Source organism: Acinetobacter zhairuonensis (assembly GCF_022601715.1).
Taxonomy (GTDB): domain Bacteria; phylum Pseudomonadota; class Gammaproteobacteria; order Pseudomonadales; family Moraxellaceae; genus Acinetobacter.
This window is the reverse complement of record NZ_JAKVIM010000004.1, coordinates 1-115,343: the sequence shown is the minus strand read 5'-3', so window position 1 is coordinate 115,343 and position 115,343 is coordinate 1. Positions and strand designations below refer to the sequence as shown.

Genomic DNA, 115,343 nt, shown 5'->3' with positions numbered 1-115,343 from the left:
GTTGAATCTGTTTCTACACAAGAAGTGCAGTTACATTGGAATATTCCTGAACATTATTATCTGTATCAGCACAAGTTTGAGGTACGACAAGGGCAGCATGTACTGCCCTTAACATTGCCAAAGGCACAAGCACTCTATGATGATAACTATGGTCAAACTCAGGTCTATTATCAGCAAGTGCAATTTAAGGTGCCAGCGCAAGCTTCACAAACTTATCAAGTGACTTGGCAAGGCTGTGCCAAAGACCGTATTTGTTATCCTCCTCAAAGTATTGAATTCAAGACGGATGCTGATGGTTTAGTCGCTTTGCAAAATCAATCTACGGCACTGAAGCGACTGTTAGATTTAAACTCAAATCAAAACAATGCTGCCGTAGAAAATGCGGATGCTGTAGATCAAAACAATGCAGCACCTGCATCACAAACGGCACAGGATCAACGCTGGTCTGCACAATTGGCGCAGCGCTCGCCGATTTACGGCTTATTACTGTTTTTAGGCTTGGGCATTTTGTTGGCGTTTACACCGTGCTCGCTACCGATGATCCCGATTCTCAGCTCCCTGATTGTACGTGATCGCCGCGGGGTCAAAGCATGGATGATTGCCTTGGTGTTCGTGTGTAGTATGGCCATGGTCTATGCCGTGTTGGGCTTGGTGGCGTCCTCTGCGGGATTGAATTTTCAGCGCTGGTTACAGCAGCCTTCGACCCTGATTGCTTTTAGTTTGTTGTTTGTGGTGTTTGCTTTCAATTTATTTGGACTGTTTGAACTCCGTTTACCACATGCCGTCGTGCATCGTTTAGACCATTGGCAGTCCATGCAAAAAGGCGGCAGTCTGATCGGGGCAGCGGTCATGGGCATGATTTCAGCCTTGTTGGTTGGTCCATGTATGACTGCACCGCTGGCGGGGGCATTGCTCTTTATTTCTCAAACTCAGAATCAGTGGCAAGGGGCTTTGTTGTTGTTTACTCTTGGTTTTGGGATGGGGTTGCCGCTGTTATTGGCGAGTATTTTAGGTGCCAAAGCTTTGCCAAAAGCAGGCTTATGGATGAACCAGATTAAAGTCCTGTTCGCCTTTTTAATGCTGGCATTGGCATTGTATTTTATCCGTCCATTGTTGTCTGAAGGCTGGATGCAAGGCTCAAGTTTGCTCTTGGGGCTGAGCTTTATCTGCTACGTATTGTATCGTGCGCTGTGGCAAAAATCGCCGTTACGTCCATTGTATCTGGTCATTTTAATAGTGGCTGTACCGTATGTAATTTACAGTCAATATCAGCAAAGTCAGCATTTCTTTGTGGAGCAAAGCTCACAACAGGCACAGTGGCAGGTGGCTCAAACTGCGGCAGAGTTCCAGCAAATTTTGGCACAAGCACCGAAAGATCGTGGCATTGTGATTGATGTCTATGCAGACTGGTGTGTGGCATGCCAACCGATTGAGCATCGGGTTTTAAAATCGGCACAGGTTCAGCAAGCCCTGAGTCCTTATACACTCATCAAACTAGATTTAAGTCATTATGATGCCAGTCATCAGCAATTGTTAAAACAGTGGGATATTTTAGGACCACCGACCTATTTATTTTTAACCCCTGTGCAGCAGGAGGTCCGAGGGCTGCGTTTAACGGGTGCCTTTAGCGAAGCTGAGTTATTAGAGCAACTACAACAATTCCAACAAAATTTAGGACATTAATGATGCTCACACTTTATATTGCCAATAAAAACTACTCCAGCTGGTCAATGCGTCCTTGGTTGGTGTTAAAAGCTTTTGAAATCCCCTTTCAGGAGCATGTGATTTATTTTGATCGAGAACGCTCGATCGGTTTGTTTCAGCAAAAGCTTACGGCAATTTCTAACAATGCCAAAGTGCCGATTTTGTGTGATCAAGGATTAAAAATTTGGGATTCTCTAGCAATTTGTGAATATTTGGCAGAACAGTATCCTGAGCAGGCACTTTGGCCGAAAGACAAGACACAACGTGCCCGAGCCAGAAGTATTAGCGCAGAAATGCACAGTGGTTTTGCTTCGTTAAGAACCCTGTGTGGTATGAATATTCGTGCACAACTGGCAGATGTGGGGCAGCGTCTTTGGGCAGAACATGCAGCGTTAAGACAGGATGTTGCGCGTATTGAGCAAATTTGGGCAGAACGCCCAGATCCAGCAGGTTTTCTGTGTGGCGCGTTCAGTATTGCAGATGCCTTTTATGCACCAGTGGTGATGCGTTTTCAAAGCTACGCTTTACCGCTCAGTGAATCCAGTCAGCGTTATATGCAAAGCATGTTGCAACATCCTGCTGTACAAGCATGGATTGAAGCTGCGATGCTTGAAGGGCATTGGGTGAACTATTTAGAAGCCTATCAAGTCGAAAAAGTATAAATATATGGCATGGTTGGATAAGTTCAGCTTTTTCAGATTTGAATGCAATTTCAAAAACTTGATCCATTCGTATTGAGTCACTTTACCATTTTGTTCTAAATATGGAACATAGTGTATTAACTTAGATAATTATTCTATTTTTATGGATGACCTAAACTGAGCCTATTCCAAGAGATCAAATATTCGAGTTACGTCATGAAAGTTTTACATATCGATTCAAGCATTTTAGGTACAACATCGGTTTCACGTCAGTTGAGTCAGGCGATTGTTGAACAATTGCAAGCCAAAAATGCTGATGTCCAAGTACAGTATTTAGATTTGGCAGCTCAGCCTATTCCCCATTTAACAGCAGAAATTTTAATGGGACAAAATGCGGAACAAACTGCATTAGGTGAACAGATCATTCAGCAATATTTAGATGCTGATGTGGTTGTGGTCGGTGCTGCCATGTATAACTTCGGTTTAGCTTCAACCTTAAAAGCATGGATTGACCGTATTAGCGTGGCAGGTAAAACTTTTAAATACACTGAAAATGGTCCTGTTGGTTTAGCAGGGGATAAACAGGTGTATATCGCCAGCAGCCGTGGCGGTGTATATGGTGACAATAGCCCAGCAGATTTCCAAGAAGGCTTCTTGAAAACAGTCTTTAACTTTACGGGTGTCAACCAAGTTGAAGTGGTACGTGCGGAAGGCGTCAACATGGGCGAAGAGATGAAAACTAAAGCCATTGAAGCAGCTTTGGCTCAGGTGAAACTCATCTAAATTATCTTTAGATAGAAAAAAGGTCAGCGCAAGCTGACCTTTTTTTATGGTTATTAATCGTGGTCTAAGCGGTGAGCAAAGGTCGCTAAATCGGCTAGGGCTTGTTGGGCTTCTTCAAACCAAGCACTGAACATTTGGAAGTTGTGCCACATGCCTGTATAAATTTTAAATTCAACGTCTACTCCCGCAGCTTGAGCTTGTTGCTGAAAGCGTTTGCCATCATCCATTAAAATTTCTTTAGAGCCGACCTGGATGAGGGTGGGAGGTAAGCCAGTTAAATCCTCAAATACAGGGGAAACACGCGGATCACCCCGATCAATCTCTTTGGGGAGGTAGTAAGCAATCCCTGTTTCAAGGGCTTCTATGGACAAGAGCGCATCATGTTTTTGATTGAAGCGTAGCGATTCGCTGGTCAGGGTCAAATCTAAAAACGGAGACAGTAAAATCAAACCGCTGACCTGTTCCCGTTGTGCCTGACGGATTTTGATCGCCAGTGCGACCGCGAGGTTTGCCCCACAGGAGTCACCCGACAGGATGATATCTTTGGCTTGGATGCCCTGATTCAGTAAATTCAAATACACTTCAAATAAGGCATCTACTGCCTCTGGAAATGGGTGTTCAGGTGAAAGCGGATAATCTACATGTAACACCTGCATTTGCGTGCGTGCGGCAATCTGGCTTAAAAATGCCCGATGTGTTTTCAGTGAGCCAAGAAAGAACACACCGCCATGGATATGAAAAATCAGTTGAGTCGATTGCTGCTGCGGCTTCAGTTCTTCGGCATTCAGTTGCCCCAAGCGTAAGCTACGTACTTGTACATCGGGTTGCATGGGAAAGACACGACAAAGCTGTTCTAAGCCGAGTCTTAAAGTTTTGGGAGGGAGGCTATATTGACTTGGCGTGCGGACGGCAGTTTTTAAAAGGCTTTCTGTAATGAATTGTTTCCACGGCGCTGAAATATTCATGGTTCTTCCATTTTGTTATAAATTATGCTGAATAGCGGTGTATTTACCCACAATAATTACAAGGGTACACTAAACAGTCACACTCAAGAATTGCAAAATTGTTGTGGCTTAACAATACTTAAAGGCGTCTACAAACAGACTAGGGAAATCAAGAAAAATGAAAAAAATTGCGCTTGCATTAGGATTGCTTGGCTTCACCGTATTGGCAAATGCGGCTGATCCATTGAATGGTACAGTGTGGAAAACAATTGATGATAAAACCAAACAACCGCGTGCGGTTGTGAAATTTACTGAGCAAAAAAATGGTGTTTTAACTGCAACCATTCAAAATGTTTTAACGCCAGGCGAAGAAAATGCCTGTAGTAAATGTGAAGGTCCTTATCAGAACAAATCGTTGAAAGGTCTCACTATTGTACGTGGTTTAAAAAATGTTGGTGGTACCAAATATGATGATGGTACGATTTTAGATCCGAAAAATGGCAAAACTTATAGCTTAAAAGGTGAGTTGACTTCAGGCGGTAAGAAACTTGAGCTTCGTGGTTATTTGGGTGTCGCAGCTTTAGGACGTAACCAGACTTGGGTGCGTGTAAACTAAGACAGAATCAAGAATAAAAAAGCCTGCATTGAGTCAGGCTTTTTTATTTTTTCTATTTTAGCTTTTAGCCTGCAAGGGCACGGTAAGCGGCTTCATCAAAACCAATAATATAGCCAGATGCCGTGTTTAAAACAGGGCGTTTGATCAGGCTTGGCTGTGCCATCAGGGTTTCAATCAGTTGTGTTTGTGAAGCTAGGGCATGCTGTTGTTCTGCTTCAGTGAGTTTGCGCCAAGTGGTGCCTTTTTTATTTAAAATTAGCTCTTGTCCGACTTGGTCTAACCAGATTTTTAAGGTGTCGGCATCAATACTTTGCTTTTTATAATCATGAAATTCATAGGCCAAGCCAAGTTCAGTCAGCAAATCGAATGCTTTTTTCATGGAGCTACAGTTTTTAATGCCATAAATTTTTAGCACGTTGAATACTTCTCTAAAATGATCTTTGGCTATAGGGTAAACAAAAAAACAAGCTTTCTCTAGCGCTAGGCGTTAAAGGAATAAAATATCAACAGTTATTCTGAGCTTGTCATCGAACTGCAATCAAAGCTTGGCATGCTATACGCATAAACAAAAACAATCTTAAAACAATGAAAACATCAGCGCTTAAATAAGAAATAAAAAAGAGAAAACCCGCATTTAATCATCCTGATTATGCGGGTCTCATTACAACGTCCATTGTCACATCCTTGAAAGCAAACTCTAAACAAAGTGTGCTTTAATCATCCTACGGCTTCCTATCCCTTTGCTGTCATCCTGACATGTCCCTGTGCCGTGCCGCTATAATGCCGTTTCTCACTAAGGATAAATAGACAGAAAATACGTCATCTGTTGTGAGTAAAAAGAGATTATTGAGTGAACGATTGTTCACTCAATCAGGCGTATTGTTTAGATTTGATAATCAATAATTACGGGAGCATGGTCACTAAACCATTCCTCTTTATAGACCCAAGCATTGACGGTGCGGGCTTTCCAGTCAGGTGAGCAGGCTTGGTAATCAATCCGCCAACCGACGTTCTTGGCACGGGCTTGTCCACGATTTGACCACCAAGAATAAAGTTCCGCTTCTTTGCGAACTTCACGGAAGGTATCCACATAACCGAGTTCATCATAAATATGATCCAGCCAAGCACGTTCATGTGGTAAGCAGCCTGAAGATTTTTGATTGCCCGACCAGTTTTTAATATCAATGCGCTTATGCACAATATTGTAGTCACCACAGACAATGATGGATTTATTTTCAGCGCGCCATTGTTTCAAAATCTGCTGATAATTTTCCAAAAAATGGTCTTTACGCGCTTGTGCTTCATCGCCTGAAGAGCCAGAAGGTAAATATAAAGAACAAATATGCACAGGTTGATCAAGACCTAAATCAAATTCAGCACTGATAAAGCGTCCTTGAGAATCTGCCAGTTCAAAACCGAGTCCATCTGTTACCGAAACAAACGGCAAACGACTGTAAATGGCAGTGCCAGCATAGCCTGCACGTTCTGCTGGGAACAGATGGGTATACCAGCCTTCGGGTTTAAATTTATCAGTCCATTGTGCATGGGTAATGCGGCTTTCTTGCATGCAGACTACATCCGCATCTGACTTTTCTAACCATTCAAGTAAGCCTTTGGTTACGGATGAACGTAAGCCATTTACGTTAATTGAAACCACTCGTAAAATTTTTTGATCACTTGGGTAGCTACTCTTTGGTATCATGCGCAGTCATAACCTCAATGTATGAATTTCGGAGCACCTCATGTCAACGCCAGCTCAATTTAACCCACAAGCATTTATCGAACTCGCTTTATCACGTGGTGTGCTTAAATTTGGTGAGTTTACTTTAAAATCAGGTCGTGTGAGTCCTTATTTTTTTAATGCAGGTTTATTGAATGATGGTGAAGCCTTGTCTTTATTGGCTTCTGGCTATGCAGATAAATTGACTCAGTGCGACAATGTCGAAGTGGTGTTTGGTCCTGCGTATAAAGGTATTCCATTCGTTGCAGCAACGGCTGTGGCATTATCACAAAATCATGGTGTAAGTGTGCCTTGGGGCTTTAACCGTAAAGAAGCCAAAGATCATGGTGAAGGCGGTGTATTAGTCGGTGCATCAGTTGCAGGTAAAAAAGTCTGGATTATTGATGACGTAATTACTGCGGGCACTGCAATTCGTGAAGTGGTAACCATTTTGAAAAATGCAGGGGCAACCATTGCAGGCGTTTTGGTGGCATTAGACCGTCAGGAAAAAGGTCAAGGTGAGTTATCAGCCATTCAGGAAGTACAAAAAGAGTTGGAAATTCCTGTACATGCCTTAATTACCATGAAAGATTTAATGAACTTTTTAGATGCCAAAGGTGAAAGCGAAGCCTTGGCAAAAATGGAAGCTTACCGTGTGAAATATGGTATCTAATGCCTATTGAGTGAAGAAAAAGGAGGCTAAGGCTTCCTTTTTTTATTGATAAGCTCAGTAAAAAAAGTGTGGCAAATTGTATTGAGGCTTTTATTTAGTGCAAGAGCTTGATAATAGCAGAAGAATGATGATCCCGGATTTGTAATGGGTATCGAGAACAGGATAGGCATAGAAAAATCGAGGGCTCTTATATACAGGCTAAGAAGAAATAATATTGGTTTAGACGTGTAGGGCATCCCAAAGACGGCTTTTAGGGGCTTGAAGTTTAAGGACTTCAATAATAACAAGATGAAAATAGACTTTATTTAAAACAATATATTTTTATATAATATATAATTAAATATATTAAATTGATTCGAGATTCACATGAGTTATCAAGCTATCACGCAAACAATTGCTAAAAATTTAAAAACTTTGCAGCAAGATACGCCTAAATTGATGCAAGGTTTTGGGCAGTTAAGTCAAGCGGCTTTAGAAAATGCAATCTTAGATACAAAAACCAAAGAGTTTATTGCCTTGGCCATCGCGGTTGAAAAACGCTGTGATGCGTGTATTGCTTTTCATACCAAGGCTTTAGTTAAACTCGGGGCGAGTCTAAAGGAAGTCGAAGAAGTATTAGGCGTTGCTGTTATGATGGGCGGAGGACCATCCTTGATGTACTCTTCCCATGTCTTGGATGCTTTTCATGAATTTAGTAATGAATCCGCTTAATCCAGCTGGATGTATTATCTAATTTGCAACCCGTTGCATGAGTTAATCATTTCGAAAATTCACCAAATACAGTTGATCCGAAAGGCCCGATGCATGGGCCTTTCGACATAGGGCTGAGCCTAAAATGATCTATTGACAACTCTCTATATCACACTGCTTACACTCCAGCATCACCCCCAACTTGTCCTTACGCCCTTGCTCAGTCATCACCCAAGGTCGATTTTGCCAAGGTGGCGTATGACGTACATGTTGCGTATGTCCACAAGCCAAATCTGCCACCCAATGCTGTTCTTCATCCTGATGAAAACCAATAATTGCTTGCTGCATATTAGAATTCTCCACACCTTAATACAAAATTATCCATAAGCGAAAACCGAAATTCAGAAATAGAAACCCATAATCTCCGTTATACTCCTTGAAGATTATACTTTTTAAAAAAGAGCTTTGATTATGCGCGTACTTGTTGTGATGGACCCTATCGAAAGTGTCAATTTGAAAAAAGACTCCACTATGGCGATGTTGTGGGCAGCAACACGACGTGGGCACGAACTTGGTTATGCACTACAACAAGATTTATATATCGAGCAGGGTAAGGCTTTTGGTCTGATTGCACCCTTACAGGTGTTTGAAGATTACGACCATTATTATGAATTGGGTGAAAAGAAGAAAGAATCCATCGCAGCGTATGACGTGGTGTTGATGCGTAAAGACCCGCCATTTGACATGAACTTTGTCTATACCACCTACATTTTAGAGCAGGCAGAACGCGAAGGGGCGTGGATTATTAACAAGCCCCAAAGCCTGCGTGATTGTAATGAAAAATTGTTTGCAACACAGTTCCCTGAGTTACAAGTCCCGACTTTGGTAACTTCACAACAAAGTCTTATTCGTGAATTTATTCAAGAACAGGGCGATGTAATTGTAAAGCCTCTTGATGGTATGGGTGGCATGGGTATTTTCCGTCTTTATCAAGATGGCGTGAACATTGGCTCAACCATCGAACTTTTAACCAATCACGGTACTGTGCCAATTATGGCGCAGCGTTATATTCCTGAAATTGTGGAAGGGGATAAGCGTATTCTGATGGTGAATGGTGAACCTGTTCCGTATTGCTTGGCGCGAATTCCACAAAATGGTGAAGTCCGCGGTAATTTGGCAGCAGGTGGTCTGGGTGAAGCTCGTCCACTGACAGAAAATGACCGTGCAATTGCGAAAAAAGTTGGTCCATATTTGCGTGAAAAAGGGCTGATTTTTGTTGGTCTAGATGTGATTGGTAATTATGTGACCGAAATTAATGTCACCAGTCCAACCTGTATTCGTGAAATCGACAACAAGTTTGGTACTCAAATTGCGGATGATTTATTTACGGTATTGGAAGCAGGTCGTCCAGTAGCCTAATCAAGATTTAGAATGTTCTGCGCACCTCAATCATGATGTTGTGATTGAGGTTGCTTGGGCTTATTTTGGGGGGAAATAAACTGCTCAAGATCAGTGTGAAAATGTACACGATTTGCTGTTTTTAACAAAGATAGAGGTTTTTTGTACTAGATTAATAATAAAACTTGTTTAAACTTACAAAACTGAAGAAAAAAACAATGAAACGCTGGGTGAAACAAAGTAAATAATCTTTCGCGCCCCCTCGTTTGTGATTACAATTGTTAACTTAAAATGAAATTTTTGCTTATTTTTTTGAATTGAAGAATTAGACCGTGACTGATGCTCAGCAAATAAAGCCCAAACGCGTGATGATGATGGCCGCAGGTACCGGTGGACACGTTTTTCCAGCACTTGCCGTTGCGAAAGAATTGCAACAACAAGGGGCACACGTGTCTTGGTTGGCAACACCAACAGGCATGGAAAACAGACTTTTAAAAAATCAAAATATTCCAATTTACCAAATTGATATTCAAGGCGTGCGTGGCAATGGTGTGGTGCGCAAATTATTGGCGCCTTTTAAAATTTTAAAAGCCACACTCAGCGCAATGCGCTATATGAAACAGTTAAATATCGATGCAGTTGCTGGTTTCGGTGGCTATGTGGCTGGACCAGGTGGTCTGGCAGCACGTGTACTGGGGATTCCTGTACTGATTCATGAGCAAAATGCAATTGCTGGCTTTACCAATACCCAATTGTCGCGTGTGGCGACAACGGTGTGTCAGGCATTTCCGCAGACTTTTGTCGAGCAAGCCAAAATTGTGACTACAGGCAATCCTGTACGCAAAGAAATTACCGAAATTTTAAATCCGTCTTGGCGTTATCAAGAGCGTGAAAAGGTCAATCAACCGCTCCGAATTTTAATCGTCGGCGGTTCTTTGGGGGCGAAAGCACTGAATGAATGTGTGCCCGAAGCATTAAAGTTATTGAATGTACCGATTCGCGTGTATCACCAATGCGGTCAAAACCATGTTGAGGCGACACAAGCACAATATGCGAATGCCCCTACGAATTTAGACGTAGAAGTGCATCCATTTATTGAGGATATGGCGCAAGCTTATTCAAATGCAGATTTAATTATTTGCCGTGCGGGTGCGTTAACCGTGACTGAAATTGCAACAGCAGGTGTGGCGGCAATTTTTGTACCACTGCCAAGTGCAGTGGATGATCACCAGACTGCCAATGCCAAGTTTTTAGCGAAGATTGGTGCTGCGAAAATTTGTCCGCAAGCCCAGATGACGCCTGAAAGTTTAAAAGAATTGTTAGTGCCGTTAATGAATCGTCAATTGTTGTCTGAAATGGCAGTGAAAGCGCGTCAACAGGCTCAACCCGATGCAACCCAACATGTCGTTGAGTTAATTCAAGACTTGTAATTAGAGAAAGTTATGTCTCCATCTACACCTGCTGATCAAGCAAAAAAGTTAATTAAAATCCCAGAAATGCGTCGTATTAAGCACATCCATTTCGTGGGAATTGGTGGTGCTGGGATGTGCGGCATCGCTGAAGTGTTGAAAAACCAAGGCTACAAGGTTTCGGGTTCAGATATTAAAGCCTCTAAAACTACGGCTCAGCTCGAAGAAAATGGGATCAAGGTTTATATCGGGCATGCCGAAGAAAATATAAAAGGTGCCAATGTTCTGGTTGTTTCGACAGCGATTGATCCAGAAAACCCTGAAATTAAATCTGCGATTGAACACCGCATTCCAGTGGTGCGTCGTGCAGAAATGTTGGGTGAGTTGATGCGTTACCGTCATGGTATTGCCGTTGCTGGAACACATGGTAAAACCACAACCACCAGTCTTGTAACTTGTATGTTGGCAGAAGAAAACCTAGACCCAACTTATGTGATTGGTGGTTTGCTAAATCGTACGGGTGTGAATGCTGCGCTTGGTGCAAGTCGTTTTATTGTGGCGGAAGCAGATGAGTCGGATGCATCCTTCCTGCATTTACAGCCAATGGCCACCATTGTGACCAATATTGATGCCGATCACATGGATACCTATGGCGGCAGCTTTGATGTGCTGAAAGACACTTTTGTGCAATTCCTACAAAAGATGCCATTCTACGGTTTAGCGGTGGTGTGCGGGGATGATGCCAATATCCGCGAAATCATGCCACGTATTGGTCGTCCATTGGTGACTTACGGCTTCAATGAAGACAATGACATTCGTGCTGTCGATATTGAACAAGTCGGCATGCAGTCGCACTTTACTGTATTGCGTAAAGATCGTGAGCCATTACGTCTCACCATTAACTTGCCTGGTCTGCATAACATTCTCAATGCGCTTGCCGCGATTGGGATTGCGACCGATGAAGGCGTATCGGATGCCGCGATTGCGCGTGCACTGGAAAGTTTCAGTGGTGTCGGTCGTCGTTTCCAAGTTCAGGGTGAGTTCGACTTGGGCGAAGGTAATGTGAAATTGGTGGATGACTATGGTCATCATCCGAAAGAAGTGGAAGCCACCATTAAAGCTGCGCGTGCTAGCCATCCCGACCGTCGTCTGGTGATGTTATTCCAGCCACACCGTTTTAGCCGTACCCGCGATTGTTTTGATGACTTTGTCGATGTGTTGTCGCAAGTGGACCAATTGCTGTTGCTAGAAGTCTATCCTGCTGGCGAAAAGCCAATTGTCGGTGCTGACAGTCGTGCTTTGGCACGCAGTATTCGCCTGCGTGGTGAAGTCGAGCCGATTTTGATTGATCCTGTTGATGGCAACCTATCAAATGTAATGCGCAAAGTGTTACAAGCGAATGACTTGTTATTAACACAAGGCGCGGGTAATGTGGGAGCTATCTCAGTTGAGCTGGCGCAGCATCAATTATACCTAGACTAATTGTGGTCTCTGGTTTCAATTAAAAGTTATAACAGTTTAAGGATAAAAACGTGTCAAATGCTTCAAAGTTCGGCAAAGTTGCCGTGTTGCTTGGTGGTAAATCAGCTGAGCGTGAGGTTTCTCTCGATAGTGGTCAGGCGGTACTTGAAGCATTGATTCGTTCTGGGGTAAATGCCGAGGCATTTGATCCTCAAAACCGTAGTGTTACTGAATTGGTCAATTATGATCGTGCTTTTATTGTGTTGCATGGTCGTGGCGGGGAAGATGGTCAGATCCAAGGCGTATTGGAATGGTTAAACATTCCATATACAGGGACTGGCGTGCAAGGTTCTGCGATTGGTATGGACAAAGTCAAAACTAAGCAAATCTGGCAAGGTTCAGACTTACCAACAGCACCGTATCGCATTGTAGACAAAGACACGGACTTGGCTGCTGTGGTTGAAAGCTTAGGCTTGCCGTTGATTATCAAACCGGTACATGAAGGTTCGAGCGTCGGCATGAGTAAAGTAGAAAAAGCCGAAGATTTATCAGCAGCAATTGCCAAAGCGACGCAACATGATGCAGTCGTGATGGCTGAAAAATGGATTACTGGACGTGAATTCACCATTTCATTCCTGAACGGTCAACCTTTGCCTGTGATTCGTTTACAACCGCCTGCGGATGTTGCTTTCTATGACTATGAAGCGAAATATCAGCGTAATGATGTGCAATACGGTATTCCTTGTGGCTTAACCGAAGCTGATGAGCAACGTTTACAAGCGTTATGTTTACGCGCATTCCAAGCCGTAGGTGCAAGTGGTTGGGGTCGTATTGATGCCATGCAAGATGAGCAAGGCAATTTCTGGTTACTTGAAGTGAATACAGTACCGGGGATGACCAGCCACTCTTTAGTCCCTAAAGCAGCCAATGCGGTGGGTTATAGCTTTGATGCATTATGTGTCGCTATTTTAGAACAAACACTTACAGGTGCAGCACACTAAGTTATGGCTCAACTTCCAGCATCGATGCGACGCAAACGCGCTGCAATTACTTCGATACATGACAAACCACCCACGCGTCAGGAGCAATTGACTAACGCGGGCGGCTGGTTGCTTTTAGTCATTGCCTTTGTGGTGCTGGCTGCTGGAGTTTTTGGCCTATATAAAGTAATGACGGATGCCCGTGTGGCAGATCTGGACGTGGTGGGAACCCGTTCCGATACTGAACATCGACAAGTGATGCTGCATGTGGCACCAAGCGTACAGAATAATTATTTTACCTCTGATTTAGAGCAAATTCGGGATCGCGCATTAGAGTTATCGTGGGTAGATCGTGTGGTGGTGTCTCGCGCATGGCCAAATGCCATTCGTGTTCGAGTGATGCCACGCCATGCGATCGCACGTTGGGGAACAGGACGTCTACTCAGTGACAGCGGTGATGTTTTTGCTGAAGTGACCCCGCGAAATTATCAACAATTGCCATTGCTTCATGGGCCGATGAGCCAATCTAAAACCATGATGCGTCGCTATAATGAAATTAATCAGTTATTCCTGCCAGTCAACCTCCGGCTAAAAGAATTATATTTAACGGAGCGTATGACTTGGTTTATGCAGTTTGATTCTGGATTACGTGTTATTGTTGATCAAGATCAGACCATGAGTAAGCTACAACGCTTGAGTCATCTTGCGCAAAGTGATTTGAAACCCGTGTGGTCACAAATTTCGGCAATCGATTTACGGTATAGGAACGGGTTAGCCATCCAATGGAAAAGTTCAGCCCCACCGAAAATTGTAAATGGTCACTTTGTTGTAACGATTAATGACACAAGCATTGCGGATGGGATAAATGCAAAGCCATAATGACTGGCTTTATAAATAGAGGCGTAAAGCCATAAATTAAACAAACATGTAATGGTAGTAAATAATGAGTGAAGCTGTTCCCTCAGTTGTTGCGATTGACATTGGGACACATAAAGTTTCAGTTTTGATTGGTAAGGTGCACGCCCCAGACAAGATTCAGGTCATTGGGATGGCGACTGCACGTAACCGCGGTATGAACAAAGGCAAAATCGTGAGCTTGGATAAAGTCATCACAGCGATAAAAAATGCCGTTCAGGAAGCGGAAGATATGGCTGAGTGTCGTGTGCATTCAGCGTGGGTTTCTATTCCAAGTGCAGAATTAAAAAGTTTTTATGCTTCGGGTCGTACCCCAATTGAAAATGCCGAACATAGTATTACCACCAATGAAGTGGTTAGAGCATTAGAGTTGGCAAAAGCCAGTCATATTACTTCAGACCATTATTTAGTGAGCGCTGTGCCTTTAGGCTTTGAGCTTGATGATTCTCCAGAATGGGTACAAAACCCGATACGGATGTCTGCACATAGTATGAAAGGGCATTATCAGTTAATGATGTTGCCGATTAGCACCATGCAGAATCTGGATCGTGCCATGAAAGGGGCAAACATCACGGTTGAAAAAATGGTGGTGTCTTGCTTGGCGACGGCTGAAGCCAGTTTGCTCAAAGATGAAAAAGAATATGGAGTCTGCCTGCTCGATATGGGCGCTGGCACCACCAATCTTGCGGTCTATTTAGACGGTCGTCTTGCCATGGCTGAAACTTTGCAGCGTGGCGGTGAACATGTAACGCGTGATATTGCTGCGGTTTTACAGACCACCACAGACGAAGCTGAAAGAATTAAGCTACTTTATGGCTGTGTCGACTTAAAAGTGGTAAAACCAGATCATATGATTCAAATTCAAGGCATTGACGGTCCGCAAACCATCAGTCGCATTGAGTTGTCTGAAATTATGATTGCCCGTTATGAAGAAATTTTGACGCAGGTTCGAGAAGTCTTGGAACGCAGTGGTGCCATTCATGGTTTATACCATGGGGTGGTATTGACGGGTGATGCATGCCAAATTGAAGGTATGGTCAGTTTAGTACGCCGGATGTTGGGTATTTCTGCACATTTAGGAAATCCACCCGTGCAGGTCTATGCGGATGAACCTTATTTGGCTTCGTTGCGTCGTTCTCAATATGCGACTGCGGCAGGGCTATTAATGTTTAGTCAGGGCGATCCACAAGAAACGTTGGTTGAAACCGTTGATCCTGAAACGCTGTCGTTCTGGAAACGTGCAGGACGTGCATGGTCAGGGTTAAATGATAAGTTAAAGTCTATTTTTTAGTTGTATTTTTTGGGAATATTGTTTGGAAGTTGTACGTTGAGCAGTCGAGACTTGACAAGCTAGACATTGAACAGCATCCTAAAACCAATTTTTATTTATGCAGATCAAGGCAGTATACGGGCTTAAGTGACTGCCAATTACGAATTAGGAAATTTAAAGGTCATGGCCTCATTTGAATTTTTAGAAGATGATCAAAACGATAGCAACGGTCAAGCCCGTTTCACTGTATTTGGTGTAGGTGGTGCAGGCGGTAATGCTGTTCAACACATGTTGGAATCAGACATTCAAGGCGTAAAATTTGTTTGTGCCAATACGGACAAACAAGCATTAGACCGTATGAATGCACAATTCAAAATCCAGTTGGGTGAGCAAAGCACGCGTGGTTTAGGTGCAGGCGCAAATCCGCAAGTGGGGCAAACTGCTGCTGAAGAAAGTCGCGAGTTAATCCGCCAGCATCTTGAAGGCACCGATATGGTGTTCGTGACTGCGGGTATGGGCGGCGGTACAGGTACGGGTGCTGCACCAGTGGTTGCTGAAATTGCCAAAGAAATGGGCATTTTGACCGTGGGTGTGGTTACCACGCCATTCAACTTTGAAGGTAAGCGCCGTCAACAGTCTGCTGAAAAAGGCATTGAAGCTTTAGAGGCACATGTTGACTCTTTGATTATTATTCCAAACCAACGCCTATTAAAAGTATTCCGTGACATCTCAATGAAAGATGCCTATAAAAAAGCGGATGATGTATTGTTGAATGCCGTACGTAGTATCTTTGATTTAGTGGTGCGTCCTGGTCATATCAACCTTGACTTTGCTGACTTAAAAACTGCAATGAGTACCCGTGGTTATGCCATGATGGGTGCAGGTTCGGGTCGTGGTGAGAATCGTGCGCGCCAAGCAGCTGAACAGGCGATTCGTAGTCCATTATTAGATAACGTCACCATTATGAATGCCAAAGGCATTTTAATTAATGTAACGGGTGGTGACGATGTGACTTTTGGTGAGATTGAAGAAATCACCGATGTTGTGAACCAAATCGTTGACTTGGATGAAGGTCAGGTCTTCTACGGCACTGTATTTGATCCAGATGCACGTGATGAAATTAGTGTAACTGTGATTGCAACAGGTTTAACTCGTAATTCAGCGGATGCAATAGAACCAACCAAGCGCTCAACAACAGCACATGTGTCACGCTCTGCATCGACGGCACAAGCTGCGGTTGAAGAAGATGATGTTCCTGCGATTCAACGTCAGCAATCTGATTCTCCAGCAATTAATGCCGCTTCATCGGCAGGTGCTTCTCGTCCAACGCCAATGAGTATTCAAGATTATTTGAAGAATCAGCAGCGTAAATAATTATTTAATAACATCTTTTTATCAGGATGTGACAAAAAGGTAGCGTATTCGCTACCTTTTTGTTTTTTATCAATGGCTAAATATGCTAACGTATAGCGGTTTTATGGGCAGATGATAGAAAAAGCATGTTGAAACAGCGTACCCTGCAACGTGTCGTGAAAGCGAGCGGCATTGGTCTTCATAGTGGGCAAAAAGTATTAATGAACTTTGTGCCGCACCATGTGGATGGGGGCATTGTGTTTCGTCGTATTGATCTAAATCCACCTGTCGACATACTAGCCGATGCCATGCTGATTCAAGAAGCATTTATGTGCTCTAATTTGGTTCAAGAGAATGCCAAAGTTGGCACCATTGAGCACGTGATGAGTGCAATAGCAGGTCTGGGGATTGATAATTTAATTATTGAAGTCTCTGCTTCTGAAGTCCCAATTATGGATGGCAGTGCAGGTCCGTTTATTTATCTGTTAATGCAAGGCGGTTTGGTCGAGCAAAATGCACCAAAAAAATTCATTAGAATTTTAAAACCAGTTGAAGCACTCATTGATGATAAGCGTGCAATCTTTACTCCGCATTCAGGCTTTCAGCTCAACTTTACCATTGATTTTGACCATCCTGCATTCAAAAAAGAATACCAGTCAGCCACCATTGATTTTTCTACCGAAACTTTCGTGTACGAAGTGAGTGAAGCCCGTACTTTTGGCTTTATGAAGGATCTCGATTATTTAAAAGCCAATAACTTAGCATTGGGTGCAAGTTTAGATAATGCGATTGGTGTGGATGATACAGGTGTAGTCAATGAAGAAGGGCTACGCTTTTCAGACGAATTTGTTCGTCACAAAATATTAGATGCCGTAGGCGATTTATACCTATTGGGTCATCAAATTATCGCGAAATTTGATGGATATAAGTCAGGGCATGCTTTAAACAACCAATTGTTACGCAATGTCAAAAGTGATCCAAGCAGCTACGAAATTGTAACATTTGATGACATAGATCAATGTCCAATCCCTTATGTAAGTGTGACATAAGTCATTGTCTTGTATGGGTTACATTATAATGTAACAAATTAAAGTGTGACGTCCGCCACATTTATGTGCTGAATCATTTTCTGAAAGCAGATCTGAGTTACTTTTTATTGCTTGCCAAACGTCGCATGGCTTGGCTAAGCTTAGGGTCGCTCACAAAGTCAGCAGCCCCAGTTAATAAGTCTTGGGTTTCTGCACTTAAAGACCGTGAAGGTGGTTCAGTGGTCGGGTGTGTCGTTTTGGGAGAAGCTCTCAAACGCACCTGAAGCTTTTGTAAATCTTTAAGTTCTTCGAGTCGAGCTAATTCAACAATATAGTGCTTTTGTAAGTAACCGAGTTGACTCACCATCGCTTGATTTTCACCTGTTACGGTCAAAACACCATGTTGATAACAAGCAACTTGCCATTGCTCTGGTTGAGGCAATAACGGTTGAATAAGTTTGCTAAGTTTCTGCCATGCAGCAACTTGGGTTGAGAGAAACGATAAGTTTCCTGTTTTTATGCGTTTTCTTGTTTGTTGAAAGAGATTCTCTGGTTCGGACATACATATTACCTTCATATTTGTGTCTTAATCTTATGCGTTCCTTTCAGTAGATATCAAGGAAGAGATCACGCAAGGAACATTTTGTAAGAACAGTTTAAAGAGGTTTTTATGCACACGAGACGTATTTTATTGGCGTTTTCTTTAGCAGCTTCGGCCGCATCGGTCGCTTTCGCTGATTTAGTTCAATTGAACTCAAATACTACTGCTTCACCAGATCGTATTGAACAGCTCACTCAGACGCTTGCACAAGGTTCTTATGCTGAACCTGAAGATATTGATATTCCTGCAAGTACACAAGTGTCAGTCAAGCTACGTGAAAAAACAGTTGAACTTAACAACGAGTCGATTGCTAAGAAATATGGCACTAAAGCTACGTATTCAGCATCTTCAAATAATCCTTATTCGTGGTTAGTGACTCATCCATTACCCGACATGAAACGTATCAGCTCAAACTTTGGTGGTCGTACCATGGGCGGGCGAGCTGAACATCATTCTGGTTTAGATTTGTCTGCGCCAAGTGGTACACCTATCTATGCGACAGGTCCTGGTGTTGTGACCAAGTCGGGTTGGGGTTCAGGCTATGGTCAGTACGTCGAGATTAATCACGGCAATGGTTACATCACGCGTTATGCACATGCTTCGCGTCTAGTTGCGCGTGTCGGTGATCGCGTAGACGCGGGTGAACACATTGCTAATGTTGGGTGTACAGGTCGTTGTACCGGTCCACATTTACATTATGAAGTTGTGAAAGATGGTCAGCGTAAAAATCCATCTACCTACTTAGCGATGTTGCCATAATCGTACCTCGAATTTATTTCTTAAATTCTTTCAAAGGCAGTGCATTGGGTCTAACCTCTTTCCAATGTGCTGCCTTTTTGTTTTTGTAAGATTTGCACCAAAACAGGGATGCTTCCTGTATCTTTTTTAATACTATCAGGCAAAAGAATTTTGTTTGTATAAATAATCTGCATTATTGGCGATTTTTTGTTAATTTGAGTGTTAAATCGTCATCAATTATTTATTTTATAAATAGTGGTGCATGTCCGTATTCAGCTGTAACGATAACTTCTAATACCAAAGTATGGTACATATATAAAATAGATTAAGCTCAAGGAATAGGTGAATTATGGCGTTTTATGGCGATACAGATGCGCAAGAAACCCAAGAATGGCAAGAAGCTTTTGATTCGGTTCTAAAACACATGGGAACAGAACGCGCTGCATTTTTATTAGAAAAATTATATCAACGTGCAATTGCGAAACATGTTCCTATTCAGCGCTTAAATACTCCTTATTTAAATACGGTTTCAGTTGACGAAACGCCTGCAATGCCAGGCGATCAGGATATGGAGCGTCGTATTCGCGCGCTGATCCGTTGGAACGCTTTGGCGATGGTTTTACGTGCCAACAAAACGGGTGATGACTTAGGTGGTCACTTGGCAAGTTTTGCATCTTCAGCAACTTTATACGACGTTGGTTTTAACCACTTCTTCCGTGCAAACAGCAATAACTTTGGCGGAGATATGATTTATTACCAAGGACACTGTGCTCCTGGTATTTATGCACGTTCATTCCTTGAAGGGCGTTTGACGGAGGAACAGTTAAGTAACTTCCGCCGTGAAGTGGGCGGTAACGGTTTACCAAGCTATCCACATCCATACTTAATGCCGGACTATTGGCAATTCCCAACGGTATCGATGGGTCTTGGTCCAATCATGTCGATTTATCAAGCACATATTCAAAAATATTTGATGAACCGTGGCTTGATCAAAGAAGAAGATCGTAAAGTCTGGGCTTATCTTGGCGATGGTGAGATGGATGAGCCAGAAAGTACGGGTGCAATTTCACTTGCTGGTCGTGAGAAATTAGACAACCTGATCTGGGTGGTGAACTGTAACTTACAGCGTCTAGATGGTCCTGTACGTGGTAACGGTAAAATCATTCAAGAATTAGAATCGCTATTCCGTGGTGCGGGCTGGCGTGTCATTAAAGTCGTGTGGGGCCGTCATTGGGATCCACTACTTGCAAAAGACAGCACAGGCGCTTTAAAAGCGGTCATGGAAGAAACAGTTGATGGTGAATACCAACGCTATCAAGTGAAAGGTGGTGCATACACGCGTGAAAAATTCTTTGGCAAGTACCCAGAAGCTGCGGAACTTGTAAAAGATTTAAGCGATGAAGACATCGACAATCTTAACCGTGGTGGTCATGACCCGTACAAAGTGTTTGCAGCCTATGCAGAAGCAATGAAAGCCAAAGGTCAACCAACCGTTATTCTTGCAAAAACGGTTAAAGGTTATGGTTTGTCTGAAGAAATTGAAGCGGTGAACAAAACTCACCAAATCAAGAAAATGCAGATCGACTCTTTGAAATATGTACGTGACCGTTTCAATCTGCCATTTACAGATGATAAGTTAGAAGAGCTCCCATTCTACCGCCCAAGTGAAAACTCTCCAGAAATGAAGTATATGAAGGCGCGTCGTGAAGCTTTAGGTGGCTATTTACCTGCACGTCGTAAAGAGAGTGAGCAATTAGCCATTCCTGAATTGTCAGTATTTGATGCAGTATTAAAAGGTTCGGCAGGCAAAGAACAATCGACGACTATGGTGATGGTTCGTTTAATTGCTTCTTTACTTAAAGAAAAAGCAATTAAAGACCGTGTAGTACCAATCGTTCCAGATGAAGCACGTACTTTTGGTCTAGAAGGCATGTTCCGTCAGCTCGGTATTTATGCTGCACATGGTCAGAAATATACCCCTGAAGACCAAGAACAATTGATGCATTACCGTGAAGCCAAAGACGGTCACATGCTACAAGAAGGGATTAACGAAGCCGGTGCGATGAGCGCATGGGCAGCGTTGGCAACCAGTTATTCAACCAATAACTTGCCAATGATTCCAATGTACATGTACTACTCAATGTTTGGTTTCCAGCGTATCGGTGATATTGCATGGGCTGCTGGTGATGCTCAAGCGCAGGGCTTCTTGTTAGGTGCAACTGCAGGTCGTACTACACTGAACGGTGAAGGCTTACAGCACCAAGATGGTCACTCACACATCCTTGCGAACACCATTCCAAACTGTGTGTCATATGACCCATGTTTCGGTTATGAATTGGCGGTGATCGTGCATGATGGTTTACAACGTATGTATGTAAACCAAGAGCGTATTTTCTATTACTTAACTGTAATGAATGAAAACTACGAGCATCCTGAAATGCCGGCTGGCGCTGAGGAAGGCATTAAACGTGGTATGTACTTGTTCCAACAAGATGACAAAGCAACTGTTCAATTGTTAGGTTCGGGTGTGATTCTGCGTGAAGTGATCAAAGCTGCGAAAATTCTCCGTGATGAATACCAAATCCATTCGAATGTATGGAGTGTGACTAGCTTTAACGAGTTGGCGCGTGATGGTATGGCATGTGAAGAATACAACCGTTTACATCCTTTAGCTGAACAAACGAAAGAAGCGTGGGTATCTGAGTTGCTTCGCCCTACCGATGGTATTGTGGTTTCTGCAACGGATCATATGCGTGCTTATAGCGAACAAATCCGTGCTTACCTTCCAGACAACCGTCCATTCGTGGCTTTAGGTACAGATGGTTACGGTCGTTCAGATACACGTGCCAACCTACGTAGCTACTTCGGTGTAGATGCAGCGCATATTGTGGTTGCGACCTTGAAAAAGTTAGCGGACGAAGGTGAAGTGGATGCACGTTTAGTGAAAGATGCGATTTCTTCATTTGAACTCGATACTGACCGTCCAGTGGCATGGGCTCCTCAGGCACACCCTGAAGTTCAAGCAGTTGCGGACTACAAAGAACAATCAGGTGAGGAGAACTAAGCATGCAAATCAAAACACCTGATATTGGCGTAGATAAAGCCACGGTTGCAGAAATTTTAGTGCAAGTAGGCGACCAAATTGCGGTTGATGAAAGTCTAGTTTTACTTGAGTCAGATAAAGCCTCTGTTGAAGTGCCAAGCACTTCAGCAGGTGTGGTGAAAAGCATCAGCGTAACAGTGGGCGATGAGGTTTCAGAAGGCGCTGTCCTGATTGAGCTTGAATCAAATGCTGCTGCGACTTCTATCGATGCGGTAAAAGTTGAAGAAAAAGTAGCAGAACCAGCTCCAGCAGTGGTTGCGACTCCAGAAGTTGCTGCCCCTGTTGCAGCGAGCCAAGCTGCTACAACGGCTGTTGTTGATGTTCAAGTGCCAGACATTGGTGTTGAAAAAGCAGTCGTAGGTGAAATCCTTGTTCAAGCGGGCGATACGATTGAAGTTGATCAAAGTATCGTGGTGGTTGAATCGGACAAAGCGACTGTTGAAGTGCCGAGCACAGTTGCGGGTACGGTTGAAAGCATTGAAATTCAAGCTGGCGACACTGTGAAAGAAGGCGTTGTGTTGTTAAAAGTAAAAGTTGCAGGTGCTGCAGCTCCAGTAGCGACAACACCAGCAGCTGTAAGCACGCCTACACCAGCTGAGCCTGTACAGGCAGCAGTTGCTCCTGCCGCACCAGTGGCAGCAGGGCCAGTTGAAATTACTGTACCTGACTTGGGTGTCGACAAAGCTGCAGTTGCTGAAATTTTGGTGAGTGTGGGTGATCGTGTTGAGAACGATCAAAGCATTATTGTGGTTGAATCGGATAAAGCGACCGTTGAAGTGCCAAGCACGACTACAGGCGTGATTAAAGCCATCCACGTAAGCACTGGTCAGAGCGTTGCACAAGGCATGCCATTGGTCACGATTGAAAGTGAAACCACAGCAGCAGCTCCTGCGGCACAAGTGGCTGCAGCTCCAGCCAAAGCGCAAACTCAAGTCGCTGCTGCTCCAGCAGCACAAGCAGCGAAAGTTGAATCTGCACCTGTAGCGACAACAGGGGCTGACAAGCTGACCAAAGAACAAAGTGCTGAAAATGCCAAAGTCTATGCAGGTCCTGCAGTGCGTAAATTGGCACGTGAATTGGGTGTGAGCCTTGCACAAGTGCAAAGCTCAGGTCCGCATGGTCGCTTGATGAAAGACGACGTGTTTGCTTATGTGAAAGCGCGTTTAACTGCTCCACAAGCAGCACCAGTAGCTGCGGCAGCACCAGCAGTTTCAGGTTTGCCGAAATTACCTGACTTCACTGCCTTTGGTGGTGTGGAAGAAAAAATGCTGACGCGTTTGCAGCAAGTTTCGATTCCGCAATTGTCATTGAATAACTTCATTCCGCAAGTGACACAGTTCGATTCGGCTGACATTACTGAGCTTGAAGCATGGCGTAATGACCTGAAAGGTAACTTTAAGAAAGAAGGCATCAGTCTGACGATTATGGCGTTCATCATCAAAGCGGTTGCGCATTTGTTGAAAGAAGAGCGTGAGTTTGCAGGTCACCTGTCGGACGATGGTAAGTCAGTACTGTTACGTAATGAAATCCATATGGGCATTGCTGTGGCAACCCCTGATGGCTTGACGGTTCCAGTGTTACGTAACCCAGATCAAAAAACCATTAAGCAAATTGCAGTGGAATTGGGTGTGTTGGGTCAAAAAGCCCGTGATAAGAAACTTTCACCGAAGGACTTGCAAGGTGCGAATTTCACGATTACGAGCTTAGGCAGTATTGGTGGAACAGCATTCACACCATTAGTAAACTGGCCTCAAGTGGCTATTTTAGGTATTTCACCAGCAACCATGCAGCCAGTATGGAGTGGTCAAGGCTTTGATCCGCGTCTGATGTTACCGCTGTCTTTGTCTTATGATCACCGAGTGATTAATGGGGCTGATGCAGCACGCTTCACCAATAAGCTCACCAAGCTGTTGGCTGATATTCGTAGCTTACTGCTCTAATTTAAAATTTAAATCAGCGCTTAAAACCTCGCCTCGGCGGGGTTTTTTATTTTGAAGAAATTGGATAAATCGTAAAAATCTGTTGTGAAGTCTCGTGAAATTGAATGATTTGGTTAAAATGCATATAGATGTCAAAGTAAAATAGAATGCAGGGAGTTGCATGCAGATGTTTGCATTTTTTAAATTTATGCTTCCAATCTTATTGCTAGTTTTGGTGTTGATGGGGCTTTGGTTGAGTGTGTTGCATTTCCCTTGGAACTGGGTCACTTATTTGGTGATGGGACTAGAAATACTCACTGCGACCATCGTTTTTTCCATGGAGTTTCAAGCACAGCAGATTGGTGGAACTAGTGGTTGGGGTAGCTTTGGTTGGCTCGGCTTTAATGTGGGCTTAGCCATGCTGTTAGGGCTATGCCGTGGAGCGATCTGGCTATATCAACGTTTCGGATTTTCTGTTTAATCGCATAGACAATATTTTCGGGAAGACGAAAAACCACAATGAAAGATTTGAAAAATTGGTGAAATTTTATATAATGCTCAGGATTCATTGGGGAGTAGCCGCTTTTTACGCTCTGTAAAAAGGTGATGATCAACATAATTGTTCCACAGAACATGGTCATCATAGCAAAGAACCAAATAAGCTCATTAAACAGCTTTTTTTGTTGGCAAGACCTTTGATTTACCACTCTGCATCAATCTATTTGATTTTGGCTAGCAGGAGAGGTAAGTCATAGGCAAATTTTGCTAGCCAGAGAAAAATGTTATGCATGAGTTCCTAATTTCGACAGCAATTGTCGCTCTCGCCGAAATGGGTGATAAAACCCAACTTCTTGCCTTATTACTGGCTGCACGCTTTCGTAAACCTGTACCTATTCTAATTGCCATTTTAGCTGCAACCCTGATTAACCATGGTTTGTCTGCAGTATTGGGTCAATGGATTACCACGGTATTGAGTCCTGATGTGTTGATCTGGGTGTTGTCACTCGGCTTTATTGGTATGGCGGGTTGGATGTTAATTCCAGATGAGTTGGACGATGAAACCGATAGCATTAATAAATGGCAGAAATTTGGGGTGTTCGGTGCCACCTTCGTATTATTCTTTTTGGCAGAAATCGGGGACAAAACCCAAATCGCAACCGTTGCTTTAGCAGCACGTTATGACAGTATTTTCTGGGTGATGGCTGGAACGACTGTAGGGATGATGTTGGCGAATGCACCTGCAGTGTTTGTGGGCAATAAAATGGCAGACAAGTTGCCAATTGCGTTAATCCATAAAATTGGGGCAGCCATCTTCTTAATTATCGGGGTTTCAACGCTAGTACAGCATTACTTCTTCTAAACACTAATTTTTTAGAAAACCCAGCGAAACAGTTGGGTTTTTTATTATGTAAATCAGATAAATAACTGTATAAAACTGCAAACTTGCTCTGTATATTTATTGTAAGTTGAGCTATTTCCCTTTATGTTATAGGGGATTAAAAATTGAACTTATAGAATATAAATATTGGGGTTTTGCTATGGCTTTTGATCGCACCACATCACAAGTGTTATTTGATAATGGCACACACAAGTGCATCAGTTTCACCAGTCTGGTTAAAGGCGAGGGCGTGCAGGCAAACCAGTTTCTAATTTTAGATCATGAGCGTGCAGCAGTATTAGACCCAGGTGGGGACTTGACGTATGTTCCGTTAACCATGGAACTGAATAAATATACACGTTTAACCAACCTCGACTATGTGATGGCATCTCATCAAGACCCAGACATTATTACCTCTATGCCACGCTGGTTGGTCTATACCGATGCCAAAGTGGTCGCTTCAAAGCTATGGGCTCGCTTTTTACCGCATTTAAACTCAGCGTTTATGAGTGACCGTATGAAAGGCAATTGGTTGGATCGTTTGGTCGAACTGCCGGACCATGGTCAGGTGATTACATTAGGTCAATCTTCGATTGTGGCAATTCCAGCGCACTTTCTGCATTCGGTGGGTAACTTTCAGTTTTATGATCCGATTGCGAAAATTCTATTTTCAGGAGATATGGGTGCTTCGATGGTCGACGATGCATCGAAACCTCTAGAAAATTTCGCTGCACATATTCCGAAGATGAAAGGTTTCCATCAACGCTATATGTGCTCCAATAAAGTGATTCGCCTTTGGGTCAACATGGTACGCAGCATGGATGTCGAGATGATTGTGCCCCAACACGGTACGCCATTTATTGGTAAAGACATGATTAACCAATTCCTCGACTGGATTGAAACGCTGGAATGTGGTGTTGATTTGATGGATGAAAGCGTTTTCACCTGTCCAACTTAAATCTAAATCAAGTATAAAAGGAAATTAGTGGATAAATTGAAGCTAATTTCCTGCATCGAAACTGGGTCTGAAAAATGATTTCCAGCGTACTTGTATTTTTAAGTGATATTTTTTTAATAAAAAATGAAATTTAAAGCTAAATTTGTTTATAATAGCGCACGGAAATTACCAGTGAGACTGTTATGTTGACCATCGTTCAAGAAGCGTTAACCTTCGATGATGTCTTATTACTCCCTGCCTATTCTACTGTCCTCCCAAAAGATGTCTCTCTAAAGACACGCCTGACTCGCGGCATTAACTTAAATATCCCTCTCGTTTCAGCAGCAATGGATACCGTGACTGAATCACGTATGGCAATTGCGATGTCACAAAACGGTGGTATTGGTATTTTGCACAAGAACATGGATATTGCTGCACAAGCTGCTGAAGTACGCCGTGTGAAAAAATTTGAAGCAGGCATGGTCAAAGACCCAATTACAGTAACACCTGAAACCACAGTGCGTGAGTTGATTGCGATTACGCAAGCCAACAACATCAGTGGTGTTCCTGTAGTTAAAGATGGGAAAGTAGTGGGTATTGTGACAGGACGTGATACACGTTTTGAAACCAACCTAGAGCAGCCTGTAAGCAGTATTATGACGGGTCAAGACCGTTTAGTGACTGTACGTGAAGGTGAATCTAAAGAACAGATTCAGGCATTATTGCAGAAGCACCGTATTGAAAAAGTATTGGTGGTTGGCGAAAACAACGAGCTGAAAGGCTTAATTACGGTGACTGACTTCCGTAAAGCTGAACTTTACCCAAACAGCTGTAAAGATGACTTAGGTCGTTTACGCGTGGGTGCTGCAGTCGGTACAGGTGTTGAAACACCGAGCCGTGTAGAAGCTTTAGTGGATGCAGGTGTTGATGTAATTGTGGTTGATACTGCACATGGTCATTCTGCAGGCGTGATTGAGCGTGTACGTTGGGTAAAACAGAACTACCCTCAAGTTCAAGTGATCGGTGGAAACATTGCAACAGGTGATGCTGCATTAGCTCTTCTTGATGCGGGTGCCGACGCTGTGAAAGTGGGTATCGGTCCTGGTTCGATCTGTACCACACGTATTGTGGCGGGTATTGGTATGCCACAAATCTCTGCGATTGACAGCGTTGCCAATGCATTAAAAGATCAAATTCCTTTAATTGCAGATGGCGGTATTCGTTTCTCTGGTGATATGGCGAAAGCGATTGGTGCCGGTGCAAGCACGATTATGGTGGGTTCACTCCTCGCTGGTACTGAAGAAGCACCAGGTGAAGTTGAATTCTTCCAAGGTCGTTACTACAAAGCTTATCGTGGCATGGGTTCATTGGGTGCAATGGCGGGTGCGACAGGTTCTGCTGACCGTTACTTCCAAGACTCGAAAGCGGGTGCTGAGAAGTTAGTACCAGAAGGGATTGAAGGTCGTGTACCGTATAAAGGACCAATGGGCAACATCGTACATCAAATGATGGGTGGCTTACGTTCTTCTATGGGTTATACGGGTTCTTCAACCATTGAAGATCTACGTCAAAATGCAAAATTTGTGAAGATTACCTCAGCAGGTATGTCTGAATCTCACGTGCATGATGTGACCATTACTAAAGAAGCACCAAACTACCGCGTTGGTTGATTTTTAGTAAATTAGACCCAAAGAGACCGTCAACACTATGACGGTCTTTTTTGTTTTGGTGTAAAGTATTTCACTATGACAAAAGGTGGATAACAACACCTAGATATAAGAAGTGAGTAAAACATGAGTTATTTTGGCACAGATGGTATTCGAGGAAAATTTGGAGAATTACCAATTACGCCTGAATTTGCACTAAAGTTAGGATTTGCTGCAGGTAAAGTGCTTAAAAAAAATACGCAAAAAAATAAACCGATTGTGGTACTGGGTAAAGATACTCGTTTATCAGGTTATATTTTGGAAGCAGCGTTACAAGCTGGGTTGAATGCGGCTGGGGTGTATGTGCATTTATTGGGGCCATTACCGACGCCTGCGATTGCTCACTTAACGCGTGCCTTACATGCCAGCTTAGGGATTGTGATTTCCGCTTCGCATAATCCGTATTTTGATAACGGCATTAAATTCTTTTCCAGTGAAGGTAAAAAGTTACCTGATGAATTACAAGAAGCGATTAATCAAGAACTAGAAAATGAGTTGTTGATTGAAGACACGGCTAACTTGGGTAAAAGTGTGCGTGTCAAAGACGCCAATGGTCGTTATATCGAATTCTGTAAATCGACTTTCCCATACCATTATGATTTGTCAGATTTAAAAATTGTGGTGGACTGTGCCAATGGTGCTGCCTATAACGTGGGGCCTGCTGTTTTTCAAGAACTCGGGGCAAAAGTTATAGCGTTGTTTAACAAACCCAATGGCTTAAATATTAATCAGGACTGTGGTTCAACCCATCCTGAAAGTTTACAAAAAGCAGTGCTTGAACATGCTGCGGATGTGGGGATTGCCTTTGATGGTGATGCAGACCGCGTGATTATGGTCGATCGCAACGGTGAACAAATCACAGGTGATCATATTCTGTATATTTTGGCGACACAAGCCAGCAAAAAAACAGCTGGAATTGTGGGTACCGTCATGAGCAATATGGCGTTGGAGCTGGCACTTAAACAGGCAGACGTGCCATTTGTGCGTGCCAAAGTGGGTGACCGTTATGTATTGCAAGCCCTTGAAGAAAACCAGTGGGTGACTGGTGGTGAGCCGTCAGGTCATATTTTAACGCTGGATAAGAGCACGACAGGTGATGCGATTATTGCAGCATTACAGGTGCTTACGGTGATGGTCGAGCAGAAAAAGGCGCTGCATGAATTGGTTGCCGATTTTAAACTGTTCCCGCAAGTGCTGGTGAATGTGCGTTTAGAGCAAATGATCGACCCGTATTCCAACCCAGCAATGGTGGCTGAATTTGAAAAAGCTGAAGCCCAACTGGCAGGACGTGGACGACTGTTGATTCGTAAGTCAGGCACTGAGCCTGTGATTCGGGTCATGGTAGAAGGTGATCAACTCGAAGAAGTGACTACATTGGCGAATCATCTCGCGGATGTGGTTCGTACCCAAGCTGCTTAAGGAATGATGCAATGAGCGATTTAATTAAAGATTTAAGTGAATTGCGTTTGAGTTACCAAAAAGGCGAATTGCTGGAATCAGAAGTGGAGCAGCATCCCCATGAGCAATTCCTGAATTGGTTCAATATGGCTTTAGAGGCGCGCTTGCACGAACCTTATGCCATGTATTTGGCGACTGCCAACAGCCAAGGACGTCCACATGTGCGTACCGTGCTGTTACGTGGCGCAACCGAAGCAGGCTATGACTTCTACACCAATTATGACAGTCAAAAAGGCTTAGATCTGGTAGAGAACCCTTATGCTGAGTTGTTGTTTTACTGGCCTGAACTCGAACGTCAAGTGCGTGTTAGTGGTCGAGTCGAAAAAATTTCGGAAGATGAGGCAACAGCATATTACTTGAAGCGTCCACGTGACAGTCAAATTGCCGCGCATATTAGTACGCCACAAAGTGGTGTGATTGCCAGTCGTGATGAACTACAGCAACGCTTCCAGCGTTTGCAAGATCAGGTTGCTGAGCAAGCAGAACTGGAAAAACCAGCGTTCTGGGGCGGTTATCGTTTGCAGCCAGATTATTATGAATTTTGGCAAGGGCGTCCAAATCGTTTACATGACCGTCTCAGTTATGAAAGAATCGAAGGCATATGGAAATTACAACGACTCATGCCGTAAATGACGCAAATACAAATTAAGCAACGACCTTATCTAACACGCCCTGAAAATTTTCAGGGCGTGCCAATTTTTATTGCACAAATTTTGGCGCGCCGAGGTGTGGAATCGGAACAAGAACTCGAATTAAAACTCAAGCATTTATTACCGCCAAATTTAAAAGGGCTTGCGCAGGCAGTTGAATTACTGGATCAAGCGATTGATCAGCATAAAAAAATCGTGATCGTGGGGGATTATGATGCCGATGGTGCCACCAGTACCGCTTTAATGATTTTGGTATTGCGTGAGATGGGGGCTCAGGTGGACTATCTTGTGCCAGACCGTTTTAAATATGGTTATGGTCTAACCCCTGCAATTGCAGATTTGGCTTCTTCCAAGTTTCAACCTGAAGTTCTGGTGACTGTTGATAATGGCATTTCCAGCCATGCTGGTGTGGCTCAAGCACAAGCCTTGGGGATGCAAGTGGTGATTACCGACCATCATTTGACGACTAAAGAGACGCCTGCTGCCGAAGCAGTGGTGAATCCCAATCAAATAGGCTGTGAATTTCCAAGTAAAGCTTTGGCAGGAGTGGGGGTTGCATTTTATTTGCTGGCAAATTTGTGTAGTCGTCGAGCCCAGCAAGGTAAATCCAGTGCCAAGATGGCGCAATATCTGGATTTGGTGGCTTTGGGTACTTATGCCGATGTCGCAGCACTGGACTATAACAACCGTATATTGGTGGATGCAGGCGTTAAACGCATTCAGCAACAGCAATGCCGTGTCGGCATCTCGGCTTTATTGGACATTGCGGGACGTGATGCAGCACAACTCAAGGCTCAGGATTTAGGTTTTGTGTTAGGTCCACGGATTAATGCCGCTGGACGCATGGAAACCATGGACATTGGCATTGAATGCTTATTGGCAAAGGATTACAGCAGCGCCTATGCTTTGGCACAGCAGCTGAATCAGCTCAATGTAGAACGTCGTCAAGTCGAAACGCAAATGAAGCAGGATGCCCTAACTGCTTTGGCAGAGTTCAAGCTAGAAGCGACAGAAACACCAGCTGCCTTAATTCTATTTGAGCCACATTGGCATCAAGGGGTGATTGGTATTGTGGCGGGACGTTTAAAAGAACAGTTCCATCGACCTGCGATTGTGTTTGCTGCTGCTGAAGATGGTGAACACATTAAGGGCTCTGCACGATCGATTGAAGGCATTCATATTCGAGATGCGATTGAAACAGTGGCGGAGCAATTTCCACACTTGGTCAGTCATTTTGGGGGACATGCCGCTGCGGCAGGCTTGACCATCAAGAAACAGCATTTTGATGAATTTAAACAGCAATTTGTTCAGCTGATTCAAACTATGGATGAAGCTTTGTTTCAAGCGACTTTATGGACGGATGGTGTTTTACCAAGCGAAGCGTTGAATTTAGATACCGTTCATCTGTTGCAGCATTTGACCCCTTGGGGGCAAAAATTTCCAGCCCCAATTTTTGAAGGGCAATTTCAAGTGCTGGATTATCGCTGGTTAAAGGATTTACATTTGAAATTAAGATTGGCGTTAGATAATGGTCAAGTGGTGGATGCAATTGCCTTTAATGCAGCAGATAAATTTCAATTTGATCCGATGCAATCCTCTATTCATTTGGTATATGAATTAGAGCAGAACAGTTTTAATGGTCAGGTCAGTCTACAGTTGAGAATTTTGCATTTGCAATAATAAAAAAACCGCTGAATTCAGCGGTTTTTTGTAGTTAAAGCTTGGGCAAATTAGAAGCGGTATTTCGCAGCTACACCAAATTTGTTGTAGTCATTGTTACCGACTTCACCAAAACCAACACGACCTTCAAGGCTGACTTGCGGGGTAAAGAATTTACGTGCATTCACGCCAAATTCGTTTACATCGCTGAGGTCGTTGCTGTAATAGTCTGCACCGACACTGAAGCTTTTATCAATGAAGTAGTCCGCAGCAAGATTGTACTCATCTAGGTCACCAAAAGAAGCACCAGCTTCAAGGTTGATGTCTTTACCATTGCTAAGTTGAGTCACATATTTTGCACGGACTGTTGGGTCTACGCCATCATTGTCGTCATTGTCATAGCCCTTAAGACCAGCAGCTACCAAGAAACCTGGTGCAGGTAAGTAACCGACTTCAGCACTGTAAAGTGTCGTGTCAAAATCTGGACCATAACGATGTTCTACATCTTGACGACCAATGTTACCACTCAAGTAGAAATCTGAGTTCGGTACGAAGAATTCAACACCAGCACCGTAGTTATTGACTTCGTCATCACCGACTTCGTTATAGGCATAGTGTGCATTGACATTGCTGGCACGGTCTAAGAATGCCGCTTCTGCTAAAGGTGCGTTACGCGTTTGCACAGGATTGAAGTAATAAGTACCATCTACACCAAAAGAGCCGCTTGAGCTGCCGTTATCCGGATCGATTAGTCCAGCAGAGCCACCGATTTCTGCTTGGTATGCGTGTGCTGTTCCAGTCATTGCAACGACAGAGAATAGCGCTGAAGCAATTGCTAATTTTTTCATGGAAATGACCCCTCTGAAATTTGGCTTAAATAAATTAATTTTTTGTTACACTTTTAGTCTAGGGCAAAACAAAAAAGCGTCAACAGCTTGAAGGTTACGGATTTGTGTCGAGCGTAATATTGTGTAATGAATGTATTTTAAATATTTGATATATATAAAATATAATAATTGTAGTGATTTATTAAAATTGTGGATTTTCTATGAATAGCATAGTTTTTTGTGGATAAAACGACGAAATTGTAAGCAGAAAATATATAGCAGCATATCTAAGAGTATCTTTGTTGTCGCAAAGATTAAGGATGAAAAACTTAGAAGCGTCATGTGGTATTCATGCTGAAAGCTTACGGATCATCCTTAAGATTAACCCTGCCAGCAACAGCAAAGTTCGGATTGAAGAAAGAGTTAGAGCATGCAGAGCAGATGTCGAGATCTTCGTCCCTACCATCCTTATGTGATATGCCGACCCTAAGAGAGATACAGGATCAAAATCACCATTGGCGATGAAAAGGAGATGATCAACATCAGCTCAAGCAGTATTGTCTTCTAGATTTAGGAATTGCCCTTGAACAACGGAGGAGACAGCTGGGTTGTGAATACTCAACAGTGATCCTCAAGCTCAGCTTTTTTTGACCGCAATTGATAAGAGTCGCAAGGAGAAAGCGAGAACTTTAGACAGTGTGGTTATGCTGAGCTGAGCATATACAGCTTGATTCAGCAATGAATTTTTGCCATGACAAGGCTAAAGTAGAAAGTGCTTTTTAGAACAAACTGTTCCACCGTATCAGTCATATCATCGTCACGGTCAAAATAGCCAAATGCTGTATCAGTGGTTGTAAAATCTAGCCGTGCCTTCAATTCCGAATTACCTGCGGTGGCTAAAAATCTATAAATGCTCTGTGCTATAATTGAGGGCTATTTAAGCTAATTATTGATTTGAGAGTCGCTCCCGTGGAAATTAATCCTTATTTAAACCAATTAAAAGATTTAAACGACCGTGGTCAAACACTACGGGGGTATCTTTGACTACGATCTGAAAAAAGAACGCCTAGAAGAAGTTCTGCGTGAATTAGAAGATCCTGCGATTTGGAATGACCAGAGCCGCGCACAGGCAATGGCGAAAGAAAAAGGCGAACTCGAAAACGTTTTAAACGTGTTGGATGGTTTGGCTACCCAACTTGAAGATGCACAGGCGATGTTGGATTTGGCAGTTGAAGCCGATGATGAAAGCTTGTTGGAAGATGTGCAATCTGAATTAAGTTCTGCCGAAGAAGAACTGGCAAAACTTGAATTCCGCCGCATGTTCAGTAACCCAATGGATCCGAATCCATGTTATGTGGAAATTCAGGCAGGTTCAGGGGGTACAGAAGCACAAGATTGGGCATCAATGTTGTTGCGTATGTATATGCGTTGGATTGAGCGTCACGGCTTTAAAGCTGAGTTGATGGAAGAATCGGACGGTGATGTTGCTGGGATTAAGTCGGCAACCATTCGCGTGGAAGGTGAATATGCCTATGGTTGGTTACGTACCGAGTCGGGTGTACACCGTTTAGTGCGTAAGTCGCCATTTGACTCGGGTAACCGCCGTCATACTTCATTCTCTGCGGTATTTGTATCGCCAGAAGTCGATGACAACATTGAGATTGATATCAATCCAGCGGATGTCCGTACCGATACTTACCGAGCTTCGGGTGCGGGTGGTCAGCACATTAACAAAACCGACTCTGCGGTCCGTTTAACGCATGCGCCTACAGGGATTGTAGTGGCGTGCCAGAACCAGCGTTCACAACATGCCAACCGTGACCATGCATGGAAGCAGTTGCGTGCGAAGTTGTATGAGCTGGAAATGAGCAAACGTAACGAAGCTGCGCAAGCGCTTGAAGATTCAAAGTCTGATATTGGTTGGGGCAGCCAGATTCGTTCATACGTTTTGGATGACTCACGCATTAAAGACTTACGTACTGGCGTTGAAAACTCGAATACGGGTGCAGTCTTAGATGGTGACCTTGATAAATTTATTGAGGCGAGCTTAAAGCAAGGCTTATAAGTTAAGCATCATCAGTAACTTAGCCAAGTTTGATGCAGTTTTTTACAATATATCTAAAATATTCGATATTAAAATCGATAAAATGCGATATATTAAAGAAAAGCTGAATCAAGCTTGTGCCTGATTGAACGTGTCTGGACTATGGATATTGATTTAATTTTTAAAGCATTGGCGAATCCAACGCGTCGACAAATACTAGAATGGCTGAAACAGCCAGAACAGTTTTTATCGGCTGAAGAATGCGGTGGCTTTAAGCGCGGCGTATGTGCAGGACACATAGAGCGTTTGGGTAAAGTGTCGCAATCGACCATGTCGAATCACCTCTCCGTACTCCAGCAAGCCGGTTTAATTCAAGTGGAAAAATACGGACAGTGGTCTTATTTTTCTCGCAACGAAGCCTTGATTCAGCAATATATCGATCATTTAAAACATTCACTCTAAGTCTATTGTGAATATTGAGGCGACTATGGCTGAGTTAAGCACCCCTTTACGTTTGGGCGATTTAGAATTAAAAAACCGTGTCATCATGGCACCTTTAACCCGCAGCCGTGCGACCGTTGACCGTGTACCAACGGCAATGATGGCGGAATATTACGCACAGCGTGCCAGCAGTGGTTTAATTATTTCTGAAGCGACGGTGATTTCAGAAGAAGCCAATGGTTATCTGAATACCCCTGGGTTATTTAATGAGGCTCAGGTTGAAGGCTGGAAGCAGGTGACTCAGGCGGTTCATGAAAAAGACGGTTTAATTGTGGCGCAATTATGGCATGTGGGTCGTGTCTCGCATCCTGATTTGCTCAAGGGTGAAACCCCTGTTTCAGCCAGTAATGTACAGCAAAAAGGCTATGTCAGTTTATTGCGTCCAAAACGTGAATATGTAGCTCCACGTCCCTTAGCAATTGCTGAAATTCAAGAGGTGATTGAGCAGTTCAAGCAAGCGGCAATTCGTGCCAAAGCAGCAGGTTTTGATGGTGTTGAATTACATGCAGCCAATGGTTACTTGATTGACCAGTTCCTGCAAAGTTCTACCAACTTACGTGATGACCAGTATGGTGGCAGTGTAGAGAATCGTGCACGTTTGTTGTTAGAAGTGGTCGATGCGCTGATTGAAGTGTGGGGTGCAGGTCGTGTGGGTGTGCATTTGGCACCACGTGGTGATGAGCATGACATGGGCGATGCGAATCCACGTGAAACCTTCGGTTATGTACTAGAAGAATTGGGTAAACGTCATATTGCCTTCTTCTTTACCCGTGAATATCTGGCAGATGACAGTATCAGCGCCTATATGAAACAGCGTTCAGGTGGTGTGCCTTATATTGCCAATATGCGTTTAAGCCGTGAAGATGCGATTGATTTATTGGCAACCGGTCAGGCAGATGGCGTATCTTTTGGTAAAGCCTATATTGCCAATCCAGACTTATATGAACGTTTATTACAAGATGCTCCGTTAAATGAGCTGAAGTTGGAAACCATGATTGGCACGGATGTCGCTGAAGGCTATATTGATTACCCAACTTTAACTGAAATGGAAACAGCAACGGTTTAAATTGCTTTTCCACAAAATTCACGACAAGATAACAGCGCAATTTATCCAATGTGGTAAATTGCGCTGTTTTATTGTAGATCATTCTTTGGAGCACGTATTTGGCTACTCCTTTTTGGTATAACGCAGCACTTGCAATCATTAAACCGCTGTATCAATGGCGAATTAAAAAACGTGCGCATGATATCGAAGCTTACCAACAAGAATGTCTAGAGCGTTTTGGTCCATTTCAAAATCCTAAAAATTTAAACACCATTTGGTTTCATACAGTTTCAGTCGGTGAGACCAATGCAGCACAACCCTTAATCGAGCATTATTTAAAACAAGGTCATTCAGTTTTGGTGACCAATACCACCAAGACAGGACAGGCACGTGCCAAGTCCTTATTTGATAAAGCGCCGTATCAAGCCTTGTTTCAAGCGGTGTATTTACCTGCGGATCAAAAGCATTTGATGCAGGCGTTTTTTCAGAAATATCAGCCTAAGATTTTGATTTTAGTTGAAACAGAATTATGGCCCAACCTGATTGATCAGGCGCAGGCATTTCAGGTTTCCACAATTTTAGTCAATGCACGCCTTTCGGAAAAATCGGCACAGGGCTATGCCAAAGTGTCAGGTTTAACCCAAGCCATGCTGAAGGGGCTGAATCAGTTATTGGCTCAGGATGAGGCAACGGCACAGCGCTTTATCCAACTCGGTGCGGCCCAGTCGGTGACGCAGGTGATCGGTAGTATCAAGTTTGATATTCATGCTCCAGAGCAATTTGTACAACAGGCAGTACAGCTCAAACAAGATTGGCAATTGGCTGGTCGAAAGATGATTACCATTGCCAGTACACATGCGCCTGAAGAACAAAAATTACTCAGTGCGTTACAGCCTTACTTACAGCAACATCCTGAGCTACTATGTATTGTGGTACCACGTCATCCAGAGCGTTTTGATGAAGTGTATCAGATCGCACAAAGTCTGAATTTAAAGACCAGCAGACGAAGTCAGCATCAACCTGTACAGGCAGACACTCAAGTCTTTCTGGCGGACAGTATGGGTGAACTGTGGTTATGGTATGCCTTAAGTCAGGTGTGTTTTGTCGGTGGTTCACTGAATGAGCCAGGTGGTGGACACAATATTCTTGAGCCGATTGCTCTAAATGTTCCGACCGTCTTGGGGAAAAACTATTTTAATTTCCAAACCATTGTGGATGAATTTGTCCAAGCCGATGCGGTCAAAGTTGTTGACAGTGCAGAACAGGCAGCAGTGGTGCTGATGCAGTTGCTGGAAAATATTGCACAAGCGCAACAGTTGAATCAAGCGGCACAGCAGATTATGCAGCTGAATAAAGGCTCTTTGGATAAGCATATTCAGGTGATTGATGGCTATTTATAAAACTTGAATAAATGAGTTGGTCACAACCGCAAATACTGTGGATTCAGTTGATGCCTTTGTGTAGGAGATTCCGACTTTTCAGAGATGAAAAGTAGCAAAAATCTTTTACGGTGCTGAGGTACGTCCTGTACCTCAGCACCGCGGGCGACATCCCAGTCGCCCATCATGTCTGCCTCTATCGGCTGAGCCTTCGTTTTGGAAATTTTCTGTATTTACTATGAATATCGTTCTCTTAGACCCACGCCAAACTGAATCCGAAGTGTGGTCCATTACTTCCAGTCGCCAGCTCGAACATTTGCAAACTCATGTCAATGTACAGGTTGGAGATCGTTTAAAAGTCGGGATCAGGGCTGGAAAACGTTATTTAACGGAAGTCTTGGCAGTGAGTGAACGTGTTATCCAGCTGCGTCCGATTCAGGAAGAAGCTGTCCCTGCTAAATTGCCTGTGACTTTAATTGTGGCGATGCCACGCCCCAAAGTATTGCGCCGTTTAATCATGGATAGCGTGACCATGGGCGTGGAAAAAATCGTGTTGCTGCATAGTTATCGGGTCGATAAAAGCTATTGGCAAACGCCTTTTTTACAGCAAATTGATCAATATGTGACTTTGGGGCTAGAGCAGGCAGGCGATACTATTGCACCAAACATTGAAATCTATAAACGTTTTAAACCTTTTGTCGAAGATGTGCTACCGATGTGGATTAGTCCTGAAAAGCCTGCTTATGTAGCCCATCCTTATGCCGACATGAACATGCCGCATGCAATAGAGCATGCCTGTACTTTGCTGATTGGTCCTGAAGGCGGTTTTATTCCCTATGAGATTGATCTGCTCGAAAAAAACGGCTGCCAAGCAGTCAGCTTAGGCAACCGAATTTTAAGAACGGAAACCGCAATTTCCTATGTCTTAGGGCGTCTGTTTGCTTGAGTCTTCAGGCATTAGATAAGGCAAGTTTTGATCACGATGCACTTTTACTTCCTGCACAGGGTAAGGAATGTTGATGTCGTGCGCATTAAAAGCCTGTTTCACTTCGGCCTGAATTTCACTGACCGATGCCGCAATATTGGTTTCTGTGGTATCAATCCACCAACGTACGGTGAGATTCACGGAGAAGTCGGCTAAAGCGCTGACATTTACGGAAAATCCAGGTTGGCTGAGTACATTGCGATTTTTATCTAAAATCGCGTTAATAATGCTTTTGGCTTTCTGCTCATCGTCATCATAGCCAATACCGACCATAAACTCACAACGACGACGTTGATAAGCGGTATTCACCGTAACTGGGCTGGTATATACCGTTGCATTTGGAATCACGATGCGACGACCATCATAAGAGCGTAAAAAGGTCGCACGAATCTGGATATCTTCCACCGTACCTTCCATATTGTTCACCACAATATCATCGCCAATACGGAACGGTTCACCCAGTAAAATCAGGATCCCTGACAACATATTTTGAAAAATATCTTTGAAGGCAAAACCAATCGCGACCGAACCAATCCCTAAGGCACTCATCAGCTGTCCAGGGGTAAAGCCAGGAATGGCAATCACCATGGCAATCAGGAAACCAAAGAAAATAATGACACTGGTGCCGACTCGATTCAGTACCAAGACCAAATTTTGACGGGTATAAGAACGATTTTCCAAAGTTTTACCAATGAAAAACTTAAAAACTTTAGAAAGTAACCAGAAAATAACCAGAACAATCAGGGCGATGCAGAAATAGGGCACGCGCTCCCAAAAACTGTCCATGATTTTATCAATGGTGGTATAGGCATCATTATACTTTGAGGTATGTGCAATTACAGTTGCACCTGCATCATGAATCATTTGCGAGGTACCCTGAGCGACTTCACTCAGGTTATTTGTTTGTTCTGCCACAGGAGATCCGAAACGATTTAAATTTGCCGCTATTTTGCCTGAAAAGCGGCAGAAAGATAACTCAATGCAACCGAAGTTATACAGCTAAACATTGAGGATCAGGAGGGTTAAAAATATTCAGTGCCTTTTTGAATCACTTCCTGTGGCGTTTCTAGCTCACCTGTACCCATCATATAAGAAATGAGACTGCCAGAAGCCATAAAACTCAGCACAAATAAAATAATCATCAGCCATGCCAGAATTTTTTCCCACACTGGGGTCGCACGTGGACCACCATATTGATTCAAGCCGGCAGTCCCTGAAGCCAATAAAATATAGATGGCCATCAAGAAATTGATGAGGGGTATAAACAGTAACAGCAGTAACCAACCTGATTTGTTCAGATCATGCAGGCGGCGGATCACAATCACGAAACTGAAATAAAAATACAGCAGAAAAATTACCCAGAAACCCAGTCCAGCCACGCTTAAAAAAGTTTGTAGGATATTGTTTTCAAGTGAATAGGTGCTGAAATTAAAAATCCCTAAAAATAGACTTAAAGCCAGTGTGGAAAAAAAAGTGATCAGATTGAGAAAACCGCTCCATGCAATCAGGCTTAGCCGTCCGAAACGTCCTTGTGCAGACAAGGGATTATCATTTTGAGGTGCCGCATTGCGAGAGAAAAATGGAGAGGTTTGCGAAGTGCTCATACGCTATTCCAGTGTGGATTCGGTAATGAAATGTTGCATTTTGCAAAAGTATGCATGCGGCATTTCAGGAAAATTATAAGATGATTTCAAACATACAGACACTGATTCATCGAAAGTTTTTTTAGAAGTCGGATTTCATCTTGTGGATTTAATCTGTATAAATAATATACGACCAAAGCATAATTGTAGTGTCTAAAACATAGCCGTAATACTGCTTCAATGCAGCAATAAAAAATCAATAACGTGGCATGGCATCTCGAGATGAGATGAATAAGATCAAGGAAGTATGAATATGAAAGAAGTCTATCCTGTTCCAGAAGAATTTAAAAAAACTGCACGTACCAAGGAAGCAGAATATTTTGAACGTTATCAGCAATCGATTGAACATCCTGAGGATTACTGGGCTGAACAGGCGCATAAACTGGAGTGGATCACACCCTTTACCCAAGTCAAAAATACCAGTTTTGATAAAGAAAATTTTAAAATTGAATGGTTTGCCGATGGTGAATTAAATGTCTGTGCCAACTGTCTGGATCGTCATTTAAAAGAGCATCCGTATAAACCTGCGATTATTTGGGAGGGGGATCATCCTTCACGGCACAAAATTATTTCCTATGTAGAATTACACGATGAAGTTTGTCGCTTTGCCAATGTGCTGAAAAAAAATGGCGTCAAAAAAGGCGATCGTGTGGTGCTGTATATGCCAATGGTCTCTGAAGCGGCCATTTCGATGCTGGCTTGTGCGCGGATAGGTGCTGTGCATTGTGTAGTGTTTGGAGGCTTCTCACCCGATTCTTTGGCGAGTCGTATCGAAGACAGTCAGGCAAAAGTGGTGATTACGGCTGACTCGGGTATGCGCGGTGGCAAACCGATTTTGCTCAAGGCAAATGTCGATGCGGCTTTAACTCTGCCGGGCACGGACTCTGTACAAAATGTGATTGTGGTGCATCGCACAGGCAATCCGATTGAAATGAAACCACAGCGTGATTTGTGGTATCACATGGAAATTATGTCGGTGAATGACATTTGCCCGCCAGAACTGATGAAGGCCGAAGATCCGCTCTTTATTTTGTATACCTCGGGTTCCACCGGTAAGCCTAAAGGGGTGTTACATACCACAGGGGGCTATTTAACCTATGTGAATAGTACTTTTCGTGAAGTTTTTGATTTAAAACAAGATGATATTTTCTGGTGCACCGCAGATGTGGGCTGGATTACCGGACATTCCTATGTAATTTATGGACCACTTTCCAATGGCGCCACCACAGTGATGTTCGAGGGTGTGCCGCAATACCCAAGTTGGGCACGGACGGGACATATAGTCGACAAGCACAATGTCACCATTTTATATACTGCACCAACCGCCATTCGTTCCATGATGCGTGAGGGCGATGCCTTTGTGCGAGAGAGTGATCGCAGTAGTTTGCGCTTATTGGGCTCAGTCGGTGAGCCAATTAATCCTGAGGCATGGAACTGGTATTACACCGTGGTCGGAGAAAGTCGCTGTCCAATTGTGGATACTTGGTGGCAGACCGAAACAGGTGGGATTCTGATTTCACCTTTACCAGGTGCAACCGATTTAAAACCTGGTTCCGCGACGCGTCCTTTATTCGGCATTCAACCGGCATTGGTCGATGCAGAAGGTAAAGAGCTAGAAGGTGAAGCTGAAGGTAATCTGATTATTAAAGATTCTTGGCCAGGGCAAATGCGAACCATTTGGGGGGACCCTGCACGCTTTATCGAAGCCTATTTCTCGACTTATCCGGGCAGTTATTTTACAGGGGATGGTGCTCGACGAGACAAAGATGGCTATTACTGGATTACTGGGCGTGTGGATGATGTACTGAATGTCGCAGGGCACCGTTTGGGTACGGCTGAGATTGAAAGTGCTTTGGTGGCACATGAGTCCGTTGCCGAAGCCGCTGTGGTCGGAATGCCGCATGGCATTAAAGGACAGGGGATTTGTACTTTTGTGACCTTACAAGCGGATGTCGCTGAATCTGAAGAACTTAGAGCAGAACTAGTGGAATGGGTACGAAAAGTCTTGGGACCTGTTGCCACTCCTGATGCCTTGCATTGGGCACCTGCCTTGCCGAAAACCCGTTCGGGTAAAATTATGCGCCGTATTTTAAGAAAAATTGCCGCCAATGAACTAGATAGTTTGGGCGATACCTCAACCTTGGCTGACCCGCAGGTGGTGGAAGTGCTGATTGCTAATGTTTATCCTAAAACATAAGCTCTGGTGTAGTGATATAGGATTGATATTGAATCATGTGAATTGAGTGAGAAGCAGTAGGTTAGGCTGCTTCTCATTGATTTTGTGATTAGATAATTAATTTAACAATCGGTTAAATTTACATATTTATAAGATATTGAAGAGACTGTATAAATTTTAATTTTTAAAGTTGACGTCTTAAATTGAATTCTGTAGATCCTCTTTTTGAGAGGATCTTTTCAAATGATTTTTCAATCGATTTTGACGCAATTCTAAACTCCCTTTTCAGGCACAGATGCCTTCAAACAACTCAAACTTTTTTGTCAGTAAAATATTCCACCTGCGACAGACTCATCAGAACAAGCAGCATTATTTTTAATTTACGGTTTCGTCAAAAAATTACGTTTTACTCTACGAAGATCAAGCGGTCACGCCTGAATTTTCCCAGACGGCCAAACAACAGTTGCTGGCTTATATCTCGCAGCTCAATGAAGCTATTCATGCAAGCGATAAGGGTAATATTTTAGATGCGCTGTATCAGGTAACTTCGGGCTATATGCAAAGATGAGAGTATTTTAGGAAGTCTGGATAATAATACTTTGCACATCTAACAAGGTATTATTTACACGTTCTACTGGGTAAAAAAAAGCCCCTAAGCCGAGCCTTAGGGGAAATTTGGAGTTGCCATTTTATTGTTGTTATCGGTTTGTGTGCGGGTCTAGCAGAGTAATTCTTCAAATATTTAATTAGACCTTGCAGACAATGTTTGCTGGGTTTCAAGTTCACACACCAAGGGCAACGCCTTTGTGCCAAAATATTCAACTTCTTCAATAAAACGTAAGCAGCCTGTCAAAATTAAATCTACTCAGGCTGTGTAAATTCAATGACACTTTGCTTAACGTTACTGACGACCAAGCCACCGCTGACCTTAGGTATCCAATAGGCAAATAAAATATCATTTGCTTGTGTCATGCCGAGATCCTCAGAAAGAATTCAAGATTTAAGCCACATGGCTTTGTGGGGTTTTCTTGGCATGTAAGCGAGATTCTGCTGCATTCAGACTTGGAACAGCTGCTGAAGGCAGAACGTCATCTTGTTCAATTTGCTTGTTAATCCCAAGTGTTTGATTGGCGTGTTGAGATTTTTCTTTCACGACATCTGCACGTTGACCTTTGGCTGGTGCCCATTCCAAAATTGGTAGGGCACGGGCAACGGCTAAGGTAATGCGGTCAAGCAGCAACTCACTTTGAATGGTGTATTCAGGGGTGAAATCACGGTCTGTGGCATATACGCCAATCGGTAAGGTTTGTGCTTGGAAGAAACTGAACAAGGGACGCAATTGGTGTTCAAGTACGAGAGCATGACGGTCACTACCACCCGATGCCGCCAGTAACACAGGTACATCCACCAAAGCCGTTTGTTCGACAAAGTCAAAGAAATGTTTAAACAGACCCGTAAAGGAAGCACGATACACAGGGGTTCCGACAATCAGGGCATCAGCAGCTTCAACCGCAGCCAAATCATCCTGAATACGTTGTGGCAACTGATGACGATAGATTGCGCCACCCAATAAATGCCCAATTTCGCTGAATTTAATAAAATGTACGTTAATCGGGGTCGCATCACCCAATTCATGCAGAATTTCTTGTACTAAAGCTTCGGTTTTAGAGGGTGTATTTAACCCGCCAGATACCGCGACAATATTCAGTGGTTTTTGTTGATGAGAAAATGACATAGCAATGGACCTAAAAGAAGTCTTGGAATGTTTGCTATTTATCATCAACTGCAACGGAGCTGTAAAATAAGGAAAAGCAGATTGATTAGCTGATTTTTAGATATGCCTGAAATTTTCGAGGAAAATAAGATAAATGATATTTAATTTATTGAATTATCGACTTATATTATTTTTGCATAAGTTTTAGAAGTGCTTGAATGAGGTTTATAGAGATTTAAGATTTGTTTTTCATCTTTTTGAAAAAATAGGCACTTATGATTTCCCTATTTTTTGTAGTTATTTTAAAAATAGTTAATATTTGCATATCCTTAATGGCACATGTATGGTTAGAATAAGAATTACTGTGCACTAGATCTCTTACGCTGCTTATGAATATTTTAATCGTTGATGATCATCCGTTGTTTCGTCATGCTTTGATTCAGGCCGTTCGCTATAGCTTACCGCAAGCTCAAATCCATGAGACCGCCGCAGTAAATGAATTTTATGAACGTTTGGAAAAAGGTCCTGAACCTGATTTGGTGTTGCTGGACTTAAATTTACCTGGTGCTTCAGGTTTTTCCGCCTTGGTTCATGTCCGTGCACAATATCCGTCCCTTCCGATCATTGTGGTTTCCGCGCATGAGGAAACTTCAATTATTCAGCGTGCAATTGCACATGGGGCAATGGGCTATATTCCAAAGTCAGCGCATCCGAGCCATATTGGTGAAGCCATTCGCCAAGTCTTAGAAGGTGAAATCTGGTTGCCACCGAATTTACCGACCAATGTTGGTTTTGACCCACGTGCATCAGATGAAACTGAATTGGCAGAGCGTATTCAATCCTTAACGCCACAGCAGTTCCGTGTGTTAATGATGGTGGCAGAAGGTTTGCTGAATAAACAAATTGCCTATGAATTAGATGTTTCAGAAGCGACCATTAAAGCGCATGTCACGGCAATTTTCCGTAAATTGGGCGTACAAAACCGTACTCAAGCGGTACTGGCAATTAATGCTTTGAATATTGATGAAAAGAAAATGTAATTGCATCTTCTGATAAAAATAAAGACCTATAAGAGGTCTTTATTTTTGTCTATTGAAAAGGAAATTTAAGCCAAACAGTCCTGTTTGTACATGGTGTTGTCACAATAAAGTGGGTTTAAGGCACATTCGAGCTCATCAATTTGTTCTTGAGTAATCAAGCCTTTAGATTTTAAGTATTCCGCAACTTGGTCATCTCGTAAACTTAAGAAAGCGGCGTCATAAACACCCAAATCGACAAAGAGTGCGGCTGTTTCTAAACTGTTAAAGCGATCCAGATAAATTTGATTGTCATACATCAGGAAAATGTGATCATAAGGATCATTCACATCGACCATCAGCCAATTTGCCAATTCTACAGGGGGCGTTTTAATAAAGAGAAGCTCAGATAGTTCATCAAATTGAGTGGTGTCCAATTGATCGGCATTGGTTTTGACTTTACCTAGCCATGCTTTGAATACCAAGACTGCACCGCCACGTAGCAGCATGCTCCAAATTTGGTGACGGACAGCAGGACTTAAACTACGCGTTTCAGCCTGTAATACTTGCAGCAATTTTTCTTCTTGCTGCGTCAATTTTTCAAATAGCCCAAGTCCTTGCGGTTTATATTCTGCAGGGGTAAAAACATCAAAATTAAGTTCATCAAAAACTTGCAGTGCCAGTGGTACAGCACTTTGATACAGAGTGTTGAGGGCTTCAACATGGGTCGGGCTAATTTTACTTTGTTCGAAAAGATGGTTCCAATCAATATCGGGCAATAAAGCATTTACACCGTACAGGCGATGAAACTGTTGTGCTTGATGTAAATCATGTGGAACCAGTTCAGAAATATTCATTGAGGTCTCCTAAAGCTTGTGCAATGTGGGCGAGCATTGACAATAGAGCATTGGTCTTTTGAATGTTATTTGCTCGGGGATAGTCCCATTTATGGAAGCTCTGTACTGGAAAATGTATACGACTAAAGTTGTAGATGGTGTTGAATTCGTTATAAACATTAATGAAATGATTGACTTGAGATTTTGTAACTAAGTGTACAACTGTACATTAATGTAACCTGAACGAATCTGCCATAGCCAAAAATCTAAATTGAGCGAATGGCTCCCTATTTTTTTATAATCTGATATTTTTCATGATTTTAATTTTAGAGCGTTTTTTGAAGATGGTTGTGGTGCCAAGCTTTTTGCTGTTACAAGCTGTCTTATTCGACACTTTTCAGCCAAACTGTGTACCCATAAGCTCGGGCACACAGCTGGATCAGGCTGAACATCGAATTAGTCGGTTGAAATTTTCAGACCCGATAACCACGATCTTAGAGAGGCTGGTTTCAATGGTTTTCTTAACAAGACAATATTCAGTTCCTTGAGCGTCTGCGGCAATTCAGGATCAGAATCTGCGGTGATGAGTGCTACAGGCACTTTGTCCTGACGGTTTTGCAGAATAAAGTCTAAGCCCATTTTATTATTATTCAAATGTTGATCCACCAACCAGACCTGAATGTTTTCCTGTTGAATCAATGCTAAAGCTTGTTCAGGTTCCGTTGCCTTAAACACCTGATAGCCCCATTTGGTCAGCAGGGTACTCATGCCTTCCAAAATGGTTTCGTCATTGTCCAAACATAAAATCTTGTAGGCTTTGGTTTTCAGTGGCACGGCTTGCACAGGTGATACAATCACTTTCGGGGCTGCGACCACAGGCACTTCAATCATGAAGCAGGAACCTTTCCCCAGTTCTGAATAAACATGTACAGGATAATCCAGCAGCCCTGTCATGCGTTGCACAATCGCCAGCCCCAGCCCCAAACCTTGTTCGCCCCAAGGTGAAGTATGTCCGCAACGCTCGAACTCTTGGAACAGTTTAATCCGTTGTTCTTCGGCAATGCCTGGACCTGTATCCCAAACGCCAATGCGAATATGCTGTGGTCGCTCCGAAGCACGTAATACACCAACAATGACGCGTCCTTTGGCGGTATAACGCAGCGCATTACTGACAAAGTTTTGAATGATGCGGCGAATCCATTGCGGATCGGTATCAATCCAGAATTGTGCATCATGCACATGCAGTTGAATGCCGCGTTGTGCCGCGATTGATTTGAACTGCAATTCCAAGTCACTGAGCAAGTCATGCAGCGGATAGGCTTGGCGTTTCGGTTGAATGGTGCCGCCTTCTAGACGGGCAATATCCAGCAGGGCAGAGAGCATACTTTCTGCCCCATGCAAGGCGCGGTCTAATTGCTGTAAGGTTTTACGGTCTTCATCGGATTGAACACTTTGCTCCAAGGCGGTACTGAACAAACGTGCCGCATGCATCGGTTGTAATAAGTCATGACTGGCTGCCGCAATAAAGCGGCTTTTCGACATATTGGCTTTATCGGCCTGTTCACGTGCCAACTGTTGTTCGGTCAGTGCATCAGCAAGTTGCTGAGTACGATCTTGTACTCGTGCTTCCAACACAGCTTCATTTTCACGGAAAGCGGTAATGTCGGCAAAGGTGGTGACGAAACCACCGCCTTCAATCGGATTGCCCCGCATTTGAATGACGCGACCATCTTTACGAATGCGCTCAAACTCATGTGCACTGCCAACTTTCATCCAGTGAATCCGTTTACGCACATGTTCTTCAATTGAACCTGGACCACATTCGCCACGCTCTGCGTTATATCGAATTAAATCGGCAATCGGGCAGCCGACATAGACTAAATCTTTTGGATAATCGAACAGAACAAGATATTGATTATTCCACGCCACCAAACACATATTTTCATCGACCACACTCACGCCTTGGGTCATGTGGTCAATCATGGTCATAATCAGGTTCTGATTAAAACGTTGCCATTGCGAGGCCTGGTCCAGAATATTGGCGACCTGTCCAAGTGCCAAACCATTGTTGACCATGGCAGTGGTTAATAAGGTTCGTGCAGAAGCTGCACCAATGGTGCCTGCTAAATATTGTTCGGTAAAACGCCACCACATGCCATTGGCACTGCTGTTGGCATTCAGCACCACGTTGTTTTGCTGACAGAATTGATCAAAGGCTCGTGTGGTCGGACCTTCTCCTGTAATACGTTTGGCAAGGGTAATCAGATCGGCAACTTTTAAACGTGCCATATCATGGTGTAAATAGCTAATTTCAGATGAACTGCTTTGCGCAGGCAGTGGTTTGGTTTCGTAATAGAAAAAGCTTTCTGCCTGAATTTGTTCCGCAATGCTTGGTCGGAAAATATGAGAAATCCAGATATACAGCAGGGTGTTCAAGCCAAGCGCCCAAATTACACCATGGGTTAAGGGGGCAAAAGATTCAAAGCCGAGCAAGGCTTCTGGACGTAGCCAATTCATGCCTAATGGACCATGCAACAAGAATTGCATGGTCATCGTGGTGTAGTCGTCAGGCAAGCTACGCAGGATGGTTGGCAGCAGAAGGGTATAAGCCCACATGATAAAACCGACAATTAGCCCCGCATAAACCCCTTGTTTACTACCACCACGCCAGTACAAACCACCAATCAGGGCAGGGGCAAATTGTGCTACAGCACTAAAAGCCAATAAGCCAAATACCGAGAGTTGGTCAATGTCATTAAAGAAGTGGAAGAATAAAAAGCCCAACAGCATGACGGCTAAAATACAAACCCGACGGGTAAATTTCAACATCAACGGCATGCGTTTATCATGTCTTGAGAGTAAATTGAAACGCCATAGGGCAGGCATAATCAGGTCATTACTCAACATAATTGATAAAGCGACTGAGGAGACCAATAGCATGCCTGTCGAGGCAGAGAACCCCCCCAAGAACGCTAAAATGGTCAGCCAGTCTTGCTCATAACTGATGGGTAATGAGAGTACAGCAACATCGGGAATGGCCAAATACTCAGGTGCGGCATGCAATGCCCAGCTGGCAATCGGGATAATGGCTAAGGTGGTTAGAATTAAATAAATGGCAAACCAGCGACGCGCGCCACGAATATGTTTTTCATCACGGAGTTCGACCACGGCAACGTGAAATTGTCGCGGCAGGCAGATAATGGCTAAGGCTGCTAACAGCGTTTGCACCCAGAAGGTTTCAGGTACGCCAAAAAGCTGTACATCTTTAAAGGTCTTGGCAACATCGTTTGAAATTTGCCCCAAATTCGTGGGTTCGGCAAACATAAAGAAAATGGCGACGCAGAGTAAAGCAAATAGTTTGACGAAGGATTCAAATGCTACCGCCAGCATTAAGCCACCGTGTTGTTCGGTATTGGCGATTTGGCGCGTACCAAAAATCATGGCAAGAATGGCTAAAATGCCCGTCAGGAACAGTACACTATTGGTGGTGCTTTCCAGTCCTGTATTTTGTTGCAATATGACCGTGGCACTGAGGGCAATCGCGCGCAGTTGTAATGCCAAATAAGGAATAATCGCAATCACTGCCAGAATGGTGACCAGAGATGCCAAAGGACCACTTTTACCATAGCGTGCAGCCATAAAGTCTGCGATGGAGGAAATGGCATGGTGCTGGCGGACCCGACCCAATCTGCGCCAAATGTCATAACCCACGGCAACAAAGAGCAGCGGACCTAAATAAATCGGGAGAAAAATAATGCCTTCGCGTACCGCAGCACCCGTGGCACCATAAAAAGTCCATGAAGAACAGTAGACACCTAAAGTTAAACTAAACAGCAGCATCCGTCCGCGAGTGCTCAGCCGGCTAGCGTGCTTCTCCCCATAGAAGGCGCAAATAAAAAGTATTACGATGTAAAGGGCGAGAACGCCAATAATAAGCCAACTGTTCATAATGCCGAATGGTCCCGAGTTACGGGCTTATCATAGCCTATTCAGGTTGGTGTCAGTCTGATTTGATTAAAATTTAACGACCAAAGTCTAAATTACAAGAACCCTACAACATTGTTAAGTTTGTATACGAAATAATTCCAATTAAAAAATGCGTCTATGGCTGGGCGCTTCACAGGAGCAAGATTATGGATGAGGTTCAGGTAAACCAAATTCTAGAAAATCCCAAATTTAAGGAAATGGTCAGTAGAAAAAGTTCATTGAGCTGGTCGCTGACCGCAGTGATGTTATTTGTTTATGTAGGCTTCATGCTTTTAGTCGGCTACAACAAAGAGTTTTTATTAAGTTCATTTGGCGGTGGCGTGACCACAATTGGTATTCCATTGGGTCTCGGCATTATCGTCTTATCATTCGTACTTTGTGGTGTGTATTCCTACATCGCCAACAACAAATTAGATGGTTTGACTGAAGAAGCTTTGCGGGAAGTAGAAGCAATCGCTCATGAAAAAGGACAACACTAAGATGAAATGGAATTCAATGAAGGCGAAAGCAGTTGCTGCATCGTCGCTCATGCTGTCAAGCATGGCGTTTGCGGGTCCAGATTTAGGTGAAGCGCAACAACAAGCGACCAACTGGCACGCCATTATCATGTTCGTGATTTTTGTGGGCTTTACCCTATTCATTACTAAATGGGCAGCGAAGCAAACTACCAGCGCACAAGATTTCTATACAGCGGGTGGCGGTATTTCAGGTTTCCAAAATGGTTTGGCGATTGCGGGTGACTATATGTCAGCAGCATCGTTCCTGGGTATTTCCGCATTGGTGTTCAGCTCAGGTTTTGACGGCTTACTTTACTCGCTTGGTTTCATGGTGGGCTGGCCAATCGTATTGTTCTTAATTGCAGAACGTTTACGTAACTTGGGTAAATACAACTTGTCTGACGTGGTTTCATTCCGTTTGGACGAGAAACCAGTACGTACCTTGGCGGCATTCAGTTCATTGGTTGTGGTGGCGTTCTACCTGATTGCTCAAATGGTGGGTGCGGGTCAGTTAATCAAACTCCTGTTCGGTTTGAACTATAACATTGCGGTGGTTGTGGTTGGTCTCTTGATGATGGCTTACGTAATCTTCGGTGGGATGTTGGCAACGACTTGGGTACAGATTATTAAAGCTGTGTTATTGCTTAGCGGTGCAACTTTCATGGCCTTCATGGTAATGAAAAATGTGGGCTTCAGCTTTGCGAACATGTTTGAACAATCAATTGCTGTATTCAGTAAAGTACATGACATGAGCCTTGAAGATGCTGCTCACATTATGGGACCAGGTAAACTTGCTGCGAACCCGATTGATGCCGTATCTCTTGGTTTGGGTTTAATGTTTGGTACAGCAGGTCTTCCTCACATCTTAATGCGTTTCTTCACAGTTAAAGATGCGAAAGAAGCACGTAAATCAGTTGTTGTAGCAACAGGTTTCATTGGTTATTTCTACTTATTAACTTTCATCATTGGTTTCGGTGCGATCTTGTTTGTTTCAAACAACCCACAGTTCATTGATGTTGCAAAAATGGCAGTGACTGGCAAGCTTGAGCTTGTTGGCGGTAACAACATGGCAGCGGTTCACTTGTCTGATGCATTGGGCGGTGACTTGTTCATGGGCTTCATTTCAGCAGTCGCATTCGCAACAATTCTTGCGGTTGTAGCTGGTTTGACATTGTCTGGCGCTTCAGCAATTTCACATGACTTGTATGCAAACGTATTCAAGAAAGGTCAAACAACGCCTGAATCTGAACTTCGTATGTCTAAAATCGCAACTTTAGTATTGGCGATTTTCGCAATGATCCTCGGTATTTTGTTCGAGAAACAAAACGTCGCGTTCATGGTGGGCTTGGCATTCGCAGTTGCGTGCTGTGCAAACTTCCCAATCCTTGTATTGTCAATGTTCTGGAAAGGTTTAACGACTCGCGGTGCAGTGATTGGTGGTTTGGCTGGTTTGATCAGTGCGGTGACGTTAATCGTACTATCTAAAGCAGTATGGGTAGATACATTACATATCTCTGATACACCAGTGTTTGGTTTCAACAGCCCAACATTGTTCTCTATGCCACTTGCATTCTTCTGCTGCTGGTTCTTCTCTGTGACAGATAACTCTGCGCGTGCGAAAGCAGAACGCAAAGCATTCGATGCACAGTATGTACGCTCTATGACTGGTGTTGGTATTTCAGGCGCATCTGATCACTAATTCTAGTTCATGACAATAAAAAAGCCCCAAGTGGGGCTTTTTTATTGTCTGCTTTTAAGCAACACCGAGGCTTAAGGAAGTAATTATGGGCTAGACCAATAGTCACAAATACGCTACAACAGAAGCAGAATAAAAATGAAGCATCGGTATTTGGATAGTACTGAAACAAAAAAACTGTGTCATACCGTGCTATCAATCAATGGGAGAGAAGCCTATGCAAGTGCTCATCGACTTCTGGAAAGGATTTCGCTTATTGCCTTCTGCATGGTTGCTCTTGGTTCAATTCTGTATGTTATGGCTGTCCATGATTGGTCATCACAGTTTGTCTTATCGGGCATTTATGTGGTGTCTGGGAGTACTGGCTTTATTAATTATTGCCAAACAGTTTTCAAAGTCCCACCACAGGTTTACAGTCATGGCAGAATTTATTGTTTCTGAGTTTTAGTTTGCAGTCTGCGACAGGTCTGTCTGACATTATGCCAACCAGTCCAGCAGCACGTATTTTAGCCATGTTACAAATGTTTTGTGGGGTGATGTATTTGGCGTTAATCGTTTCTCGACTGATTGCCCTTCAGTACATTCGGCATGCGCCAAGACAGCAAGAAAAATAGTTACAGGAATTGCACTGCCTTGTTTTGCGGCATAAATTATCATGATCAAGAATTGTTAAATTTTAAACATTCATCTTTTACTCTTTATAAGACTCGCGAATAAACCTGATTGGTTTCATCTTTACATTATTAAAAATCTTCTGGGGGAAATCATGCCTTCCACAAAGACGTCTCCGTTTGCCAATGTCAAACGGAATGTATTTTTAAGTACAGTCATCATCATTGCACTGTTTTTGGCTTTAATTCTGTTCGATCCAAGCGGATTTGAAGCGTTAACCAAACATTTGAATCAATGGATTATTGATTCATTTAGCTGGTTCTATGTCTTAGCCGTTGCCTTTTTTTTGATTCTGCTGATTTTCATTGCCATGTCGGGTATGGGAAAAATCAAACTGGGTCCCGATCATAGTACGCCTGAATACAGTAAAAGTTCGTGGTTTGCGATGCTGTTCACTGCAGGGATGGGTATTGGCTTGATGTTCTTCGGGGTTGCCGAGCCTGTCATGCATTATGTCAGTCCACCGACTGGGGAAGGAGAGACTTTAGCTTCGGCACAGCAAGCCATGCGGATTACCTTCTTCCATTGGGGGCTGCATGCATGGGCCATTTATGCCTTGGTGGGGCTATCTTTGGCGTATTTTTCTTTTCGGCATAATCTACCGCTCAAAGTCCGTTCTGCTTTATATCCGCTGGTCGGTAAAAAAATCTATGGTCCTGTTGGAGATGCCGTCGATACCTTTGCGACCATAGGCACTATTTTCGGGGTGGCAACAACGCTTGGTTTTGGGGTGACCCAAATCAATTCAGGATTGAATTATCTCTTTGGGATTCAGCAGAGCATTGGTATTCAGGTTGGACTAATTGTCTTTGTGACTTTTTTAGCCTCTTTGTCCGTGGGTTTTGGTCTGGATAAAGGCATTAAGCGCTTGTCGGAACTAAATCTGATTCTGGTCTTGCTGCTGTTATTGTTTGTCTTTTTCTGTAGCTCAACCATCTATATTTTACAGACCACCATTCAAAATGCAGGGCAATACGTTTCTAACTTATTTACCATGACCTTTAATTTATATGCCTATCAACCGAATGGTTGGATTGGCGGCTGGACCATTATGTATTGGGCATGGTGGATTTCATGGTCACCTTTTGTCGGCATGTTCATTGCGCGTGTGTCACGCGGACGCACCATTCGGGAATTTATTGTCGGAGTACTCTTTATTCCGACAGGATTTACCTTAATCTGGATGGGCTTTATGGGCAATGCGGCCTTGTTCAGCATTATTCAGGACGGGCAAAGTTCATTGATTACTGCAGTACAGCAAGACTCTTCGGTTGCCCTGTTTGAATTTTTAACGCATCTGCCTTTTGCGCAAGTATCGAGTCTAATTGCGACAGTCTTGGTGGTACTTTTCTTCGTGACCTCTGCCGATTCGGGTTCTCTGGTGATTGATTATCTGACCGCAGAAAGTGAAAACTCACCGTTATGGCAGCGTTTGTTCTGGACTGTGCTGATTGCATTGCTTTCCATTATCTTATTGATCGCAGGCGGTTTGGCTGCATTACAGTCCGCCACCATTATGAGTGCTTTGCCCTTTACTTTAATTATGCTATTGGTGTGCTGGGGGTTGGTCAAAGCCTTAAGGCTAGATTTGACCAAAATGAATGCTTTGCAGGATGCTCGAATTACACCGCGTGCAATCCAAAACCCGCGCAGTTGGCAACAGCGTTTGGGACTCATCATGCATTATCCGCATACCCAGCAAGAGATTGAGCAGTTTATTCAACAAACTGTGCAGCAAGCATTTTCTCAAGTACAAAAGGAATTTGAGCGCCGTGATTTAGAAGTCAGTATTCAGCCGATTGAGGATGGTTTACGCTTACGTGTTGATCATCACAATGAGATTAACTTCATTTATCAAGTGGTTTCACGTGAAACTCAACCGCCCAGTTTTATGGCAGATACGTTGGCACAAGATCAGCCGTTCTATCAGGCAGAAGTTTGTTTGCGAGAGGGTGGGCAGAATTATGATGTGATGGACTGGACCATTGAAGACTTATTACAGGATATTATTGATCAATATGAGCGACATCTTTACTTCTTAAATTTGGTGCGTAGCCCAAGCTAACAGCAACAATAAAAAAAGGACGCCAACAGCGTCCTTTTTTGAATTCAGATTCTAATTAATTAGAAACGGAATTTAGCATTTAAGCCAACAGTTTGCGTATCAAGTGCAACTTCTTCAGCATTCGCATTGACATAGCTCGCGCCTACAGCAACGGCAGGAGTGATGAAGTAGTTTACGTTCGCGCCCCAAGCTGAGTCAGGAGTTCCTGCGAAGCTTGATTTTGCAAAAGAAGCACCAACGCTTAGTTTTGGTGTTACATATAAGTCAGTTTTCAATTGGTAAGCGGTGTCGTCACCATAAACAAGACCAGACTCAAAGCCTACAGCCATGTTGGTACCGTCAATGTTACCTACATATTTAGTACGTGCAGTGATTGCATCTTGGTCGTCACCAATTGTTGCAGTTTCACCAACTGCTTTCACTACGCCATTGTTCATGACATTGAATGCATCTAAAGCAAATTGGTCAGCAACGCTGGTATAACCTAGCGCAACCAAGAAGTTCGGCGCAGCTAAAGCACCAAGTTCAAGTGCATAACGGTCGCCTTGGTCATCATTTGCAGCATTGTTTTTGCTATCTAAAATGGTGTGGCTGTAAGAAGCGCTTGCGTATACAGGTACATATTTAGTTGGTACGTAAGCTTCAGCTTTTGCACCATAGTTATGTGCTGTGAAATCAACGCCATTAGAACCTAGTTCAGCATAGTTATATGCCAAAGATACGTTTGAAGCTTGGTTTAAGAAAGCTGCTTCAGCTAAAGGACCTTTAGAAGTATCTACATCTTTTAAGTAGTAAGTACCTTGCACACCGCCAGTAAAATCTTTGTCGTTTGCTGCAGATGCATCGATGTATTCAGATTGACCTTGTACTTCGAATTGGTATGCTTGAGCACCGGTCATGGCTAATAATAAAGCAGTGGCTAAACCGAGTTTTTTCATAAGTATTACCAGTTTGTTAAAATGGATTAAGCAAGTGGCATTGTATTGTAACAATTTATTTAGTCAATCGAGGTCATGTTACAGTTCGTAGTGAGCATTTGCTCCAATAAAAAATTGGTTGTAAATTAAACAAATAGAAAAATCTGTGTCAACCCATGAAAAAGGCAGGGATTACAATTGAATAAGTCGGATATAACAGAAAAAAAGCACAATTTTGGTGCGTGATATTAAGCTTTTATTATTGTAAAAAAAGATTAATTTTATTTTTATTATTGTCATAAACAATGGTAAATTTCATCTAATTGTTATAATTTCTTGTGTCATAACGCAAAGATTTGCTCAAAATTTAATTAAAACTTGCAAAAAATGTAACAATTGTATTTTAAATAAACTATTTTTAAGCGAGAGTGAGAACTAGTTGGCTTAAACAGGGTTTTGTGTGTTTTTCTATAAAACAAAGTGATTCAATCGACTTTACTTCTGATAAAAAGCGGAACATAATAAAGCTGTAATCAGATCATGTTTCATTCAAATAGTGTGATAGCTGACTGATTCTCCACAAAAGGTTTTTAGTTTATCGCCCAGCTTTCCCCAAGGTTGGGCTTTTTTTTGTCTGTTCTCGCTAAGATTAAAATTTCAATCACAGAACGTCTAAATTGGTGCAACTTTTTGATATTACCCGCTTCAGTCCAAGCTGTTTTAAAGAAAAATGGCGTATGTGATTTGCTTGAGAGGGGCGAGGCATAGTCATTTTTGTTGAATTTAATGCACCAATATGGTGCTTTTTATCTTGATTATAATGAAGTAATATATTGAGATTGATTCGTATAAGCGAAAAAAATCCCAATTTAAATAAATAAACTGGGATCTTTTCGCCAAAAAACAGGGAAATTTAAAAATATCTGCTGAGGATGAAATTAAAAACGCCCTAATTACGTGCATTATGCACCATAATAGAACATAAGTAAACTCATTCGATAATAATTATTCCATCTGGTCAAAATCTGGCTATTATGAACCTTAAAATTTGGGAGTAAAAAGATGATGTTGCACCTTCGAGCGATGAGTTGTGCTGTTCTTGGTTGGGTCGTACTGAGTGGGTGTAGTCCGCAGCCCGTAGCCCATTCCACGACACAGTCATCGATGATGCAACATACGCGCCAAGATGAATTAAATCGACTGTTTCAGGCTGTAGATACAGCAACGGTATTGGTGACTTTTGATGGTCAACGGCTACAACGCTTTGGTAATGATTTGACTCGTGCCGAGACCGCTTATATTCCTGCATCAACCTTTAAAATGCTGAATGCCCTGATAGGTCTGCAGCATCATAAAGCGACCGCTACAGAAGTTTTTACTTGGGATGGGCAGCCGCGTGCGTTTAAAAGCTGGGAAAAAGACATGACCTTGGGTGATGCCATGCAGGCTTCTGCGGTACCTGTCTACCAAACGTTGGCACGCAGTATAGGGTTGGGCTTAATGCAACAAGAGCTGATGCGTGTGGGATATGGCAACGCGCAGGTCGGCACACAAGTAGATCGCTTTTGGTTGGATGGTCCGTTAAAAATAACGCCACAACAAGAGGTTGAATTCGCCTATAAATTGGCGACCCAAACTTTACCTTTTGATCTCAAGGTGCAGCAGCAAGTCAAAGACATGCTCTATATAGAACGCCGTGGCGATGCCAAACTCTATGCCAAATCGGGCTGGGGAGCGGATGTTAACCCACAAGTCGGCTGGTATGTCGGTTGGATAGAGCAGCCCAATGGTCAGATTTTGGCTTTCGCTCTAAATATGCAGATGCAGGGGGAACATCAGTTGTCTTTACGTAAACAATTGACCTTAGATGCATTAGATAAACTTGGGGTTTTTCCTTATTTATAAAGCGGAAGTTTGAATTTAAAAGGCAGATGGATTTTATTTGGTGTGAAGATTTGCCTTTTAATGCTGCTGAATATGCGCTTCATTTTATCTGTGGATTTAAATTTAAAGCGCTTGCTAGCATAAAAACTCAAGAACAGATCAATATTTCATTTTCCCCGTTGCATGTTGAACCCATGATATGGTTTAACTGTGCAGAAGCAGCGTAGATAAAATTTAAAACGATTCATGGCAAAATTACGTGCAGAAAATATAAGTAAGCGATTATTCGGGGCAATGTTGGTCATTGTGCTGTCATTACTGTTTATTTCTGTTCCGCTCATCTTCAAAAGTTATCAGCATTATCAACAAGCCCAGCTGGCACTGACAGAAATTAAAAGTTTGCGCACGGTTGCGGAATTATCCAATAAAATTTCGCGGGAACGTGCTCCAAGTAATAAAGTTATGTCCAGTACGTCCGAAGAGTATGCCCAGAACCGAGAAGAGTTAGCAGAATATCGACGTGGGGTAGATCAGCATATTCAAAGTACGATTGTGCAGCTCAATGCGACAGGTTTTTACACCGAAGCCTCCGAAATTGCTACGCAATTGCAACCGCAACTCCAGCAAGGACGTGCAGCCGTAGATGCCTATGCTGCACTGCCACGCACAGCGCGCAGTATGCAACAACCGGATGGGGCAATTTTAAAGATGTTTTCTGCTTGGGATGAAAGCCATAATATATTGAAAAATATGGTTATTCATTCACAAAGCCAAGATGAATACACCTCGAATTACTATACCTTAATTCTGATTTTGGCAGATTTGCGCGATCAGGCTGGGCGTGTAGCTTCCAATATTATTGCGCCTGTGACCTTTGAAGAAAAAATGCCCGATACCAATTTGGCGCGTTCCTTACAGACTCAACATCAAGCACGATATTTGTGGGATTTGGTCTACACCATTTTGCCAGAACAAGACAAAACCCCTGAATTTATTCAACTACATCAGAAAGTCAAAACGGACTTTCTCGATCAAGGGATTGGAACCGTACAAACGCTGATTCAAAACAGCCTTGCAGGGCAAGCATATGTGCTGTCTGGTACGGAATTGACCAAGCAAATTGTCGATAAATTTAGTTCTGTGGTGAATTTGCAAAGCTATATGTTGGACTACAGTCTGAAAGTGGCAGAACGTGAGAAATTACAAGCCAAGCGGCAATTTTTTCTGACCCTTTTTATGACTTCGGTGTCCTTAATGGCGGCATTGTTCACCATGATTTATGCGCGTCGCAATGTGTTTGAGCCTTTAATTAAAGCTCGAGAAACCATTTTAAATTTATCGCAGGCGCAACCGCAGCCTTCAGACCGACTGCTGCAAGAACGTGGTGTGGATTCCCTATTTACGGCAATACGCAAGCTAGAAGGCATGTTACAGCAACGTGATGCTTTGGAATTTCAGCTGAAAAATATTGCCAATTCGGATGCCTTAACTGGCGTTGCTAATCGTTTAGCTTTAGAAAGTTATATTCAGCATCTGGAACAGCAGCCGAAAAAACTCGAAAAGCTGGGACTGCTGGTAATTGATATTGATGATTTTAAACAAGTGAATGATCAATATGGGCACATGATTGGCGACAAAGTCATTCAGATGGTCGCCAATATTTTAAAAGCCAATGTGCGTACCACAGATTTAATTGTGCGTTATGGCGGGGACGAATTTTTAGTCTTGCTGGAGCAAATCACAGATATTGACGCACTGAATATTGCTGATCAAATACGACGCGATGTTGACAGCACCAGTATGCAAGTCGGGCTGGCACAGGAATTACATGTTTCCATCAGCGCAGGTTATGCAGTGGGTGCTGCCAGTTGGTTAGAACTGTTTCATAAAGCTGATCAGTCTTTGTTTAAAGCCAAAGCAAAGGGGAAAAATGCGGTACAAGGTTAGGCTTGTGACCGCATCAATGCACTGTTATTCAGAATTATTCTTCATTTCGATAGCTGTTCATACAACTTTTGCTCGCGAGTGCTTTACCTCCTTCATTCCAGCACTGGGCTTGAATAATACTGCCTGCATCATAGGTTAATACGGCTTCTGGTGTGCCATCTTCGTGCCAGATTTCATAGCGGTTTTGTCTTAGCCCGTTACGGTATTCTCCGCGGCGTTCCAGTTTTCCATTCTGAAACCACTGTTTCAGTTCACCACGCATTACACCATGTTCGAAACGCACATAGGTCCACGGTTTACCATCGGCATACCAGCGTTGTTTCATGCCATCCTGCATATCATCTTTATATTTCATGGACAGTGCCAATTGTCCGTTCGGGTGCCAAATGCGGTAGTCACCATCCGTGACACCGTGAATCGCATTCGATTCTTGTTCTTTTAAGCCGTTGGCATGCCAAAAAATGAGCTTGCCGTGGTAAACACCATCTTCATATTCGATCTGGCTACGCATTTTTCCATTCGGATAAAAACTTTCAAAAGTCCCTGAGCCTTGTATTTGATCTGGAAAATGTACCAGATGTTCGCATTCGCTGGCTTTGCTTGAAGGCTTTTGCGTGGTGATAAATCCAGAAGTTAAGGGGCTTTGGTCAGCATAGAAATACTGAACTAGCCATGTTTTTGCAGTACTAACAGGTTGAATGTTGGGTGTACATTTTGGGTGGTCTTGCCATGGGTCATCACTGCCATCGGATTCTGAGCTGAAAACAATCATATTTTCATTCATATAGCCATCGGCAAGGGTATGCAGGGAAACAAGTCCCAAAGACATGCTGAGAAGGAGTGCTTTCATGATTTTGATTATGTAATTGAGTTATTGAAAAGTCATAGGGCTTCTGTTTTGATAAAAGCCGAGTCGGATTTTACGTGATTTGAATTTAAATTGAGAAATAGAATTTAGTTTTTGGTGTTAAGTGATTTGAATATCAGTTTGATTCTTTATCTCGTCCTCATATTGAGTCAGTGATTTAACGCTCGTTGCATAGGAGTTGCCTCACTTTTGACTGGGAAAAAGTGATAAAACCTTCTGTTTTGACTGACGTTCAGTCCCTTGGAGCACAGTCAAACGGGCGACCTCCATGTCGCCTGTCATGTGATTGAGTTTCAGTTTTGTCCTTTGGTTTTTTCAATCAAATAATTAATAAAGTTGGTGCAGGCAACCAGCATAAATTTTGCATCGATATAGGTTACAGTGGATGAGTTAGGAGACCCATGACGTACCCCATCTTCATCTGACGAATATCCGTATAATTTATTTAAACTTTCCATAAGAGTTGGATGTAAATTGTATTTAGATCTTAATTTAGGAATCGCTTTTCCTAAAGTAATGGAATTATCTTCGAGAAGTTGCATTGCCAAAGCTTCTACACCGCTAATCGATTCTTTAATTGAGTTTCGATAATCGGGGTTTTGACGATCTGACATCAGTTTTAAAGCTTGATTAAGATGTTGTTGAACACCTGAATATTGATCTGTATTTTCTAAAGCATCTTCGATAGATTGAATTTCTTGTTCAGATGTTATTTCTGTAATTTGCTGGTTAATAACTCTATAGGCTGAGTTTTCAGATTGTAAACAATCATTTAAAAGTAGAATGAAGCTATCTTTTTCGTTTTGAAAGGGGAAATATTCAATACAGGTTTCAATCAAATCGTATATTTCAAACCATTTATATTTACCAAAAAATAATTTATCAATATGCTCAATAGTTGATTGAATGGACAAGGGGATTTGATCAACTCTTTTCTTAAAAAATGAATGAAAAAGTGCTGAAAAGAAAAAGTCTAGATTACTCCCTTTAATTACTTGTACCCGCAAAGCGCGAGAGGGAGGTTGGTATTTTTCAAATATAGAGATGCTAATGATATTCCAAAGTCTATTTTTCAATTCATTATTTATACTTTCTTTTTGAATAATTTCACGCACAGGCTTATAACCATATCTTTCTGAAAACCGCATTATTCACCCCCAAAAATTATTTATTTCTTATGTTTATTTAAATTCCCCCTAACCCCTCTTTAAAAAGAGGGGTTAGGGGAGATTCTTATTTCAACAACGGTTTTAAGAACTTAGCTGTATGTGAAATTTTACTTTTCACCACTTCTTCAGGCGTACCTTCGGCAATAATCTGCCCACCACCTGCACCACCTTCAGGACCTAAGTCAATTACCCAGTCTGCGGTTTTAACCACATCCAAATTATGCTCAATCACCACAATGGTATTGCCCTTATTGCGTAGCTCATGCAGGATGTCGAGCAGCTTGGCAATGTCATGGAAATGCAGACCCGTGGTCGGTTCATCCAACACATACAAGGTTTTGCCTGTATCGCGTTTTGCCAACTCACGTGCCAGTTTCACACGCTGTGCTTCACCACCTGAAAGCGTCGTTGCCGATTGACCCAAACGGATATAACCCAAACCGACTTGGTGCAAGGTTTCTAAACGACGGTGAATCACAGGAATCGCTTCGAAGAAATGCATCGCATCTTCAACGGTCATGTCCAATACATCGGAAATGTTTTTACCTTTATAACCGACTTCTAAAGTTTCACGGTTATAGCGTTTGCCATGGCAGGCATCACACGGCACGTACATATCAGGCAAGAAGTGCATTGCTACTTTAATCATGCCATCGCCTTCACACGCTTCGCAGCGTCCGCCTTTGACGTTAAAGGAGAAACGACCTGCCGCATAACCTCGGGCTTTGGCTTCAGGGGTTTGTGCAAACAACTCACGAATTGGGGTAAATAAACCCGTATAGGTGGCAGGGTTAGAGCGTGGCGTACGTCCAATCGGGCTTTGGTCAATATCCACGACTTTATCGAGGAATTGTAAGCCATCGATCGAATCAAACTTTTCGGCAGTCAGTGTGGTTGCACCATTCAATTGCGTTGCAGCCAATGGCAACAAGGTACGGTTAATTAAGGTAGATTTACCTGAACCCGATACACCTGTGACGCAGGTCATTACACCCAAAGGAATCGTTAGATCGACATTTTTCAGGTTATGTCCCGCAGCACCCATCAGTTTAATCTGTTCATCTGGACGCGGCGGTTGCGTACGCTGTGCAGGCACGGCAATTTTTAATTTACCTGACAGATATTGTCCTGTTAAAGAATCCTCATGGCGTGCCAGTTCATCGGCTGTACCTTCGGCAATAATTTGACCACCATGCACGCCTGCCCCTGGACCAATATCAATAATATGATCGGCTGCGCGAATCGCATCTTCATCATGCTCAACGACTAATACAGTATTGCCCAGATCACGCAAGCGCACCAAAGTTTCCAGTAGACGGTCGTTGTCACGCTGATGTAGACCAATTGAAGGTTCATCCAACACGTACATCACGCCCATTAAACCTGCCCCAATTTGCGATGCCAGACGAATACGCTGCGCTTCGCCGCCTGAGAGGGTTTCGGCGGAACGAGATAGGCTGAGATAGTTCAAACCCACCGACACGAGGAAGTGCAGACGTTCGCGGATTTCTTTAAAAATCTTGTCGGCAATTTCCCCCTTGGCACCGGTTAAGTTCAGGGTTTGGTAATAGGTTTCGGCATCACCAATCGACATTTTGGTGATTTCGGCAATGGTTTTGTCTTTGACGCGTACATTACGCGAGATTTCATTTAAACGTGAACCGCCACAGGCATCACAGGCGGCATTGGATAAATACTGCGCCAAATCATCTCGTACATAATTGCTTTCAGTTTCGCGATAACGACGCTCAAGGTGCGGCAAAATCCCTTCAAACGGCTGTACCCGATTGTGTTTACGACCGCGTTCATCGATATAACTTAAATCGACTTTTTCTTTGCCAGTACCGTATAAAAACTTTTTCTGGGTGTCTTTATTCAGTTCATGCCACGGGGTATCTAAAGAAAATTCAAAGTGATCCGCGACTTTTTGAATCATGCTGTAGTAATACGGACGTTGTCTATCCCAACCGCGGATAGCCCCCTGACTGATCGACAGTTCATGGTTGGGAATCAGTTTGTCTGCACTGAAATGGCTACGGGTACCTAAACCATCACAGACGGGGCAGGCACCAAAGGGATTGTTAAATGAAAACAGACGCGGTTCCAGTTCTGCTACGGCACGGTCACATTCAGGGCAAGAGTGTTTGGCTGAAAAGACGCGGTCAGGATGTTCATCTTTCATCCATGACAGTACTGCAATATCGCCACCTAAACGCAATGCAGTTTCAAAGCTTTCCGCAATACGGTTACCCAAGTCATCACGGACTTTAAAACGATCCACCACCACTTCAATGGTGTGTTTTTTCTTTTTATCCAGTTCAGGCGGTGAATCAATATCAATGATTTCACCATCCACTCGGGCGCGCACAAAACCTTGGCTTTGCAGTTGCTCGAACAGGTGGGTGTATTCACCTTTACGATCGCGCACCACCGGTGCCAATAACATTAGTGCAGTGCCTTCTTCGAGGGCTTTGACTGCATCGACCATTTCCGAAATGGTTTGCGCCACCATCGGTAGGTCGTGTTCAGGGCAAAACGGGGTGCCGACACGTGCATAGAGCAGACGTAAATAGTCGTAAATTTCGGTAATAGTGCCCACGGTAGAACGCGGGTTATGGCTGGTGGATTTTTGTTCAATGGCAATGGCAGGGCTTAAGCCTTCAATCGAGTCGACTTCAGGTTTTTCCATTTGCGATAAAAACTGGCGCGCATAGGCAGACAGTGATTCCACATAGCGGCGCTGACCTTCGGCATATAACGTGTCAAACGCGAGGGAAGATTTACCTGAACCCGAAAGTCCCGTAATCACCACAAACTTGTCGCGGGGAATATCGAGGCTCACATTTTTTAAATTATGGGTACGTGCACCTCGAATACGGATATGACTTTGGCTCATGAAAACATCTCAGTTATGTGCAAATAGAAACTTATATGATAGCGCTTTAAAATTGTTCAAGGCAGCCGAATTGATTTTTAAACGACAAATAATGACGGTTTAGCATGCCGTGACGGATGCGGTATCCGTTCAGCAGCTAGTTTTAACATTCAATTGACGCAGTGACTAGCCGAAAAGCGTGAACAATTCAAAATTACATAATTTTACTAGACGACTGGTCTAATACTAAATTAAAGTGTGTGCATGAAACGATCAAACAAAAGTGAAGCCACTCGTCAGCATATTTTGGAGACCAGTTTTCCACTGGTGTTACAGAAAGGCTTTGTTGGCGTGGGGCTGCAAGAAATTTTAAAAGCATGCGACGTGCCGAAAGGTTCGTTCTACCATTATTTTGCCTCGAAAGAAGCCTTTGGCTGCGCGCTGTTAGAGCAGTACATCACGGATTATAAAAATCAGGTGGAGCAGCTGTGGCAACTGACGGATGGCAGTGCCTATGCGCGCTTAATGGCGTTATGGCAGGCATGGATTGAAGACCCGATTCATGGCGGTTGGGCAGAAAACTGCCTGATTGTGAAGCTGGCTGCCGAAGTGTCTGATCTGTCGGAAGATATGCGTCAGATTCTGAATTTCGGGGTCAGTAAATTAACCGAGCGGGTTGCTGCTTTACTTGAAGAAGGACAGCAGGAAGGTTCGATCCCCGCACATATTCAGCCCGTGAAAATGGCGCAAGTGATGTATCAACTGTGGTTAGGCGCAGCCTTGCTGGCCAAATTGGCACAAGACAAAGCTCCTTTGCATTTGGCACTCGAAACCACACACAACCTATTACAACCAATGAAGGATTAACCCATGCGAAGTATTATCCACCGTAGTTTTGGTGAACCTGTTGATGTTTTAGAACAAGCGGACATGCCACAACCTGAGCCGGAAGCAGGTCAAGTGCGTCTCAAAGTCATTTTATCGCCAATTCATAACCATGATGTCTGGACGGTACGCGGTAGCTATGGTTATAAGCCTGAATTGCCTGCCATTGGTGGCAGCGAAGCAGTAGGTATTATCGATGCGTTGGGTGAAGGTGTCGCAGGTTTTGAACTGGGACAACGTGTTTCTGCTGCAGGTATTCATGGTAGTTGGGCAGAATATTGTCTGGCACCAGCAGGCGCATTGATTCCTTTACCTGATGCCATTCCAGATGAACTGGCAGCGCAGTTGATTGCCATGCCACTGAGTTCTTTAATGTTGTTGGATTTTGCCAATTTACAGCCAGACCAGTGGATGATTCAAAACACTGCCAATGGTGCTGTGGGTAAAACTGTGGCGATGATTGCACAAGCGCGTGGGATTCATGTGATTAACTTGGTGCGTCGCCAAGAAGCTGTTGCCGAAATGAATGCACTGGGTATTCAAAATGTGGTGGCAACCGATCAGGCGGACTGGAAAGACCAAGTCAAAGCCATTCAGGGTGAGCATCCATTGATGGTGGGTGTAGACTCGATTGGCGGCAAAGCCAGTGGCGAGTTACTCAGCCTGTTGGGTGAAAATTCATTGTTGGTATCCTTTGGCAGCATGACGGGTGAAACCATGCAGATTGAATCGGGCGATTTAATCTTTAAACAAGCTGCTGTGAAAGGTTTCTGGGCAAGTGTGGTGAATCAGCAAATGCCAGCGGAACGTAAAAAAGCCTTGGTGATGGAATTATTAACCCTCGCGGCGCAGCAGAAATTGACCTTACCTGTCGAAGGCGTTTATGCGTTTGATCAAGTGACGCAAGCGGCGCAAAAAGCGACTCAAGACGCACGCCAAGGTAAAGTGTTGTTTAAGCCTTAATATCAAATCTACTGAAGTGAGCCGCAAGGCTCACTTTTGTTATATCTTAGAAAGCAAAGCAAAAAAGGAAAATAAAAATGCTGGGACAAATTTTAGTGGGACTCATCGCCCTTTTACATGTCTATATTTTAGTGCTGGAAATGTTTTTATGGGATAAACCCAAAGGTTTAAAAGCCTTTGGCAATACGCCTGAAAAAGCCCAATTGACCAAGGTCATGGCACAAAATCAGGGGCTATATAATGGCTTTTTGGCAGCAGGTTTATTCTGGTCATTGTGCGCACCTGAAAGCTATGCTGTGGCTCTGGCAAACTTCTTTTTAGGTTGCGTATTGGTGGCAGGCATTTATGGGGGACTGACCGCCAGTAAAAAGATTATATATATTCAGGCAGTGCCCGCCGTGTTGGCATTATTGGCAGTCAATTTGCTCTAAATATGGCGAGCATTTGAGGTGTTAATAAGTAGTAAAGAACACCTCTGCTGGGGTTGATTTAACAGGCTGCGGCAAATGTGCGCTCAAAAAATGATTCAATCGATTCAAAGGCATGCTGTCGCGGAATAGCATGATGTTGTCGTGCGTCATGATTAATTGCTAGTTCTAAGATTTGTAGAAACTGATTGTAGTGCTGTTCAAAATCATTCACATACAGCGCTGGTTATACATACAACTAAATTGTGCAATAAAGTCCAGCAGGTGTTTTGGAATATGCATATTGGTATGGTAATCAGATAGGTGGCAGCAGCAGATCTGATGTATGCGGGGCAAATCTTTCAGTATGAAAAGATTAAGCGCGACGTCTTAATCTTTTCAATGCGCCTCTATTTAGGATGCTTTCACAATGCGGGTTCTAAGAATACGCTCAACCACATCAATCATTTTTTGTCGAGACAGCACACGGGGCAATTGAGCAGTGAGATAGTTGTTACACCCTACAATGATTGAAGCCTTGTTTTGATCCAATGCCTTTAATGTGGCTGAAACGACTTCATCGACCGAAGAGCTTTTCATACCGCGGGTATCGGCATTTGCCACTTGCGTAAAATTGGTTTCAGTATTGCCAGGACAGACCGCTAAAAATTTAATCCCTGAAGCCGCATATTCTCCTGCAAGCGCTTCAGTCAAATGCAGCACATAAGATTTGCTTGCCCCATACACTGCTATGTAGGGCAACGGCTGGAATGCCGCTGTCGATGCGATATTAATCATGATGCCTTTTTTGCTCGTCAGCATTTGTGGCAAAAATAAATAGCATAAGGACGTTACACTATTGATGTTAAGCATGATCATTTCATTGTAGGTTGCAGCAGATTGATCTAGAAATTGGCTCCATTTTCCAAATCCTGCGTTGTTAATTAAAATCTCCACCGATAATTGTCGGGCTTGCACCTCATCAAACAGCTTTTGCGCGGCATGTTGATGAGCCAAATCTAAACCAATGACCTCAACCCGAATGGGATATTTTTTTTGTAGTTCATGCGCTAACTCCTTCAGTTTTTGCTCAGAGCGTGCGGTCAAAATTAAGTGGATGCCTAAAGAGGCCAGCTTTTGCGCATACGCTTTGCCGATACCTGAAGATGCACCTGTAATGAGTGCGGTTGAACCTTGAAATGCAGAAAGATAAGAACTCATTTTATGGATCCGTAATAAAAGGAGTCATCACCATAAACCTTTCCCCTAAGGGCAGAGTCAAGTGTTCATTTGCAGGTTCGTTGTTTAATAGCGTTATACAGCACTGTTGCTGGTCATATAGGTTTGGGTAATTTCATCTTCCAGTTGTTTTAAGTTTTCTTGTAAACGGTTTAAGGCTTGTTGGTGTTTTAAAATTTGCTGATGTTTGTTGGCTATTAATACTTTTGCTACTTCCACTGGAAACTGGTTCTGTTGATATTTTAAAACAGAAAGCTCCAAAAGCTCGGAAAGACTAAAGCCAACCGCTTGTGCAAGACGAATCATTTTGACCGATTGCACATCGATGGCTTCATAAATCCGATAATTTCCTTTTCTTTTTGCGATGGGCAATAAACCGAGTTTTTCATAATGCCGAATGGCTTTTGGGGAAGCACCTGTTAATGCCGCCAGTTCTCCAATATACATATTTTTCTCATTCGTTTTAAAGATGATCATGAGCCAAATGGCTCAATGATCAGTCCTGTAGATGGTCACATTATAAGTTGTCTAAACCCAACCATTGTCGTTGCTGGTAAGCACTGTCCCAGAACAACCATTCCAGTTTGGCACCCATGCGATAGGCTGCATGCATTTTTTCTAAAGTGTCGGCATCACAACGAGCAGCAACTTTATTTACGGTCGCAATCACATTGCGAACTGCGGTATGGAATTCTTCCCCTGAATAGGTATCAATCCACGCTTGATATGGATTATTTGGCACTGAATGTTCAACAATGTCATTGCCTACTTCGGCATAAATCCAGAAACATGGCAATAAAGCCGCAAGTACCACAGGATAGCTTTCCGACCATGCCGTTGCAGTTAAAAATGAGGTGTAATGGTGACAGGCCAAGGTCAGCGGGGTGGTTTCAAATTGCTGTTTAGTGACATCGAATTCTTGCATAAAGCTGTCATGTAGGCTGCGCTCCACCACAATCGCAATTTTGGCGGCTTCTGAAAATTGCATCACATCATCGGCTTCATAAGCTTTTGCTGCACATACCGCTAAGGCACGACCATAAGCCAATAAATAGTGCGCATCCTGAATCACATAATGACAAAAAGCTTCACGGCTGAGCGTGCCTCGCGCCAGCTCTTGATTAAAAGGCAGGGATAAGGTTTTTTGATATAAGTCGAGATTACGCTGCCACAATTGCTCAGAAAAAAGCATCACGGATTCCTTTTTTTATCTTGCCAAATGATGCTGCCTAGACTAACCGAAGCCTCGTGAATACACGACCCTGATTTTGTTTTTGCTGCGTATGCTGAACAAAAAATAGCAGAACAATTTTGGTTTGGCACTCAAACACGGCATAATAACGCGCATGAATTTTTAAGCTGTAGCCAACTCTATAGCGCTCTTATTATCCATAGGTCACTTCGTTATGATGAAACATTTTGGTTTCTCTATCTTTTTTACGATTGTGTGTCTTGCAATTTCTGCATATTGGGGCTTTACGCATGGTCCAGAAGCAGGCTTGAAGACCATGTTTACTGCTTTGACCATTACGGCCATTTTGGCAGTCATGGAAGTGTCATTGTCATTTGACAATGCGGTTGTGAATGCCTCTGTACTTCGCGGCTGGGATCATTTCTGGAAAATGATCTTCTTAACCATCGGGATTGTGATTGCGGTCTTTGGTATGCGTCTGGTGTTCCCAATTGTGATTGTTGCGGTAACGGCAGACATGGGCATGCTGGAAGTGGTGAAAATGGCATTGAATGAACCACAGCAATATTCAGAAAAATTGATGGCGCATCATGCTGAAATTGCCGCTTTTGGTGGCGCGTTCTTGTTACTGGTGTTCCTCAACTTCTTCTTGGATGAAGGCAAAGATACGCATTGGTTTAAATGGTTGGAACATCGTTTAAGTAACTTGGCCAATGTCCCTGCAATGTCAGTCTTCCTTGCCCTGATCGCTTTATTGGTGATGGCTGCGAATGTAGAAGAAGCGAAACGCTTGGTGGTGACCATGGCGGGTATCTGGGGGATCGTGATCTATATCGGGGTACAGGTGATTAGCCATTTACTGGGCGGTGAACCTGAAATTGATGAAGAGGGTAATGCCGTGGCACATGATGCCAGTGGTGCTTCTACAGGTGTGATTAAAGCGGGCTTAGGCGGCTTTATCTATCTTGAAGTGCTGGATGCCTCTTTCAGTTTCGATGGCGTGATTGGTGCATTTGCGATTACTTCGGATGTAGTCATCATTATGCTGGGTCTTGCGATTGGTGCGATGTTCGTGCGTTCCATGACCATTTACTTGGTGGAGAAAGGCACTTTAGATGCTTATATTTACCTTGAACATGGTGCGCATTATGCAATTGGTGCTTTAGCCTTCATTATGTTGGCGAGTGGTACAGGCTTACACATTCCAGAAGTGGTGACCGGTCTGATTGGTGTGGCATTTATTGTGTGGGCAATCATGGCCTCGATTCAATACCGCAAACGCCAAGGACAACATGGTTAAGCCTTGGATGTGAACGAAATGTCCGCAGAGTAGAAGCAAGGGTGCATTGTATTGCGCCCTTTTTTCTTGAGATAATTCCAGAATCACCACGCATTCGGGTCTGAATGTTGTAGCATAGCTTCCAAATTCAACGCATTTAAGTCTATTGATATGATGAATTCCTTAGAACGCCGTTCAACCTTTGCTTTAAGTAGTATTTTTGCATTGCGCATGTTGGGCCTGTTCATGATTATTCCGGTCTTTTCCGTGGCTGGACAGTCGTATCAATACGCTACACCTGCGCTGATTGGTTTGGCGGTCGGCGTGTATGGGCTGACCCAAGCCATTTTACAAATTCCGTTTAGCCTGATTGCAGACCGTTTTAGCCGCAAACCTTTGGTGGTGCTTGGGTTGTTATTGTTCGCTATAGGTGGAGCCGTGGCGGCAATGTCAGACACCATTTACGGGGTAATTATTGGTCGTGCCATTGCTGGAGCAGGGGCTGTCTCTGCGGTCGTCATGGCGTTACTGGCTGATGTCACCCGTGAAGAACAACGCACCAAAGCTATGGCGGCCATGGGTATGAGTATTGGCTTGTCCTTCGTGGTGGCATTTAGCTTGGGACCGTGGTTAACCAGTCTGGTTGGGATCTCTGGCTTATTTTGGGTCACCACCATTATGGGGCTAGGGGCAATCGCGATGTTGCTTTTGGTTCCGAAAGTGACTCGCCATCATCGAAATTACCAGCAAGGCTATATGTCGCAGTTAAAGCAAGTGCTGAAAATGCCAGACCTCAATCGTCTGCATGTTTCGGTGTTTACCTTACATCTGTTGCTGACCGCGATGTTTATTTATGTGCCTTCACAGCTGATTGAATTTGCACAAATTCCGTTGGCTAAGCATGGCCTCATTTATTTACCGCTCCTCGTAATCAGTCTGTTTTTCGCTTTCCCAAGTATTATTGTGGCGGAAAAATATCGCAAAATGCGCAGTATTTTCCTGACTGCGATTGCAGGGATTATTCTTGGTCTAATTACCCTGATTTTTGGCTATGAATCAAAATATATCCTGTTGACTGGACTGGGCTTATTTTTCATTGCCTTTAATGTGATGGAAGCTTTATTGCCGTCTTGGTTGTCAAAGGCTGCGCCAATTCAGTCCAAAGCCACAGCCATGGGCGTGAATGCCAGTAGCCAGTTTTTAGGGGCGTTTTTTGGTGGTACGCTAGGCGGTCAGTTATTGATGCTGAATAACACGGCAATGGGTTGGAGTATCCTGACGGCTATTGCTATAATTTGGTTGCTCATTAGTTTTGGGCTGGCTCAGCCGCGTTATCTTTCTTCCATTGTGTTGCGTTTACCTGAAAGCAAACAAACGGATGAATGGACTTCTCAGCTTTTAGCGATTCGTGGTATTGAAGAAGTCGTGGTGATGTCGGACCAGCATGTGGCGTATATAAAAGTAGATAAGCAGCGGATTGATGAAGCTGCGCGACAACATTTAACGCACTTGTTGGGGAAAGAGGTAGCCATTTAAGCATAACTCTTATAAAGTAAAATATAGAAACAAATAGGATGAAGTCAGCAAATGCGTGGTGTAAATAAGGTTATTTTAGTTGGAACTTTAGGTCGTGATCCTGAAACGAAAACTTTTCCAAATGGGGGCTCGCTTACTCAGTTTTCAATCGCAACCAGCGATTCTTGGACTGACAAAAGCACAGGTGAACGTAAAGAACAAACGGAATGGCACCGCATTGTCTTGCACAATCGTTTAGGTGAAATTGCACAGCAATATTTACGTAAAGGTTCTAAAGTTTATATTGAAGGTTCATTGCGTACTCGCCAATGGACAGACCAGAATGGACAAGAGCGTTACACCACTGAAATCCGTGGTGAGCAAATGCAAATGCTCGATTCTAACCGCCAACAAGGCGAAGGTGTTCCAGCAGGCGATAATGCTGGTTTTAACCAACCGCGTTTTAACAATAACCAGAACAGTGGTTATGGCAATAACACTGGTTATAACAACGCAGGCGGTTTTAACAATAATCAAGGCGGTGGCAACCAAGCGGGTTATGGCAACAATAATCCAAGTGGCTTTGCACCAAAAGCAGCGCCAGCAGCACCTGCACCCGCTGATTTAGATGATGACTTACCGTTTTAATCGGACTCAAGTACTTTCATCCCATTGATGTAAACAAGCAAAACCTTCTTAGCCTAGCTAGGAAGGTTTTTTTATTTAGCTCAGCTAAATAATTTGCGCGCTATACTAAAGTTCTAGAGGATAATCAAATCGCAAGGCACATGAATTGGCTCCTGTAAAAGTGGATCAATTTATCTGGGAATTTTATGCTTAAGTTATTATTTTTCATGACGTTGATCTCTAAAATTTAGTCTAAATAAGATGGAACACACGGAAGTAAATCATAAAAAACGCACAAAAATAGTGCATTGGAAATACAATTGGCTCTTTCTTTCTATAGAAAAATGGCTCTCGTTTCTTGAGTGCCAAAACGACAAATTAAGCCTATTAGAAGTATGCATACGGAAACGTCGGATTTGCCCGCACAATCCTCTCCCTCAGGCGGTTGGGCAAATTCACCAAGTATTTAGGAATAGTGATGACTTAGGGTGTAATCACTCTGTGACACCGATATTCCTATAATGTTAAGGAAAATTGTATGGCTGGACATCAAAATACGTCTGAGTCCAAAGGCTCCCAAGGCTTAAATAATGGGCTTAAGTCGCGCCACTTGACCATGATCTCGATTGCAGGGGTCATTGGTGGTTCTCTCTTTGTCGGTTCAGGAAGCATTATTTACAACACTGGACCTGTTGTTTTTCTCACTTATGCACTCGGCGGTTTATTGGTTTGGTTCATCATGCGTATGCTTGGTGAAATGGCTGTTCTAAACCCTGATAGTGGTTCTTTTTCAACTTATGCCGATCGTGCCATTGGTCGTTGGGCAGGTTTTTCAATTGGCTGGTTATACTGGTGTACTTTGGCGATGCTCATGGGATGGGAAGCCTATGTCGCAGGTAAAATTTTAAATAATTGGTTCCCGTTTATCCCGATTTGGGCTTATATGGTGGTGGTGATTGTGGCCTTGGTCGCCGTCAATTTACAGAACGTGAAAAATTACGGTGAGTTTGAGTTCTGGTTTGCACTGGTCAAAGTCATTGCGATTGTGATCTTCCTTGTAATTGGTAGCTTAGCCATCATGCATTTGTGGCCTTGGGGTGATCCTACTGCATCAGGTATCAGCAATTTGACTGCTGAAGGCTTTATGCCCAATGGTGCATCCTCGGTCATTACTGCCTTGCTGGGCGTGATGTTTGCCTATATTGGCGCTGAAATTGTCACGGTTGCAGCGGCAGAATCTGAAAACCCATCTAAAGAAATTCGTAAGGCTTCAAACTCGGTGGTTTGGCGAATTGTGTTGTTCTATGTCGGTTCAATGTTTGTTGCGGTATGTTTGATTCCACATAACAATGAACTTTTGAAAGATTCAACTTGGGGTACCTATAGCGTAACCTTAAGCGCCCTTGGCATTCCAGGAGCGCGTCATATTGTGAACTTTGTGGTGCTCACATCGGTATGTAGCTGCTTTAACTCAGCATTGTATACTTGCTCACGTATGATCTTTTCGTTGTCTAAACGTGGTGATGCGCCAAAGAGTTTTGGTAAAATCAACCGTCATGGAAGTCCATCTTTGGGTGTGATTGTGTCATGTATCTTCTCTGTAATTGCAGTGGTATTGACTGCCACCGAGAGTATGAATGTGTATGACTTCTTCATGTTGACTACGGGTGCAGCGACCTTATATGTGTACTTGACCATTGCCTATTCGCAATTGCGTATGCGTCAAAAGCTGGAAGCTGAAGGGGTGCAAATCGACTTTAAAATGTGGTTGTTCCCTTATGTGACTTATGCAGTCATCATTGCGATTATTGCTGCAATCCTCACCATGTTGATTGAAGGGACCTATTTCAAAGAAGTGATTTATACCACTGCATTGTTTGGCACTATCGTATTCTTTGGCTTGTTGTCGGAAAAGTTCGGTTGGGGGAAGGAGCGTAGAGCTTCGCATTTAGCTCATACGCATAAAGAAGAGCTGGTTTAATCTTTCGCTAACGCAAGTTAAAAAGAGAGCCTCCAATTGGAGGCTCTCTTATTTTTGGATAGAGATTAAATCAATGGATGGTGGGTACACTGGCTTCACGTAAGCACTGGAGTAATACGCCAAATGACATCACCATATCGCGTTCATTCACGCAGGCAAAGCCCATCAATAGTCCACGCTGCGCGCGTGCATGTGAATGCATATAGTATTGCGACAGCGGGCGAACTTTAATGCCACGTTCCAAGGCAGAGGATGCAATGCCGACATCATCGCAGTGTTCAGGCAGTTTCAACACCAAATGCAGTCCCGAAGCATCATTGTATTCATGTACAAATTCGGGTCCCAAATAGCGATTGATTAAATCGACCAAGTAGGCACGACGTTTACCATACAGCAAGCGCATACGTCGAATGTGCGCCTCATAATGTCCTTCACGAATAAACTCCGCCAAAGCGCGTTGCTCCAGCAAATGTCCGCCACGGTACAGCTCCGCAGCCAAGACTCGTAATGGCGAAAACAGCGAGCGTGGTACTACCAAATAACCAATGCGTAACGCAGGGTAAATGGTTTTACTGAAGGTCCCCATATAAATTACGGGAGAGTCAGACTCCAAACCTTGCAGCGACGGATAAGGTTGACCTGAAAAACGGAATTCACTGTCATAGTCATCTTCCACAATCCAGCTGTTATTTTGTTTAGCAATGCTTAACAGTTGTTTTCGGCGTTCTAAACTAAGGTGCGAGCCTAAAGGATATTGATGTGAAGGGGTGACAAAAATCAGTTTAGGCGGCTTTTCAGGATGTTGTTCTGGAATAATGCCATCGGCATCTACAGGCATAGGCTGAATATCCAGTCCGTTGATACGTAGGGTGTTACGCATGCCCCAGTAGGCAGGGTCTTCAATCCAGACTTGATCGCCAATATCACACAGGGCACGAGAGACCAGATCAATCGCTTGATGAATACCTTCGGTAATAATAATTTGGTCAGTATCGCACTGCACCGAACGGGCAACCCGCAGGTAATCGGCTAAGGCACTACGCAGTTCTATGCAGCCACCGGCATTGCTGTAAATCAATTGATCAATATCAGGTTCCCGATTCAGACGGGCTTGGATTCGGCTAAAGATCTGATGCGGAAACTCAGTGACATCAGGTGCTCCAGGCACAAATGCCCCCCATTGATGGGGGGATGCTGCCGCATGACCAAATACCAGTGCCCCACGTTGTGATAAAGAGGCATTTTTCTTGGCTTTGGCAATCCCTTCGGTTTTTTTGCCGTGAGTGGTATTTAAAAAGACTTCGGGTAAGTGTTCTGCCACCCAAGTGCCATGACCTGTGCGTGCTTCTAAATAGCCTTCTGCTTGCAGTTGTTCATAGGCGGAAAGCACGGTGTTACGTGAGACTTTAATTTCACTGGCCAAATCACGAGAAGCAGGTAGGCGAGTTTTGGGTTGAAGCACGCCTTCGGTGATCGCGCCTCTTAAGCAGCGGAATAAACGTTGATGCAGTTTACCCTCAGTATCCTGTTGGAGACGGTGTAACAAATGATCGCCTAACAAACTACGCAATTGGCTCTCTCCTACAGTTAAAAAGTGGCTCTCGTCAGTTGACCCAAGACGCGCGAAATTACAGTCATAGGCAGTCATTGTAAAGCATCCTGAAATAAGGCGAAGGGATGCATAGACCAAAGCTGTAATTGATGATGAAAAAATGAGGAAAAATAATGGATACTCAACATTCTGCACTCAACGCACGTAAACAGCAAGCAACTCCACGCGGTGTAGGCGTGATGTGTCAGTGGTATGCAGAAAAAGCTGAAAATGCCACGATTTGGGACAAGGAAGGTAACCAATACATCGATTTCGCGGGTGGTATTGCAGTTTTAAACACAGGTCACCGCCATCCAAAAGTGATCGCAGCAGTAACTGAACAATTAACTAAGTTCACGCATACGGCTTACCAAGTGACGCCATACGAAAGCTATGTATCTTTGGCTGAACGTATTAATGAGCGCGCTCCAATTGCGGGTCAAGCAAAAACTGCATTCTTCACCACGGGTGCTGAAGCAGTTGAAAATGCGGTAAAAATCGCACGTTCTTATACAGGTCGTCACGGCATTATTACTTTTGGTAATGGTTTCCATGGTCGTTCATTCATGACCATGGCAATGACAGGTAAAACTGCACCGTACAAGCGTGATTTTGGTGTCATGCCTGGTGGCGTATTCCATGCACGTTACCCAGTGGCGTCTAAAGGCATTTCTGTTGATGCGGCCATTGAAAGCGTTGAAAACATTTTCAGTGAAGATGTATCTGCACATGATGTAGCAGCGATTGTACTTGAGCCAGTACAAGGTGAAGGCGGTTTTAACGTTGTTCCTGCTGAATTCTTAAAGCGTTTACGTGCAATTTGCGACCAACACGGTATTTTATTGATTGCAGACGAAGTTCAAACAGGTTTTGCGCGTACAGGTAAATTGTTCGCAATGGATCATTACGAAACTAAAGCGGATTTGATCACGATGGCGAAAAGCCTTGGCGGTGGTTTCCCTATTTCAGGTGTAGTTGGTCGTGTAGATGTCATGGATGCACCAAACCCAGGTGGTTTAGGTGGTACTTACGCAGGTAACCCAATTGCTGTTGCAGCTGCACACGCAGTGATTGATGCGATTGAAGAAGAAAAGCTGTGTGAACGTGCCAATGTATTGGGTGAAGAATTAGTGACTGTGTTGAAGCAAATTCAAGCAGGAACAACTATCGTGAACGATATTCGTGCATTAGGTTCAATGGTGGCTGTTGAAGTTGAAAATGCAGACATCGCAAAAGCTGTACAAACTTTTGCAATGCAGAAAGGTTTGTTGTTGTTGACTTGTGGTAAAAATGGAAACGTCCTTCGTTTCTTATATCCATTAACGATTCCAACAGAACAATTCCGCCAAGCATTAGACATCTTAAAACAAGGTTTTGATTCACTGGCACTTCCAGAGACTGTTGGGGCGCAAACTGCGGAGCAATCAGCATGATTCAACAAGGATTGCAATATTTATTAGCACATCCTGATATTGCACTTGAAGCACCTGCTTCAAGTGACTATATCGAAGTTCAAGATGCAGCGACGGGTGAAAGCCTGGCATGGGTGAAAACCTATGACCGTGCTGGTGTCGAAGCTGCCATTACCCGTTCTGAACACGCACAAGCACAATGGAAAAAGCAAACTGCTTTACAACGTGCCGATGTGTTGTGGGCATGGTACGAGTTGATGCTTGAACACAAGGAAAACTTGGCACAGTTACTCACGGCTGAACAAGGCAAGCCATTGCTTGAAGCACGTGGTGAAATTGCTTATGCCGCATCATTTATCCGTTGGTTTGCAGAGCAAGCACGTCGTATTGATGGTGCCGTGCTTTCTCCAACGCAAGCGCATCAGCGTTTGGTGGTGATCAAGCAAGCGATTGGTGTGACCGCAGCAATTACGCCGTGGAACTTCCCCGCTGCGATGATTACCCGTAAAGCAGCACCAGCTATTGCAGCGGGTTGTTCAATGTTGGTGAAACCAGCGGAACAAACGCCGTTAACGGCTTATGCTTTAGAAGTGTTGGCATTGCAAGCAGGTTTACCGCAAGATGTGTTGTTGAACATTAGTGGCGATTCTGCTGAAGTCGGTCAGACATTGTGTAATAGCGATGTGGTGCGTAAGCTTAGCTTCACAGGTTCGACACCAGTGGGTCGTATCTTGATGCAGCAATGTGCACCGACCATTAAAAAGCTTTCTTTAGAGCTTGGTGGTAATGCACCAGTGATCGTATTTGATGATGCAAATCTTGAGCAAGCCGTACAAGGCATCATGATGAGCAAATTCCGTAACAGCGGTCAAACGTGTGTCTGTGCCAACCGGATCTATGTGCAAGCAGGCATTTATGATGCATTGTGCGAACGCTTGGTGGCTGAAGTAGCAAAATTAAAAGTGGGTGATGGCCGTACCGAAGGTTCGACGCAAGGTCCACTGATTGATGCGAAAGCTGTAGCGAAAGTGCAATCACATATTGATGATGCGAAAGCGAACGGTGCGACAGTGCTGATTGGTGGTCAATTGCATGCTTTAGGCAAGACCTTCTTTGAACCAACAGTTTTGCGTGATGTAACGCAAGACATGCGTGTGGCGAAGGAAGAAACCTTTGGTCCATTGGCACCATTGTTCCGCTTTGAAACGGAAGCAGAAGCAATTGCGATGGCAAATGATACCGAGTTTGGTTTGGCTAGCTATATCTTTACCCAAAACGCAGCACGTCAATGGCGTGTAGGCGAAGCTTTAGAATATGGCATGGTCGGTGTGAACACTGGGGCTATTTCCAATGAAGTTGCGCCGTTTGGTGGTGTGAAGCAGTCTGGCTTAGGTCGTGAAGGTTCAGAGTGGGGCATCGATGAGTACTTAGAAATGAAGTACATGTGTATCGATGTAACCGACACTACAGCGTAATTTTTGCTGCAGTTTCAAAATGCTGGTGATGGCTTTGGCTGTCACCAGCATTTTTATTTGTATCGAATAAAAGAATAAAAAAGGAAAAATTCATCTAAATTTTAAATCTATAAAACCGATTAAAATTATGAAAAACTACGGTTTTACCTATTTTGTTAAATTCCTTATGCTTGGTTTCAAGTTAAACAAACACAGTCACTGAACCTAAGGAACTACACATGAGTTTAATCAATACTGAAGTCAAACCATTCAATGCAACGGCTTATAAAAATGATGAATTTATTCAAGTGTCTGAACAGAATTTTTATGGCAAATGGTCGGTGGTGTTTTTCTATCCTGCCGATTTCACTTTTGTATGTCCAACTGAGTTAGGCGATTTAGCTGATCACTATGCTGAATTCCAAAACATGGGTGTAGAAATTTACTCAGTGTCGACCGATACCCATTTCACGCATAAGGCTTGGCATGACAGTTCTGAAGAAATTAAGAAAATTCAGTACAGCATGATTGGCGATCCGACTTGGGTGTTGGCGAAAAACTTTGAAGTGCTGATTGAAGCCGACGGTCTGGCAGATCGTGGTACTTTCGTGATTGATCCTGAAGGGAAAATCCAGATTATTGAAATCAATGCAGGTGGTGTCGGTCGTGATGCGCAAGAATTATTGCGTAAAGTTAAAGCGGCACAGTATGTCCATGCACACCCAGGCGAAGTTTGTCCTGCAAAATGGAAAGAAGGTGATGCGACTTTGGCGCCTTCGATTGATTTGATTGGTAAAATCTAAGTCGAAAACACTTTGAATTTAAAAAATCCAGAACTGAGGTTCTGGATTTTTTTGCGATCACTTTGCTGTCTAAGCTATGAGGGCATTATTTTTGTCGATGATTTTGATCAAAACTAATCATTAAATTACGATAGTCAGGAATATGGTTCGAGAATAAAGTTCCCAAGCCTTCAATATCATTGCGCCAATCACGATGCAATTCACAAGCCATGCCAAACCAAGTCATCAGTTGCGCACCAGCTTGTGACATGCGTTCCCATGCTGCATCGCGGGTCAGGGCATTAAACGTGCCTGAAGCATCGCTAATGACAAAGACTTCAAAATCTTCAGCAAGTGCCGATAGGGCTGGAAAAGCCACACAGACCTCGGTCACCACACCCGCAATAATCAGTTGTTTTTTCCCTGTCGCTTTGACTGCCTGAACAAAATCGGCATTGTCCCAAGCATTGATCTGTCCTGGTCGGGCAATATAAGGCGCATCAGGAAACATAGCTTTTAATTCTGGAAGGAGTGGACCGTTTGGACCATTTTCAAAACTGGTGGTGAGAATCGTGGGTAAGTTGAAATATTTGGCTGCATCAGCCAAAGCCAGCACATCATTTCTAAATTTATCGGGATCGATGTCACGTACCAGTGACAGTAACCCTGTCTGATGATCTACTAAGAGTACGGCAGCATTGTCTTTTTCTAAACGAATATAGGGAGTGCCCATGGTCTGATTCCTTGTCTGTCTTTTAAGTGGTCTACGCCAAAATATTCATAATCTTAAATTTGGCTACTTTTTTGTTGTTTTGGTGGAAATAGCCATTTGAGCTTAATCTGTATGGTTGTTAAGGATTGTCTTTTTCTTGATCGTATTTTGTTATATTTGGTACTTTTGCGACAAAAGATGCATCTAGTTTAGATTGTTTTAAAAATAGAATGGTGTATTGCATTGGCTGGCTAGGTATCACACTTTAAAACACTTAACATGACCAGATGTTAAATCCTAGAGATAGGAGTTTTGAAATGAAAAAAATTACAGGCGTGTACCGTAACCAAAATATGCATTGGGTCGGTGATGGTTTCCCAGTCAGAAACCTGTTTTCATATGACCGTTTAGGACAGGCGATTAGCCCATTCTTGTTACTGGATTATGCTGCGCCTTATGAATTCAAAGCGACGACTGCACAACATGGTGTAGGTTCTCATCCACATCGTGGTTTTGAAACGGTGACTATTGCTTACCGAGGTGCGGTGACACATAAAGATTCCAGTGGCGGTGGTGGCACGATTCAAACGGGTGATGTGCAGTGGATGACCGCAGGTTCGGGCTTGGTGCACGAAGAGTTTCATTCGAGCGAATTTGCAGCGCAAGGTGGTTTGTTTGAAATGGTACAGTTGTGGGTGAATTTACCTGCCGCCAATAAAATGACGGCACCTCAATATCAAGCCATTCAAGCCGAGCAGATTCCTGTCATTCACTTTGCAGATGATGCAGGGCATTTGCGGGTGATTGCAGGTGAATATGCAGGTCATGCTGGTGCAGCTTCAACATTTACACCAGTCAATGTCTGGGATGCTGCTTTAAAAGCAGGGCATACTGAACAGGTATTTGTCCCCGTCGATCACAACACCTTGGTGGTGGTGCTACAAGGGGAAATGCTGTTGAATGGTCATCAAAAAGTGCTGGATCACTCGATTGTACTTTTTGCCCATGATGGCGAAGCCCAGATTCAGCTAGAAGCAGTGACTGATGCCAAATTCCTGATTTTGACAGGCAAGCCATTAAATGAGCCGATTCAAGGTTATGGTCCGTTCGTGATGAACACCAAACAGGAAATTATTCAGGCTTTTGAAGATTTTAACCAAGGCAAGTTTGGTGAAATCCCTGTGGAAGAGCGCGTGCGCTAAATCATTTAGCCACTCTTTCGTTGTTTCGCATGAATCTAAAAAGAAGAAGCCCCGAGGTGAATCGGGGCTTTTTGCGCTGTAAGTTTTGTTCTGGGTGACACCAATGTTGTGAATTAGATTTGCATAGTGCCCTACTTTGTATAGTGTGATGAAATTATCATTTTTATGTGGCGTATGATACCTTCTTTCCTTGTGTTTGTAAAATATATGGTAAAATATTGGTTAATATAATTAACTAATTTTAAACAAAAAATAAAATATTAGTAATTTAAAAAAAGAGTTTATTTAAAAAATAGGCATAAAAATAGAATCAAAAATACGGTATTAAACTATTTTGTTAGCGAATTTTAAAAGCGCGGAATCTGGCACTTTTTAATAGTCTGTTTTGTCTGCCCTTGGTACATAATTTCCTTAATGTGTAACTGACGGATAATAACTTTGGATATTGCAGTTATTGGTAGTGGCATGGCTGGGCTGGCTACCGCGAGAATTCTTAAAGATGCTGGACATAACATTACAATTTTTGAAGCCTTACCAGGCCGTGGAATGGATAGTCACAGTACCGAGTTTGAGGGTGGATTGATTGATGCGCCTTTACGTGTCATGAATCCGCATTTGTGGAAAAATACCTTAAGTTTAGCCACCTATTTAGGCATTCAAACTTTTCCAGTACGTACTTATATGGCATGTAGCTGGTTATTTGAAGACAAAACTGAAACGTGGTTAACCACGACGCGTACCCGTATTGGCAATTTCCCAATCATCAATAACCGTAAAGGCATTAAGCAGTACGGTTGGCGTTTAGTGAAAGGCATGTTGCAACTGAAAACCGCCATTTCACAATTCTTTAAATCAGACAATCAAGATATCACGCTGGCTGAATTCATTAACCAGAACGATATTGAAGAAGTGTTCTGGCACGGTGCAGTAATGCCAGTGTTGTACACCATCTGTACCTGTAACCCGAAAACCATTGGTGACTGGCCAGCAAAACCATTATTGACCTTCTTGCGTCAATTGACCGATGGCGATGCGCTATTACGTATGCAGGGTGGCACGCCAGCGCTGGTGGATAAGCTGATTCAAGGCATCGAGATTCGCAGTGGTTCTGCCATTACCCATGTGAAACAGCAAGGCGATAAAGTGCAGGTTGAAAACTCTGCAGGTGAAACTTACCAGTTTGACCGTGCGGTGATTGCCACTCCAACCAACAAAATTGACACTTTCCTCGATCAAGATCAGTTTAAAGATGATATTGATTTGCTGAAGCAATTCAAATTTGAACAAGGTCAATTGGTCATTCATACCGACACGTCTGTGATGCCACCAAAGCGTAAAGACTGGGCGGTATTGAGCTATATGATGGATCGTAAGTTTACCCGTCAGCAATTCACGGTCTGGTTAAATGCGGTTGAACCAAGCCTTGTGGGTAAAAATCCTGTGTTCCAAACTTGGCGTCCTGTGACTGAAATTGATCCGAAAAAGATCATTTCCAGTGTGACCTTGACCCGTGCGGTGGTGAACTCTGAAACTGTGGCATTGAATACGCAGTTGCAAGAACGACACAAGCAAGCCGATCGCAAAGTGTTCTATTGTGGTTCTTGGTCGTGTGACGGTTTACCAATCTTGGAATCTGCGGTGACTTCAGCCATGAATATTGCCGAGATTTTTGGTGCACCATTGCCGTTCGTGGGCTTAAAGCCTAAAGTAGAGGTTGCTCCGCAACTCGGCTACTAAGTCAATCATGAAATGGCTCCACCAGCTTCGCTCAACATTCTCGCAACATAAATATGCAATTAATGCAGCATTATTAGGAGACAGCAGCGAACTGGCTTGGAGCAATTTGGGCTATTGGTCTGCCACAGCGCAGACCTATCCCGAGGCTTGCCGTGCCCTTGCTAATCATCTGGCAGACAGTGTGCAATTAACTGCGTCTGATCATGTGCTGGATTTGGGTTGCGGGCAAGGGGCAAGCGTGTTGCATTGGCAACAGTACTACCAGATCCAACACCTTACCGCAGTCGAACTGCAAGCCGAATGTGTACAACGCATTCAAGCCATCTTTCCTAAGCCGCAAAATATTTACTGCCAATCCTTTTTGAATTTAAAACAGATCACCTTTCCTCAACACTTTGATGTGGTGTTGTGTATTGATGCTGCCTATCACAGCAGTTTGAATTCATTTTTAACAGCAGTGTCTCCCGTTTTGAATTCAAAAGGGCGTTTAGCATTTCATTACTTGATGTTAAGTCCGAAATTTTTGAATTCAAATGCCGTGGATAAAATGCAATTGGCATTGCTACTTAAAGCTGCGGATGTGAATTTAAAACAGTTGCCCGATCAAATTTCGCTGCAGCAACAGTTAGCGCAAGCAGGATTTGAATTTATTCAGATTGAAGATTTATCTGAACCTGTCTTGGCTGGCTTTGCGGGTTATATCCAGCAGCAGGCGATATCTCAAGACTCAGTCGAGCAATATACGACGCTAGATTTGGTCAAAATAAAGATGACTGCGAAATTATGTCAGAAACTTGCTGAACAAGGCGTAGTACAGTATGTGCAAGTGACGGCACAGAAGAAATAAAAAATGCAGGTTTAAAAACAACAAAAGCCCACTATAAATAGTGAGCTTAAGTAAGATGGTGCCGGCACACGGATTCGAACTGTGGACCTACTGATTACAAGTCAGTTGCTCTACCAACTGAGCTATGCCGGCATCTTGTGCTGTGCATTTTACATTAAGTTGTTTTGAATGCAAGCCAAAAAATGAACGATCGAATATTTAGAATGTTGAATTGAGTCCAAGCCACTCTCCATTCTCTTTTTCCATATAAAATTAAGGCGATTTTAGGCGATACACGCAAGTTTTCATCCTTTTACCAGTCTCGACTAAAGTGGCTTGCAGACAGGCATTTGTTCATGTCCCGCTATTTTGTTTTAAATGTGCATATTGGACCTATTTGATTCAAGGGTGCCATAAATCAACGTAACATAATGGTAAGGCGGTCCTTGAACGATCACTGAAGAATACTTAGGCGAGATGGGACGAGCGAATCTTGAGAAGGCAGAGTCCAATCCCTGCCAGTACTAAGAGCAGTGCCAGCAGTACAACACCTAACCATCCTGCATGTAACCAGAACCAGCCTCCAGCCGAACCAATAATGCTAGAACCGAGGTAGTAAAATAGTAAATACAACGAGGTGGCGTGTCCTTTATTGTCTTGGGCTGCTGCACCGACTAAACCACTACACAAGGCATGGGCAATAAAAAAGCCTGCGGTAATCAAGGCGATGCCGAAAATAATCGCCCACAGGTTCTGTGCCAAGGTCAAGATAATCCCCAATCCCATACAAATAAAGCCGAGAATGACCATATTTTGCCGACCAAAATGCTGTGCCAGTCGACCAGCTAGAGATGAAGACACCATCCCCAAACTATAAGACAGAAAAATCAGGCTGATTTGGGTTTGGCTGAGAAAGTAGGGTGCGGCATCTAACCGGAAGGTAATGTAATTAAACAAGGTCACAAAAATACTGGTCAAGACAAAACCGAGCACATAAAGACGCAGTAGCGCGGGATGACGGAGATGCGACCACCATGCCTGCAGGTGAAAATTTAAATTCAGCCCTTTTTTTACGACAAAATGGCGTGAAGGGGGCAGTAAATATAGAAAGCCGAATGCACAGAGCAAGCACAGCATGCCCAATACACCCAGTGCGGTTTGCCAGTTGATCCATTCAATCAGCATGCCCATGCCGACGCGTCCCATCATGCCACCAAAAGCGGTGCCTGCAATATACAGTCCCATGGTTTGTGCCAAAGCTTTCGGGTCCATTTCTTCGGCAATCCATGCCATGGTCACGGCAGGAACCCCACCCAGTACAAAGCCTTGCAGTGCGCGTGTCACGAGGAAGGCGTGCCAGTTTGGAATAAACATGGCCAAAATATTCAGTGCGGCTGCACACGCCATAGAAATGAAAATCACATTGCGACGTCCTAAAGCCTGTGAAAATGCACTAGACAGTACAATTGAAACGGCTAAAAAGGCAGTGGTGAGAGACAAGGCGAGTGCGCTGTTGGCAGGACTGACCGCAAAAGTTTTAGTAAATGCAGGCAGTAGCGGTTGCACACAGTAAATCAAAGAGAAACTGGCAAACCCGACCAAGAACAGGGCAAGCCCTGCACGGTAATAAGTGGTTGTCCCTGATTGAATCCAAGAGTCGGAGTGAGGTGGGATGGGGGCAAGTTCTTGGCTTGATGAGACAGGGCTGAGCATTTGAATTTCCAGTCGCCAAAAGGTTTGGTGGTTATGTTCAATTACAGAATAAGCCTAGCAGTGGTGTGGTTATCTTTCTAATATATTTGAGTCTATAGCTATATATGTTTGATATATGAATATTGAACTGCGTCATATCCGCTATTTCTTAACCGTGGCAGAAGAAAAAAACTTTACCCGCGCGGCACAACGCTTGTGCATGAGCCAACCGCCTTTAAGTATGCAAATTCGCGATTTGGAAGATTGTATTGGTGCAGAGCTGTTTTTACGGACTTCGCAAGGGGTGGTACTGACCGAAGTTGGACAAGCCTTTCTCACAGCGGTGGAACCGCTGCAACATCAATTGGAGGATGCCATTCAGTTGGCACGACATGTCTCCAATGGTGAAGTAGGGCAGCTGCGCCTTGGTTTTACGGGCACCTCCATGCTGAATCCGCTGATTCCCGAAAGTATTCGTCGTTATCAGCAGCAGTATCCGAAAGTAGGTTTAAAACTGGAAGAAGCCAACTCACTTAAATTGATTGATTATGTACTGGAAGACCGACTGGATATCGCGATCATTCGTCCACCCAAACAAATTCATGCCAGTTTAGCCATGCAACATTTACTGGACGAAGCCTTAATTGCCGCAGTTTCTGTGCGCCGTGATCTGGCACATGGGGAGCAGCCGTTACAGGTGGCATGCTTAAGCAATCAAGAGTTGATTGTGTCACCGCGCAGTGTCAGTGCAGGCTTGTATGATGCGATTACAGATGCCTGTCAGCAGGCGGGATTTGAACCGAAAATGGGTCAGAGTGCACCACAAATCGTGTCGATTTTATCGTTGGTGGCAGCGAATCTGGGCGTGTCGATGGTGCCCGAATCTTCACAACAACTACAAATTCAGGGGGTGGTGTATCGTTCTTTCGCCGATCCTGCGCCCAGGGTTGGGCTGGCGGTCATTTATAAGCAGCATTTGGCAACACAACTGGCAATTAATTTTGCCAGCATGTTACAAATGGTCTGTCATCAGGGTGCTAAATAATCCACATAGTCTGCTATGGAGTGTGGAACAGTATGAGATTGATGCTGAATCTGTGCGGGAAGTTTTGGAATAAAAATTATATTAATTTAATTATTTCAGTTATTTAGGTTGATTTTGTTGTGTGATTCAAGCCATGGAGTTGCTATAATCCCTTGCGTCTATCTGGGGGGATAGTATTGTGTTAAATCGTGTGCTGATGAGTTTTCTCAGTTTATTTTGGAGTGTATTTGCATCTGCCGACTGGACTTTTGTCAATGCAAATTATGATCGCTCGCAATTCATTTATGTCGATTTTAATCGGGTCAAAGTTCTTGATGCCAAGAGCAATGAGGTCGAATACTGGGTTAAGTATCTAATTAAAAATGATAAAGAAAAAGATGGTCTGGAGCTGGGGGATTATTCCTTGGCGTTATACCGTGTGGGCTGCGACAGTGAACAATACAGCATTCGTTCTTCTGCCAATTTCAAAAAAAATGGTTCCTTAATGAGTAGCCAGAATTATGCTGCCAGTCAGACTCGCCCGATTATTCCGAATACTGCAGTGGACTACACCGCTGAAATGGTGTGTCGTGTTTTGCCGCAAAATCAGAAAGTCGATCGTCTGGAACAACTGACCCGCCGTATCGAAATGGGCGAGTATTGAGGGCATGCAGCTGGCGATGACGGCTTAATCCATCAAAATTCGTTGTTTTAAATCGGTCTGTTTACGCAGATAATCCCAGACCAGTTTAATCCGTGGTTCATGCTGTAAATCGACAAAAGTCAGCATCCAGAAGGTATGGGTAAAGCGCACTTGCTCGGCAAGCACTTGTTCTAGATTGGGTTGATCATGCGCCAGAAATTGCGGCAAAATCGCCAGTCCTGCACCTGCATTCACTGCAATTTGTTGTGCCAAAATACTGCTGCTGCGGAAATTGGCAGTCAGCGGAATCGGTAAGCGTTCCAAGCAATACAGTTCGGAACTATAAATCAGATCATCAATATAATTTACAAAGCGATGGTGGGCTAAGTCTTCCATGCTTTGAATCGGGGGATGTTGCGCCAGATAGCTTTGGCTGCCGTAAATTTTCAGACAATAATCGGTCAGTCGGGTAATGATGTAAGGACCCGATTTAGGACGGTCAATCGAAATCACAATATCGGCTTCACGATGTGACAGCTTGATCATCTTGGGGACGGGAATCAGGTCGATGGTCAGTAGTGGAAATTGTTGTGACAATTCAGCCAATAACTGGGTTAAAAAGGCGGTGCCAAAGCCTTCAGGTGCACCAATTCTGACCCGACCTTCCAGCGGCTGTTGCGGTTTTTCAATTTGTAAAAAGGCCTGTTCCATTTGCTCGACGCGAGGCACCAGCGCCATGCCATCGACCGTCAGTTCATAGCCTGTGGCTTCACGTTTAAACAGCGGTGTGCCTAAAGCCAGTTCCAGTGCCTGCACCCGCCGCGCCACAGTACTGTGTTCGACCCCAATAATCCGCGCTGCATTGGTCAGGGTTTTGGCACGCGCCAAAACCAAAAAAAACTGTAGATGATCCCAATCCACTTTCATTTTTTCTTTTCCACATCCTGTGCAAAATTGCACAACCATCGTGCACCAATCTGCATTGGTGGTCAAAGTTTTCTTTGCTAGTCTGATTTGAAAATCACAAATTGAACATACGGTTTAAGTCGTAGGGTTCAGCAGCAACACAATAAAAATGAAAGCCTATGGAGAGGTTATGAATACGGTTTCTAAGATCCAACTAACGACTGCTAAATTATTGATTAATGGTGAGTTCGTCGAGTCTAAAACACAACAGTGGCAAGATATTATCAATCCAGCCACCCAAGAAGTGATTGGCTTGGTCCCTTTTGCAACGCCTGAAGAAGTACAGGCTGCGATTGCTTCAGCCAAAGCGGCATTTGCCAGCTGGAGAGAAACCCCAATTCAGGCACGTATGCGCATTATGCTGAAATTGCAGGAGCTGATTCGTGCCAATGCCAAGAAAATTGCACAGGTACTGACTGCAGAGCAAGGCAAAACCTTAGCCGATGCGGAAGGCGATATTCAACGTGGTTTAGAAGTGGTGGAACATGCTTGTTCGATCGGCACTTTGCAAATGGGTGAATATACCGAAGGCGTGGCACGCGGAGTGGACACTTATACCTTACAACAACCGCTTGGCGTGTGCGCGGGCATTACCCCATTTAACTTCCCTGCCATGATTCCATTGTGGATGTTCCCGATGGCGATTGTGTGTGGCAATACTTTTGTGTTGAAACCGTCTGAACAAGATCCGCTGTCGACCATGATGCTGGTGGAATTAGCGATTGAAGCGGGTATTCCCGCGGGCGTACTGAATGTGGTGCATGGCGGCAAAGAGGTGGTGGATGCACTGTGTACCCATCAAGACATTAAAGCGATTTCCTTTGTCGGTTCGACTGCTGTGGGTACGCATGTGTATAACCTCGCAGGTCAGCATGGCAAGCGTGTGCAATCGATGATGGGCGCGAAAAACCATGTGGTGGTGATGCCCGATGCCAATAAAGAACAAACTTTAAATGCCATGGTCGGTGCTGCATTTGGCGCTGCGGGGCAGCGTTGTATGGCATTGTCTGTGGCAGTCATGGTCGGTGATAGTCAACGCTGGATCAATGAATTGGTGGCAAAAGCCAAAACTTTAAGCGTGAATGCAGGACATGAACCGAATACGGATATTGGTCCTGTGATTTCACCGCGTGCCAAAGCGCGTGTGATTGAGCTGATTAACAGCGGTGTAGAACAAGGCGCTGAATTATTGCTGGATGGCCGTGAGATTCAGGTTAAAGGCTATGAAAATGGCAACTTTGTTGGCGCGACCATTTTCAATCAAGTCACGACAGATATGCGCATTTATAAAGAAGAAATCTTTGGTCCCGTATTGGCGATTATCTGTGTCGATACTTTGGAGCAGGCAATTGAGCTGGTGAATGCCAATCCATTTGGCAATGGCGTAGGCTTATTTACCCAAAGCGGTGCCGTGGCACGCACCTTCCAAAACCGTATTGATATCGGTCAAGTCGGCATCAATATTCCAATTCCAGTTCCAGTACCGTTCTTTAGCTTTACTGGTTCGCGTGGTTCAAAACTGGGGGATCTGGGTCCATATGGCAAACAGGCGGTGCAGTTCTATACCCAAACTAAAACCATTACCAGCCGCTGGTTTGAAGACAGCCAAGATGCTGGGGAAGTGAATACCACCATCAGTTTACGCTAAGGAGTAGCGCGATGAAGATAGCTTTCATTGGTTTAGGTAATATGGGCGGTTCGATGGCACAGAACCTGCTCAAAGCAGGGCAAACAGTTCTGGGTTATGACTTGAGTGAAAAAGTCTTGCTGCAGTTTGCAGAAAGTGGCGGGATTGTCTGTGACAGCCCGCAAGCCGCAGCAGAACAAGCGGATGTGGTGATCAGCATGCTGCCCGCAGCCAAACATGTGCGCGAGGTGTATTTGGGGGAAACCGGGATTTTAGCGGTGATGCGTGCAGGCAGTTTATGCATTGACTCCAGTACCATTGATCCACAAACCATTAAAGATGTTGCGGCAGAAGGCTTGAAGCATCAGGTTCAAGTCTGTGATGCGCCTGTGTCTGGCGGCACCATTGGTGCCAAAGCGGGGACCTTGACCTTTATGGTTGGTGCTGATGACGCGACTTATGAGCAAGTCAAACCGATCCTCAGTTTTATGGGCAAAAACACCGTACATTGCGGTGCCGTTGGTGCTGGGCAAATTGCCAAAATCTGCAACAACATGATTTTGGGTATTTCGATGGCGGCGGTGGCAGAAGGCATGGCACTGGGTAGCCGTCTAGGGATTGACTCACACGCCTTGGCTGGCGTAATTAATAGCTCCAGTGGTCGTTGCTGGAGTTCGGAAATTTGTAATCCTTGGCCAGATATCAGTCCCAATGCACCAGCAAGTCGTGGTTATACCGACGGTTTTGCCTCGCAATTGATGTTAAAAGATTTAGGTTTGGCCATTGAAGCCGCGAGCCAAGTCAAGCAACCTGTATTGCTCGGTGGCTTGGCGCAGCAACTGTATCAACAGTTGTGTTTACAAGGGAATGCGCATTTGGATTTTTCCAGCATTATCCAGCAGTACTTACCCCGAGAAAGTTAATTGAAAAGAAATGCATGAGCGCAATGAATGCGCTCTATAAAAACCCGTGTCGTGAATAACAAGAATTGAGACTGAGGTGAAAGGATGACTTCAAATTATCAACAAGCGCAGCAGACGTTTGATTTACAACAGGCTGCGCAACGGTTTTTATCAGGTTCAACCGATGCGCTGAATGCGTGTTATGAGTGTTGTGATCGGCATGCCTTGCCGGGGCGCATTGCGCTGTTTTGGCAGGGAAAAGATGGTCGTAAAGAACAATATACCTTTCGCGAATTACAACAACGCGCCAGTCAATTTGCCAATTTCCTCAAATCACAAGGGATTGGCAAGGGCGACCGCGTGTCGGGCTTATTGCCACGTACCCCCGAACTCATCATCACCATTTTAGCCACATGGCGCATAGGTGCAGTTTATCAACCCTTGTTTACTGCATTTGGTCCGAAAGCAATTGAGCACCGCTTGCAGCTGGCACAAAGCAAACTGGTGGTGACCGATGTTGGTAATCGCGACAAATTGCATGAGGTGGAAGGCTGCCCAGCAATTGTAACTGTGTCAGGGGAAAAAGGTACGGGGCTATATCAGGGCGATTATAGCTTTTGGGCTGAAGTAAACCGCCAATCTGATCAGTGTGAAGTGGTGATGATGAATATCCAAGATCCGTTCTTGTTGATGTTTACCTCAGGCACTACAGGACCTGCTAAACCGCTAAAAGTACCATTGAAAGCGTTAATTGCTTTTGGTGGCTACATGCAAGATGCGATTGGCTTAAGAGCAGAGGACTCATTTTGGAATATTGCCGATCCAGGCTGGGCCTATGGCTTGTATTACGGCATTACTGGACCGTTATTGCTCGGACACCCAACGATTTTTTATGAGGGCGCCTTTACTCCAGACAGCTTATGTCAAATTGTCCAAGACTATGGCGTGAATAATCTGGCAGGTGCACCAACGGCTTATCGCATGATGATGGCGGCAGATCAGCAGCAAATGGCGAAATTACGCGGCAAACTCCGTGTGGTCAGCAGCGCAGGTGAGCCACTCAATCCAGAAGTATTCCGCTGGTTTAAGCAAGTATTGGATGCTCCAATTTACGACCACTATGGTCAAACTGAAGTCGGGATGGTGGTCTGTAACCATCATGCACTAGAACATGAGGTACGTGCAGGCTCGGCAGGCTTTGCTAGCCCAGGCTATCGTGTGGTGGCGGTAGATGAACAGGGTAATGAACTTGGTGCAGATACTCCGGGGATTCTGGCGGTGGATATCAGCCAATCACCAATGATGTGGTTTGGTGGCTATGAAGAAAGCCGTAAATCACCGTTTGTCGGTCATTATTATTTGACTGGAGACACCGCAGAAATTCATGCCGATGGCAGTATGAGCTTTGTGGGTCGTAGTGATGATGTGATTACCACTTCAGGCTATCGCGTGGGACCATTTGATGTGGAAAGCGCGCTGTTGGAACATGATGCAGTGATTGAAGCTGCGGTGATTGGTGTGCCTGATCCAGAACGCACAGAAGTAATTAAAGCCTTTGTGATTTTATCGGGTGAGCATTTGGCTAGTCCGGAATTACAAACCGAACTGAGTCTATTTGTGAAAAAGCGCCTGTCGGCACATGCTTATCCGCGTTTGATTGAGTTTGTCACTGAACTGCCAAAAACCCCAAGTGGAAAAATTCAGCGCTTTTTACTGCGTAATCAGGAAATTGCCAAGCAGCAAACAGCTACGGCTGTCGCAAGTTAAGAAGAAATTGTAAGGAAAGGATGTATGCAATTCACTGAAGAACAAGTCCAGATGCAGGACATGCCGAAAAGCTTTGACCAAGACCAAATAAAACCGAATACCAGTGAGTGGGATCGACAGGGTATGTTTTTTGAAGAACAAGTTTTGATTCAAGATATGGCAAAAAGCTTTGCCCAAGAACAGATCAAACCCTATGCCAGTGAATGGGATCGACATGGCATTTTTCCCGCAGAAGCGTTACAGCAAATGGGGCAATTGGGTTTTATGGGCATGTTGGTGCCTGAAGAATGGGGCGGATCAGCCACAGGCAACTTGGCTTATGTGCTTGCGCTAGAAGAAATTGCCGCTGCGGACGGTGCAACCTCGGCCATTATGAGTGTGCACAATTCAGTGGGTTGTGTACCAATTTTGAAATATGGCACCGAGGCGCAAAAGCAGCAATTTTTAGTGCCTTTAGCCAAAGGTGAAATGATCGGTGCATTTGCGTTAACTGAGCCACATACCGGTTCCGATGCTGCTGCAATTAAAACCCGCGCGGTGAAAGATGGTGACTATTATGTGATTAATGGTGCCAAGCAGTTTATTACCTCAGGACATAATGCAGGTGTGATCATTGTGTTTGCGGTAACGGATCCTGCGGCGGGTAAAAAGGGGATGAGTGCCTTTTTGGTACCACGCAATACCTCAGGTTATGAAGTGATTCGCATCGAGGAAAAACTCGGTTTACATGCTTCGGACACGTGCCAAATTGCCTTGACTGATCTGCGGGTACACAAAAGCCTGCTGTTAGGCAAAGAGGGTGAAGGCTTAAAAATTGCCTTGTCCAATTTAGAAGGTGGACGCATTGGCATTGCCGCACAGGCGGTGGGTTTAGCTCGAGCAGCTTTGGAAGAAGCGACCCGTTATGCCAAGGAGCGCGTGGCATTTGGCAAACCGATTTTTGAGCAGCAAGCGGTGTCGTTCCGTTTAGCCAGTATGGCGACTGAAATTGCGGCAGCGCGTCAGTTGGTACATCAGGCAGCGCGTTTAAAAGAAGCAGGGCAGCCGTGTTTAACCGAAGCGTCGATGGCGAAGCTGTTTGCTTCGGAAATGACGGAACGGGTATGTTCCAACGCTTTACAAATCTTTGGTGGCTATGGCTACTTGAAAGATTTCCCGATTGAGCGGATTTATCGGGATGCCCGCATTTGTCAGATTTATGAAGGTACCAGCGATATTCAGCGTTTGGTGATTGCCCGTAGTTTATAAACAAATAGAAAAGAATTGATCGCTGTACAAGCAAGTAGTAATCGATGGGAGATCGGTGGATTGCATGTACAGCACGTCTACAAAGAAAGGATATAACCATGCAGTGGGAAAAAACATTCATCGAAGAACAACAATGGGACACCATTTTGGTTGAAAAGCGTAATGGGGTAGGCTTGATTACCTTAAATCGTCCGAAAGCTTTAAATGCCTTAAATAGCCAACTGATTGCTGAAATTAACCAAGCCTTAGACCAATTTGAACGCGATGCTGAGATTGGTTGTATGGTGTTGGCGGGTTCAGAAAAAGCCTTTGCTGCGGGTGCCGATATTAAAGAAATGGTAGGGCTGAATTTCCCGAACATCTATTTTGATGACTTTTTCCATTTGGCAGATCGCATTGCACAGCGCCGTAAACCTTTGATTGCCGCAGTGAGTGGTTATGCACTGGGGGGGGGGTGTGAATTGGCCTTAATGTGCGATTTTATTTATTGTGCCGAGAATGCCAAATTTGGTTTGCCTGAAGTGACCCTGGGCGTAATCCCAGGCATTGGTGGAACACAGCGTTTAACCTTGGCACTGGGTAAAGCCAAGGCGATGGAAATGTGTTTAACTGCACGACAAATGGATGCAACCGAGGCAGAGCAAAGTGGCTTGGTGGCTCGCGTATTACCGAAAGAAGAACTACTGGCTTATACCCTAGAAGCTGCTGAGAAAATTGCACAGCGCTCTCTGACCGCAACCATGATGATCAAAGAAAGTATTAACCGTGCCTTTGAAGTGAGTTTGACTGAAGGGCTACGCTTTGAACGCCGTACCTTCCATTCCATCTTTGCCACTGCGGACCAGAAAGAAGGCATGCAAGCCTTTATTGAAAAGCGTCCTGCGCAATTCAACAATCAATAACAAGGGGCTATGAGCATGGAAAACAATTTAGCGATTAGCGTACAAGGGCATTTAGGCGTAATCACACTCGACCGTGCCAGCCATTTAAATGCGCTGTCAATCGCGATGATTCATGGCATTACCCAGCAATTAGAACAGTGGCGAGAGGATCCTCAAGTTCAGGCGGTTCTAATTAATTCAAATAGTGCCAAAGCCTTTTGTGCTGGGGGCGATATTCGCTACTTATATGAAAGTTATCAAAATGGCACCCGCAATGACCAGCGCTATTTTGCCGATGAATATCATATGCTGAATACCCTGCGCCAATATCCAAAGCCAGTGCTGGTGTTCTTAGATGGTTATGTGCTGGGTGGTGGTTTTGGTTTGGCTCAAGCCTGTCATATTCTGGTCAGCAGTGAAAAATCACGCTTTGCGATGCCTGAAACAGCGATTGGCTTTTTCCCAGATGTCGGGGCAACGCACTTTTTATCCCGCCTAGATGATATCGGTGTGTATATGGCGGTGACAGGGGAGCAGATTAGCAGTAGCGATGCACTGCATTTAGATTTAATTGATTACTTGGTGGCAAGTGAGCAATTGGGCCAATTGCAAACAGAATTGGCAAATGCACCGCAGTTAAATCAGCAATACATTGAACAGATCATTGCACGCCACTTAAAAACACCTGTACCAAGTGAATTAAAACAATACGAAGAAGCAATTCGTCAGCATTTTGCTCATGCCGAATTAGGGCAAATTGAAGATAGTTTAGCGAATGCAGCAGAGGATGAACATGCTGATTGGGCAGCTAAAATTTTGGCGACTTTACAGCAGCGTTCATTGTTGGCTAAGCAGATTAGCTTGAAGCTCCAGCATGTGGGACGTGGTTTGTCTTTAGAACAATGTATGCAGCTTGAACGTGATTTGCAGGATATCTGGTTTGAGCAGGGCGATATGCTAGAAGGTGTACGCGCATTGCTAATTGATAAGGATAAACAGCCGAAATGGCAAACAGAAAATCCCGAATTGATGCAAATGTTTGAGAATCTGTTGCCGCCTTCGCGACAGCAAAAGCAAATGAGTGCATCGGTATAAGCCCTCTATTTTTCTGCGTGCTAATGATGAAATCCTCCTTTGTTGGGGGATTTTTTATTGATTGGATATATTTTTTTAAAAGGCAACAAAAAAGGCTTAAACCCTTTGGATTTAAACCTTTTGAGACATCATGCGGCTACATGATTACAGAATTTGGCGGTGAAAGAGGGATTCGAACCCTCGAAACGCTATAAACGTTTACACACTTTCCAGGCGTGCTCCTTCAGCCACTCGGACACTTCACCATTGGAGCGGGATAATAGCCAAAAAAAGACAGTCTGCCAAGTCAGAAACAATTGATTTGCAGAAAAAGATTTTCCTTAATGTTAAGATTGCAGAAAAATACTGTTCCTTTTTGAAGACAACATATGCAAAGTTCTGCAAAAAAAGCCGCATTGCCTGCGATAACCTTGGCAGCATTAGGGGTTGTATTTGGGGATATTGGAACCAGTCCACTCTATGCACTGAAAGAATCATTCCATGCTGCACATGGACTGGGGATTAACCCTGAGAATGTCTTGGGTATTTTGTCGATTATCTTTTGGACAATGACAATGGTCATTACCATTAAGTATGTCGCGATTGTCATGCGTGCAGACAACAATGGGGAAGGCGGCATTATGGCCTTGCTTGCCTTGAACCTGCGTAATACCAATTTTAGTGACCGTAAAAAACTGTTTCTGATAGCCATTGGTTTTATTGGTGCCTCACTGTTCTTTGGGGATGGCATTATTACCCCTGCCATTTCAGTGCTGTCGGCGGTAGAAGGTTTATCTATCGCGACAGATGCGCTCGATCCTTATATTGTGCCGATTGCAATTGCCATTGTGACCACACTGTTTGTGATGCAAAAACATGGTACGGCCTTTGTCGGCAAGTTCTTTGGTCCGCTAACTTTATTGTGGTTCTTCTCTTTAGGCATATTGGGAGTTTCTAGCATCATTCAAACCCCTGTGGTTTTGGGCATGCTTAGTCCACATTGGGCAATTCAGTTTATTATGAACCATCCCTTGATGACGTTTTTCATTATGGGTGCGGTGGTATTAACGGTCACGGGCGGTGAGGCACTATATGCGGATATGGGGCACTTTGGTCCTGTTCCGATTCGTTTGGCTTGGTTTGTTGTGGTATTGCCGTGTTTGTTGCTCAACTACGCAGGGCAAGGAGCATTATTGCTACGTGACCCGAATGCCATTGAAAACCCGTTTTATTTATTGGTTCCAGAATGGGCACTGTATCCGATGATTTTCTTGGCGACCATGGCCGCCGTGATTGCATCGCAAGCGGTAATTTCAGGGGTGTTTTCATTGGCACGTCAGGCGATTCAATTGGGATATTTACCACGCCTGAGCATTAAGCACACTTCAGATTCGGAACAAGGTCAGATTTATGTGCCTTTACTGAACTGGATTCTGCTCGCTGCGATTATTGTGCTGATTCTGATCTTCCAGACCAGCTCACGCTTGTCACATGCTTATGGTTTAGCAGTGACCATGACCATGCTCTGCGATACTTTGTTGATTGCCGTGTTTATTCGCTATACATGGAAATGGAGCAAGCCGAAACTGGTGTTGCTTATCACACCATTTTTGGTGCTTGATTTGGTCTTGGTCAGTGCAACCTCGCTGAAAGTGCTTTCAGGCGGTTGGGTACCATTGCTGATTGGTGGTATCGCATTTATGTTGTTAATGACATGGAAAGATGGTCGTGAACTGACCTTTGCCAAGTTGCAGCAAGATACGCTTCCGCTGGATTTATTTGTGCAGAGTATTGGTGATCAGGCAAATTGGGTCGAAGGTGAGGCGGTGTTCTTGACGGGTACTCCAACGGTGGTACCACATGCCATGTTACACAACATGAAACACAACAAGGTACTGCATCAAAAGAACATCATTTTGACTGTGAAGATTCAGGATGTGCCTTATGTTCCAGCGCAGGAACGCTTTAAGGTGGAAAGCATGAATCAGCATTTTTATCGAGTGGAATTGTTCTACGGCTTTAAAGATGAGATGAATATTCCACAAGCGCTTGAAGCTGTTTATCAAGCCATTGATCTGGAATATAACCTTATGCAGATCAGTTTCTTTGTTTCGCGTGAACGCATTATCAGTACTGTGGGGGATGGTTTGGCGCCATGGCGTGAAAAGCTGTTTATTTCCATGCAGCGTAATACCAGTCCTGTCAGCGACTTTTATAAAATTCCGCCAAACCGTGTGGTGGAATTGGGTAGCCAAATCGAAATCTGATCAAGTCGCATTGTAAAGATGATTCAAAAACCAAGGCATAGACCTTGGTTTTTTTATGCTTATATTCAATGTGAGCAGTGCCAATCTACTTATTGTGCAGGCATGCTTTGGCTATCTGCAGGCATAGGTTGAGCCTGCAGATTTTGTTCTGCTTCTGGCATGTTGCTATGTGGCATTTCAGCCTCTGCGTTATTAATTGGATGATCTGCGGAAGAATTGAATTGCGGGGCAGAAGGCATGGATTGACTTGGAGAAGCTGCGGTTGAGGTATCTGGTGATTGCTCCACAGCAGCGGCTGGGCTTGGCTGCGTGGAGATCTGTTCAGGATTGACTAAGCGCACCTGTCCAGATTGAACCAACTCCTGAATGGAGCCGGGTTGTCCATTAATACTGGTCGTAATTTTGGCTTGTGACAGGCTTTCTAAAGTTTCGCCTGCCTGTACAGCGGGTTCTGCAAACGCCGTAACATTGACAAGACCTATGAACAGACCACAGGCCAAAACTTTTGCAGCAATTAATTGATTTGAAGACATCATTACTCCGTCTTTTATTCTTACCGTTATTTGTATATCTACCATGGCATATTCAAAATTGAGCTGACAATCGAATCTACCTAATCGCATCGATAAGCCATTTAAAAGCCTGATGAAATCAGACAATTTGTTACAAGTGCCATCGGCATGTCATTATTTTGTTGAATTGTTATACGATCAGTCACATCTAGATATACTTCTGCAGAAGGGCTTTGTTAAGCTCCTGCAAAATCAGGCGTTTGATAAAGTAATGGCAAGTAAAAAACGTAGTTCTAAGCAATCTTTTCCGTGGTTTTTTAATCAGCACAGTTCAAAAGTGGTGTTGGGGGTGGTTGCAGCAGGTAGTTTTGCCATTGCCTTTGGGCAAGAGCGGATTAGTCAGTTTTTGTCTTTACCGAGTGCATCCAACTCGGCATGTTTAGACCAGTTTTATCGCGATGTGCCGCCATATTTAAATAAAGAGAGCCTCAAAAAGCAGAGCTATCCTTTGTGCTTTAATGGCTTTAATGTCATGTATTCTGGGGTGTCTAGAACTCCGTTATGGGTGGCGGAAGCTTTAACCCCTGCGCGCTTAAGCCAGAAAATTCCGCGTGAAGACAGCTTCCATGAAGAAGAGCGGATTCCAACGCAATATCGTGCCACTTTGTCGGATTATCGTGGTTCAGGCTATGATCGAGGGCATATGGCACCGAATGCCGACATGCCGAATAAGACTTCGCAGTTTGACAGTTTTTCTCTGGCCAATATGGTGCCGCAAGCGCCGAAAAATAATCAGGAAGTTTGGCGTAAACTGGAAGAAGCCACGCGCGCCATTGTGACCAAACACCAGACCGATGTCTATGTGGTGACGGGACCAACCTTTACCAGTAAAAAGATCAAAGTGATTGGGCAAGGGGTCATGGTTCCAACTGCGGTGTATAAAGCGGTATATATTCCTAAAACAGGTGCGATCGGGGTGTATTACGCGCCGAACAACAATTCACAAGACGTGAAAATTGTCAGCGTCTGCTATCTAGAAGAACAGATTGGGGTGAATCTGTTCCCGCAGCTCACTGAAGAGCAAAAGCGCAATACTTACCAGTTGCCATTGACTGCCAATGCAGTGAAAGCCAAACAGGAGATTGCCTATTCACATTGGGATGCGGAAAGCCAGTGTGCGGAAGATATCTCTGCGGATCAGCTTAAAGCTGCGCAACAAAGCTTTAGCTCGGGCAGTAGCAAGGCAGCCGCCAGCTCAGCCCCAAGTTTAGATGCAGAGACTCAAGATGCGATTGTGAAACAGTTGATTGAAGCCCTGTTGCAGTATATGTTGCAATGGGTGAAGTAAAAACAGCACACCTTCATTTGCAGCATTTACTCCGAGGTTGCCATGTTTAAACCTTTTGAAAATGATACCGAGTCACATGCGATTCATGATTTGACCTTAGAAAATCAGCTGGATCGGATCAATATTTATGGCAATTTGCAAATTGCCAAGGATCAGGCAGGTTTGGCAGCAGCCAAAGTGTTGCAAGCCTATCTGAATGCCATAGTGACCCGTTTGGAAGCAGAAACGGATTTACCGCAACAGCTTGATGCTGCTGCTACGCAGGAAGTCGAAAACCCGTTTTTATAAGTGGATATATCCAATAAAAGCCAGTCGATACAGATTACATCGACTGGCTTTTTTTAATTTCCGCTTTTGCTTTGCGCGACGAATTTGTAAATCAGACTACCAATCACGGCTCCGACAATAGGAGCCAGCCAGAACAGCCAGAGCTGGCGCATAGCAGCGGTTTCTGCAAACAGGGCAACCCCAGTACTTCGTGCAGGGTTGACCGAAGTATTGGTCACGGGAATGCTGATCAGGTGAATTAAGGTGAGTGCCAGACCAATGGCGATAGGGGCAAAACCCGCAGGTGTGCGTTTGTCTGTTGCCCCCATAATCACGATCAGGAAAAATGCGGTCAGAACCACTTCAATCATCAGTGCCGAAAGCAAGCCATATTGTCCAGGAGATAGTTCCGCATAACCGTTACTGGCGAATGAACCTGTGCCTGCGAAGTCGACTTGTCCTTGTGCAATCAAGAACAGTACAAAAGCCGCCAGCACCGCACCAATCAATTGCGCTGCCAGATAGGGCAATAAATCTTTACCATCGAAACGCTGACCGACCCATAAACCAATACTGACTGCGGGATTGAAATGTCCGCCTGAGATATGTCCAAAGGCATATGCACCCGTGAGCACCGTCAGACCAAAGGCGAGCGCGACACCTGCAAAACCAATGCCGAGTTCAGGAAATGCTGCGGCAAAAATCGCACTTCCGCAGCCACCAAACACCAGCCAAAATGTGCCAAGCAGCTCGGCAAGATATTTATTCATGGTCATCTCCACGGTTTTTGATTGTGGTTAATTTTTGTTCTAAAGTGCTACGTCTTATCTTTAACGATTAATTTAAGATTACTCAATGTGAAAATGATTAAAAAATGTGCTTATTTTTATAAATGCTTATATTGCTTGAAGATATAGTTTACGGAACTGCTGCGGTGTTTGTCCTGTCCATAATTTGAAAGCACGCTGAAATGCACTTTGTTCAGAGTAGCTTAAAAGTAGCGCGATTTCCTGCAAGCTCAGGTGAGGGTCTTTGAGATATTGTTCTGCCAGCATTTGACGTACTTGTTGGGTACGCTGCTGGTAACTGCTGTCTTGGGCCTGCAAATAGCGTTGTAACTGTCGTACCGAAATATTCAGTTGCTGGGCGATGACTTCAATTTGATACTGGTTTTTTTGCAGACCAGACAGAATCAGTTGCTGCAAGCGGTGGTCGAGCTGGGTCGAATGCGGGAGTTGCTTTAACAAGGCTTGCGCTTGTTGCATTAAAAGCTGCTGTAGGGTGTGATCCCCTTGTTGCAAGGGTTTGCTTAATTCGGCAAGCGGTAGCAAGACCTGCGTGGCAGGCTGTGAAAAGCGCACCTTACAATGAAAAAATTGCTCATACAGGCGGCTGTTTTTCGGGGCAGCATGACGAAAATGGACTTCATGTAGCTGAATGGGATTCGCTGCCATATTTTGATTGAGAAACTGCATCATCAGGGCAATCGCAATTTCATCGGTGAGTTGGGTGGTCAGATGCTGCGGCAGTTTGCCCCAGCGGATATACAAATAGTCACTATGGCTTTCAACTTGCAGTGGGCTACCATCATAAATTAAGCGATGGAAGTCATGATAGCGGCTTAAGGCTTCACCAAGCGTGTCACAAGCCAGTGCCAGATAAGCCAAAATACCCAAATGTTTAGCTTGCACAAAAGCCGCGATTTCCAGCCCAAGTGCAGGATCAGGTATTTGCTGCTGTAAATCATGTAGCAAGGCATACCAGATACGATAGTCAAAGCGTTCTAGGTTTTGCACTTTTTCCAGTTGTGGTGAAGCCGTCAGTCCTTTGGCTTGGCTGTAGCAATAAAGCAGGTGTCCCAATCCACCATAGACTGAACCTGTGTAATCATTCAGGGTGTGCATCATCTGTTTTTGTTGTCGTGATTTGTCAATATTAAGTTCGTTGATGGTCAATATTTATCACATTCAGTTTTCTATATTCAAGCCATGAAACGGAGAATTTACGATGTGGAAAGGATTTTTAGCAGGACTGGTAGTGGCCAATGGCTTTGAGTGGGTGGCACACAAATATCTATTACATGGCACCCATCGGGTAGGAAAACCACGTTATAGCCCTGTGCCCTTAAGTATGAAATCACACTGGGAGCATCATCGTGAAGTAAGGAGGCAAGAGTTTCATGATGAGAGCTATGTGGAAGGTTTGCCGCACTGGCGCACCCAAAATGAAGTGATGTCCTTGCTGGTTGCCGCAGGCATAAGCAGCGCCTTGTTTTATCCAATTTCGAAAGGCATGGCAGCGGCAGCGGTCTATAGTGCCTGCAATTATTTTTATATTCACCGTCGCGCGCACTTAGAGCCTGAATGGGCGATGAAAAAAATACCATGGCATTATGATCATCATATGAATGCCAATCAGGACGCCAACTGGTGCGTGACTAAACCGTGGTTTGATTATGTACTGGGGACTCGGGTCATTTCGGCAGAAAATTTACAAGAGCAGAATCCGTTGGGCGTGAAGTTGCCTTTATTTATGGCAAGCCGATTGAATCTACTGTCACAACGTTATTTCCCCGCTAAGTGGGTTGAAAAAGGTAGTAGCGCTGTATCTAACTCAAAGCCAAATCCAATAGGGGAGGCTACACAATCTGCGGAACTGTCGTAATTGGTCAATGATTTTGTCGGCTTTGGTCAATAACTGAGGGGAAATCCCATCTAAATTAGCTTTATTGGTTGCTTGATTTGCATCGCAACCAATGTCTGTATCTCGTTTTAAGTTGTTGAAGTATTTGAGCCAAATCAAGAGTGATTCAGTTTCTTGATTTATAGGGAGTCGTCAAGACTCCTTTTTTTTTCTTAGTTTTTCGCCAGCGTGGGCAGCAATAAAAAAGGAGCGCATTCAGCACTCCTTTGAACAGCCAGATGGATGCATTCGGTTTAGAGACGCATTTCAATGCCTTGCGCCGCTAAATATTGCTTGGCCTCAGGAATGGTATGTTGACCGAAGTGGAAAATAGAGGCTGCCAGTACTGCATCGGCACCACCTTTTAAAATACCATCTGCCAAGTGTTGCAGTGTTCCCACGCCACCCGAAGCAATCGTTGGAATAGTCACACGGTCATTAATGGCACGCATTAAGCCAAGGTCATAACCTGCTTTGGTGCCATCGGCATCCATGGAGGTAATCAGTAATTCACCTGCACCGTAGTCCGCCATTTTCACAGCCCATTCAATTGCATCAATGCCCGTTGGTTTACGACCACCGTGGGTGAAAATTTCCCATTTGTTTTCACCGGTTTTTTTCGCATCAATGGCAACCACAATACATTGCGCGCCAAAGCGTTGCGATGCTTCTTGCACAAATTCGGGATTAGTCACAGCCGCCGAGTTAATGCTGACTTTATCTGCACCTGCATTGAGCAATAAACGGATATCTTCAACTTTACGGACACCGCCACCCACGGTCAGTGGAACGAATACGCTTTCTGCCATGCGTTCTACCGTGCGGTAAGTGGTGTCGCGTCCATGATGTGTAGCAGTAATATCAAGAAAGGTAATTTCATCGGCACCTTGTTCGTTATAGCGACGCGCAACTTCTACAGGGTCACCTGCGTCACGAATATCAAGGAATTGTACACCTTTCACCACACGACCGTTGTCGACGTCTAGGCAAGGAATAATACGTTTAGCTAGCATAATTTTTTCCAATAATTACAGCCGATTATGAAACTCACCTACACAAGCGCTACACCTTGGCAGATTGAAACGGTATTCTATCAAACTTATGTAAGATTTTTCGCAGGTTTTCTATGTCGGTTTATACCACTTTGACTTTAAAGGAAGTTCAGGACTTCGCAGCCCCTTATGGATTAGAGGTGATTGACCTGATTCCCATTCAAGGAGGTATTCAAAATACAAACTATTTTCTGGTCTGTGCGAACCAGAGCCAGTACGTATTAACCGTGTTCGAAGAAATGGATGAACATGGTGCGGGAGAAATTGTGCCTGTGCTGGAACACTTGGGGCAACAAGGCTTGCCTGTCCCTGTACCCTTAAATCATTCGGGGCAAGCAATTCATTCTATTAAACAAAAACCTGCACAGATTGCACCACGTTTAATGGGCAAACATCCCATGCCAGCCACTTTGGCACAGGTGGAAGCCATTGCCGTGGCACAAGCCAAAATGCATGTGGCTTTACAGGATTTTCCTTTGGAACGTGCGCAGTACCGTAATCACCAATACTGGCGTCAGGTATCACGTGAAATTAAACCGACACTCAATGCTGCGGATACCGCATTACTAAATGGATTGTTGGGTTTGTATGATGCCATGACCGCAGTTTATCCAGACCGACCAAAAGGTTTTATCCATTCAGACCTGTTCCGTGACAATACCTTATTTGAAGGTGAAGAACTGAAAGGCATTCTCGACTTTTATGAATTAAATAAAGATGAATTGCTGTTTGATGTGGCGATTACTCTGAATGACTTCTGTACCGAATATCCTGATGTACATTTAGATGAAGAAAAAGCGTTGGCATTTTTGACTGCTTACCAAACGATTCGTCCGCTGACGGAAGATGAAAAAGCCTGTCTGGAATTGTATTTAGCCATGGCGGCAGGACGGTTCTGGATGATGCGTTTACAAGTGGCACAGAAAAATGCAGCTGAAGGACGTACAGGCGATGATATTTTGCAGAAAAATCCTTTAGAAATGCGTAATATGCTGATTGAACGCTTAAAATTTGTAAACGGCTAACAAGGAAGATCACATGCGAGATCAGGGACGCTTGGTGGAATGGTTTGATGATAAAGGTTATGGCTTTATTCAACCTGATGATGCCAATAAAGAGCGTGTGTTCTTACATATTAAGGACTTTGCGCGCCCTGGTCCGCGCCCGATTGTCGGCTGTGCCTTGGAATATGGGGTCTTGCTAGATGGGCAAGGACGTTTTCGTGCCCAGCAGGTAACCTATCTCAAAGCCTCACAAACAGCAAAACGAACTAAGCCAAAATCCAAACCCGCTGCACCGCAAAAGCATTCGGTGATGCAGCTGGCATGTATCGCTTATTTTATTGTGCTGGCGATTTTGGTGATGTTGGGCTTGCTCAGCGGGCTGGTTCTCCTGTTTATCAGTCTTATGAATGCCGCCAGCTACTGGTTTTATGCCCAAGATAAAGAAGCGGCACAATTGGGAGGTCGCCGTGTACCTGAACAAACGCTGCATATTCTGGCATTTTTGGGCGGTTGGCCTGCGGCATGGCTGGCGCAGCAAAAATTACGGCACAAAACACAAAAACAACCTTTTAAGAACGTGTATTTCTGTACTATAGCTTTAAATCTATTACTTATTTTATGGCTGATCTCTCCTTTAAATAGCTTGTTAATCTAGAGGAGAGCATTTCAATACGAAGGGGAAAAAGAATGAATAATCCCATTGACCAAGATCCAAATCGTAGTTTAACGCTTATTTTATATGTCCTTTATATCATTGCAATTTTTACGGGTGGTGTGTTGGCACTGATTGCCTTGATTATTAACTACGTCAAATTAAACGATGTCCGTGGCTCTATATTCGAGAGCCACTTTTTATGGCAAATCCGTAGTTTTTGGTGGTATTTTTTCTGGAATGTGATGGCTTTTGTGCCATTCTTTTTCTTGTTTTTCACGGGAGATAATCCAGACCTGTTTGCAGGCGTTGCCTTGGGCAGCACCATCTTCTGTGTCAGTGTGATTGCCATTGCTTGGATTTGGATCGTCTATCGCGCTATCCGTGGCATTATCACCTTGAATGATAACCAACCCATCTAAGCCATCAATTTGAATCGATCAAAGCTAAAAAATGGCATTTAAAAATGAAAAAGAGTGGCGAAAGCCACTCTTTTTTTTGCCCAATTCCGAGTCCACATGCACCATTGCTTGTCAGGGGATTGCCTCAAGCTGGACGGTTTAAGCGAACTAGCTTTACGTTGTGCATTTATCAAATGTACATTTTTTTGATAAATAGTTTACATTTTTAATAATTTAAAATTACTTTTTTAATATTTATAATGTACTTTCTTATAATAATAAAATTACATTTTTAATAATTATAATTTACTTTTTTAATAAATTAACTTTACATATATGTACAGTTATTTTTTTAAATTTATAAAGTGATTTTATTTAAAATATAAGTAACAGTGGATTAAGCATAATAGCGTCCGCGACGTCTGCGCAAACCTAAAACATGGATGGCACGAACCAACACGGCATAAGAAACACTATAGCCAAATTCCTGTTCAAATAAGGGAACTAAATCGCTAATATTCTGAAATTTTGTTTTCTTTACAAAGACTTGAAATTCTGTCCAATCTTTAATGTGACTGGGTGCACCACGTTTATCGCTGGGCTTTGGGACAAGGTCACCCGTCTCTTCTTCGAGCTTGATCCAGGCATCCAAAGTGACCCGTGAAATGTTAAATTGCTTGCACACCGCCACTTTGTAGTCGGTAATTTTATAGGCTTGAATTGCGGCTTTTCGCACTTCCATTGAGTATCTCGGCATTAATTTGTCTCATTTTTAAAATAAGATTTTTTATATTATATGGCATAGTTGTTGCAAAAAAAGAATTAAGTTAAATAAAATATGTAAGTGGTGGCAAAATGAAAAAAACCGAGGTTTCTTTCAGAACATTGTCTTTATGGCAGGTCATTATTATTGGTGTAGCGTATATGACGCCCATGACTGTCTTTGATACCTTCGGTATTGTCTCGGGGGTGACGGAAGGTCGTGTACCACTGGCATATTTATTGGCACTGTTTGCCATGCTGCTGACTGCAATCAGTTATGCCCGTTTTAGTCGGGTCAGTGATCAACCTGGGTCAGCCTATAGCTACACGGCTGAAACCTGTGGTCCGCAGGCAGGCTTCTTTGTCGGGTGGTGTGCCTTGTTGGACTATATTTTACTGCCATTGATTAATGCTTTGCTGGCAGGTATTTATTTGGAAGCCGTGATCCCAGCTGTTCCGTACTGGGCATGGGTGGTGCTGTTCACTGCTTTGGTCACCCTGATTAACTGTTTCAGAATTAATTTGCTGGCGAATTTGAGCCTGATTTTTGTCTTCGCTCCGATTGTGTTGATGTTGTTGTTCGTCTATCTGGTCATTCAAGGTGTAGGACATGACCAAGGTTATCAGCATGTACTGACCATGGCGCCGTTGTTCAATGGTAATCCTGAAATTCTGCCGTTGATTGCGGGTGCTTCCATCCTCTGTTTTTCTTTCTTGGGTTTTGATGCCGTCACCACTTTGTCGCACGAAACCAAAGATCCGAAGAAAACCATTCCACGTGCAGTGATCTATACCACTTTAATTGGTGGGGTGATTTTCTTTACCGCATCTTGGTTTATTCAGCTGTATTTTCCGAGCAATGTCCGCTTCAAAGATCCTGATGCGGCTTTACCTGAAATTGTCATGTATGTCGGGGGGGCATTGTTCCAAGCGGTTTTCCTTTGCGCGCAAATTATGAATACCTTTGCTTCAGGTATGGCCACCCATGCCAGTGCATCGCGCTTGCTACATATTATGGGACGTGACGGCATTTTCCATAAAGGCACTTTGGGTCAGGTGCACAGTAAATTGGGTACGCCGTTATATGCCGTGTTGGGCATCGGTGTGATTTGCTTGCTGGCAATCGTGCTGGATTTGGCAACCGTGGTCAGCATGATCAGTTTTGGCGCTTTGATTGCCTTTACCGCCGTCAATTTCTCGGTCTTTATGAAATTTTATGTACACGAGAAGCAACGTCAGGGCTGGAACAATAAATTTAAAAACCTGTTCTTACCGCTCATTTCTGTAGTGGCTATTTTATGCCTCTGGTTCAACCTCGAAAAATCAGCCTTGATGTTTGGTCTGGCATGGCTGGCAGTCGGCATCGTGATCTTTATTTATAAGAAACTGAAAAAGCAAAATATTGTGATTGGCAATGCCTATTAATGTTGACGTGTAGATCTAAGAGAAGTGAGAGAAAATATGCAAATCAATAAGCCAAAATTTCTAGAAGATGTGGAATTCAAAGCCAGCCATCAGCCACAAAGTGGCAAAGAGTGGAACTGGATTCCTGATACACGTGGGCAGTTTGAGCATCCTGCCAACTATTATGAAAGTTCATTGCAAGACTGGCATCGTTTTGATGCACTGAATGCCGATATTGTCTGCGATGTGCTGGTGATTGGTGGTGGTTTACTTGGAACCTCAACAGCACTGCATTTAGCGGAACAAGGGGTGGAGACGGTTCTGGTCGAGAAAAATCGAATTGGTGGTGCGGCATCAGGACGCAATGGTGGTCAACTTACCCCAGGTTTGGCGCGTTGGGAAGCCGAAGAAATGCTTCACCATTTTGGCTATGCCGAAGCTAAGCGTTTGTGGCACTTTACTTCGACTGAAGCCATGACTTTAATTGATGAGATTGCAGCGCGTTACGAGCTCGATTTACAGCGTAAGCAGGGGCATATTACCGCAGCGGTGCACGAAGGGCATTTGGTGGCACTCACCCAAGCTGCCGATGCACGTAAATATTTAGGTGAAGATCATACCCATGTGGTGGGGAAACATGAGCTGTTGCAGCATGTCAATTCGGATAATTATTTTGGCGGTTTGCTGGACAGCTTAGGTGGACAGATTCATCCTTTGGCATTGAATCGCGGTTTGGCCTATGGATTTTGCCAGAATGGTGGCAAGATCTACGAGCAAACCGAAGTACTTTCGGTACAGGAACGTGAAGATGGCATCTATGTCACGACCCAAGCTGGCGTGATTAAGGCACGTAAGAGTGTCGTCATGGCAGTGCATCATGCATCATTCAAGCTGTTAGAACAGCATAACCAAACCACCATTCCGTTTTATACCTATGTCTGCACCACAGCACCGCTGGAAGTAGACTTAAAAGAGTTATTGCCGTCGGATACGCCTGTGTACGATACCCAGTTCCAAATTGACTATTACCGTGGTGTATCTCAGAACCGCTTGTTATTTGGAGGGGAAGGTACAGGCTCTTGCTGGACCCCAGAAAAGACACATCAATATTTATTGGGGCGGATTCAGCACGTGTTCCCGCAACTTAAAAATGTAGCACTGGATTTTGTTTGGAGTGGGACGACCGATCTCACTATGAATGGCGCAGCCGATAGCCGTAAGTTTGGCGATAAATACCCAATCTATGCGGTACAAGGCTGGAGTGGGCATGGTGTGGCGCAGACGGTGCGGATTGGTAAAGCGATTGCCGATGACTTCTGTGGTCAGGCGGATGATTTTCAGATGCTGACGCATATTCAGCATCAGGATATTTTTTTTGGTCGTGCCTTAGCGCCTGTGGTGATTCCGATGGCGAAAAGTGCGTATAGTTTGGGGGCGATGGTGAATCCGGGTAAAATGGTGTCTTTCTAATTATTCACCCTCATGACGAAGTCGCCAGAGATCAAGGCGACTTCGTGTTGTAACTTAAACTTGTTTAGCTTCTTTCTTTGATTTTAATAATTTTGGCTTCCATTCACTGATCAGAATGCCAAACACCACCAGTACGCCCCCCAGTAGAGCCAGTGGTGCTAAACGCTCACCAGCCAGACGACCAAACAATGCCGCCCAGACAGGTTCACCTGCATAAATAATGGCAGCCTGAGACGGATTGACCGAACGCTGTGCCCAGTTCATCACGTATTGAATCATGGCGCTGGCAAGCCCCAAGGCAAAAGCGATGCTAACTAATGGCCATGAAAATGCTGGAATTTGATGCTCTCCCACCAGCGGCATAGCGGCAAAAGACAGGATTGAACCGACTGTCAGTTGAATCACGGTGACACGGGCCAAATTGACTTTCGGGGCAAAATAGCCAATCAGAATGATTTCCAGTGCGATGCCAATCGCCCCCAATAAAGTCACCACCTGACCGAAATTGAGCGAAATGGCTTGCAAACCGTTACCTGTGAGTAACACTAAACCGAGAAATGCACAGCACGCGCCAATCCAGATCATGAAATGTGGGGTTTTGCGGAAGATCAACCACAACAATACCGGCACCAGTGGCACATACAGCGCGGTTAAAAATGCGGATTCACTACTGCTGATGCTCTTTAAACCAACCGTTTGTGTGCCATAACCAATCGTCAGCATACAGCCAATAATAAACCCAGCCCACACATCCTGACGGGTGATGTGTTTCAACTGTTTCCAAGACAGCAAGCCAATCAGGGTCGCGGCACAGGCAAAGCGCAGCCCGACAAAAAACATCGGTGAACTGAAATTTAACGCATATTTAACCGTCAAAAAGGTACCGCCCCAAATAAAGGTAATTAGGATTAGGGCAATGACTGGTGCTTTAGAACCAAAACGTGCGGTGAACATAATGATGATGGGGGTTGTGCAATATATTGCACATAGCTTGCCATGCTTTTATTTTTTGTGCAATATACTGCGCAATGTTTTCTTGAAACACCTGTATGAAGCAGCCTGAAGTTTTACAATATGTCAGTCAAAATGTGCGCCACTATCGCAATTTAAGAGGCTTGAGCCAGCAGCAATTGGCGGATTTGGCTGGTTTAAGTCGTCGTATGGTGGCAGGCGTCGAGACAGGACAGGACAATATCAGTCTAGCGAAACTCAGTTTGATTGCCGATGTACTGGAAGTCGATTTTGCCCAGATCATCGCAGCTCCTGAACAGCAAGGACAAGCGGTAGTAAATGCCTTGGCTTGGCAGGGCACGCAAGAGCAAAGTGAGGCAAAACTGTTGGCTTCGGCATCGGCCAGTAAAAAAGTGGAACTCTGGACGTGGACGCTCGCACCGAATGAACAGTATTGTGCTGAACCTGACCCAGAAGGTTGGCGCGAGATGCTGTATGTGATTGAAGGCGAATTGACCCTAGATTTGGCGGGTGAAATGAAAGTGCTGCGCGCAGGGGAATCGATTGTGTACGCAAGTACCATCGAATATCGCTACATCAATCAGGCAGCCATGCCACTGAAATTTATTCGGAATGCGATTTACTAAACCGAAATGATTGGTTGAATATGATATTCAGCGACAAAAAAAGAGGTCAAGTGACCTCTTTTTTAGTGCTTAGGATTAGAGCGCTTGCTCATCCAATAACAGTTGTGCTTCACGCAAGTTCAATGAACCTTCATAAATTGCACGACCGGTAATCGCACCTAGAATACCCGGTTGACCTTTTAGGTTACGCACGTCATCCAAGTTGGTCACGCCACCAGAAGCAATCACAGGCAAGCCTGAGTATTGTGCCAAGTGGACAGTTTGTTCCACATTCACACCTTGCATCATGCCGTCACGTGCAATATCGGTGTACACAATACTGGATACGCCTGCATCGGCAAAACGTTTAGCCAAATCGGTTGCTTTAACGTCAGTGACATTCGCCCAGCCATCGGTCGCGACCATGCCATTCATGGCATCAATCCCGACAATGATACGACCTGCGAATTTCTTACATGCTTCTTCGACAAACTCAGGCTCTTTCACGGCTTTGGTGCCAATAATCACAAAAGACACGCCTGCATCAAGATAGTGCTCAATCGTTTCGAGTGAACGGATACCGCCACCAATTTGAATTGGCAAATCAGGCTGCGCTTTGGCAATCGCTTCAACCACAGGCTTATGAATTGGTGTACCTGCGAAAGCACCATTTAGATCGACCAAATGTAAGCGGCGAGCGCCTTCATTCACCCAATGCTGTGCAGTTGCTACAGGGTCATCAGAAAATACGGTATCGTCTTCCATACGGCCTTGTTTTAAACGCACACATTTGCCATCTTTCAGGTCAATTGCAGGGATGATCAGCATGCTTTCGCTCCTTACCCGATCTTATTGAAGTAATTTGCAGCAATCTTAGCAAAGTATTGGCAAATATCTAAGCCTAAGATGTTGCTTTTATTTCGTTCTATGCTGTGCAGCGGGCAAAGTGATGCCTAAACGCAGCAATTCTTGATAAATCAGCACAGGGGCGTAGGCATCTGCCGCAGCATATTGGATTTGTGCGGAACTTAAGGGGAATCTGCTCCAGTTCGAGGTGCTGATACTTTTACTTTTCGGGAAATTGACCTGAAACAGCAATGCCATGGCATTTTTCACCCCGACTGGGGTCGTAATGCCAAATGCGTGAAAGGCTTTGGAAAGATCGAGCACTTGATTGAAATGAATGCCTTTTTTACGAAACAGATGCGCATCATTTTTCAGCCCAAAACCGACTTTAAGTTGTGTTGGGCTTTCAAAAATTGGGGTCAGAAAATCCAGAATGGCAGGACTGATCTGGAAAATATAGGCCTTGTCCGCAGTTGCCAATTGAATCACATGGGGACCCGTGGCAACTTCACCTTTACGAAATGTTGGTTTTGACTCGGAATCAAAACCAAATAAAGGCGCTGCAAACAACTCCTCTTGTAAGGCATCACATTGGGTCAAGTTGGTAATAAGTTGAATTTGTTCAGACGCTAAATTTTGAAAAAGGGGTAATTGTTGAATTTGTTCTTTTGTAGGAAGAGGAGAGGGAATTTGGGTGGTCATAAAGTAAGGCCATATATTCGGCAATGTTCTAAACCGTATCATCTGGCAAAAATAAAGCCTAGGTCAACTAGGCTTTAAGTGTAGAAACAAAATGAAGTAGGTTTAAATATCCCATTCCACAAAGTTTTTCAGCAATTGCAGACCCGCAGTATGACTCTTTTCTGGGTGGAACTGCGTAGCAAACAGATTCTCTTTATGTAGTGCAGTACAGAACTGGATGCCATAATCACAAGTCGCGGCGACAATGCTGCTGTCTTTCGGTTCGACATAGAAGCTATGCACAAAGTAGAAACGCGCATCTTGTTCAATGTTGTTCCACATTGGATGGCTTGGATCAGCCTGATGAACCTGATTCCAGCCCATGTGCGGTACTTTTAAGCCTTGCATGGTTGGGAAGTGTTTGACTTCACCTTCAAAAATACCCAGTGCGTCTGCACCACCATTTTCTTCAGAATGCTGCATCAGGGCTTGCATACCAACGCAAATGGCTAAAACGGGTTTGTTAAAAGCCGCTTTACGCACCACTTCATCAATGCCTGCTTCATGCATACCTTGCATGCAGTCACGCATGGCACCCACGCCAGGGAAGACAATTTTATCCGCTTGGGCAATCAGTTTTGGATCGTTGGTGACATCCACCGTAGCACCGACATGCTCTAATGCTTTTGCAGCCGAGTGCAAATTGCCCATGCCATAGTCAAGAAGTGCAATACGCGTCATTACAAACTTCCTTTGGTTGAAGCAATGGTATTGGCTGCGCGAGGGTCAACTTCACATGCCATACGCAGTGCGCGAGCAAAAGCTTTGAACACACTTTCAATTTGGTGGTGGCTGTTTTTACCTTTAAGATTGTCAATGTGCACCGTCATGAGGGCATGATTGACGAAACCCTGGAAGAATTCTGAGAATAAATCCACATCAAAACGACCAATCATGGCACGCGTGAAGGGAATATCCATAAATAAACCCGGACGACCAGAAAGATCAACCACAGCACGGCTTAATGATTCATCCAGTGGTGCATAAAAATGCCCATAACGACGTAAGCCTTTTTTATCACCTAATGCTTGGGCAAAAGCCTGACCAAGGGTAATACCACAGTCTTCTACGGTATGGTGATCATCAATTTCCAAGTCGCCGTCACAATGGATATCGATATCAAATAGTCCATGCCGCTTGATTTGATCAATCATATGGTCTAAAAAAGGAACTCCAGTGTTTAAAGTGCCTTGACCTGTACCATCGAGATTTAAACGAACTCGAATTTTGGTTTCGTTGGTATTTCTTACCACTTCACTGATACGTTCTGTCATAGACACGTTCCTCAAAAACGTCAAAAATGATTGATGTAAACTGTTTTTCGCCGTGACGAAATCACCGCATATTAGATTGCTCAGGAGGGTTTATCAATGCCTATCACCGTACATGCTTATACTTCACTAGAAAATGAAGAGATTCGCAGCCAGCTTGAGCGACTGTATGACACCAGCCCAGAATTTGGTGACGGGCAAGATGCCATCGAACAACTTGAACAAAACTTAGCTCAGTATACCCTAGTTTACACCGCAGAATTTAATACCAAAGTGATAGGTGCAATTTGGTGTACAGGGCAGGGTGAAAGTAAAACCCTAGAATATGTAGTGGTTCATCCAGCCAATCGGGGTCGTGGTGTCGCTGAACGGTTGGTCGAAGAAGTTTGTCGTATGGAAGAGGCTAAAGGGGTGAAAATATTTGAACCCGGTTGTGGTGCAATTCACCGTTGTTTGGCGCATTTAAATAAGTTGCCGAGTTAAGTGGAAGAGCTAACTTGTGCTAGTTGCCTCGTGGGCATGAGTATTTAATAAGGAAAGCAGCAGTTATGCTGCTTTTTTTATTAAAGAGGATCAAGGGTAGGTAATCTTTTTAGAGCAGAAGTGAAGTTTTGATGAAAAAGCAATCATTCGATACAAGAATAATAAAAATCTGCTTGACTGATGTATCTTAAAACGCTTTAATACGCCCCATCGGCGTGATAGCTCAGTAGGTAGAGCAACGGATTGAAAATCCGTGTGTCCCCAGTTCGATCCTGGGTCTCGCCACCATATATTTTAAAACCAAATTTGTGTTTTCAATCCCTGATCCCATCAGGGATTTTTTTTGGGTAAAAAATATTCAAACGATTAAAATAATGAGAATTAGGATTGACTATTCAACTCAGATACGGCTTAATACACGGCATCGGCGTGATAGCTCAGTAGGTAGAGCAACGGATTGAAAATCCGTGTGTCCCCAGTTCGATCCTGGGTCTCGCCA

General features: G+C 43.9%; 100 protein-coding genes, 4 tRNA genes, 3 pseudogenes and 1 riboswitch (1 of these 108 running past the window's edge). Of the genes and pseudogenes, 72 read left to right on the top strand and 35 right to left on the bottom strand.

Annotated features, from left to right (window positions below):
* From dsbD to MKI85_RS04830, 3 genes are all read left to right on the top strand, one after another.
* Positions 1 to 1,683: the 3' portion of a protein-disulfide reductase DsbD gene (dsbD, locus tag MKI85_RS04840; protein ID WP_241625511.1), read on the top strand. It extends 138 nt beyond the left edge of the window; only the last 1,683 of its 1,821 coding nucleotides appear in the window; its start codon lies off the left edge, out of view; the stop codon is at positions 1,681 to 1,683.
* Between the two features lie 2 nt (positions 1,684 to 1,685).
* A complete protein-coding gene (locus MKI85_RS04835; protein WP_241625509.1) occupies positions 1,686 to 2,366 on the top strand; it encodes a glutathione S-transferase family protein in 681 nt (226 codons plus the stop codon).
* A 195-nt stretch (positions 2,367 to 2,561) separates the two neighbouring features.
* Positions 2,562 to 3,128 carry an FMN-dependent NADH-azoreductase gene (locus MKI85_RS04830; RefSeq protein ID WP_241625507.1) on the top strand — a complete coding sequence of 189 codons (567 nt, stop codon included), beginning with the start codon at positions 2,562 to 2,564 and terminating at the stop codon, positions 3,126 to 3,128.
* A 53-nt stretch (positions 3,129 to 3,181) separates the two neighbouring features.
* Here the strand turns inward: MKI85_RS04830 and MKI85_RS04825 are convergent, their stop codons facing one another.
* Positions 3,182 to 4,093 carry an alpha/beta hydrolase gene (locus MKI85_RS04825; RefSeq protein WP_241625505.1) on the bottom strand — a complete coding sequence of 304 codons (912 nt, stop codon included), beginning with the start codon at positions 4,091 to 4,093 and terminating at the stop codon, positions 3,182 to 3,184.
* A 157-nt stretch (positions 4,094 to 4,250) separates the two neighbouring features.
* On the opposite strand from MKI85_RS04825, the gene MKI85_RS04820 reads away from it, so the two are divergent.
* Positions 4,251 to 4,688: a DUF2147 domain-containing protein gene (locus MKI85_RS04820; protein WP_241625504.1), complete on the top strand. Its 438-nt coding sequence runs from the start codon at positions 4,251 to 4,253 to the stop codon at positions 4,686 to 4,688.
* A 64-nt stretch (positions 4,689 to 4,752) separates the two neighbouring features.
* On the opposite strand, the gene MKI85_RS04815 is transcribed toward MKI85_RS04820, so the two are convergent.
* Both MKI85_RS04815 and MKI85_RS04810 read right to left on the bottom strand, forming a co-directional pair.
* Positions 4,753 to 5,103: a Spx/MgsR family RNA polymerase-binding regulatory protein gene (locus MKI85_RS04815; protein WP_241625502.1), complete on the bottom strand. Its 351-nt coding sequence runs from the start codon at positions 5,101 to 5,103 to the stop codon at positions 4,753 to 4,755.
* A gap of 468 nt (positions 5,104 to 5,571) precedes the next feature.
* Positions 5,572 to 6,390: an exodeoxyribonuclease III gene (locus MKI85_RS04810; protein ID WP_241625500.1), complete on the bottom strand. Its 819-nt coding sequence runs from the start codon at positions 6,388 to 6,390 to the stop codon at positions 5,572 to 5,574.
* A gap of 40 nt (positions 6,391 to 6,430) precedes the next feature.
* On the opposite strand from MKI85_RS04810, the gene pyrE reads away from it, so the two are divergent.
* Together pyrE and MKI85_RS04800 are read left to right on the top strand one after the other, a co-directional pair.
* Positions 6,431 to 7,081, top strand: a complete 651-nt coding sequence (gene pyrE / locus MKI85_RS04805) for an orotate phosphoribosyltransferase (RefSeq protein WP_241625498.1) — start codon at positions 6,431 to 6,433, stop codon at positions 7,079 to 7,081.
* A gap of 366 nt (positions 7,082 to 7,447) precedes the next feature.
* Positions 7,448 to 7,792 (top strand): carboxymuconolactone decarboxylase family protein, encoded by a 345-nt coding sequence (locus MKI85_RS04800; protein ID WP_241625495.1) that lies wholly within the window; start codon positions 7,448 to 7,450, stop codon positions 7,790 to 7,792.
* A 129-nt stretch (positions 7,793 to 7,921) separates the two neighbouring features.
* Here the strand turns inward: MKI85_RS04800 and MKI85_RS04795 are convergent, their stop codons facing one another.
* A complete protein-coding gene (locus MKI85_RS04795) occupies positions 7,922 to 8,119 on the bottom strand; it encodes a DUF3565 domain-containing protein (RefSeq protein WP_241625493.1) in 198 nt (65 codons plus the stop codon).
* A 123-nt stretch (positions 8,120 to 8,242) separates the two neighbouring features.
* Here MKI85_RS04795 and gshB point away from each other — a divergent pair, with 123 nt between their 5' ends.
* From gshB to lpxC, 8 genes are all read left to right on the top strand, one after another.
* The gene (gshB, locus tag MKI85_RS04790; protein ID WP_241625491.1) at positions 8,243 to 9,190 is read left to right on the top strand and encodes a glutathione synthase; all 948 of its coding nucleotides are present in this window, start codon (positions 8,243 to 8,245) and stop codon (positions 9,188 to 9,190) included.
* 311 nt (positions 9,191 to 9,501) lie between these two features.
* Positions 9,502 to 10,599 (top strand): undecaprenyldiphospho-muramoylpentapeptide beta-N-acetylglucosaminyltransferase, encoded by a 1,098-nt coding sequence (murG, locus tag MKI85_RS04785; RefSeq protein ID WP_241625489.1) that lies wholly within the window; start codon positions 9,502 to 9,504, stop codon positions 10,597 to 10,599.
* A 12-nt stretch (positions 10,600 to 10,611) separates the two neighbouring features.
* Entirely contained in the window at positions 10,612 to 12,060 is a 1,449-nt protein-coding gene (gene murC, locus MKI85_RS04780) for a UDP-N-acetylmuramate--L-alanine ligase (protein WP_241625487.1), read from the top strand.
* A 50-nt stretch (positions 12,061 to 12,110) separates the two neighbouring features.
* Entirely contained in the window at positions 12,111 to 13,040 is a 930-nt protein-coding gene (locus tag MKI85_RS04775) for a D-alanine--D-alanine ligase (RefSeq protein WP_241625485.1), read from the top strand.
* A gap of 3 nt (positions 13,041 to 13,043) precedes the next feature.
* The gene (locus MKI85_RS04770) at positions 13,044 to 13,898 is read left to right on the top strand and encodes a cell division protein FtsQ/DivIB (protein ID WP_241625483.1); all 855 of its coding nucleotides are present in this window, start codon (positions 13,044 to 13,046) and stop codon (positions 13,896 to 13,898) included.
* 64 nt (positions 13,899 to 13,962) lie between these two features.
* Entirely contained in the window at positions 13,963 to 15,225 is a 1,263-nt protein-coding gene (gene ftsA / locus MKI85_RS04765; RefSeq protein WP_241625481.1) for a cell division protein FtsA, read from the top strand.
* Positions 15,226 to 15,387: 162 nt separating this feature from the next.
* Positions 15,388 to 16,578 carry a cell division protein FtsZ gene (gene ftsZ, locus MKI85_RS04760; protein WP_241625479.1) on the top strand — a complete coding sequence of 397 codons (1,191 nt, stop codon included), beginning with the start codon at positions 15,388 to 15,390 and terminating at the stop codon, positions 16,576 to 16,578.
* Between the two features lie 125 nt (positions 16,579 to 16,703).
* Positions 16,704 to 17,606 carry a UDP-3-O-acyl-N-acetylglucosamine deacetylase gene (lpxC, locus tag MKI85_RS04755; RefSeq protein WP_241625477.1) on the top strand — a complete coding sequence of 301 codons (903 nt, stop codon included), beginning with the start codon at positions 16,704 to 16,706 and terminating at the stop codon, positions 17,604 to 17,606.
* A gap of 97 nt (positions 17,607 to 17,703) precedes the next feature.
* Here the strand turns inward: lpxC and MKI85_RS04750 are convergent, their stop codons facing one another.
* On the bottom strand, positions 17,704 to 18,147 hold the full coding sequence (locus MKI85_RS04750) for a DUF721 domain-containing protein (protein WP_241625476.1): 444 nt from the start codon (positions 18,145 to 18,147) through the stop codon (positions 17,704 to 17,706).
* 108 nt (positions 18,148 to 18,255) lie between these two features.
* Between MKI85_RS04750 and MKI85_RS04745 the strand changes: the two genes are divergently transcribed.
* The 10 genes from MKI85_RS04745 (at position 18,256) to recJ (ending at position 31,755) form a co-directional block, all read left to right on the top strand.
* Entirely contained in the window at positions 18,256 to 18,945 is a 690-nt protein-coding gene (locus MKI85_RS04745) for a M23 family metallopeptidase (RefSeq protein WP_241625474.1), read from the top strand.
* A gap of 328 nt (positions 18,946 to 19,273) precedes the next feature.
* Complete coding sequence (gene aceE / locus MKI85_RS04740; protein ID WP_241625472.1) at positions 19,274 to 21,988, top strand: pyruvate dehydrogenase (acetyl-transferring), homodimeric type; 2,715 nt, start codon at positions 19,274 to 19,276, stop codon at positions 21,986 to 21,988.
* Positions 21,989 to 21,990: 2 nt separating this feature from the next.
* A complete protein-coding gene (locus tag MKI85_RS04735) occupies positions 21,991 to 23,967 on the top strand; it encodes a 2-oxo acid dehydrogenase subunit E2 (RefSeq protein WP_241625471.1) in 1,977 nt (658 codons plus the stop codon).
* 166 nt (positions 23,968 to 24,133) lie between these two features.
* Positions 24,134 to 24,427, top strand: a complete 294-nt coding sequence (locus tag MKI85_RS04730) for a hypothetical protein (RefSeq protein WP_241625469.1) — start codon at positions 24,134 to 24,136, stop codon at positions 24,425 to 24,427.
* A 77-nt stretch (positions 24,428 to 24,504) separates the two neighbouring features.
* Positions 24,505 to 24,647, top strand: a riboswitch (yybP-ykoY riboswitch).
* Between the two features lie 83 nt (positions 24,648 to 24,730).
* The gene (locus MKI85_RS04725; RefSeq protein ID WP_241625467.1) at positions 24,731 to 25,306 is read left to right on the top strand and encodes a TMEM165/GDT1 family protein; all 576 of its coding nucleotides are present in this window, start codon (positions 24,731 to 24,733) and stop codon (positions 25,304 to 25,306) included.
* Between the two features lie 178 nt (positions 25,307 to 25,484).
* A complete protein-coding gene (locus MKI85_RS04720; protein ID WP_241625465.1) occupies positions 25,485 to 26,282 on the top strand; it encodes an oxygen-binding di-iron domain-containing protein in 798 nt (265 codons plus the stop codon).
* Positions 26,283 to 26,464: 182 nt separating this feature from the next.
* Positions 26,465 to 27,931 carry an IMP dehydrogenase gene (gene guaB, locus MKI85_RS04715; protein WP_241625463.1) on the top strand — a complete coding sequence of 489 codons (1,467 nt, stop codon included), beginning with the start codon at positions 26,465 to 26,467 and terminating at the stop codon, positions 27,929 to 27,931.
* A 123-nt stretch (positions 27,932 to 28,054) separates the two neighbouring features.
* Entirely contained in the window at positions 28,055 to 29,386 is a 1,332-nt protein-coding gene (gene glmM / locus MKI85_RS04710) for a phosphoglucosamine mutase (protein WP_241625461.1), read from the top strand.
* A gap of 11 nt (positions 29,387 to 29,397) precedes the next feature.
* The gene (gene pdxH / locus MKI85_RS04705; RefSeq protein ID WP_241625459.1) at positions 29,398 to 30,054 is read left to right on the top strand and encodes a pyridoxamine 5'-phosphate oxidase; all 657 of its coding nucleotides are present in this window, start codon (positions 29,398 to 29,400) and stop codon (positions 30,052 to 30,054) included.
* Positions 30,055 to 31,755 (top strand): single-stranded-DNA-specific exonuclease RecJ, encoded by a 1,701-nt coding sequence (recJ, locus tag MKI85_RS04700; RefSeq protein WP_241625457.1) that lies wholly within the window; start codon positions 30,055 to 30,057, stop codon positions 31,753 to 31,755.
* Positions 31,756 to 31,805: 50 nt separating this feature from the next.
* On the opposite strand, the gene MKI85_RS04695 is transcribed toward recJ, so the two are convergent.
* Positions 31,806 to 32,582, bottom strand: coding sequence for a putative porin (locus MKI85_RS04695; protein ID WP_241625456.1), 777 nt, complete (start codon positions 32,580 to 32,582; stop codon positions 31,806 to 31,808).
* Positions 32,583 to 33,530: 948 nt separating this feature from the next.
* Between MKI85_RS04695 and prfB the strand changes: the two genes are divergently transcribed.
* The 5 genes from prfB (at position 33,531) to MKI85_RS04670 (ending at position 38,476) form a co-directional block, all read left to right on the top strand.
* Positions 33,531 to 34,626, top strand: a protein-coding gene (prfB, locus tag MKI85_RS04690; RefSeq protein ID WP_241625453.1) for a peptide chain release factor 2 whose coding sequence is annotated in 2 segments (ribosomal slippage) — positions 33,531 to 33,602 and positions 33,604 to 34,626 — 1,095 coding nt in all. Because the reading frame shifts where the segments join, the coding sequence is not laid out codon by codon here.
* Positions 34,627 to 34,767: 141 nt separating this feature from the next.
* The gene (locus MKI85_RS04685) at positions 34,768 to 35,067 is read left to right on the top strand and encodes an ArsR/SmtB family transcription factor (protein ID WP_241625452.1); all 300 of its coding nucleotides are present in this window, start codon (positions 34,768 to 34,770) and stop codon (positions 35,065 to 35,067) included.
* Between the two features lie 25 nt (positions 35,068 to 35,092).
* Positions 35,093 to 36,172 (top strand): alkene reductase, encoded by a 1,080-nt coding sequence (locus tag MKI85_RS04680; RefSeq protein WP_241625450.1) that lies wholly within the window; start codon positions 35,093 to 35,095, stop codon positions 36,170 to 36,172.
* A gap of 98 nt (positions 36,173 to 36,270) precedes the next feature.
* Positions 36,271 to 37,551: a 3-deoxy-D-manno-octulosonic acid transferase gene (locus MKI85_RS04675; RefSeq protein WP_241625448.1), complete on the top strand. Its 1,281-nt coding sequence runs from the start codon at positions 36,271 to 36,273 to the stop codon at positions 37,549 to 37,551.
* Positions 37,552 to 37,768: 217 nt separating this feature from the next.
* A complete protein-coding gene (locus tag MKI85_RS04670; RefSeq protein ID WP_241625445.1) occupies positions 37,769 to 38,476 on the top strand; it encodes a 16S rRNA (uracil(1498)-N(3))-methyltransferase in 708 nt (235 codons plus the stop codon).
* On the opposite strand, the gene MKI85_RS04665 is transcribed toward MKI85_RS04670, so the two are convergent.
* On the bottom strand, positions 38,456 to 39,379 hold the full coding sequence (locus MKI85_RS04665) for a mechanosensitive ion channel family protein (RefSeq protein WP_413351731.1): 924 nt from the start codon (positions 39,377 to 39,379) through the stop codon (positions 38,456 to 38,458). The two genes, MKI85_RS04670 and MKI85_RS04665, sit on opposite strands and share 21 nt — an antisense overlap.
* Before the next feature lie 158 nt (positions 39,380 to 39,537).
* A complete protein-coding gene (locus MKI85_RS04660) occupies positions 39,538 to 40,119 on the bottom strand; it encodes a DUF805 domain-containing protein (RefSeq protein WP_241625442.1) in 582 nt (193 codons plus the stop codon).
* A 292-nt stretch (positions 40,120 to 40,411) separates the two neighbouring features.
* On the opposite strand from MKI85_RS04660, the gene acs reads away from it, so the two are divergent.
* Together acs and MKI85_RS16950 are read left to right on the top strand one after the other, a co-directional pair.
* A complete protein-coding gene (gene acs, locus MKI85_RS04655) occupies positions 40,412 to 42,355 on the top strand; it encodes an acetate--CoA ligase (protein ID WP_241625440.1) in 1,944 nt (647 codons plus the stop codon).
* Between the two features lie 222 nt (positions 42,356 to 42,577).
* A pseudogene (locus tag MKI85_RS16950) lies at positions 42,578 to 42,902 on the top strand (hypothetical protein).
* A 174-nt stretch (positions 42,903 to 43,076) separates the two neighbouring features.
* Here MKI85_RS16950 and MKI85_RS04645 read toward each other — a convergent pair.
* Both MKI85_RS04645 and msuE read right to left on the bottom strand, forming a co-directional pair.
* Positions 43,077 to 43,199: pseudogene (locus MKI85_RS04645) on the bottom strand (dimethylsulfone monooxygenase SfnG); the annotation flags it as partial.
* 135 nt (positions 43,200 to 43,334) lie between these two features.
* Entirely contained in the window at positions 43,335 to 44,069 is a 735-nt protein-coding gene (gene msuE / locus MKI85_RS04640) for an FMN reductase (RefSeq protein ID WP_241625438.1), read from the bottom strand.
* 368 nt (positions 44,070 to 44,437) lie between these two features.
* Here msuE and MKI85_RS04635 point away from each other — a divergent pair, with 368 nt between their 5' ends.
* Positions 44,438 to 45,088, top strand: a complete 651-nt coding sequence (locus MKI85_RS04635) for a response regulator (protein WP_241625436.1) — start codon at positions 44,438 to 44,440, stop codon at positions 45,086 to 45,088.
* A gap of 65 nt (positions 45,089 to 45,153) precedes the next feature.
* Here the strand turns inward: MKI85_RS04635 and MKI85_RS04630 are convergent, their stop codons facing one another.
* Both MKI85_RS04630 and MKI85_RS04625 read right to left on the bottom strand, forming a co-directional pair.
* Entirely contained in the window at positions 45,154 to 45,921 is a 768-nt protein-coding gene (locus MKI85_RS04630) for a peroxisomal membrane protein PEX14 (RefSeq protein WP_241625435.1), read from the bottom strand.
* Between the two features lie 435 nt (positions 45,922 to 46,356).
* On the bottom strand, positions 46,357 to 49,848 hold the full coding sequence (locus MKI85_RS04625; protein WP_241625434.1) for a hybrid sensor histidine kinase/response regulator: 3,492 nt from the start codon (positions 49,846 to 49,848) through the stop codon (positions 46,357 to 46,359).
* Between the two features lie 185 nt (positions 49,849 to 50,033).
* On the opposite strand from MKI85_RS04625, the gene MKI85_RS04620 reads away from it, so the two are divergent.
* The 4 genes and pseudogenes from MKI85_RS04620 to MKI85_RS04605 all read left to right on the top strand — a co-directional run bounded on the left by MKI85_RS04620 (position 50,034) and on the right by MKI85_RS04605 (position 54,817).
* A complete protein-coding gene (locus tag MKI85_RS04620; RefSeq protein ID WP_161932894.1) occupies positions 50,034 to 50,366 on the top strand; it encodes a DUF485 domain-containing protein in 333 nt (110 codons plus the stop codon).
* Position 50,367: 1 nt separating this feature from the next.
* Positions 50,368 to 52,083 (top strand): cation acetate symporter, encoded by a 1,716-nt coding sequence (locus tag MKI85_RS04615; protein WP_241625432.1) that lies wholly within the window; start codon positions 50,368 to 50,370, stop codon positions 52,081 to 52,083.
* Positions 52,084 to 52,297: 214 nt separating this feature from the next.
* A pseudogene (locus MKI85_RS04610) lies at positions 52,298 to 52,694 on the top strand (ion channel).
* A gap of 152 nt (positions 52,695 to 52,846) precedes the next feature.
* Positions 52,847 to 54,817 carry a BCCT family transporter gene (locus MKI85_RS04605; protein ID WP_241625430.1) on the top strand — a complete coding sequence of 657 codons (1,971 nt, stop codon included), beginning with the start codon at positions 52,847 to 52,849 and terminating at the stop codon, positions 54,815 to 54,817.
* Between the two features lie 59 nt (positions 54,818 to 54,876).
* Here the strand turns inward: MKI85_RS04605 and omp33-36 are convergent, their stop codons facing one another.
* On the bottom strand, positions 54,877 to 55,761 hold the full coding sequence (gene omp33-36 / locus MKI85_RS04600; RefSeq protein ID WP_348637230.1) for a porin Omp33-36: 885 nt from the start codon (positions 55,759 to 55,761) through the stop codon (positions 54,877 to 54,879).
* A gap of 1,056 nt (positions 55,762 to 56,817) precedes the next feature.
* Here omp33-36 and blaOXA point away from each other — a divergent pair.
* Both blaOXA and MKI85_RS04590 read left to right on the top strand, forming a co-directional pair.
* The gene (gene blaOXA, locus MKI85_RS04595) at positions 56,818 to 57,639 is read left to right on the top strand and encodes a class D beta-lactamase (protein WP_241625657.1); all 822 of its coding nucleotides are present in this window, start codon (positions 56,818 to 56,820) and stop codon (positions 57,637 to 57,639) included.
* A gap of 225 nt (positions 57,640 to 57,864) precedes the next feature.
* Complete coding sequence (locus MKI85_RS04590) at positions 57,865 to 59,565, top strand: GGDEF domain-containing protein (RefSeq protein WP_241625428.1); 1,701 nt, start codon at positions 57,865 to 57,867, stop codon at positions 59,563 to 59,565.
* Positions 59,566 to 59,599: 34 nt separating this feature from the next.
* Here MKI85_RS04590 and MKI85_RS04585 read toward each other — a convergent pair whose 3' ends face one another.
* The 3 genes from MKI85_RS04585 to uvrA all read right to left on the bottom strand — a co-directional run bounded on the left by MKI85_RS04585 (position 59,600) and on the right by uvrA (position 64,498).
* Entirely contained in the window at positions 59,600 to 60,415 is an 816-nt protein-coding gene (locus MKI85_RS04585) for a toxin-antitoxin system YwqK family antitoxin (RefSeq protein WP_241625427.1), read from the bottom strand.
* 311 nt (positions 60,416 to 60,726) lie between these two features.
* Positions 60,727 to 61,581 (bottom strand): AbiJ-NTD4 domain-containing protein, encoded by an 855-nt coding sequence (locus MKI85_RS04580; RefSeq protein ID WP_241625425.1) that lies wholly within the window; start codon positions 61,579 to 61,581, stop codon positions 60,727 to 60,729.
* Between the two features lie 85 nt (positions 61,582 to 61,666).
* Positions 61,667 to 64,498, bottom strand: a complete 2,832-nt coding sequence (gene uvrA / locus MKI85_RS04575) for an excinuclease ABC subunit UvrA (RefSeq protein WP_241625424.1) — start codon at positions 64,496 to 64,498, stop codon at positions 61,667 to 61,669.
* Positions 64,499 to 64,741: 243 nt separating this feature from the next.
* On the opposite strand from uvrA, the gene MKI85_RS04570 reads away from it, so the two are divergent.
* The 3 genes from MKI85_RS04570 to MKI85_RS04560 all read left to right on the top strand — a co-directional run bounded on the left by MKI85_RS04570 (position 64,742) and on the right by MKI85_RS04560 (position 66,756).
* Positions 64,742 to 65,344, top strand: coding sequence for a TetR/AcrR family transcriptional regulator (locus tag MKI85_RS04570; protein WP_241625423.1), 603 nt, complete (start codon positions 64,742 to 64,744; stop codon positions 65,342 to 65,344).
* A gap of 3 nt (positions 65,345 to 65,347) precedes the next feature.
* Positions 65,348 to 66,325, top strand: coding sequence for a zinc-binding dehydrogenase (locus tag MKI85_RS04565; protein WP_241625422.1), 978 nt, complete (start codon positions 65,348 to 65,350; stop codon positions 66,323 to 66,325).
* A gap of 77 nt (positions 66,326 to 66,402) precedes the next feature.
* On the top strand, positions 66,403 to 66,756 hold the full coding sequence (locus tag MKI85_RS04560) for a DUF1304 domain-containing protein (protein ID WP_241625421.1): 354 nt from the start codon (positions 66,403 to 66,405) through the stop codon (positions 66,754 to 66,756).
* Between the two features lie 390 nt (positions 66,757 to 67,146).
* On the opposite strand, the gene MKI85_RS04555 is transcribed toward MKI85_RS04560, so the two are convergent.
* From MKI85_RS04555 to tenA, 3 genes are all read right to left on the bottom strand, one after another.
* Complete coding sequence (locus tag MKI85_RS04555) at positions 67,147 to 67,953, bottom strand: SDR family NAD(P)-dependent oxidoreductase (RefSeq protein ID WP_241625419.1); 807 nt, start codon at positions 67,951 to 67,953, stop codon at positions 67,147 to 67,149.
* Between the two features lie 93 nt (positions 67,954 to 68,046).
* On the bottom strand, positions 68,047 to 68,418 hold the full coding sequence (locus MKI85_RS04550) for a MerR family transcriptional regulator (protein WP_241625416.1): 372 nt from the start codon (positions 68,416 to 68,418) through the stop codon (positions 68,047 to 68,049).
* A 70-nt stretch (positions 68,419 to 68,488) separates the two neighbouring features.
* Positions 68,489 to 69,163, bottom strand: a complete 675-nt coding sequence (gene tenA / locus MKI85_RS04545; RefSeq protein ID WP_241625414.1) for a thiaminase II — start codon at positions 69,161 to 69,163, stop codon at positions 68,489 to 68,491.
* A gap of 214 nt (positions 69,164 to 69,377) precedes the next feature.
* Here tenA and MKI85_RS04540 point away from each other — a divergent pair, with 214 nt between their 5' ends.
* The 4 genes from MKI85_RS04540 (at position 69,378) to MKI85_RS04525 (ending at position 74,565) form a co-directional block, all read left to right on the top strand.
* Positions 69,378 to 70,463 (top strand): DUF475 domain-containing protein, encoded by a 1,086-nt coding sequence (locus MKI85_RS04540; protein WP_241625412.1) that lies wholly within the window; start codon positions 69,378 to 69,380, stop codon positions 70,461 to 70,463.
* Between the two features lie 150 nt (positions 70,464 to 70,613).
* Positions 70,614 to 71,978 (top strand): MFS transporter, encoded by a 1,365-nt coding sequence (locus MKI85_RS04535; RefSeq protein ID WP_241625410.1) that lies wholly within the window; start codon positions 70,614 to 70,616, stop codon positions 71,976 to 71,978.
* Between the two features lie 51 nt (positions 71,979 to 72,029).
* A complete protein-coding gene (ssb, locus tag MKI85_RS04530) occupies positions 72,030 to 72,605 on the top strand; it encodes a single-stranded DNA-binding protein (protein WP_241625407.1) in 576 nt (191 codons plus the stop codon).
* A gap of 517 nt (positions 72,606 to 73,122) precedes the next feature.
* Positions 73,123 to 74,565 (top strand): amino acid permease, encoded by a 1,443-nt coding sequence (locus tag MKI85_RS04525; protein WP_241625405.1) that lies wholly within the window; start codon positions 73,123 to 73,125, stop codon positions 74,563 to 74,565.
* Between the two features lie 70 nt (positions 74,566 to 74,635).
* On the opposite strand, the gene pdxR is transcribed toward MKI85_RS04525, so the two are convergent.
* Entirely contained in the window at positions 74,636 to 76,135 is a 1,500-nt protein-coding gene (gene pdxR / locus MKI85_RS04520; RefSeq protein WP_241625656.1) for a MocR-like pyridoxine biosynthesis transcription factor PdxR, read from the bottom strand.
* 155 nt (positions 76,136 to 76,290) lie between these two features.
* Here pdxR and gabT point away from each other — a divergent pair, with 155 nt between their 5' ends.
* From gabT to ahpC, 3 genes are all read left to right on the top strand, one after another.
* Entirely contained in the window at positions 76,291 to 77,589 is a 1,299-nt protein-coding gene (gene gabT / locus MKI85_RS04515; protein ID WP_241625404.1) for a 4-aminobutyrate--2-oxoglutarate transaminase, read from the top strand.
* Complete coding sequence (locus MKI85_RS04510) at positions 77,586 to 79,043, top strand: NAD-dependent succinate-semialdehyde dehydrogenase (RefSeq protein WP_241625402.1); 1,458 nt, start codon at positions 77,586 to 77,588, stop codon at positions 79,041 to 79,043. The genes gabT and MKI85_RS04510 overlap by 4 nt, the downstream gene beginning before the upstream one ends.
* A gap of 218 nt (positions 79,044 to 79,261) precedes the next feature.
* Positions 79,262 to 79,825, top strand: a complete 564-nt coding sequence (ahpC, locus tag MKI85_RS04505; RefSeq protein ID WP_241625400.1) for an alkyl hydroperoxide reductase subunit C — start codon at positions 79,262 to 79,264, stop codon at positions 79,823 to 79,825.
* 85 nt (positions 79,826 to 79,910) lie between these two features.
* Here ahpC and ycaC read toward each other — a convergent pair whose 3' ends face one another.
* Positions 79,911 to 80,537 carry an isochorismate family cysteine hydrolase YcaC gene (ycaC, locus tag MKI85_RS04500; RefSeq protein WP_241625399.1) on the bottom strand — a complete coding sequence of 209 codons (627 nt, stop codon included), beginning with the start codon at positions 80,535 to 80,537 and terminating at the stop codon, positions 79,911 to 79,913.
* 296 nt (positions 80,538 to 80,833) lie between these two features.
* On the opposite strand from ycaC, the gene MKI85_RS04495 reads away from it, so the two are divergent.
* From MKI85_RS04495 to MKI85_RS04485, 3 genes are all read left to right on the top strand, one after another.
* Positions 80,834 to 81,718: a pirin family protein gene (locus tag MKI85_RS04495; protein ID WP_241625398.1), complete on the top strand. Its 885-nt coding sequence runs from the start codon at positions 80,834 to 80,836 to the stop codon at positions 81,716 to 81,718.
* Between the two features lie 438 nt (positions 81,719 to 82,156).
* Positions 82,157 to 83,455 (top strand): FAD-dependent oxidoreductase, encoded by a 1,299-nt coding sequence (locus tag MKI85_RS04490; protein WP_241625395.1) that lies wholly within the window; start codon positions 82,157 to 82,159, stop codon positions 83,453 to 83,455.
* A 7-nt stretch (positions 83,456 to 83,462) separates the two neighbouring features.
* On the top strand, positions 83,463 to 84,302 hold the full coding sequence (locus MKI85_RS04485) for an SAM-dependent methyltransferase (protein WP_241625393.1): 840 nt from the start codon (positions 83,463 to 83,465) through the stop codon (positions 84,300 to 84,302).
* Between the two features lie 56 nt (positions 84,303 to 84,358).
* On the opposite strand, the gene MKI85_RS04480 is transcribed toward MKI85_RS04485, so the two are convergent.
* Positions 84,359 to 84,434: transfer RNA gene (locus tag MKI85_RS04480), tRNA-Thr, on the bottom strand.
* 315 nt (positions 84,435 to 84,749) lie between these two features.
* Positions 84,750 to 85,994 carry an MFS transporter gene (locus MKI85_RS04475; RefSeq protein ID WP_348637229.1) on the bottom strand — a complete coding sequence of 415 codons (1,245 nt, stop codon included), beginning with the start codon at positions 85,992 to 85,994 and terminating at the stop codon, positions 84,750 to 84,752.
* 121 nt (positions 85,995 to 86,115) lie between these two features.
* Here MKI85_RS04475 and MKI85_RS04470 point away from each other — a divergent pair, with 121 nt between their 5' ends.
* Both MKI85_RS04470 and MKI85_RS04465 read left to right on the top strand, forming a co-directional pair.
* Positions 86,116 to 87,018, top strand: a complete 903-nt coding sequence (locus MKI85_RS04470; RefSeq protein ID WP_241625654.1) for a LysR family transcriptional regulator — start codon at positions 86,116 to 86,118, stop codon at positions 87,016 to 87,018.
* A gap of 178 nt (positions 87,019 to 87,196) precedes the next feature.
* Positions 87,197 to 87,661, top strand: a complete 465-nt coding sequence (locus tag MKI85_RS04465) for a surface-adhesin E family protein (RefSeq protein ID WP_241625391.1) — start codon at positions 87,197 to 87,199, stop codon at positions 87,659 to 87,661.
* A gap of 24 nt (positions 87,662 to 87,685) precedes the next feature.
* On the opposite strand, the gene MKI85_RS04460 is transcribed toward MKI85_RS04465, so the two are convergent.
* A complete protein-coding gene (locus MKI85_RS04460; RefSeq protein WP_241625389.1) occupies positions 87,686 to 88,567 on the bottom strand; it encodes a LysR family transcriptional regulator in 882 nt (293 codons plus the stop codon).
* Positions 88,568 to 88,736: 169 nt separating this feature from the next.
* Here MKI85_RS04460 and MKI85_RS04455 point away from each other — a divergent pair, with 169 nt between their 5' ends.
* The 6 genes from MKI85_RS04455 to MKI85_RS04430 all read left to right on the top strand — a co-directional run bounded on the left by MKI85_RS04455 (position 88,737) and on the right by MKI85_RS04430 (position 96,126).
* Positions 88,737 to 90,254, top strand: coding sequence for a CoA-acylating methylmalonate-semialdehyde dehydrogenase (locus tag MKI85_RS04455; RefSeq protein ID WP_241625385.1), 1,518 nt, complete (start codon positions 88,737 to 88,739; stop codon positions 90,252 to 90,254).
* Positions 90,255 to 90,265: 11 nt separating this feature from the next.
* Positions 90,266 to 91,156 carry a 3-hydroxyisobutyrate dehydrogenase gene (gene mmsB, locus MKI85_RS04450; protein ID WP_241625383.1) on the top strand — a complete coding sequence of 297 codons (891 nt, stop codon included), beginning with the start codon at positions 90,266 to 90,268 and terminating at the stop codon, positions 91,154 to 91,156.
* A gap of 84 nt (positions 91,157 to 91,240) precedes the next feature.
* Positions 91,241 to 92,902 (top strand): AMP-binding protein, encoded by a 1,662-nt coding sequence (locus tag MKI85_RS04445; protein WP_241625380.1) that lies wholly within the window; start codon positions 91,241 to 91,243, stop codon positions 92,900 to 92,902.
* 123 nt (positions 92,903 to 93,025) lie between these two features.
* Entirely contained in the window at positions 93,026 to 94,150 is a 1,125-nt protein-coding gene (locus MKI85_RS04440) for an acyl-CoA dehydrogenase family protein (RefSeq protein ID WP_241625652.1), read from the top strand.
* 98 nt (positions 94,151 to 94,248) lie between these two features.
* Entirely contained in the window at positions 94,249 to 95,052 is an 804-nt protein-coding gene (locus MKI85_RS04435; RefSeq protein WP_241625378.1) for an enoyl-CoA hydratase, read from the top strand.
* Between the two features lie 9 nt (positions 95,053 to 95,061).
* Positions 95,062 to 96,126: an enoyl-CoA hydratase/isomerase family protein gene (locus tag MKI85_RS04430; protein WP_241625375.1), complete on the top strand. Its 1,065-nt coding sequence runs from the start codon at positions 95,062 to 95,064 to the stop codon at positions 96,124 to 96,126.
* A 154-nt stretch (positions 96,127 to 96,280) separates the two neighbouring features.
* Here MKI85_RS04430 and MKI85_RS04425 read toward each other — a convergent pair.
* A tRNA-Ser gene (locus MKI85_RS04425) sits at positions 96,281 to 96,371 on the bottom strand.
* Positions 96,372 to 96,494: 123 nt separating this feature from the next.
* On the opposite strand from MKI85_RS04425, the gene MKI85_RS04420 reads away from it, so the two are divergent.
* On the top strand, positions 96,495 to 98,372 hold the full coding sequence (locus tag MKI85_RS04420; protein ID WP_241625374.1) for a potassium transporter Kup: 1,878 nt from the start codon (positions 96,495 to 96,497) through the stop codon (positions 98,370 to 98,372).
* An 89-nt stretch (positions 98,373 to 98,461) separates the two neighbouring features.
* Here the strand turns inward: MKI85_RS04420 and MKI85_RS04415 are convergent, their stop codons facing one another.
* Positions 98,462 to 98,905: a hypothetical protein gene (locus tag MKI85_RS04415; protein ID WP_241625371.1), complete on the bottom strand. Its 444-nt coding sequence runs from the start codon at positions 98,903 to 98,905 to the stop codon at positions 98,462 to 98,464.
* A gap of 250 nt (positions 98,906 to 99,155) precedes the next feature.
* On the opposite strand from MKI85_RS04415, the gene MKI85_RS04410 reads away from it, so the two are divergent.
* On the top strand, positions 99,156 to 100,232 hold the full coding sequence (locus MKI85_RS04410) for a DNA/RNA non-specific endonuclease (RefSeq protein ID WP_241625369.1): 1,077 nt from the start codon (positions 99,156 to 99,158) through the stop codon (positions 100,230 to 100,232).
* Positions 100,233 to 100,274: 42 nt separating this feature from the next.
* Complete coding sequence (locus MKI85_RS04405; RefSeq protein WP_241625368.1) at positions 100,275 to 100,520, top strand: hypothetical protein; 246 nt, start codon at positions 100,275 to 100,277, stop codon at positions 100,518 to 100,520.
* Between the two features lie 53 nt (positions 100,521 to 100,573).
* Here MKI85_RS04405 and aqpZ read toward each other — a convergent pair whose 3' ends face one another.
* Both aqpZ and MKI85_RS04395 read right to left on the bottom strand, forming a co-directional pair.
* Positions 100,574 to 101,269 carry an aquaporin Z gene (gene aqpZ, locus MKI85_RS04400; protein WP_241625366.1) on the bottom strand — a complete coding sequence of 232 codons (696 nt, stop codon included), beginning with the start codon at positions 101,267 to 101,269 and terminating at the stop codon, positions 100,574 to 100,576.
* Positions 101,270 to 101,395: 126 nt separating this feature from the next.
* The gene (locus MKI85_RS04395; RefSeq protein WP_241625650.1) at positions 101,396 to 102,403 is read right to left on the bottom strand and encodes an AraC family transcriptional regulator; all 1,008 of its coding nucleotides are present in this window, start codon (positions 102,401 to 102,403) and stop codon (positions 101,396 to 101,398) included.
* A gap of 103 nt (positions 102,404 to 102,506) precedes the next feature.
* On the opposite strand from MKI85_RS04395, the gene MKI85_RS04390 reads away from it, so the two are divergent.
* A complete protein-coding gene (locus MKI85_RS04390) occupies positions 102,507 to 103,163 on the top strand; it encodes a sterol desaturase family protein (RefSeq protein ID WP_241625364.1) in 657 nt (218 codons plus the stop codon).
* Positions 103,164 to 103,435: 272 nt separating this feature from the next.
* On the opposite strand, the gene hisF is transcribed toward MKI85_RS04390, so the two are convergent.
* Positions 103,436 to 104,194, bottom strand: coding sequence for an imidazole glycerol phosphate synthase subunit HisF (gene hisF / locus MKI85_RS04385; RefSeq protein ID WP_100241251.1), 759 nt, complete (start codon positions 104,192 to 104,194; stop codon positions 103,436 to 103,438).
* A 113-nt stretch (positions 104,195 to 104,307) separates the two neighbouring features.
* On the opposite strand from hisF, the gene MKI85_RS04380 reads away from it, so the two are divergent.
* The 3 genes from MKI85_RS04380 to MKI85_RS04370 are packed head-to-tail and all read left to right on the top strand — an operon-like array spanning position 104,308 to position 106,311.
* Positions 104,308 to 105,258, top strand: a complete 951-nt coding sequence (locus tag MKI85_RS04380; RefSeq protein ID WP_241625362.1) for a homoserine kinase — start codon at positions 104,308 to 104,310, stop codon at positions 105,256 to 105,258.
* Positions 105,259 to 105,271: 13 nt separating this feature from the next.
* On the top strand, positions 105,272 to 105,892 hold the full coding sequence (locus tag MKI85_RS04375; RefSeq protein ID WP_241625360.1) for a DUF1294 domain-containing protein: 621 nt from the start codon (positions 105,272 to 105,274) through the stop codon (positions 105,890 to 105,892).
* 32 nt (positions 105,893 to 105,924) lie between these two features.
* Positions 105,925 to 106,311, top strand: a complete 387-nt coding sequence (locus MKI85_RS04370) for a DUF4870 family protein (RefSeq protein ID WP_241625358.1) — start codon at positions 105,925 to 105,927, stop codon at positions 106,309 to 106,311.
* 376 nt (positions 106,312 to 106,687) lie between these two features.
* Here MKI85_RS04370 and MKI85_RS04365 read toward each other — a convergent pair whose 3' ends face one another.
* The gene (locus MKI85_RS04365) at positions 106,688 to 107,047 is read right to left on the bottom strand and encodes a helix-turn-helix domain-containing protein (protein WP_241625355.1); all 360 of its coding nucleotides are present in this window, start codon (positions 107,045 to 107,047) and stop codon (positions 106,688 to 106,690) included.
* Between the two features lie 98 nt (positions 107,048 to 107,145).
* Between MKI85_RS04365 and MKI85_RS04360 the strand changes: the two genes are divergently transcribed.
* A complete protein-coding gene (locus MKI85_RS04360; protein WP_241625353.1) occupies positions 107,146 to 108,477 on the top strand; it encodes an APC family permease in 1,332 nt (443 codons plus the stop codon).
* 36 nt (positions 108,478 to 108,513) lie between these two features.
* A complete protein-coding gene (locus MKI85_RS04355; RefSeq protein ID WP_241625351.1) occupies positions 108,514 to 109,926 on the top strand; it encodes an NAD(P)/FAD-dependent oxidoreductase in 1,413 nt (470 codons plus the stop codon).
* 54 nt (positions 109,927 to 109,980) lie between these two features.
* On the opposite strand, the gene MKI85_RS04350 is transcribed toward MKI85_RS04355, so the two are convergent.
* Positions 109,981 to 110,880, bottom strand: a complete 900-nt coding sequence (locus MKI85_RS04350; protein WP_241625349.1) for a DMT family transporter — start codon at positions 110,878 to 110,880, stop codon at positions 109,981 to 109,983.
* A gap of 95 nt (positions 110,881 to 110,975) precedes the next feature.
* Between MKI85_RS04350 and MKI85_RS04345 the strand changes: the two genes are divergently transcribed.
* Positions 110,976 to 111,524: a helix-turn-helix domain-containing protein gene (locus tag MKI85_RS04345; RefSeq protein ID WP_241625347.1), complete on the top strand. Its 549-nt coding sequence runs from the start codon at positions 110,976 to 110,978 to the stop codon at positions 111,522 to 111,524.
* 75 nt (positions 111,525 to 111,599) lie between these two features.
* On the opposite strand, the gene hisA is transcribed toward MKI85_RS04345, so the two are convergent.
* The 4 genes from hisA to hisB all read right to left on the bottom strand — a co-directional run bounded on the left by hisA (position 111,600) and on the right by hisB (position 114,364).
* Entirely contained in the window at positions 111,600 to 112,331 is a 732-nt protein-coding gene (gene hisA / locus MKI85_RS04340) for a 1-(5-phosphoribosyl)-5-[(5-phosphoribosylamino)methylideneamino]imidazole-4-carboxamide isomerase (RefSeq protein WP_241625345.1), read from the bottom strand.
* An 87-nt stretch (positions 112,332 to 112,418) separates the two neighbouring features.
* Entirely contained in the window at positions 112,419 to 113,051 is a 633-nt protein-coding gene (locus MKI85_RS04335) for a 3'-5' exonuclease (RefSeq protein WP_241625343.1), read from the bottom strand.
* A 102-nt stretch (positions 113,052 to 113,153) separates the two neighbouring features.
* Complete coding sequence (gene hisH / locus MKI85_RS04330; protein ID WP_241625341.1) at positions 113,154 to 113,771, bottom strand: imidazole glycerol phosphate synthase subunit HisH; 618 nt, start codon at positions 113,769 to 113,771, stop codon at positions 113,154 to 113,156.
* Entirely contained in the window at positions 113,771 to 114,364 is a 594-nt protein-coding gene (gene hisB, locus MKI85_RS04325; RefSeq protein ID WP_016168741.1) for an imidazoleglycerol-phosphate dehydratase HisB, read from the bottom strand. Before hisB ends, hisH begins: the two co-directional genes overlap by 1 nt.
* A gap of 96 nt (positions 114,365 to 114,460) precedes the next feature.
* Between hisB and MKI85_RS04320 the strand changes: the two genes are divergently transcribed.
* The 3 genes from MKI85_RS04320 (at position 114,461) to MKI85_RS04310 (ending at position 115,343) form a co-directional block, all read left to right on the top strand.
* Positions 114,461 to 114,844: a GNAT family N-acetyltransferase gene (locus MKI85_RS04320; protein WP_241625338.1), complete on the top strand. Its 384-nt coding sequence runs from the start codon at positions 114,461 to 114,463 to the stop codon at positions 114,842 to 114,844.
* A gap of 212 nt (positions 114,845 to 115,056) precedes the next feature.
* Positions 115,057 to 115,132: transfer RNA gene (locus tag MKI85_RS04315), tRNA-Phe, on the top strand.
* 138 nt (positions 115,133 to 115,270) lie between these two features.
* Positions 115,271 to 115,343: transfer RNA gene (locus MKI85_RS04310), tRNA-Phe, on the top strand.

What these genes read in the sequence shown, in the direction of transcription:
- MKI85_RS04495 (WP_241625398.1), top strand. Translation starts at nt 80,834, where the DNA reads ATGAAAAAAATTACAGGCGTGTACCGTAACCAAAATATGCATTGGGTC.
- MKI85_RS04410 (WP_241625369.1), top strand. Translation starts at nt 99,156, where the DNA reads ATGGCAAGTAAAAAACGTAGTTCTAAGCAATCTTTTCCGTGGTTTTTT.
- MKI85_RS04835 (WP_241625509.1), top strand. Translation starts at nt 1,686, where the DNA reads ATGCTCACACTTTATATTGCCAATAAAAACTACTCCAGCTGGTCAATG.
- MKI85_RS04620 (WP_161932894.1), top strand. Translation starts at nt 50,034, where the DNA reads ATGGATGAGGTTCAGGTAAACCAAATTCTAGAAAATCCCAAATTTAAG.
- MKI85_RS04415 (WP_241625371.1), bottom strand. Translation starts at nt 98,905, where the DNA reads ATGTCTTCAAATCAATTAATTGCTGCAAAAGTTTTGGCCTGTGGTCTG.
- MKI85_RS04345 (WP_241625347.1), top strand. Translation starts at nt 110,976, where the DNA reads ATGAAGCAGCCTGAAGTTTTACAATATGTCAGTCAAAATGTGCGCCAC.
- hisB (WP_016168741.1), bottom strand. Translation starts at nt 114,364, where the DNA reads ATGACAGAACGTATCAGTGAAGTGGTAAGAAATACCAACGAAACCAAA.
- MKI85_RS04420 (WP_241625374.1), top strand. Translation starts at nt 96,495, where the DNA reads ATGCAAAGTTCTGCAAAAAAAGCCGCATTGCCTGCGATAACCTTGGCA.
- ssb (WP_241625407.1), top strand. Translation starts at nt 72,030, where the DNA reads ATGCGTGGTGTAAATAAGGTTATTTTAGTTGGAACTTTAGGTCGTGAT.
- MKI85_RS04360 (WP_241625353.1), top strand. Translation starts at nt 107,146, where the DNA reads ATGAAAAAAACCGAGGTTTCTTTCAGAACATTGTCTTTATGGCAGGTC.
- MKI85_RS04830 (WP_241625507.1), top strand. Translation starts at nt 2,562, where the DNA reads ATGAAAGTTTTACATATCGATTCAAGCATTTTAGGTACAACATCGGTT.
- MKI85_RS04510 (WP_241625402.1), top strand. Translation starts at nt 77,586, where the DNA reads ATGATTCAACAAGGATTGCAATATTTATTAGCACATCCTGATATTGCA.
- MKI85_RS04370 (WP_241625358.1), top strand. Translation starts at nt 105,925, where the DNA reads ATGAATAATCCCATTGACCAAGATCCAAATCGTAGTTTAACGCTTATT.
- hisH (WP_241625341.1), bottom strand. Translation starts at nt 113,771, where the DNA reads ATGACGCGTATTGCACTTCTTGACTATGGCATGGGCAATTTGCACTCG.
- MKI85_RS04320 (WP_241625338.1), top strand. Translation starts at nt 114,461, where the DNA reads ATGCCTATCACCGTACATGCTTATACTTCACTAGAAAATGAAGAGATT.
- MKI85_RS04565 (WP_241625422.1), top strand. Translation starts at nt 65,348, where the DNA reads ATGCGAAGTATTATCCACCGTAGTTTTGGTGAACCTGTTGATGTTTTA.
- mmsB (WP_241625383.1), top strand. Translation starts at nt 90,266, where the DNA reads ATGAAGATAGCTTTCATTGGTTTAGGTAATATGGGCGGTTCGATGGCA.
- MKI85_RS04535 (WP_241625410.1), top strand. Translation starts at nt 70,614, where the DNA reads ATGATGAATTCCTTAGAACGCCGTTCAACCTTTGCTTTAAGTAGTATT.
- MKI85_RS04350 (WP_241625349.1), bottom strand. Translation starts at nt 110,880, where the DNA reads ATGTTCACCGCACGTTTTGGTTCTAAAGCACCAGTCATTGCCCTAATC.
- hisF (WP_100241251.1), bottom strand. Translation starts at nt 104,194, where the DNA reads ATGCTAGCTAAACGTATTATTCCTTGCCTAGACGTCGACAACGGTCGT.
- gshB (WP_241625491.1), top strand. Translation starts at nt 8,243, where the DNA reads ATGCGCGTACTTGTTGTGATGGACCCTATCGAAAGTGTCAATTTGAAA.
- MKI85_RS04625 (WP_241625434.1), bottom strand. Translation starts at nt 49,848, where the DNA reads ATGAACAGTTGGCTTATTATTGGCGTTCTCGCCCTTTACATCGTAATA.
- MKI85_RS04585 (WP_241625427.1), bottom strand. Translation starts at nt 60,415, where the DNA reads ATGAAAGCACTCCTTCTCAGCATGTCTTTGGGACTTGTTTCCCTGCAT.
- MKI85_RS04605 (WP_241625430.1), top strand. Translation starts at nt 52,847, where the DNA reads ATGCCTTCCACAAAGACGTCTCCGTTTGCCAATGTCAAACGGAATGTA.
- MKI85_RS04630 (WP_241625435.1), bottom strand. Translation starts at nt 45,921, where the DNA reads ATGAATATTTCTGAACTGGTTCCACATGATTTACATCAAGCACAACAG.
- MKI85_RS04770 (WP_241625483.1), top strand. Translation starts at nt 13,044, where the DNA reads ATGGCTCAACTTCCAGCATCGATGCGACGCAAACGCGCTGCAATTACT.
- MKI85_RS04540 (WP_241625412.1), top strand. Translation starts at nt 69,378, where the DNA reads ATGATGAAACATTTTGGTTTCTCTATCTTTTTTACGATTGTGTGTCTT.
- guaB (WP_241625463.1), top strand. Translation starts at nt 26,465, where the DNA reads ATGTTGACCATCGTTCAAGAAGCGTTAACCTTCGATGATGTCTTATTA.
- aqpZ (WP_241625366.1), bottom strand. Translation starts at nt 101,269, where the DNA reads ATGAATAAATATCTTGCCGAGCTGCTTGGCACATTTTGGCTGGTGTTT.
- MKI85_RS04820 (WP_241625504.1), top strand. Translation starts at nt 4,251, where the DNA reads ATGAAAAAAATTGCGCTTGCATTAGGATTGCTTGGCTTCACCGTATTG.
- MKI85_RS04365 (WP_241625355.1), bottom strand. Translation starts at nt 107,047, where the DNA reads ATGCCGAGATACTCAATGGAAGTGCGAAAAGCCGCAATTCAAGCCTAT.
- MKI85_RS04725 (WP_241625467.1), top strand. Translation starts at nt 24,731, where the DNA reads ATGCATGAGTTCCTAATTTCGACAGCAATTGTCGCTCTCGCCGAAATG.
- msuE (WP_241625438.1), bottom strand. Translation starts at nt 44,069, where the DNA reads ATGTCATTTTCTCATCAACAAAAACCACTGAATATTGTCGCGGTATCT.
- MKI85_RS04395 (WP_241625650.1), bottom strand. Translation starts at nt 102,403, where the DNA reads ATGCACACCCTGAATGATTACACAGGTTCAGTCTATGGTGGATTGGGA.
- MKI85_RS04730 (WP_241625469.1), top strand. Translation starts at nt 24,134, where the DNA reads ATGTTTGCATTTTTTAAATTTATGCTTCCAATCTTATTGCTAGTTTTG.
- ahpC (WP_241625400.1), top strand. Translation starts at nt 79,262, where the DNA reads ATGAGTTTAATCAATACTGAAGTCAAACCATTCAATGCAACGGCTTAT.
- acs (WP_241625440.1), top strand. Translation starts at nt 40,412, where the DNA reads ATGAAAGAAGTCTATCCTGTTCCAGAAGAATTTAAAAAAACTGCACGT.
- MKI85_RS04430 (WP_241625375.1), top strand. Translation starts at nt 95,062, where the DNA reads ATGAGCATGGAAAACAATTTAGCGATTAGCGTACAAGGGCATTTAGGC.
- MKI85_RS04525 (WP_241625405.1), top strand. Translation starts at nt 73,123, where the DNA reads ATGGCTGGACATCAAAATACGTCTGAGTCCAAAGGCTCCCAAGGCTTA.
- blaOXA (WP_241625657.1), top strand. Translation starts at nt 56,818, where the DNA reads ATGAGTTGTGCTGTTCTTGGTTGGGTCGTACTGAGTGGGTGTAGTCCG.
- MKI85_RS04550 (WP_241625416.1), bottom strand. Translation starts at nt 68,418, where the DNA reads ATGTATATTGGAGAACTGGCGGCATTAACAGGTGCTTCCCCAAAAGCC.
- MKI85_RS04720 (WP_241625465.1), top strand. Translation starts at nt 25,485, where the DNA reads ATGGCTTTTGATCGCACCACATCACAAGTGTTATTTGATAATGGCACA.
- gabT (WP_241625404.1), top strand. Translation starts at nt 76,291, where the DNA reads ATGGATACTCAACATTCTGCACTCAACGCACGTAAACAGCAAGCAACT.
- ftsA (WP_241625481.1), top strand. Translation starts at nt 13,963, where the DNA reads ATGAGTGAAGCTGTTCCCTCAGTTGTTGCGATTGACATTGGGACACAT.
- recJ (WP_241625457.1), top strand. Translation starts at nt 30,055, where the DNA reads ATGACGCAAATACAAATTAAGCAACGACCTTATCTAACACGCCCTGAA.
- MKI85_RS04405 (WP_241625368.1), top strand. Translation starts at nt 100,275, where the DNA reads ATGTTTAAACCTTTTGAAAATGATACCGAGTCACATGCGATTCATGAT.
- MKI85_RS04795 (WP_241625493.1), bottom strand. Translation starts at nt 8,119, where the DNA reads ATGCAGCAAGCAATTATTGGTTTTCATCAGGATGAAGAACAGCATTGG.
- pyrE (WP_241625498.1), top strand. Translation starts at nt 6,431, where the DNA reads ATGTCAACGCCAGCTCAATTTAACCCACAAGCATTTATCGAACTCGCT.
- MKI85_RS04435 (WP_241625378.1), top strand. Translation starts at nt 94,249, where the DNA reads ATGCAGTGGGAAAAAACATTCATCGAAGAACAACAATGGGACACCATT.
- MKI85_RS04570 (WP_241625423.1), top strand. Translation starts at nt 64,742, where the DNA reads ATGAAACGATCAAACAAAAGTGAAGCCACTCGTCAGCATATTTTGGAG.
- MKI85_RS04560 (WP_241625421.1), top strand. Translation starts at nt 66,403, where the DNA reads ATGCTGGGACAAATTTTAGTGGGACTCATCGCCCTTTTACATGTCTAT.
- MKI85_RS04660 (WP_241625442.1), bottom strand. Translation starts at nt 40,119, where the DNA reads ATGAGCACTTCGCAAACCTCTCCATTTTTCTCTCGCAATGCGGCACCT.
- MKI85_RS04635 (WP_241625436.1), top strand. Translation starts at nt 44,438, where the DNA reads ATGAATATTTTAATCGTTGATGATCATCCGTTGTTTCGTCATGCTTTG.
- MKI85_RS04615 (WP_241625432.1), top strand. Translation starts at nt 50,368, where the DNA reads ATGAAATGGAATTCAATGAAGGCGAAAGCAGTTGCTGCATCGTCGCTC.
- MKI85_RS04825 (WP_241625505.1), bottom strand. Translation starts at nt 4,093, where the DNA reads ATGAATATTTCAGCGCCGTGGAAACAATTCATTACAGAAAGCCTTTTA.
- MKI85_RS04750 (WP_241625476.1), bottom strand. Translation starts at nt 18,147, where the DNA reads ATGTCCGAACCAGAGAATCTCTTTCAACAAACAAGAAAACGCATAAAA.
- MKI85_RS04375 (WP_241625360.1), top strand. Translation starts at nt 105,272, where the DNA reads ATGCGAGATCAGGGACGCTTGGTGGAATGGTTTGATGATAAAGGTTAT.
- glmM (WP_241625461.1), top strand. Translation starts at nt 28,055, where the DNA reads ATGAGTTATTTTGGCACAGATGGTATTCGAGGAAAATTTGGAGAATTA.
- MKI85_RS04485 (WP_241625393.1), top strand. Translation starts at nt 83,463, where the DNA reads ATGAAATGGCTCCACCAGCTTCGCTCAACATTCTCGCAACATAAATAT.
- MKI85_RS04665 (WP_413351731.1), bottom strand. Translation starts at nt 39,379, where the DNA reads ATGATTCATGATGCAGGTGCAACTGTAATTGCACATACCTCAAAGTAT.
- MKI85_RS04445 (WP_241625380.1), top strand. Translation starts at nt 91,241, where the DNA reads ATGACTTCAAATTATCAACAAGCGCAGCAGACGTTTGATTTACAACAG.
- hisA (WP_241625345.1), bottom strand. Translation starts at nt 112,331, where the DNA reads ATGCTGATCATCCCTGCAATTGACCTGAAAGATGGCAAATGTGTGCGT.
- murC (WP_241625487.1), top strand. Translation starts at nt 10,612, where the DNA reads ATGTCTCCATCTACACCTGCTGATCAAGCAAAAAAGTTAATTAAAATC.
- lpxC (WP_241625477.1), top strand. Translation starts at nt 16,704, where the DNA reads ATGTTGAAACAGCGTACCCTGCAACGTGTCGTGAAAGCGAGCGGCATT.
- MKI85_RS04460 (WP_241625389.1), bottom strand. Translation starts at nt 88,567, where the DNA reads ATGAAAGTGGATTGGGATCATCTACAGTTTTTTTTGGTTTTGGCGCGT.
- MKI85_RS04455 (WP_241625385.1), top strand. Translation starts at nt 88,737, where the DNA reads ATGAATACGGTTTCTAAGATCCAACTAACGACTGCTAAATTATTGATT.
- tenA (WP_241625414.1), bottom strand. Translation starts at nt 69,163, where the DNA reads ATGCTTTTTTCTGAGCAATTGTGGCAGCGTAATCTCGACTTATATCAA.
- MKI85_RS04695 (WP_241625456.1), bottom strand. Translation starts at nt 32,582, where the DNA reads ATGAAAAAATTAGCAATTGCTTCAGCGCTATTCTCTGTCGTTGCAATG.
- MKI85_RS04555 (WP_241625419.1), bottom strand. Translation starts at nt 67,953, where the DNA reads ATGAGTTCTTATCTTTCTGCATTTCAAGGTTCAACCGCACTCATTACA.
- MKI85_RS04440 (WP_241625652.1), top strand. Translation starts at nt 93,026, where the DNA reads ATGTTTTTTGAAGAACAAGTTTTGATTCAAGATATGGCAAAAAGCTTT.
- MKI85_RS04390 (WP_241625364.1), top strand. Translation starts at nt 102,507, where the DNA reads ATGTGGAAAGGATTTTTAGCAGGACTGGTAGTGGCCAATGGCTTTGAG.
- MKI85_RS04580 (WP_241625425.1), bottom strand. Translation starts at nt 61,581, where the DNA reads ATGCGGTTTTCAGAAAGATATGGTTATAAGCCTGTGCGTGAAATTATT.
- MKI85_RS04810 (WP_241625500.1), bottom strand. Translation starts at nt 6,390, where the DNA reads ATGATACCAAAGAGTAGCTACCCAAGTGATCAAAAAATTTTACGAGTG.
- uvrA (WP_241625424.1), bottom strand. Translation starts at nt 64,498, where the DNA reads ATGAGCCAAAGTCATATCCGTATTCGAGGTGCACGTACCCATAATTTA.
- MKI85_RS04475 (WP_348637229.1), bottom strand. Translation starts at nt 85,994, where the DNA reads ATGCTCAGCCCTGTCTCATCAAGCCAAGAACTTGCCCCCATCCCACCT.
- MKI85_RS04680 (WP_241625450.1), top strand. Translation starts at nt 35,093, where the DNA reads ATGGCTGAGTTAAGCACCCCTTTACGTTTGGGCGATTTAGAATTAAAA.
- ftsZ (WP_241625479.1), top strand. Translation starts at nt 15,388, where the DNA reads ATGGCCTCATTTGAATTTTTAGAAGATGATCAAAACGATAGCAACGGT.
- ycaC (WP_241625399.1), bottom strand. Translation starts at nt 80,537, where the DNA reads ATGGGCACTCCCTATATTCGTTTAGAAAAAGACAATGCTGCCGTACTC.
- MKI85_RS04380 (WP_241625362.1), top strand. Translation starts at nt 104,308, where the DNA reads ATGTCGGTTTATACCACTTTGACTTTAAAGGAAGTTCAGGACTTCGCA.
- MKI85_RS04735 (WP_241625471.1), top strand. Translation starts at nt 21,991, where the DNA reads ATGCAAATCAAAACACCTGATATTGGCGTAGATAAAGCCACGGTTGCA.
- MKI85_RS04800 (WP_241625495.1), top strand. Translation starts at nt 7,448, where the DNA reads ATGAGTTATCAAGCTATCACGCAAACAATTGCTAAAAATTTAAAAACT.
- MKI85_RS04335 (WP_241625343.1), bottom strand. Translation starts at nt 113,051, where the DNA reads ATGACCACCCAAATTCCCTCTCCTCTTCCTACAAAAGAACAAATTCAA.
- MKI85_RS04685 (WP_241625452.1), top strand. Translation starts at nt 34,768, where the DNA reads ATGGATATTGATTTAATTTTTAAAGCATTGGCGAATCCAACGCGTCGA.
- MKI85_RS04355 (WP_241625351.1), top strand. Translation starts at nt 108,514, where the DNA reads ATGCAAATCAATAAGCCAAAATTTCTAGAAGATGTGGAATTCAAAGCC.
- pdxH (WP_241625459.1), top strand. Translation starts at nt 29,398, where the DNA reads ATGAGCGATTTAATTAAAGATTTAAGTGAATTGCGTTTGAGTTACCAA.
- aceE (WP_241625472.1), top strand. Translation starts at nt 19,274, where the DNA reads ATGGCGTTTTATGGCGATACAGATGCGCAAGAAACCCAAGAATGGCAA.
- MKI85_RS04590 (WP_241625428.1), top strand. Translation starts at nt 57,865, where the DNA reads ATGGCAAAATTACGTGCAGAAAATATAAGTAAGCGATTATTCGGGGCA.
- MKI85_RS04670 (WP_241625445.1), top strand. Translation starts at nt 37,769, where the DNA reads ATGAATATCGTTCTCTTAGACCCACGCCAAACTGAATCCGAAGTGTGG.
- MKI85_RS04745 (WP_241625474.1), top strand. Translation starts at nt 18,256, where the DNA reads ATGCACACGAGACGTATTTTATTGGCGTTTTCTTTAGCAGCTTCGGCC.